We start from the raw sequence: 115,343 nt of genomic DNA, 5'->3' as shown, positions 1-115,343 counted from the left end.
TTTGGTGCTGCCGGGCAGCACATCTTCCACTTTCACTACCTGTTGCGGCGAAGTCTGAAGCCGGGAATATATAATATAGCCACCGGTCAGCATACAGGCCAGGATGGCGGCTGCTGCTGCGGGGCGCCACCACCTGCGCCCGGGCATAGGGACTACATTATTATATGTTGGTATGGATGTTTGCTTATCTGAAAAGAAAATGGCATTTAATACTTCACTGGCAGACTGTTCCTCCATCTTATGTTCAACAGGAGTTTCTTCAAGAGCCTCCTGGACCAGCTCATCTAACTGCGCCTCAGCCCCTTCCTTAGTTATAAGTTGCTGTAATTCAGTCTTCTCGCTGGCGGAAAGAGATTGATTGAGTGATTTTCTGAATAAGTATGAAAGTCTGTTTTCGTGCATATATACTATATGAGAGTGCAAAAAAAAGAGAGTGGGGTAATGGCTGTCAAAAAAATTATTGAATAAACAGGCAGACCAGTACAGACAGTCCCATCCTTGACAGGCAGAAAGAGCGTATACTACGCATGGCCAGGGCAAGATGTACTTTTACTGTTTCCGGGGAGATGCCCATTTTCAGGGCCACTGCTTCCCTTTTCAGACCTTCCTGCTTACTTAGCCTGTATACTTCCGCCTGTTGGGGAGGAAGCCGCAGAATGGCCTGCTGTAATAACTGGGTATATTCCTTATCAGCCAGTATCTGGTCTGCCGGAATAACGCTGTGTACCGCCTGTTGCAGGCCGGTATTGTCCGTATCTGTGGTAATGTTGAGCCTGGAAGTTTGTTTCAGGTAGCGGGTTATATAATTCCTCGCAACGGTGAACAGGTAGGCTTTGAAGTGCTGCACCTCCGCAAGATGACTGCGTTTCAGCCATATCTGCATAAAGATGTCCTGCACAATATCTTCTGCAACTTCCTGGGAGGTAGTCAGCTTATAGGCGATATTATAAATACGGTGCTTATACTGATGAAAGATGATCTCAAAAGAGTGATGGTCCCCTCCGGCTATCAGCAGAAGCAGCTCGTTCTCATTTTCTATGTTATGCCCTGATATTATGATTTAAATAAGTAAGTCCCGGCTAAAATAAATAAAAAGTTTGCATCTGTCTGAATTTTTAGACATAGAACAGTATAGGACACTATTTATTTGAAAATCCTGCATCTTTAAATAGCTGATCATTTTACCCCTTGTTTTAACCATTTAAACCCATCGTTATGAAAAAAATGATAAACCCTGTTGCTAAAACAGTCTGTGGCATCATGTTAATTCTCTTCCTCTTTGCAGGTTGTTCCAAAAATGAAGCAAACTTTGATGAAAGCCTTACCGGGCCACCGGAGAAAAATGAAATAGCCGCTGTAGCTGCCAGCAGTGCAGAGGTGGTGAAGATAGGCGATAACTACAGGGCCAGCGTAAATGGAACACAGGTATATTTAGGTACCGACTATATCGCTTCCATCAATGCTGCTATTGCCGGTCTTACTCCCAACCGCACTACGAAGGAGTGGGTGACTATTAAAAACTCCGGCAGCTCCGGCAACTCCGGCGGCGCTGTGAAATCTGTTACCCTGCGGAGCTATACCGGCCTGGATTTTTCCAATACCACATTCACTTGCAACAGTAACGACCTGCTGATTGTACCGGTGCTGGCTGACCGTAAAACTGAAATAGAGGTAAAGAACCTGAAAGTAGCCGGCAACCCGCGTTATGGCATCTGGTTCAAGGGCTGTACCAATATGGTGATCAGCAATATCACCATGAACCTCACCAATGGTTCCGGCCAGTTTGGTCTTGGCATACGGGTAGATCATAGCACAGCCGCCACGAGTAATCTCATTATCAACGGTAATATCAATATCACCGGTGGCGATATGTCTATAGAGACCTATGGACTGGACGGCTTTAATATCGGTAACGTTACTACCAGCAACAACTATGGCTGCGGAGTGCTGCTAAATCAGTCAAAGAACGGAACAGTAGGTACTGTTACGGGTAATTACAATTGTAACGGAGGTGGTTACGCTACTTTCCGTGTGGCTAATAATAATGGTCCCAACGTAACCTGCACCAAGGTATATTCCCGCAACAGCGGCAGGGGCTTCTTCAGTGTGTCCGGAAGTAACGGCACTACCGTCAATACAGTGGACATTGCCAATTCCACCAGCCATGGTATCTTCCTTGAAGATGCCTCCAATACAAAGGTGAACGGAGGTACGGTTTCAGGTGGAAACCCCAATGTACAGCATGTAAGGACCTCATCCTGTACTACTAAAGTGAACGGTCAGACATACACTGCTGCAAACGGCAAGTGGTAATCTTCAGAACAAACGTGGTAAATAATCAGCTGGCGAAAAGAACAGGCGTTGTAATATGGCGCCTGTTCCCCGCTATCATTAAACTCTTTCACATGCGGATAATTATATTTTCACTACTGCTTGCAGCAAAAGTATGTGCAGGCCAGTCTGCCGTTCCCGGAGCTGTTACATCGTACCTGGAAACTTATTTGCGGGAATGGCGTATGTGCCGTCATGAAGACTACGACAAAAGCTTCTGGTCTTTCTATAACACAAACACATTACCTTTTTTTACAGCTGTCGATATCAATGATGATAATAAGATCGATTACTGTGTGCTGGTGAGGAAGAAGAATGAATTAAGGCTTGTAATACTATTAAGTGATGGAAAGGGCTTTCGGCACTGGCTGTCTGATAAATTTCCCGGCAGCGCCACGCAATTGCAATATTGCCTGTTGCCGGAGCCACCCGGACGGATGGATGTAGCCTATCCTGTTATCAGTTCCCTTATCCTTACAAACAATGCACTTAATGTAATGCAGATGGAGAACAGGGCCTGTATTTACTATTGGGATGGTACGGCCATATCAGTTTTCCTGACCATGTAATGATTAATCTTATGAGATATACACTCCTTTTACTGATCGTCCTTTTTAGTTGTACTGATACGCATACTGTAACAGATATAGACGGAAATGTTTACCCGGTGGTGAAGGTCGGGAGACAGGTGTGGATGGCTGAAAACCTGAAAGTGACCCGGTACCGTAACGGAGATGCTATCCCGCATATAACATCTGGTCCTGAGTGGAGCCAGGCAAGGGATGGCGCCCTTTGCAGTTATAACAACGACACCGGTTATATTGAAGATTACGGTATGTTATACAACTGGTATGCCGTCAATGATAACCGGAATATAGCTCCAAAAGGCTGGCATATTCCTACAGCAGCAGAAGTAGCAGTGCTTGTGAATGCTTTGAAAGGTGATACGCTTGCCGGCGGGTCAATGAAAACTACGGTACCCGGGTACTGGCTGTATCCCGGCACTGTCACAGATACGGCAAGCGGTTTCTCTGCTTTGCCGGGAGGGTACAGGTATGGCCTGGACGGAACATTTCATACCCTGGGCAGTAATGCTTACTGGTGGCATACAACAGGCAGCTATGAGCTGTTTGCATGGAGCAGCCGTTTTTACAGCTATTTTGCCAACATCAGCAGGGACCCTCAGTATATGACCTATGGTTTTGCTGTAAGATGTATTAAAGACTGACCTTTCAGAGTTGCAGATCATACCTCAGTTCTACCAGTGGTTTATCGAAAGCAATGGATTCTTTTTCTTCAGTGAGTGTAAAGCCAAAACGGGTATAAAGCGAGATAGCGCCCTGTTGTTCGTTGGTTGTCCACAGGTAGGCGGATGAATAATTACGTTCTTTCGCGAAGGCTATAAATTCTGTCACCAGTTTTTTTCCTAAGCCTAATCCCCTGTATTCAGGCAGGAAGATGAAGTATCTTAACTGAAGGGCATTCCCCCTGTTCATACCTATCATGAATCCTATTATTTTGTCCTCATGTTCACAGATCCATACCCTGTCTTTTGCAGGATCGTAGGCAGCGGCAAATTCCTGTAATCCGTGAAGCACATAAATTTCGAAGTTACGGCCATAGTTTAGTTCTTCTGCATAGAGCTTTCCGTGCAGGTAGGCAATATATCCAAGATCTCCCGGAAGTAATTCGCTCCTGATGCTGATGCTGTTTGTTGTTGATCCGCTACTCATGTTGGTCTGTTTTTTTAGCCAGTATACGCTGTATGGCATTCATATGTTCTACAAGATCTTCCTGCTCATTTGCGTCCAGATCTTTTATTAACCTGCTTATCTGTAAGCCGGACGCTTTGTTAAGGGATTTAAATGTAAATAAAAAAGCCTTGTGAATTGCCGGATCACAAGGCTTTCTTTATAATTATATATTACCGGCTATTCCCACCATAATTTCATGGGAGCTGCCTGGTCTGTATCGTATTTGTACGGTTTATGATTTGCAGGAGCTGTTATCCACTGAGGCCAGTTCACCGTTATTTCCATTGCAGCCAGCTGGGCATTCATATTGGGTAGTGACGCGATAGTAACACCTGTCTGTGCTGTTCCTGCATTAGCATAGCTGTTGGTGATTGTCAGCTGGCTGGTAGAAGGACCTACAGCAACGAAGGCAGGCGCGGTGTAGTCATGGGCAACTACGTAGCTGTTAGAAATATTGGAAGTGGAACCGGCGTTATACACAATTCCACCGGCTTTGGAAGCATCGAAAGAGAAGTAAGCATAACTCATATCTATCACAGACGTTACCTGCATCATCCCTGTTATACCACCAATGATAGCACCTGTGATATTTCCCCTGAAAGAGCAGCCTGCCATTTTGGTGTTACTGATGTAACCTGCAATGCCACCTATGTATGATTCGATAGCGTCTTTAGGGGTCTGGATATTTCCTTTTACAGAACAGTTGTAAATAGTATTGTTCCAGGCCCTGCCTGCAATACCGCCACAATATGCAGCGCCTGTTGAGGAGATACCTTCCGCAGAGAGCTCAAGCCTTATATTTTTCAGCACACTGCCACTGTCTGCATCCATGAACAGACCTACATCAGTTGGGTTTGAGCCTGGTGTTCTGGAGGCTTTAATAGTCAGGTTAGTGATTTTATATCCCTGTCCGTCATAACTACCGGCAAAGTAGGATTGATATGCCGCTACTGAAAATACAGTATCCGGGAAGGCAAAATCCTGCACCTGCACAAAGTGTACGGATGTATCACGATGGGTATGAAAACCCATATGCATAAAGTCCTGGTAGTTCCTGACCTGAAACTCTATCTTCTGTGTTTTAGCGGTTATTGTTGTATCAGGGCCCTTAAAGGTAACTTTCAGTGTGATCTCACCATCCTTATAATTAGTTAATTCATTAAAATAGAAGGAGGCGCTGCCGGTCATGTCCAGCTGACCGGTACCTTTCACCAGGGTATCTGATGTTTTTTTCAGGCCGTTGCTGCCAGTTAGTTCGTAGGTGAAAGAACGGTTGGCTTTACCTTTGCTGATCTTTACTGAAGGATAAGTTTGAGTAAATGTGTTGAACATTTCACTTGTCCCGGTCTTCTCGAAGGTAAAACTTACTTTGGTACTGTCCTGTTTAGTGGTTGTTCCCGGATCTGGGGTGTTATCATTGTTCTTACTGCATGATGCTATAAGTAGCAGGGATGCTGCTAAAGAGCATAGGTAAATTTGTTTCATAGATATTGATTCTCGATTTTTATATAATAAATGTATTAATAAATATATTATTATATTATACTTTGTAACAATTGGAGAAGTTGTGTATATTATCAGACTGATATTATCCTGATTATGAATCGTTTCTGACGCTGTTACTACTTTGAGTAGGATTTAATTATCAGTCAGTTATCTAAAGTATAATATGTGAAAGTCATCCTTATTATCTTTACCTATTCAACCAAAAGGATATCATTTTCGAATGGCCGACAACAACCAACATGAAATTGCTGCCGAAAAGGAGCTGCTGGAAGCAGTTGCAGCGGGTAGTGAAAAAGCTTTTCGGAGCCTGGTTGAGCGGTATTGGCGCCATGTTTACTTTAATACACTTACCCTTGTAAAATCGGCAGAAACGGCTCAGGAACTTACCCAGGATATCTTCTTAAAGATATGGTTGCAGCGGGACAAGCTATCCGCAGTAACAAATTTCAGAACGTATATATATGTAGTTGCCCGTAACCAGGTTATCTCTGCCTTAAGGAAAAAGATCACAGGGACTGTTGCTATTGATGCCAGCGTTATCAGGGAGGACATCCTTTTACCAGACCTGCAGATGGAAGGAAAGGATGCTTACAAAGTACTGAAGGAAGGTATTGAGCAATTAACTCCGCAGCAAAGGCTGATCTTCAACCTGAGCAGGGCAGAAGGGCTTTCTCATGAACAGATAGCCGAACGGCTGAATATCTCGAAAAATACGGTTAAAGTGCACCTGGTACTGGCATTAAATACATTAAGGACCTGGGTCCGTAACAGGCTGGATTACATGCCCCTGGCATTGCTTATCTGGCTGATTGAAAAAAAATAAAAAAAAGTTAGCGGATAACTAATCCTGTCTCATTTTTAAAAGCGTCCTGTTAATAAAGAAGCCTGATATGGATCGTCAGCAACTGGAAATCTTACTGGAGAAATATATAGCCGGAGAACTGTCTGCTGAAGACAGAAGCCGGCTGGCAGTTGTCGTTAACCTGCCGGAGCATGAAGCGGTCCTGGATGAATTTGCCAGGAAGGTGATGATGTCTGACGATTTTTCAATGGCTGATGATCCTGCTGTAAAAGATGCCATTTTATCTTACCTGGACAGGCAGATCAGCGATATGCAACCAACGCCTGAGGAAATTGTTTTAGTATCAGGGCAAAAGCGGATGAAGTTCTGGCGTTATGCTGCCGCTGCAGCTGTAGTGTTCCTGGTGGGAGGAGCGGTATGGCTGTCCTTTTTCTCAACCAGGCGTACAGCTGATGGACCTGTTGCAGGCCGCAGCAGTACCGGTTCAGGTGGAATAATGCTTACCCTGGCAAATGGACAACGTATAGCGCTGGATAGCAGTCAGAATGGCGCTCTCGTAGTTCAGGGCAACACTTCTGTTATTAAGAATAAAGCCGGGCAGCTTAGCTATCAGCCAGCGCCTGCCAGAACTGATAAGGAGGTTGTCTTTAATACATTAAAGACTTCCAAAGGCAGAATGGTCAGTGTGGTATTATCTGATGGTACCAGGGTTTGGCTGAATACGACTTCTTCTATCCGGTACCCGGTAGCATTTGCAGACGGGCAACGGATCGTGGAGCTGAATGGGGAAGCCTTCTTTGATGTGGCGAAGAACCCTTCTATGCCTTTTAAAGTTATAGTAGCAGGCCCGTATGGAAAAACAGTTACTATACAGGTACTGGGTACCAGTTTTAATGTACAGGCTTATAATGATGAAGATAAGGTCAGCACGGCTGTTGCAGAGGGCATGGTGGGTGTGGTTACCGATAGGGAATCGCGGTTGGTAAAAGCCAGTCAGCAGGCTACCGTTGCCGGCGATCAGTTAAAATGGATGGAGCATGCAGACCTGGCAAAGGCCACTGCATGGAAAGATGGCTACTTTGTTTTCCGCGAAGATCAGCTGAGCGATATCATGAAACAACTTGCCAGATGGTATGATATAGACGTACGTTTCACAGGACCAATAAGTGATCACTATACCGGTAAAATCAGTCGTAACGCAAATATTTCACAGGTTTTAAAAATGCTTGAAGCCGCCGGAGGGGTAAGCTTCACAATAGAGAACAATAGAATAACTGTCTTACCTAAAACGATGTAAGGCCAACCAGTATTACTGCCAGAATCTTGTTAGCAGACCATTACGTTTTTCCTGTAAAAAACCGGAAACGGTAGCGCGTTTCCGGTCATATACGAGGTTAAATATGCAATGTGTATTACTGCTTATTATCTAACCAAATCTAACCAAAGGTATGTATTTTTTGAACTACTGCACATTTGGCCTCGTCAGAGGCTACGGCATTGGATTGTTAAGAAAAATGAAACTCATCGCTGTTTTTTTGCTGTTGATTGCGCTGCATGTGGCGGGTAAGGGAATTGCGCAGAAAGTGACCCTTTCCATGCAAAATGAACCACTTGAAAAAGTCATTGCTGAGATCAGTCGCCAGAGCGGCACGGAGATCCTCTATAACAATGACCTGATACGCAAAGCGGGCCGGGTATCTGTTACCATCAGAAATGCCGATGTACTGGAAGCGCTTACCGAGGCCTTATCATCTACCAGGTTTGAATTTCGTGTGGTAGAAAATAATATTGTCATAAGTCCCCGGGCCGGTGCGGCTACATCTGATATACCCGCTACTATGCCAGCAGCCACTATTTCAGGAAAGGTGACAGAGCCGGATGGTAAACCACTGGCGTATGTATCGGTGGCAAACAAAACACAAAAAAAGGCCGTACAGACAGATGGCAATGGCTTGTTTTCCATAGCTGCTGCCCAGGGTGATGTGCTGGAATTCTCCTTTGTTGGTTATGCTTCCCGGCAGTATAAGGTAGATGGTAAGAAAACTACGGTCAGCATCATGCTTGTACCCAAAGCTTCTGAGCTTAATGAAGTGGTGATGATAGGATACGGTTCTTCCGTAAAAAAAGATCTTACCGGTTCTGTGGCAACAGTAAGCAGCAAAGAGATACAGGATATACCTTTTAATACGGTTGATAATGCTATTGCCGGTAAAGCCGCCGGTGTACAGGTAACCAAAACGGATGGAACGCCGGGAGGAGCTGTACGGATAAGAGTACGTGGCAGCACCTCCATACTGGGAGGAAATGATCCGCTTTACGTGATAGATGGGATACCAGTACAGGTACAGTCCAATTATATCAATCCCGGTTATGATGTAAGCAGTCCTGTAGGAAACGATATAGCAGGTGTTGGTGGATCTGCACAGGGATTATCTACCGCTTTTGTAAATGGCCTCAATAGCCTGGGCGGACTAAACCCAGATGATATTGAATCTATCACTATCCTCAAAGATGCAAGCGCTTCCGCTATCTACGGGTCAAAAGCTGCCAATGGAGTTGTCATCATCACTACCAAAAAGGGCAGGAAGGATATGAAGCCACAGATCACGGCAAACTACTACGCCACTTCCACCAGTATTATGAGAAGACCGCATGTGCTCAATGCACAGGAATACAGGATGCTGATCACAGAAGCTGCTGTTAACAGCAACGTTGTCAGGGACCTGGCCGGCAGGGCTCACAGGCCACAGGCAGACCAGATCGTAAATCAGCCGGAACTGTTCTTTGGTAAGGGGAATACCGACTGGATCAAAGAGGTTACCAGGTCTACACTTTCCCATACCGCAGAAATAGGCATCCAGGGTGGTGGCTCTGCTTCCCGGTATTATACTTCCATTGCCTATACCAGCACTCCGGGTATCATTAAAAACACAGACTTTAAAAGGATAGTAGGTAAGATCAACCTGGAAAATGAGATCAGTAACAGGTTCCGTCTGATCACTAATTTCAATATAGGCTTTACTAACCAGAATATGGCTAACGGCGCTTACGGTCAGGCGCTCAGGGCAAGGCCGGATTATAACCCCTATGATTCAACAGGCGCATTTGTCAACTTCGCTGATGTAGGCTATCAATACCAGGGATTCCAGAATCCTGTGGCAATGCTCACCGCCATTAATAATTCAAAGACCATAAGCCTGCTGGGATCATTAAACGCAGTATATGACATCACCCCTGCATTCCAGTTTAAGAGCACTGTGTCTCTGAATAACCAGATTTATAATCAACGGTTGTATACCCCTTCATACCTGCAGATAGGCAGTTTTTACGGTAATGTATCTTCTAACGGAGGTATAGGCAGCAACAGTAACAGCCGTTTCACAGACTGGTTTGTGGAGAACACATTAGGCTATAACAAAAAATGGAGGGATAAGCATGCCTTGAACGTGCTGGCAGGTACGTCTTATGAGACAATCAAGAACAGTTTCTTCAGTGCAACAGCCAGCGGTTACCCTGATGATTATGTACTTAACGGCCTTTCCGGTGCTGTAAATCCTCTGTTCACCAGGGGAGATGATCCCCGTAAGCCGCAGAGCTATCTCATATCTTATTACTTAAGGGCTAATTACGTTTTTAAAGATAAATACCTGCTGACCTTCACAGGACGTGCAGATGGCAGTTCCAAGTTTGGTCCTGACAATAAGTTCGGTTATTTTCCCTCCGGTGCTATTGCATGGCGTATATCAAAAGAGAAATTCCTGGACAATGTAGCCTGGATAGAAGACCTGAAATTAAGAGGAAGTTATGGCATAACAGGTAACCAGAACATAGGTAACCAGATGTACCGTACCCTGTATTCCCCCTATTCTTATGCCGGCAGCAGCGCCCTGGTCCCCACACAGCTGGGTAACCCGAAAATAAAATGGGAGACAACAAAACAGGCAGATGTAGGGCTTGATTTCTCTTTTTTCAGGAACAGGTTACAGGGAACGGCCGACTACTTTAACAAACAGACAGATGATGCCTTGTTAAGCCTTCCTGTGCCTCCCAGCAGTTCCTATACCTCCCTGCTGGGTAATGTTGTTGGTATACGTAACCGGGGGGTGGAGATTGCTATCCAGGGTGATATTATACGGACAAAGAACTTTCGCTGGAACATGTCTGCCAATATCAGCTGGAGCAGATCTACTGTTACAAAGCTTAGCAGCATTGCCGATCTGAATTCCCAACTGAACTCTCCCACAGGCATTGAATACCAGAATACCACGCTTGCAGAAGGAAAACCACTGGGATTGATGACAGGTATGAAGGTGAATGGTATCATTAAAACTCAGAAAGAACTGGATGACTATAAAAAGAAACTAGGTCTCTTTGCCGGTTTTGTATTCCCCTACCTGGGTATAGGCGATCCTATGTTCCAGCTGGATACCGTGTCGTATGCTGCATATGGAGCGGCTTATCCTGAGTTCCATGCAATAATAGGCAGCGGCGCCCCCAAATATTTCGGAGGCTTCAGCCAGAGCTTCAGCTATAAGAATTTTGATCTGAACCTCTATTTCCTCTATTCACAGGGAGGACATCTTATGTGGGGGGATGATGTAAGCAGCACCACTTTTGTAGGTACTTCCAACGCCAACACCTCTATGCTGAAAAGGTATACCAACAAAAACACCGGCAGTAACCGCCCCCGCCTTCTGCTGGGAGATCAGCTTTTATATAACAGCAACCTGAGTATTTACAATTCCTCCTATCTCAAATTAAGGACAGCTACACTGAACTACCGGTTTCCTGCGTCCAGGTGGATGAGTAAAGCTGGTATACAGTCGGCCGCAATTTACATTTCAGCTACTAACCTGTTTACGATCACCAGATATCCGGGTAATGATCCTGAAACCTCTGATGACAGCTACAGCGTTTCCGGCGGTTATTTTGATGTGAGCAATTATCCCGCAGTCAGGACATTCTCTATAGGTGCTAAAATGGTGTTTTAATCATCCAAAATTGAAAAAAATGAATCGGATCTATATAAGCCTGTGTTTGATAATAGGAGGCATCCTGGGCGGATGTAAAGACGAACTGAATGTCTATCCAACAACACAACAGGTTGATGGTAATATTATCAAGGACGAGAAGAGCGCTACCACTGTTCTGAATGGGGTGTATTACCGTCTGGCCAACGGAGGCGCAGATGTTAATGGCGTTCCTTCTACACGATGGTATGAATATTTTGAAGTAATACCGTCCCAGCTAAGCGGAATGCTCTCTTACTCTTTTGGAGGAGGAGGCCTGGACGAACATGTGTACAATGCAAAAACGTCCGACGCAATTGCCATCTGGAACTATGGAAATGCCCTGGTGAATGCCGCCAATGGTTTTCTGAAGAACCTTGACCCCGTTAAGACCATTCCTGCCGCAATTAAAGCGCGTATGACGGCTGAGGCCAGGTTTTTAAGGGCTTGTGGTAATGCTCAGTTATTACTGTTTTATGGACAGTTCAATGATACTACAAGCACTTACGGTATCATATTAAGAGATGAGTTTGTACAGCCCACTAACCTGTATCCTTCCCGTGCAACCGTAGCTGAAAGCTATGCGGCTATTCTTGCAGACCTGGAAGCTGCTATACCAGATCTTCCCGATATGGCCACATCAAAGGTTTATGCCAATGTCTGGGTAGCCCTTTTACTGGAAGCGCGGTTGCTGATCAACAGAGGCGGAAACGCGGATTATGCAAAAGTTATCAGCCTTACAAAGAATATCATTGCCAACAGCCCTTTTACGCCTGAAGCCAGTACAAAAGATATCTTCTGGTCCAAAGGGTTGTCCAGCAATGAAGTCATGCTGGGTATACAACCCTATGCTACCCAGAATGTGAAATGGACCAGCGAAATATATTCCAACTATTATAGTCCCAATAACTTTATGAAGGACCTTTTCAGCGCTGATCCCAGGGCTGGCTGGTATATGCAGCAGGTGGAAACCAGGTTTGGTCCCAGTGTGGCGCTGACAAAATATTATCCCGGTTCAGTTACAAATGTAACGGCTGCGGCCATCAATGAAAATGGATATGCTTTCAGGCTAACAGAAGCTTACCTGCTGCAGGCCGAAGCCATTGTTGCATCCGGAGGCAGCCTGGATGAGGCAAAAGTGTTACTGAAAGAAGTGATGGAGCATGCGGGGTATACTGACTTCAACTCAGTAGATGCAGCTGTAACAGCAGAGCAATTACAATTACTGATCATCAAAGAAGAGATGAAAAACTTTGTCGGAGAAGCCGGACAGGACTGGTTTGCCGTTCGCAGACTGCCTTTTGCTACTCTGCAGGGCCTTCTGCCCAGCATTAAAGATAAAAGCCTGTTGCTATTGCCCGTACCGGACGCTGAAATTATTGCCAATAAGAATATGGCACAAAATCCTAATTATTAATCCGAAATGTTTATATGAAAAAGGCACTATTATTACCAGTTGCATGTTTCTCATTTTTGCATTCCATCGCACAGGATAACACAACTATCAATGCCTCTGTTAAAGGTCTTGAACCAGGGCAATGGGTGTATTGTTATAAAATGTATGACAGGGACCAGAAGGATTCTGTTAAGACATCCAAAGATGGATTTACCCTGAAACTGAATATCCCAGCTGGTCAGGGAGATGCCTACCTGTTACAGATCGGTTCGCAATATAAGGAGAATGCCATGGCGCTCTTTTATTTGGAACCCGGAAAGGTAACATTGAAAGGAGAGGGGCCCCTGTTCAAAGATGTTAAAATGTCCGGACAGAAGGCAATAGAAGAATACAATACCTATGAGAAAATGATAGATAATGACCCCGTTCTGAAAGAACGGAGCACCATCTACAGGAAAGCAAATGAATTATATGCAAAAAAGGACTCTCCTGGCCTGGCTGCCCTGCAACCGCAACTGGACAAGATCGATTCTGTAAGCAATGTTCTTACCGAGCAATGGATCAAAGCACATCCATCTTCAGGCGTCAGTGCATTCCTGTTGGGATATCAGCTGGGAAGGCTAAGTATGGAAAAGAAGCAGGCTATAATTAACGGACTTAAACCTGCCGCGCTTAACAATGGTCCTGCCAGGCGGCTTCAATCCAGTATTCGTATCTATAATCTCACTGGTATAGGTAAGGTAGCGCCTGATTTTACACAAAATGATACCCTGGGCAATCCCGTATCATTGAAAGACTTCAGGGGAAAGTATGTGCTGGTGGATTTCTGGGCCAGCTGGTGCGTGCCCTGCAGAGCAGAGAACCCCAATGTTGTAAAAGCTTTTAATACCTATAAGGACAGGAACTTCACTGTACTGGGCGTATCGTTAGACAGGCAAGGGGGCCGGGATAAATGGCTGAAAGCAATACATGATGATCAGCTGACCTGGACGCATGTTTCTGACCTGCAATTCTGGAGTAATGCTGTTGCCAAACAGTATGATATCAATTCTATTCCTGCTAACTTTCTTATCTCTCCGGAGGGAAAGATCCTTGGCAGGGACCTGCACGGAGAAGAGCTGATGCAGCAGCTTGAAACATTGCTGCCTGCTGCCGGCGTATCTACATCTACGTCCCGGGGGGGAATATTTCATCTTTCCGGGAAAACAAAAGATGTTAAAAAGGTCATGCTTTACTATACCGGCGCCGGAGGCAGGATGGTGAAGGATAGCTGCAAGGTCAGCAATGGTACGTTCCGCTTTGAAGGAAAGATAGAAGAGCCTGTAATGGCTTCCCTTACAGATGGCGTTTCTATGTCAATCGATGCAGAAGGTATGACCACTTTATATCTTGAACCGGCGGAAATGACAGTAGATATACCTGCCGGAAATTTTAAGGAAGCTATTGTGACCGGATCTAAGACACAGCAGGAATACGAAGAACTGGAAAAACAGAAGAAACCTGTAATGAAGGAAATGGCGCCTCTGACTGCTGAATATCAGAAAGCATCTGCAGCTGTAAGCGCTGCAGTCCAGGCACGCAAAAGTGAGAAAACTCTTGACAGTCTTCGTAATATCGGAAATAATATTCATGAGCGGTTCACACCTTACAATGAGCGCATGGCCAGAATAGACTATGCCTTCTTTAAAGCTCACCCGCAATCCTATGTGACAGCATTTACTTTAAGATACCATGTCAATAGCCTGCCGCTGGATACGCTTAAAGCGTATTACGCGGGGTTGGGAACAAATGTACAGCAAAGCCGTTCCGGTAAAGCACTTGCATATGAAATAGAAAAACTACAGGCCGGATCGCCGGGTAGTATGGCGAAAGATTTTACCGCCACAGAGCTCAACGGGAAACCTTTAACTCTTTCTTCTCTGAGAGGAAAATATGTACTCATTGATTTCTGGGCCAGCTGGTGTGTGCCTTGCCGCAAAAGTATGCCACATGTTAAAGCGCTCTATACTCAGTACAGGGATAAAGGGTTTGATGTCATTGCCGTTTCTGACGACGACAGAGATACCGCCGCATGGAAGAAAGCCGTTACAAAAGATGGTACAGGTATGTGGCATAATGTGTTACGCGGGTTGGATATGGAGAAAGCGCTCAGGCAGGAGAAGAATGAACGTGATATCAGTGATAAATTCGGCATTCATGTATTGCCTACAAAGATACTGATAGACCCGGATGGGAAGATCATTGGGCGTTATGATAGTGGGAGTGAAGAGGAAGCTGCTGCACTGGACGGCAAACTAGCGGAAGTATTCAGGGAAAAAACAGCTTTAAGATAACGACCAACCATTAAATAAGAAAAGGGGGTGTCTCATCTTAAGATGAAGACACCCTTTGAAAATAATAGCCCTTCTGTTACCGGGTTATTGGTTAGTTACTTTATCAAACAGTCTGAATGCATTCTGGTAGCGTATGCGTTTATTCGATACCTGCCCAACATCTGGCATATCAACGGGTTTGTTAACGGTATCACAAAGGAAGGAAAGATCGCTGCCCAGACGGAACTGAGCCACGCCATGACAGCCCTGGCAGCCACCCATGGAGTAACGGACGCCATTGTAGACGATATTGTCTTTGCGATTAAAAGGATCATCAATACTGGAGCCATTGAAAAGCTGTAATACAGAATCGGACTCAATCACATAATTGGCCAGGAAGAAATTTGGTACATTTGAATCACTGGTTGTTTGCGACTGTACTCCTATCAGGAAGTAATTCTTCCATACGGAAGATGGATTAGCGCCATTCAGCAGATAATGAGCTTCGTTATTCGCCACCTCAACTTCATGTGTTATTCCATGTGTGCGAGGGTAGCCGGTGATGATCCCACCGTATTCTTTGCCTGTTGAGTCCAGTTTTACATAACCCATACTCACTTGTGATGAGGTGACATCTTTATGTTCCCATGTGGCATAAATGAAATTGGGGAAACGGGTTGTTTTGTGAATGATATGTAATCCAATAAGCAGGTATGTATCATTTATTGCGCGTACAGCACCGCCGGGGTCTTTGCGATAGGTTAAAATTTTTCGTTTGAAATATGTGTCTGCGGTTCCATCTTCGGGCAACATTTTACGCCATGCTGTTTTTACTTCTATAGAACCTTCCTGATTTCTGTCGGCAGGGGTTTTTGGAATAGTCCCGCAAGGCAGACAGACTACTCCTTCTGCTGAAGGACAGTCACATGTATTTGTGGAGCCTTTATAGTATCTATTATACTGCTGGATATTGTTATACGTCGTCTTATTAGCCTGCTTTAATTGTTCTGCAGTAGGGTAAGTACGCCTGATGTAATCGTATTCGTCCCGGTTTACCTTAGCCTGGTAAAGTACCTGATGCTGCTCACCATATTTATTTGTGTACGCGTAAAGATTACATGATCCGATTTCATTATTTTCATCGAGATTATTGAAAAGATGGAGGTCTATACCAGGATCGGCTTTAGGAGTACCGCTTTTGTAAACGTAAGTAGGGATCTTGTCGAAAGACAGCATTTTATCATCTCCTGGACGGAATTCTACCCGATGGTTGTAGGTTTCCCATACTGCCAGATCCGGGTAAGGTTGACGATTATTGGTATAATTCCAAAATAAATCAGGTTCCCCGCGTTCTCTCCTGGTACCACTGAAGACATAACTTGACTTCCAATTCAATGCAAGGAACTCATTCCAGGCAAACCGGGCCAGTGTTAACTGATCTGCAGTGATATCTGTTGGAATATCATGTGGTGGTTTGTTCAGAAATTGGATAGAATAAGTATTTGCTGCTTTATTACTTTCTCTCGCAAATAGTGCTGCAGGCTTCTTTAATATCAGCAAAGCACCTGCAATGATAACCAGAAGGGTTAGAATGATCAAGACCGTTTTTTTCATCTTATTAATATTTTAAGTAGATGCTAACGTGAAAAGCATCAGCATCTACAGGGGTGTTTATTAAAAGATCTCCATTTCTATTGTTTTGTCAGCAATAGCAGCATTCAATACTGATTGAGTAACTTCACGACCAGTAATTTCAATCCTGTAATTTGAAAGATCAGGGCTCTTGTCTGCTACTTTATCCAGGTTGAAATATGCTTCTGCTGTGAGGTGAGCACGACAGTTTTCACAGCCAAGAACATTCCAGCGACTTAAAACCGAGTGATGCCCTATGTAATGTTCCTGACCATCCACAGTAGCATATGCAGTTATTACGAAAGAGCCAAAGACGTTACCACGGTTAATGTTAGATACCCGTAGCTTCTTGGTGGATAGCTCTTCCTCACCTGCTTTATCTTCACCGTGCATCCACTTAATAAGGTCCAGAGACCCTACCGTGTAGGTATAGCCTAACTGTTCTTCAATGTTGACACATTCACGTGATGTATAGAATACACCGGTCTGGGGATTAATGAATGGTTCCAGCGGGGAATCTATTGTTAATAGCTGTCCGGGCTGGAAGCCAACACTAGGCACATTGTCGTCATCGGTAGTTCGGGTGCCCGGGTAACCCTCCATTATTGTCAGGCTATTGGTAGACTGGTGTTTCTTTTGCCATATCCAGAACATCCTGTCTACGTTGCAGTGATGGAAAAAGAAGATAGGATCAAATGCAGCTGTATCATTTTCTCCCATATCACCATTTGCCCCGGGAATGGGAGAATAATCATGAGCTGCACCAGGTATATTGAATCCGCCAACAGCAAGATGAATATCATTATGAGGCGCCTCCAGAGATACAACAGCAGGTTGGGAAGGATGCTCCTTGTTCCACTGAGCCGCTGAGGTGTTATTGGAAAACACCGTATAGTTTGGTGCATCACGGCATAGTGCATAGAGCACATGCACGCCTCCAAGTCTTAATCGCGCCGCAATATCAGGAAGGGTGATGGTCTTGTTCAGCCATCCCTTTACGTTGTCATTAAGGTGCTCAGTACCCTGATTGGCATTGAATTGTTTGTTATGCTCTTCAGATTTTTTCCTGTCTTCCGGAGTGCCTACCAGGCCGGAATATGGGTAACGAACTGTATCTGTACCCTGTGGTTTGGAATACAGGGACTGATCGCCCTGCACATCATCATTGATAGCCACCTGGAACCTGTATGACCGGATAGGGTTATCGATCATTTGTCCATCCAGTGATACTTTCTCCTGTGTCAGCGACCAGGGAATTCCCTTGGAAATAGAGTCGTATTCTGTTTCATCCCAATAGGGAAGTGTAACGTTTTCGCAGCCTCTGATACTACGAAGTGCATCTTCCAGTCTTAAAAGACAAGCACGGTGCCAGGTAGGGAACAGTACATTGTTATGATTACAATATCCTCCCCAATATTTATCATCTGTAGAACCAGGGCCGCGGAATGGCTCGCCATGGTACCCGCCAACAATAAAGAACGAGTTAGGATCATTTACCGGCAGCTCCTTAATGCCCTTCCAGGCGCGCATAAGATTTTCCAGCGGAGCTTTATCTCCTCTGGTATACATATCTTCCAGTTCACGTATAGAGCGGCGAACACGGGGATTAGTCTGTTTATTTGCCATGAGAATAGATTTTGAGGTTATTGTTGATTCTGAGGAAATGACTATTACACTTGTTGCTGTAACCTGGCAGGCCTGGTTGAAAATGTGCTTAACAGGGAACCGGCAATGATAAAAAACATTCCTGTTAAAAGCAGCCATTTCATTCCGGGAAATGTAAACCGTGCCAGCAGCAGACATGTAGCGCCAAGCAAACTACAACTGAATGGCAGTGGCCCCTTTTGTTTGATGGTCCTGTATTGCATTGCTATATGGAACAGCAGGAATGTCAGTAATACAGGTAACAGCCAGGGCATATAAGGTACTTTAGACATACCTATGCTTCCCAGCATGCTCATATAAACTGCCCAGCACATAGGACATTTGGGGAAAAATGCAATGAGAATACTTAACAGGATGGAGGGAACTGTTCTTGCTGATCTCTTCGATACCTGTTGCCAGTTTTTATTACCGGAGGTATCTGAGGTTCCACAGTTACAGGTAGATGGGGTAGTCATATTTGAGGGATTGAGTAAATAAACCGGTTGCTTCCTTAAGCAGGTTCTGTAGCATCTACAGCGTAACAGGTGGCAACTTCACCTGCTTTATGAATGGGGCCGTTCCCACTCAACGGAGGATGATCTTTCAGGCGCACAACAGATCCTGCCAGCACAGTAGCCTGGAGTTCTCCGCCTTCTACTTTGGGAAGAAAGTAGACGTTGTAGCCATATTCCCAGTAAGCTCTGTGAGAACCCTGGCCATTGTAGCCGGTACCGATGATCTCCAGCCCCAGTGGCTTTGATTCCAGTACCTTTCCTTTCAGGTCCAGGCTCCATAGACCGTCTGTACCTATAGTGCCGGAGATCTCACCCTGCTCGCTGATGAATAATTTCATAGTACCATCACCCAGTTCCAGGTCATCTGGTTTAATGTTCAAATCAGTTATGTTGAGGAAGCTGCGATACGACCATACAGAGTCGCCATGATATTTAATTCTAGCCATGATAGATGTATTTAAATATGAACAATAAATATCTTGCTCCTTAAGAAGAAGTGAGGAATTGTAGTCATAAGTGTAAAAAAATTCCCTCATCACAGTGGATGGCGCATTCACATGTTGTGGATAATATGATAATTGAAGAAAACTATACTTGTACTAAAAGGAAAGTTTCGTTTTAATGTTTTGAGGTTGACCGATTATTTAATGGTATAAATCCAGACAAAAGTGCTTATGGTCGCGAATATAGAATATAAATTAATACAAAGCTCAATCTTGGAAAAAAATTATCAAGCTGAGGCCTGGTCTTACCGGTATATTTAAACTATCTTTTAATGAAATTAAATGTAAGCTATGAGAAACACTCTTATTATCTGCACAGCGCTGATCATCCTTTCAGCATGCGGTCAGCTGGAGAATTCAAATTCCACAGTTATCTCACTCAGCTACGAACAGACAGATATCCAGAAACAGTTTGATACCCTGTACAATTATCAGCAAACAAGCATGGGGGCGTATAAAGGGTTTATTGAACAGGCGTTGGCCATATGCCATGGTGATAAGACTGATACTATCACACAGGACGTATTTTCCAGCATGTACCTGAATCAGCAAACCGGCCGTTATGATTGTATAACAACCACTGTTTTCCAGTTTCCCAACGGGACTATTTCCGCCACAGGCATCTTTAAACTCACCCCGGGAGATACAATTGCTCCCGATCATAATTTTCCTATCACTGGCGGTTCCGGCGTCTTTAAAGATATTAAAGGCACATATACCCGGGAATACAGGAATGGGGTATATCATGTAGAACTGAAATATAATATATTACAGCAGGAAGGTTATTGAAAAAAAAGATCCGTTTATTCAGTAGATAATCCATTCTTGTGGCCTCTATGATATATACCGGGCAGAGGCCTGCAAAAACATGAAGATGATCTATAAAAACAGAAGCTGCATAAGGTTATTACTATGCTGTGTGGCATTATTGCATTATGCTGTGCTGACAGCCCAATCTCCTGTACCACATCCCCGCCTGTTCTTTACCGGACAGAAAGTATCCCGGTTGAAAGAGCGTATCAGGACAGATACAGCTATCAGCAACAACTGGAATGAAGTAAAAGCAGAAGCAGATAAATTACTGACAACAGGTAATGCTGTTGCCAGGATAGATTATTTGTCGCTCGCTTACCTGATGACTGACGACAAGCGTTATGCTGATAAGGTAAAGGAGACGCTTCAGAAACTCTGTGCCGCGTCTGCCTGGGTAGGGGCTGAGATGCTGCAGCGAACACCGCCATGGAAAGCAGATCTTGGTACGGCGGCAAATTGCTATGCAGCTGCTGTTGGTTATGATGCCATCTACCATTACCTGTCTAAGGAAGAACGGAAAACCATCGCAGAAGGAATAACCCGTTTAGGCATCCGTCCCGCCATGCAGGATTGGGTACTGCCGGCAACCCGTATCCATACATTGAATTCCATGGGACATAACTGGTGGTCGGCCTGTGTTGACATGGCAGGTATTGCTTCCCTGGCGGTAATGGATGAAGTGCCGGCAGCGGCAGGATGGGCCGAGACTGTTTCTCAGTCGGCCGCAGAATGGTTCGGGTTCAACGGAGATGAACTGCATTTCAAACCCAAGAGCTTCGATGCCGGCGGAGGCATGTATGAAAGTGTTAACTACGCAGCTTTCGGCATCTCAGAATACCTCAGCTTCCGTTTAGCTTATACCAATACTTTTCCGGGGAAGAAACAACCGGAAATACCGGTTTTAAAAAAGATACCGGAGTTTTTCATGCACGTGTCCTACCCCCGGACAGGGCCGTTGTATTCCCTGAATTTCGGGGACGGTAATCTGCAGGTGGTGGGAGACCGCCCTGTGAAACTGCTGAATGCACTCGGATATACTGACCCTAACTCGCTCTGGTACCTCAGCCAGGTAGTGAAGTCCCAGCATCGTGAAGGGCTGTCTGTCAATACGCCACTGGGGCTGATCTGTGAGCCGGACATGAGTGGCACGCCAGGTTTGCCGGACCTTCCGTCTGCTGCACTGTTTGAAGACATGGACTGGGCAACCATGCGTAATTCCTGGCAGAAAGATGCCACTATGCTGGGTATAAAATCAGGTATTACCTGGAATCATTCCCACGCAGATGCCGGCAGCTTTATACTCTTTCATAAAGGGGAAGCTATCATCAAAGATCCGGGCAACAGCTGGTATGGCTCCAAAGAATATCCCGGTTATTTTTTCCAGAGTCAGGCACATAATGTAGTGCTGTTTAATGGCAAGGCGCAGCCGGAAGAACAGCAGTATTATGGCTCTCCGTTACGCGGACAGCTGGGAGAGCTCATGGATGCAGGAGATATGAAATATCTGCTGGCTAATGCTACCGGGCCTACGTCGAAGAATTTTTCACGCAACTTCCGCCACTTTATATGGATAGGTAAAGTGATACTCATTGTTGACGACGTGAAAGCCTATGAGCCGGGCAGGTTTGAATGGTTACTGCATCCGGGTGGCGATGCAAAGAAGGTGGGAGGCGATATCAGTATTGTACAGAACAATTCTTCTGTGCTGGTAAGACCACTATTCCCCGAAACGCTGATACAATCAGGCTATAATCATGATTTCCCGGATAACATGGTACTGACTGAACTTACCGCTCCCCAGGCCAAAGATGTAAAGCAGACAGAAACATACTACTCCATAGCATATCCGGAAACTGTAAAACAAACCAGTTTCATTACGGCTATCATCCTCAAAGATTCGGTGAATCAGTCCTCCCTGCCTGTGATAGAACGGCTGAGAGGAAATGATATGCAGGGAGTACGTATCCGGCAGGACGGAAAAGTGACTGACATCTACCTGAACCTGCTGGCAGAAGGGCGGATCATGCACCTGAACAGCTGTAACAACCTGGGAGGCTGGGATACTGATGCTTACCTCCTGGGACTGAGTTACCCCGAGAACAATCCGTCTGCTGTGACAGATTATTTCATGGCATATGGAAGCTATATCAGAAGGGAAGGAAAGGTTGTTTTCAGTTCCCTGTCCAAGTTGTTTATGATAACAAAAGAGCGTAATAAAGAGCTGCGGATGGTACTGCAGGGCCAGCCATTGATCAATGCTGTTTATGGAATTGACAACAGGCCGGGAAGTTTTATCCTGAATAATAAAGCAGTGCAGCCTGTATATCATGATAAGCAGCTGGAGATACGCATAGGGAAGTAGTGCTCCTGATTGGTAGTAATACAGTTTAAATTTTTAGGATAATGAAGAAACTATATTTTTTTTTAACAGTTGTTGCCAGCTTGATAGTCTGGAGAAATGCTATAGCGCAAAATATTATAAAACCCGGTGAAACCTGGCCTGATGATAAAGGGAACCATATACAGGCACATGGAGGAGGTATTATACAACTCGGGAAGTATTATTACTGGTATGGAGAACAACGCAGGCAGGGGCTGGATACCAATTACAGGTATGTAAGCTGCTACAGGTCAAAAGACCTGGTGAACTGGAAATTTATGGGCGATGCGCTGCAGCTCTCCGATCCTGAGCAGCTGGGCCGCCGGTGGGTACTGGAACGGCCCAAGGTTTATTACAACCGTAATACGAAGACGTATGTAATGTACTTCCACCTGGATGACGCTAAATACAAGCTTGCCAGGGTGGGAGTTGCTACCAGTAAAAAACCACAGGGCCCCTTTACTTATGTGAAGAGTTTCCGTCCGCTGGAAAGAGAGAGCAGGGATATTGGCCAGTTCATTGATGATGACGGAACCGCGTATCTGGTATTTGAAAGCAGGCCTACCAAAGGGTTTTTCATAGCTAAATTATCTGACGATTATCTTTCTGTTGAAAAGGAAGTTTGTCTTGTCAACGCTCCGCTGGAAGGAGGTGCTATTATCCATTATAACGGTCTTTATTATGCCATTGGTTCCGAATTGACGGGCTGGCGTCCTAACCCCAACAGATATGCTACAGCTACATCATTGGCTGGCCCGTGGTCAGAGTTCAAAGATATTGCCCCACCGGCTACCAATACTTATAGTTCCCAATCAACTATGATGCTTAAAGTAACAGGCTCTAAAACGACTACTGTTATTTTTATGGCTGACCAATGGAGGCCCAAAACTCAATGGGATTCCCGTTATTTGTGGATGCCGCTGGAAATTGGTGATGGAAAACTTGTATTGCCTCAGCCGCAACCCTGGCAGCTGAATATAAAAACCGGCGAGGCTGGTGTAGTTAATTCCCCTGCAGAATGAAGAAGAGGCCCGCTTTTGCCTTCCTGGTGTTTTTACTGGTTGGCATAAACGTACAGGCGCAGGTATGGCAATGGTCTGTCCCGGTAAAAGGTGCCAGGAAAGATGGATCTACAGCTTATCTCTGGATCCCTGAAACGGTACGGAAAGTAAAGGCAGTAATACTGGCACAGCATAATATGGAAGAGATAAGCATTATTGAGAATGCACATTTCCGCAAAGAAATGGAAAAGCTTTCTTTCGCTATTGTCTGGGTTGCACCTTCCTTCGATCATTTCTTCCGTTTTAATGAAGGTGCAGGCCAGGTGCTGGATTCATTCATGTCAGCCCTGGCTGATTCATCAGGGTATAGTGAGTTGAAATATGTGCCTTTTGTTACTGTCGGACATTCAGCCGCTGCCAGCTGGCCTTATTATTATACAGCGTGGAATCCCGGCCGTACTTTATGTGCTATATCCGTAAGCGGACAATGGCCCTGGTTCCGTCATCCACAATTTGCGCCTGATATATGGGAAGGCCGTAACATTGATTATGTGCCCTGCCTGGAAACGATGGGCGAATATGAAGCAGCTGATACCTGGAGTGCAGAAGGATTGAAAGAGCGGAAAGAACATCCCCTGATGCCTCTTAGCATGCTGGCATGCCCGGGAGAAGGACATTTTGCTGCTACTGATAAGAAGATAGCTTATATCGCTTATTACATAAAAAAAGCTGCCCAATACCGGCTGCCGGAGAACTTTACTGCCGGTACTGTTTTAAAAGCCATTGATCCTGTCAGAACAGGCTGGCTGATGGAGAAATGGCGGGCGGATGAAGCGCCACATACCAGGCCGGCCCCCGTTGGCAGTTATAGAGGAGACACTACCCAGGCATTCTGGTTCTTTGATGAGGAAATGGTAAGAGCAACGGAAAGATACCAGCAGCAGGAAGGAAAGAAACAGCCGCAGTTATTGGGGTATATGCAGGATGGAGCTGTTATCCGCCAGCGTAATACCCATTTGCAGGTGCATATACCTTTTCATCCGCTTAATGATGGCGTCTCCTTTATGCTGAAAGGTACATTTCTTGATACGGTACCGGGAGAAAGTGAACGTCCTCCTATGTGGACCGGCCTGCCGCCAGGCAGTTCTTTAAGCCATGCTGAAAAAGGTGGTCCTATCGCTATAAACCGGGTAACAGGCCCGTTCAAAAAGATCAATGACACTACATTCCGCCTTGATCTGCGAAATGGGGAAGCGCCTCATCCTAAAGAGTACAGCCTGTGTTTTGTTGCTACACATCCTGGGGATACTGCATTTAAACCTGCTGTGCAACAGGCAGAAATGATAGTGCCGGCACGCAATACAAAGGGAGAGCCACAGCAGATAACTTTTCCTCCTATAGGTGATAAGAAGGCAGGCATTAAAAGAATAAAGCTGCAGGCAAGGTCTGATAAGGGGTTGCCGGTGTATTATTATATACAATCGGGCCCTGCTTATATAAAAGAGGGATATCTTGAGTTCACACCTGTTCCTCCCCGAGCCAGGTTTCCTGTAAAGGTCACTGTGGTGGCATGGCAATATGGAAACAGCGTTGTACAGACAGCAGAGGCGGTACAGCGATTATTTTATTTGTATAAATGCGAGAAGGTAGTTAGATGAGAAAAAGGATTGTAAGAATAATAGATAGTGTACTGATACAAAAAGGCTGCATCAAATATCCTGATGCAGCCTTTTAAATAACTATGCCATTTTAAAGATCACACGCTTCACAGTATACCCTTCGTCAATTTGCTTAACGCAAAACTCACCAACATAGCCGGACGGTTCATCCCGGTAAATGAAATCGGCCCATACATATTTGTCGTTGATCCATTCCATTTCCGGTTTAATAGTCAGATCTTTTAACCAGGACAGATCATTCAACCACTCCTTTCCGTCAAAGGATGAATCCTTTGGTATTTCATGAATAAGGTAATGGTCTTGCCAAACTACAAAAAGACTATCTAACCAATCATCATACTCACTACTTATCAATTCAGTAGCTTCATCTAATTTTCCATTTTGCAACAGTTGAAAATATTCAGCGATTACTGCTTCAACTTCCTGGTTGGCGGGTTGTTCTTTCCAGATTTTCATTGTTTGATTGTATTGTTTATCAGAATATATCTTGTCCCGGGTTTCATTGAGGTTTATCAGGGGCTAAATATACAATTAAAACGATATTTATGTTATAAGATTTAAAATATTCTTAATTACTGCATTTTCTTCATCTTTTCGCCAGTGTATATATAATGGAACTTCAAAAGGCAATTTTATAAAGCGGATGCCAGGATGGTTTGCGTAAGAGTAAGAAAAAGGGACGATAGATATTCCAAGGTTTTTCTCTACCAGGCTCAATATCACAGAACCAAAATCTGACTCGAAACGGATATTGGGCTTAATATCATACCTGGAGAAGATCTGATCTATCCTCATCTGGAAAGTCTCTCCATATGTTAATGTAGATAAGATGAAGCGCTCATTCTGAAGGGCTTTTGATGTGATGTGGGACTCTTTGACAATAGGATGCTGTTCAGGGACCACAAGGGCAAGACTATCCTGCCGTATGAGCTTCCAGGTGAGGAAATCATCCTCATGAAGATGCCTGCTATAACATAAGTCCAGTTCATACGCTTTTAGCATCTCTATTTCCCGGGTATGCTTTACCTGTACCAACTCAACCTTTACGTCAGGAAATATTGATGATACCCGGCTAAGCAGGGCTGGCAGGATATCATAACTAATGGAGCCGGGATGATTAATAACGATACTGCCTCCTTCTCCCTGGTGAATTTTTCGTGCATATAGTGCAGCTGCATTTATTTGTTCAATCAATGGTTTCCATTGCTGCTGAAGAAATTTGCCTGCCGGGGTCAACTCCACTTTCCTGTTGGTACGTATAAAGAGCTGTACCTGTAACTCATCTTCCAATGCCTTTATCTGACGGCTCAGGACAGACTGTGTAGTATTCACCTTGTAAGAAGTCCTCCAGTAATGAAGTTCTTCAGACAATTGCAAAAAATAGTCGATCTGCTGTGTTGTCATACTATGGATTGATGCTTTTTTGGCATCATTTGGATCGAATTTAGCATTTTTTGACATCAAATGACTTCCTAATTTTGTAGTCAGAACAATTATATAGACCATTATGGAAAAAGTAAGCATATCCAGGGTAACACTAACAGACATAGATGTACTGCAAACAATAGGAAAGCAAACGTTCATTGAGACATTTGCACCGCATAATAGTGAGCAGAATATGACCCGATACCTGGAAGATGGCTTCTCCCGGCAGAAACTTACTGATGAGATCAATACCGACGGCTCAGTGTTTTATTTTGCTCAGCTGGAAGGCCGGGTAATCGGATATCTGAAGATAAATACCGGCGCAGCGCAGACCGAAATACAGGACAGCAACGCACTGGAAATTGAACGCATCTACGTAGTACAGGAATATCATGGCAGGAAAGTAGGTCAGCTTCTTTACGAATGGGCTATTCAGATTGCATATGAAAGGAAATTCGATTATGTTTGGCTGGGCGTCTGGGAGCATAATACAAAAGCCATCCGCTTCTATGAAAAGAATGGGTTTGTGCCGTTTGATAAACATGTTTTCATATTAGGAGATGACGAACAGACAGACATCATGATGAAGAAGAGTTTGAAATAGATATTTGAACGAATACAGATATGCTGATCTGATGCAGATTTGAAAAATGAACAGGAAATATATTTATATAGCTTTGCTTATAATCGGTACGGCCTTTTGGGGAATTTCTTTTCCTGTCACCAAGATGGCTGTGAGCGGTGTGTCTCAGTCCATTTTTTTACTTTACCGGTTTCTGCTTGCAACCCTTGTATTATCTGTAGTTTTATTCCGGCAGTTAAAAGGGATAAACAAGGAAGGTCTTATCCGGGGAATGTTCCTGGCAGTACCTCTTACAGCCGGGATCTATTTGCAGACATTGGGCCTGAAGCATACCTCTGCCTCACAATGTGCCTTTATTGCAGGTATGTCTGTGGTGCTCATTCCAATCCTGAAATTGCTCGTTTACAGATCTTCTGTTGACCTGAAGATCTGGCTTGCAGCGATAATAGCTCTGGCAGGATTGTTCATTATTTCTATTAAAGATCACTTTTTAATCGGCATCGGGGATCTTTATACCATCATTGGTGCATTTGCTTTTGCTGTTTATCTGATCCAGGTGGAGAAGTATTCGACATCCGGCAATATAGTACCAACCATAGTTCCCATGTTCCTGACCTGTACACTGATTATGCTTTGTCTTGCAGTAACAGACAGCAGTGCAACCTGGTTACCCCATACGGATGGCTTCTGGCCCGGAATTCTTTACTGTGCTTTATTTTCCACTGCGTACATGTACACAGTGTCGAACATTTCACAAAAATATATATCAGCTGAAAAAGTAGCTATCATCTATTTATTCGAGCCCATCTTTGCAGCAATAGCCTCATTCTTCATATTAAACGAATTGCTTACCCAGCGTCTGGTACTGGGCGGTTTACTCATTTTTGCAGGGACAATTATATCAGAAATAAAATTTGGCAAAGTAGGTATTGATTGATCCTCATTCACTATTTAAGACAAATAATAGTTTTACTTTTTCTGAGAGAGAGTAAGTAAATTGTTAGCGACAACCAATTTCTATTACAGGAATATCAACTTATTCATGTATTAAATCCCCATTCCCTAATCAATTAAATTAATACCCTATGTCAAAGTCAATGAGCCTTTTATGGGCTGCATTGCTCATTTGCATGACTGCCTGCAAAAAAGAGCAAGCTGCTCAGGACAAAAAATTAACCCCGGTACTGAAATCAGAAAGCCCGATACTGGCAAGTGTTGAATACGGGACCGACTGGTCGGGAACCGTACAGATAGCAATTGTTGATGCTATCCAGACAGGCACTCAGCCTAAACTGGATATCAAAGTACCGGATGGGTATGCATTAATTGGCGGTGGTGCGGGCGCCACTCCGCTGGTAGACAGCTCTAATGCATTTTTAACTGCTTCCTACCCGGATGCAGACTTCACCACCTGGCATGCAGCGTCTACATATCACATCAGGCCCCGTGAACATACTTTGTTTGCGTATGCAATCGGACTGAAGGTGACAGGCTTTACTAAAGAACAGCTTACTTCTTACATGTTGCTTTTTTCAACTACTTCAAGAGTTGCTCCTCATCCGGATACTTTTGCAAGTGTTACAAACTTCTATACGCTGATTGGGGGAGGAGCAAAGGTTAATTCAGCAGGGAACCTCCTGGTGCATTCATATCCTTCAGGAAGCGCATGGTTTGCAGGTAGCAAAGATCATATATACGATGCTCCTTCTTCCATCACGGCTTATGCACTTGGCATAAAAACAGAGCTACTGCAGCGGGCAAGCCTGGAAATAGTAAGAGATAGCGCTGCAAGTTACGTTTCCAGTGGTATCGGAGCCACACCTATATTCATAGATTCTACATGGGTAGTTGGATGTCCTGGCGGAGCAGCTACTTATGCCGGTGTAGGCCGTATGCTGATTGATATAAAGCCTCAGATAAGACATGCAGCGGCTCTTTCTAAAGACCTTGATTATCCGGACGGTGGAACGACTGCTGTTTATGTATTGAAGATCCGCAGGAAGAGATAATAACCTTTATCATTTGGATTGCGGGGCCACTCCCCGTAATCCAAATGATATTGTCACTATATCGTTTACTTCAGATATCTGGTCGTGCACATGTGATTAAAGAAATGCAGCTCCCTCTCCGTCAGGTTATTTTTATTAAGGAAGATCAGAAAAGTTCGCGGTTGCCTTACCGTTAATACGACAGCTGATCCTGTAAAACTGATCTGTAAGATCCATTGCCAGTCTTTCGTCTCAATAAGGTCCTTGTTTCTGTGCCTTATTATAATTTGATTCTCATCAAACTCAACGTCCGCATCAAAGTTTAATGATTGGACTAAGCGTACTGTGCTTAGATGGTAAACTGGTACTAATATTACCACCAGGAAAATTGCAAAGTAAATAATAGCAGAAACAGGAATGCTCAGTGTTGGCAACGGTAAAACTGAAGCTATGGCAAACATACTTAAGAGATATAGCCATAAACTTTTACGAAGAAAAACATGAATTTTCGCCCTGAGGATAGACTGATAATCCGCTTTTATTCTTTTAATAACCTGCATAACCCTGTAATGATTTATTGAGTGTTTTATGCCCGAATATAGAAATATCTAATAAGAAAAGCCAGTGCCCCGAAAGACACTGGCTTTTCTGTATTGAGTTCTGTATTTATCTTATTGCTTAATGATCTTCGTCATATTCACTTCTTTTACTCCATTCTTAACTCTTATTATATAAACACCGGCAGGTAATGCAGAAATATCAAGCTGTGTGCTGGCTGTGCTCACTTCACGGCGCAATACCACGCGGCCGTTGCCATCAAACATGCTTACCTCTGATTTTCCTTTCAGACCTGGAAGATTAATGTTCACAATATTATTGGCCGGGTTCGGGAAGATAACTACTTTTTGCCCGGTGGTAACAGGATCTGTTACGCGGCTGGCAGTACCCAGTTGTACCCTTAATGTATAGCATGAAGTAGCGCTGTTGGCTCCATTGTAACCGTATACCTGTGCATAATAAGTACCCGGGCTCATGGTTCTGGTGATAGTTTCACTGGTAGTGCTGCCTGCCTGTGAAATAGCGAGCTGCGTACCTGCGCTGTTCAGCAGTTTCAGGTCATAATCACCAGGCAATGTGCCTAATGTAATAGTAATAGTACCGCTGGTAGTGATCACAAACTTATAGTTATCAATATCGCCGGATGGGCTGATCAGACCTGTAACATCGGTATTAAACGGAATGGTGGCAGCACCGGAAGTTGTTCCATTGGTTGAAGTATCCAAGGTATTGGCACAAGTTGGCGGCGTTAAAGTAGTGAACTGCGCGGTAGCATATGTACCTGTACCATCTGAACACCTTGTTCTTACCCTCCAGTCATATAATGTAGTGGATGTTAGACCGCTTAAGCTGACAGATGTGGAAGTAGTGCCGGTCGCGGCATTGATCCACGTAGCAGACGAATTGGCCTTATAATCCACATCATAGCTCAGGGCGCCGCTTACCGCTGTCCAGCCAACGGTAGCTCCTGTAGTTGTTACAGATGAACTGGTTAAACCAGCAGGTGCGCTGCAGGTAGTACTTGCTGTGGTTGTGAACTGTGCAACAGAATAAGAGCTGCTGTCGCTGGCGCAATTGGTCCTTACCCTGTAGTCATAAGTAGTTCCTGCTATAAGGCCGGTTAAGCCTACGGAGGTAGCAGTAGTTCCTGTTGCAGCATTGATCCAGGTAGCAGATGATGCAGCTTTATAAGCCACATTATATGATACTGCGCCGCTTACTGCTGTCCATCCTATCGTAGCCGATGTTGCTGTAATAGAAGACGCAGTTAGACCTGCAGGAGAAACACATGATGAGCCGGATGTGATAGTGAAGTTTGTATTGGAGATATCAAAGAAAATATTTCCTACAGCTTCTATCTTTATCCTTGCTGTTGTAGTGGGCGTATTAGGGATAGTTACAGCCTCGCTACCGTCATTAGGGGTACTTGCCACTAATGTGCTGAATGTAGTGCCGCCGTCTGTAGAGATAGATATTTTTACATTGGCGCAACTAACGGGTGATAATGTTGTATTCGCAACATTCCATGTTATAGTTTGTGACGAATTACCCGCCCATGATACAGCAGTATTAGGAGCAGTCACTGAAAAAGGACCTGACGTATTGCTGACTGTTACTGTCATTTCCGCAAAATTGGTCTGGCCAACAGTTACCGGTGCTGTAGAGCTATAAGGTGCATTATCTCTTACAGTTAACCGGAAGAGTAACGTTCTTGAAACAGAGCTCAATGCTTCCGTATTGGCTCCTGCATCACCACCTGTCAGTGGACCTGACACTAACCCGCCTGCAAGGATAGTCGCCATTTTGGGGAAATATCTTGTAGGTGACGAGGTAGGGGAAAATGATATCCAGTTAGGACCGGAAGCTTTGGTTGGGCTGGCTACACTGCTGGTGCCCGTTTGTGATGATGACGCATTATTATATTGTTCCCAGCAGTAGGTCAGCACATCGCCAGCATTGGCATCAGTAGCCGATCCTGTAAGTGCAAACGGAGTGCTGATAGGAATAGTATAATTGCTGCCGGCATTGACAACAGGAGTTGCATTATTCCCGGCCAGGCTGGTTGTTACCGGGCAGGTCTTACTTGTAAGATTAGCCTGGATTTGCGCAATGGAAGCGGCATGGTAAATATCGATGGAATGTGGAGCAAGGTCCTGGCTGGTAATACCGGCATAACCCATAATAGTGATACCTGAACCAGGTTCCATATTTACCCCTGTGCCTTCATTGCTCATGGAGAATGTATGGTTAGCACCTAACTGGTGCCCTATTTCATGCACTACATAATCGATATCGAAATTATCTCCCTGTGGAATATTGTCAGCAGGAGAAGTAAAGCCACTTCCTTTGGAATTGTCAACACAGATACAACCGATACAACCAGCGTTACCACCACCGCCGGATGCCCCGAACAGGTGGCCAATATCATAATTTGCGGCGCCGATCACAGAGGTTAGTGTATTCTGTAACTCGCTGTTCCATGCTCCGCCGGCGCCTGAGCTGGCTGAAGAATATGGATCTGTTGAAGCATTATAGTAGAATACATTGGTAGTTGCCGTGATCAGGTTAAGATGCAGGGCAAGGTCCTTTTCATAAACACCGTTACAACGGGTAAGTGTAGCATTGACAGCCGCCAGCACTAATGAAACCTGTGAAGCGCTTGTGGCCCCGAAGTAATTGGAGTATTCGGCGGTAACTGATTGAGCGAGCCGCATTGTTTTCAGATCGCCTGTCGACCTGGCATTGGGCAGCTGTTTACCGATGTCAGCAGCCAGCTTTTGCTCCGGTGTAGAGCATTTCCATGGCAAAGTTTTCGCTTGTTTTTTGAATACCGTGTACACGGTGTGGTCAGCAGAATAGGGTTCAATAAATTCAGTTTCCTTTCCCGTACGGAATACCATTGTCTGTATTCCCTGCGGAGAAATGCTCAGCTTCAGTGTGGCATATTTATCAGTAATACCTTTTCCTGAAAATGCCCTGATTTCCGGGAATTTAGCCTGTAATGCCGGCTCGAAGTTGGACGCTTCTATAATCTGGAACTGTTCAATTTGCCCATCTGCATTAGGCAAAGAAATAATTGTTGAATGTCCTGACGCATTGCCAACAGTTCTGAATACTTCATTCCGTAAAGGGGGTAAATTCAGATCAAATAATTTGAAATCTGAGGGGAATGCAAGCCGGGCTACAGCTTTGTCGGGGATAATCCTGGCGGCATCTGTGTGTGCCCTCCAATAGTTCTGTGCAAACGACATTGTACTGCATAGCAATGCAGCTGCGAATAGTAACACTTTTCTCATGCGAGTTTAGATTAGGGTGAAAAATGGATATATCTATAAAGTAGTTAATTCACTGCGATCTCATGCGGGTTTGGATTAGGGTGAAAACGGATATATTATGAAAATCGTTTAATTCACTGTGGTCTCATGCGGGTTTAGATTAGGGTGAAAAGGATATATCTATGAAAGTAGTTTAATTCACTGCGATTAAAGGTGTACCGGGCTAGAAAAGTTGGGAGAGGGGGTTTTTTAATAAAACAGGAGAGGGGAATGTTCAATTATTTCAACTTCCCCTTCCGCAAGGCGTCTTTATAAAAATCTTCAACTTTAGTCCTGGCCCAGGGTGTTTTACGCAGGAATTTGAGGCTGGATTGTACAGACGGGTTGCTGATAAAGCAATTGATCCGGATCTGGTATCCCAGTTCATCCCAACCGTAGGCCTCTACGAGCTGTGTAATGATCTTTTCCAGTGTTACCCCGTGTAAAGGATCTTTTGATGTATTTCCTGTTTCCATATATATGATGTTGCTTGCGGGCAAAGATACGGTACATAGGGCAAAGAAGCTATCGTTGCTGCCTGAGGTTACTTCTCTACTTCCTGCCTGAACCATTTTGCAATTTCCGGTCCCCAGCGGAATTCATATCCTTCCAATGTTCCTTCCCTGTCCATGCAGTATGTTTCAGTATGTTTTTCGTAACGGAGAATGAATTTGGCGCGGACATTCAGGTAGCGGTCTTTAGCGGAGACAGCATTCAGAAATAAGGTAGCTATTTTTTTAAGTTTCTGCTGATCGGTTATTTCCAGTACTTTCAGTTTCTTCCCAAATACTGTTTGTAATTGATCACAGCTCACCACTACAGGTGCTTTAGTAGCAAGAGGGACATACAGGATTGTCACTTTTTCCAGGTTTTCATTAACCCGCCTGTCATAATTAGTTATTGGCTTTTGTGAACGGGCGTACAATACCAGGCAGATGGTAGCGATGCCAAAGCAGGAAATTAAGAGTAAATATGGCTTCATAGAAGGGATTGTTAAGTATTCCTGATACAGGATATTATGGTATCAATAATACTAAGGAACCTGAAATATCCCAAAAGAATTATAAAACAATGGCCTTTATATGCGAAAAGAGGATTAGCTAACTATTTGTATCTTCATGCTCCTATGAAATTGCACTATCAACATGTGGAATATACGCACTCATAAAATACTGACTTACTTTATTGGACTAATCTGGCTGATAAACGGCCTGTTATGTAAAGTCCTTAACCTGGTTCCGCGGCATGAACAGATTGTTGCCCGGATATTAGGAGGCAGGTATTCAGGAGGGCTGACACTGGCAATCGGGCTTTCGGAAATCGGAATGGCTGCCTGGACCATAAGTGGAATAAAATCAAGGTATAATGCTGTACTTCAAATTACAATTGTGGCAGCAATGAACCTCCTTGAATTTTTCCTTGCCCCGGATTTGTTGCTTTGGGGTAAATTTAATTCCCTCTTTGCGTTCTTTTTTATTCTGATTATTTACTATACAGAATTTAAGCTAAATCCAAATCAGGCATAAATAATCATATGTTCTCAGGTCTTAAAAATCACCCTTTCGCTGTTAAGGCATTCTTTGAAAGTTCAATAGTATTGACTTTCGCCGTGGCAAAAGAACAATTAATGCAGCTCATTCCAGCTTGCCTGGCACTTGATACATTTAATGATAAATATGGATTTATTGCAGTGGCCATGGTTCAGACGAAAAAACTTCGTCCGGAGGGTTTCCCTGCATTTATGGGTAATGACTTTTTTTTAATCGGATATAGGGTGTTTGTGAGATATACTGATAATGCAGGTAAAAATCTGCGTGGCTTGTACATTCTTAAGTCCGAGACAAACAAAAGAAAGATGGAGATCTTCGGAAATCTCTTTACCCATTATAGTTATACAACTACAGATATTAAGCAGGTCCAATCAGGTAACATAAAATTATTTGAGTCATCAGGATCGGATTTTAAAGTTTCCCTGGATGTTGATGGGGACGTATCATTGCCGGCAGGGTCACCATTTACTGATTGGAAAGAAGCGCGGAGATTTGCCGGCCCGCTTCCTTTTACGTTCAGATTTAATGCAGAAACGAAGGAGGTTTTAATCGTTGAAGGGGTCAGGCAAAACTGGACGCCAAAGCCAATAAAGGTTATTGATCATAACTTTTCTTTTTTTGATTCCCTCAATATTGAAAATGCTGTTCTTGCCAACGCTTTTATTATTAATAATGTTCCATACTCCTGGAAAAAAGGTAAACTGGAGATATGGAAGCAATAAGAAAGCCCTTCCAGGGTGTACTCAATATTATCAGGTTCAACTGGCATTTCTATGTATTTTCCGTTGCTATGATGATACTTACTATCATAGCGGCTGGCTATTTTAAAGAACTTCCCATACTTTATATAATTCCTGTTTTGTCTTTTGCGGTAAGCGTCACCTCTTTGCTGGTATCATTCTACATTTATGATCTGTCTGATCTGTATAGCCTAAACTGGGCAAATAGCACAAAGGCTGAACACCTGATTGTGAATATTCATGCAGGATTTGATGAAACAAGCCTCTTACTTGGGAATAAGTACAAAAATGCGGAACTGCGGATAATAGATTTTTATAATCCGCAAAAGCACACAGAGCTTTCAATCAAACGGGCGCGGAAGGCTTATCCGGTCCTCCCACAAACCGTATGGGCTGAAGCAGGCAGACTGCCGGTTGAAGATGCCTCAGCAGACAAAATATTCATCATTTTTTCTGCACATGAAATAAGGAACAGGGCAGAAAGAGCGGATTTTATGAAAGAACTGGCCAGGATCATAAAACCCGGGGGAGAGATCTATTTAACAGAGCATCTGAGAGATACAGCAAATTTCATCGCATATAATATTGGCTTTTTACATTTCTATTCAAAGAGATCCTGGTTGCAGCTCTTCAGCCAGGCTGATTTGAAGCTAACCCAGGAGATTAAGCTTACTCCTTTTATTTCGACCTTTATAATTTCTAAAGATGATAATCCATTTTAGGATAATAGGATTACTTTTGATAGTACTGGCACTTAGCCATGCTGTATTCCCAAGATATTTCAACTGGAGAGAAGAACTCAGGCCATTGAGCATGATCAATCGCCAGATGATGACTATTCATACATTCTTTATTGCCCTTTCTGTCTTTCTGTTGGGCTTGTTATGCCTGACCTCCGGTAATGAGCTTATGAATACTCCTTTTGGAAAGAAAATATCTTTTGGTATGGGGCTATTCTGGATAACCAGGTTTTTCATTCAGTTCTTTGGGTACTCACCAGACCTTTGGAAAGGCAAAAGGTTTGAGACTATTATACATGTACTGTTCTCCTTGTTGTTTGGATACATGAGTGTTATATTTTTTACCACATGCTTTGCTTAACATACCGGCCAGGTATAGCATATACGCGAAAAAATACCAGTTATTTAACAGACCAGAGATGGCTCTTAAACTTTCTGTAAACACCAGGTGGTCATACACCGTAAGTTTTGCACATTGGTGGTTTTTATAGGTTCATGGAGCCGGGCGTTGAGGCTTTCGGTATATTGAAGCAGCAATTGCTGATTAACCAAAAAACGTTCGCTGCCATCGGGCAAAAGATAGCGGCTATTGCCCAGGTTGTGCACCAGCGTTTCAATCCCAATATCTGACGCAAGTCTTGCAAATAAATAGCCGCCCGGTTTCAGTACCCGCCACATTGAGTGGATCATATTATCAAAATGATCTGGGCTGTTGGCGAAGTGCAATACGGCACTGCTGATCACCAGGTCAAAATAATTATCATCAAAAGGCAGGTCTTCAGCCGAAGCAATTACAAAATTCTCTTTAGAGTTAGCATGGCTCTGCGTTTGTGATAACTGCTTAACTGCTGATATTGCATTGGGATTAGGATCAATCCCATACACCTCATAGCCGTTTTTTAAGAAGTAAATCAGGTTACGCCCATTTCCGCAGCCTGCGTCGAGCACCTTTTTACAGTTATCATAAGTGCCTTTAAGCAGTTGGTCAAAGAGGTAAATATCTATATTTCCGTAAAGTTGCTGAAGTTCCGATTGCATGGATCAAAGTTAAAGGATAAGCGGCTCGATAGTAATTTTATTGATGAAAATAATATCGCTGATAATACTCATAGATATGGTAAGTGGCCCATTAAGTTTTAGAAAACATTGTAAATCAAACAAAATCTGCAGATTTTATGGTATATTCATAGTATGTCAAAATACAAAGATGTTGTTGTAACGCTCTCAAAGAAGCACCCCGAAACCGGTGAGCCTGCGCAAGCCGGACATTCCTTCGTTATTGGAACTTTAGGTAAAAAGAAAGGCTTTTACGAAATCGAAACTGAACAATTGAATAAGCATAAAAACGAAGATCTTCAACAGGAGCTTTTTAAGTTATTGCATCCGCAGACTCATCATTAACTGATGGAAATGCAGCTTTCGCATATTGATTTCACGATGATTACATCGTGAAATGGGATTTCCATTTGCTAAGCCTGATTCAGTAATAACTCTTGAATTATAGCTGTCGGATCAAATATTAGCTCTCACTCTTAATGAATGGTTGCATGAGCAGCTAAGATTTTTTTCAAATTGCCGAGGTTAGGATCTGGATAGTCTGAATATTTATAAATAATATTCCCTTTATTTTCGATAAGGAAAACCTCCGGATAGGCATTTATCTGATAAAGCAAGTTGATTTTTTTGTCGTTAACAATATTGATCCAATCTATTTGTTGTTCCTTAATTATTTGTTGGACTTTTTCAAGAGGCGATTCAACGGCAACAGAAATTATCTCCAGTTGTTCTTTGGAATACCGCTGCCTTATTTCTCTGATTATAGGAATCTCATCTATACATGGTGGACACCATGTTCCCCAGAATACAAGCAATACATTCTTCTTATTATAAATCTCTTCGAATATTACCTTGTTAGCGTTTATGTCATTAGCAGTGAATGATATTGCTTTTTTCTGTCCCTCTACAACTGCTCTGTTCAATATGTACTTTTTAATACAAGCACCCTCCTCACTATTCCTGAAATTTGCCGGAAAAGTTGTAGCAAACTGCTGTAAAAGCAAGTCCGGGGGAAGGACTCTGATAGAATACTTCTCAAACAAGTAAAAAGAAGAATAGGAATTTGGGTGACTGGAAATGTATTCCAGTCGTTTACTATCAATTGCCATTTTTGCATCTTTGACTTTATGAAAGTCAAGACTATCTTCTGATTTCCATTTAGGGGCTATTGAATCATAGATTTGCTTATAGGTATTTTGAGCTTCTCTTATGTATTCTTCCTCTGCTAAAAATTCCTGTTTAGGATCCTGGGCATTCACCAGCGTATAATTTCTAAAGGGATCAGCTTCATTGATCACACCTGAGAACATGACTTTAGCCGGCTTTTCCGTGGTGAATATCGTCATACCATGCTTGTAATCAGTGGAGCCATACTCTACATAGATCTGAGCATATACTGTGTTGTAGCTGTGAGAAATGGTTGCCTGGTTATTACTATAAGATGCTGAAACAGGCCTGAGTTCTCTTAGATGACAATCATAGTAGAAGAAAGACAGCTTTTTTATTTCTGCGCTGTCAGGGAACGAAAAGGATACCTCGAATTTTTTTTGACCATATAGTAAACGTGGATAAATGAGGAGGATAAGAAAATAAACAAGAGATTTCATAATAGTAATGTTTGTACAGAATTTCCGACACTGGTCTTTAATAGCTAGTAATTATTAATTGATAATATCCATAGCCGTTGTAGAGCCAAATTTCTGGCAGAAATTACTGGAATGGAATAAACTTTTAAAATATTCTATGTTAAAAGATTTAAAATGTTTTGATTTAAAAGCGGACCTATTATCGCTTAGGAAAATGAAAGCGGGTAGATCATTTTTTTAAGTATATGGCACAGATACAAACAATACCATTATCAATGAAGCAGGTATGCAGATCATTGGCATCGTGAAAGATGTAACTATTTCTCCCAATAAATTGACTTTTAACTTATGCTGTACTTCAGGACACGGTAGTTCGTCCCGTTCGATCTGATATTTATCCGAAATAGCATTGATGGCCCCTTGATTTCTTATGAAGACAATGCCTTAAATTCCGTAGGTCTCATGTTTGTCAATTGGTGAAAATTATTACTGAATGCCGATATATTGGAGTATCCAATCTCATAAGCAATTTCGGTCATGTTCAGTTCGGTGTTTTTAATCATTTCCATAGCCCGGATAATCCTCAACATTTTTATATACTGAACAAAGGTGATGTGAAGTTTCGTCTGAAATAATCTTGTCAAACTTCTCACGCTCATTCCCGATTGCATCGCCGTTTCTTCCAGGGTAATATTTTCATTAAGTCGGCTTCGAAGCTGGCCAACAATAGCCTGGAGCCGCTGATCGTCAGTAGTGGGCAGCTGGATGGAAAACTTTTTGAGGTTTTCTTTGGACAGCACGTTTTTCATAGTTGTTAAAAACTCAAATTCCCACGAACCTTTGTGATAATCACCCTGCCATTTTTCCGTGAAAGAAAGCATTTCAGACAGAAGTTTACTCACCGGATAAATTCCCATTTCGTCGTAAAAACCGCCCATGCTTTTCCCTGGAAAATAGATGTTGATGATATATAGATCCTGCGTGTTAAACATCAGGTTGTGGGGATATTTTTTCGGGATCCAGATATAGTGATTGGACGGAATATAGAAATCCTTTTCATCAGTTTGCAGGTAAGCAATTCCCCCAAAAACTAATAACAACTGAGCCTTGTCGTGCTGATGTGAAGGCAACCGCTGTTCGGTTTGCTGGCGCATGACCAGGATTGATTTAGGATTCTGGTCAACACTATTTATAAGTTGTTGAAGAATTTTCATGTGGCCAAAAATAACAAATATTAGGCTAATTATATAAAAAGATGAATTTCCAACAAGGATAGTTTTGCTGTGTAAATAATACTAACGAGTCATTATGAAACAGAAAATCATAAACCCGAATAAAGGCGTTGAGCCTGTGCCGCAAGACAAGCCTTCTGATAATGCGGTATCGCAGCCAGCAGAGGAAATTGATGCACCCAATATCTACCTGCCTGGTTATTCTGATCCTTTTATGCCAATAATGGATTTAACCATTGTCTTTGATGAATTAAAAAAGATAGTAAATAACTGGTTCTTTAAGTAAAAGAGGACGTACAATCATTTATAAAAAGAAAGGTGCATGAAACCATACAAATCGATGCCAATTTATGCGGCTATACTACTACTATTTGCGCAACCTATCCATGCCCAGGATTTAGAAACTACTCAAGTATTTAGTTTAGAAGAAATGTGGAAAATCGCCGAAATGAATAACCGACAACTAAAACTATCGGATTTAAATCTTCAACAAAGTAATCTGGAAGTTCTTGAAGCTAAAGACCGTTTACTACCGGAAATTTCAATAGGGGGAGATGTAAAAGCCAATTCAAAATTTCTCATTTATGATAATGGATTATTCTCATCTCCACAAGATGTACCTGTAAAAGGCTATGGCTACGGAGTAGGCTACAACTTGAATTTTACCCTGTTTAACGGCGGTAAAGACAAAAGGAATATCAAGATGAAGCAGGAAGATGAGACTCGTAGTCAATATGAAGTTGATATGCAAAAGCACAGCGTAAAATACAATGTTGCGGATGCTTATTTTGGGTTATATAAGTTTCTGAACTTCCGTGATTTTCTTGCTGCAGAAATAGCTGCAGAGAAAAAGCAGCTATTACTTATCGAAAGCTTGCACAAAAACGGTATTGTACTAAAGAGTGATGTGCTGAGAACCTCGGTAAAATTGTCACAGTTGGAATTAAGCCTTTCAGATATTGAAAAGAAGATCGGCATCAGCAAACAACGTCTGAATATATTGATGGGTCGGGATAATGAAGAGGGATTAGAGATTACTTATAGAAGTGGATTTGAAAAGGATGCTAACGCAGATTCTGGTTACGCCGATTACGTAAATATCGCGCTGGACCAATCGCCTGAGTATAAAATGGTCACCAGTGATCTTAGATTGAGTGAGATGAATATCAAGCAAATTAAAGCTACGGTATTACCTAAAGTTTCCTTGTATTCCAATTACAATTATACCTATCCGCAGATCTCATTTTATCCTTATTCGAATGATTTATGGGGATTTGGGCAAACAGGAATCAAGGTGCAGTTTTCTATTGATAATTTATACAAAAGCAAACATTCCATTGCACGTGCTCAGGTTGTTAATAGTCAGGCAAAAGAAATGGCCAACATTAAAAAGGACGAAATTTCCATTCGGGTAAAAGAGGCGTTTTTACAACAACAACAGGCTAGAGAAAGCGTAGAAGCGGCAGAGGAGAATATCACTAAAACGGCCGAAACCGCCAGGGTCATCAGAAACAGTTATCTCAATCAGGAATCACTTTTGACAGATCTTTTGGAAGCAGAAAATGCTTTGCTGGAGGCTAAATTTAATCTGGCAACCGCACAGACCAATTTAAAACTCAGTCATATCCGACTACTGGCAATCGTTGGAATTCTTTAATACAAGCAATATGAAAAAAAACGGAACAGATATAATAATCGTGACGCTAACAAAATGGTTTGGAATCGCCTTATTGACCGCAATTATCATTTGGGCAGCCATTTATTTTTTAAAAGGATACCGTTATGAACAAACCAATGATGCGCAGGTAGATGCGTATTTATCACCAGTAAATGCAAAAGTTGGGGGCTATATCAGCAAAATTTATTACAAGGACAATCAGCAGGTTCAAAAAGGAGACACGCTTGTGGTTATTGAGCCTGATGAATACGGACTAAAAAGAAATGCCGCATCAGCAGAGCTAAAGAGTTCGCATGCCAAATTGGCTGTTTTGGCTGCTAATGAAGAAACACAGATCAAGAGCGTCGCAGTAATAAAAGCAGAGCTCTCAGGTGCAAAAGCAAAATTAAACCAGCAGCAAAGAGAATTCAACCGTTATAAAAATCTATTGGCTGATGAATCTACCACCCGACAAAAATTCGAGAACGTCAGTGCAGCTTTAGCTATTACCCAATCTGATTATAATCAGACAAAAGCTTCCCTGGAGGTCGCGGAATCAAAACTGAATGATCTTAGAGCACAGCATGATGTGATAAAGGCAGAAATCAAAATCAAGGAAGCGCTACTCGAACGGCAGGAACTGGACATTAAATATACCGTAATCACTGCACCTTTTGATGGGCAGATAGGTAAAAAGAGCATTCAGGAAGGGCAATTGATACAGCCAGGACAAACATTGGCATTTTTGGTGAACAAATCCGAAGAAAAATGGGTGATTGCCAACTTCAAGGAAACACAGATTGGTAATTTCAGGATTGGGCAAGCAGTATCAATAGAAGTAGATGCTTTCCCAGGCGAAAAATTCAGCGGAGCGATTGAATCGCTTTCTCCAACCACAGGTTCCCGCTATTCGTTACTTCCGCCGGACAATGCTACCGGTAACTTTGTTAAAATTATACAACGTATTCCTGTCAGAATCAAGTTCACAGATAAGCCAGAAAAATTAGCTAATCTCTCTGCCGGAATGAACGCCAATGTTTACGTTTTAAAAGATTAATCATGCAAGCACATAAAATTCCGGTTTTCAAACCATGGGTATCTGAATGGATGGCAAGATCCGTGATATTTGCCATTCTCATGACTTGCCTGTTTAGTTTCGCCTTTTACAGTAGTCCGGTTGCAGCAATGGGTTTTTATGGCATACAGTCTACCGATGTTCAATATGCCATGGTAGTTGTTTATGGCTCAACCGTAGCTTTTCTGGCGCTGGATTCCCGCATTGTAAAGTATTTTGCTCCAAGGAAATACCTGATCATGGCACTTGCCATCAATGCGACATGTTCCGTCATCTGCTTTCATTTCAAAAATTGGACGTTATTTGTCATTTGCCAGTTTGTACAGGGGATTACCTGTGCGTTGATGTCAGGCATTGTCTTGCAACTCATTTTTCCAAGATTGCAGTCCGCACGTGCCCGGGTGATTGCGTATAGTCTCCTTTATGGAAGTATACAGATCTCCGTGCAGTTTTATTCGATCTATGCCAGTGTGGTACTTTATTTTTATGACTTCAACTGGCTATTTTATGGTTTCAGTATAATGCTCATCATCCTGACATTCATTGTGTTGCTGACAATGAATAGCAAAGCACGATTTACAAAAAAGATACCGCTTTACCAGGTGGATTGGGTTGGATACCTGTTTTATGTATCTTTTATTTTGATATTAGGATACATTTTGATCTACGGACGGCAGTTGGGCTGGTTTGACTGTCCGTTAATCGTTCTTCTCTGCTTTGTGAATTTAATCATCTTTATACTATTTGTTATTAGAGAATTGATACTTAAACGGCCGTTGATCAACTTACAAATTTTCAAGGTAAAGAATTTTGTGATCGGTCTACTGCTGCTTTTTACGTTTTACATTTTCAAAGGAAGTACCGGACTTGCTTACGGTTATCTTGAAGTCATTTTAGGCAATGATCCACTCAGTACTATTCCGATATGGACCGCAGTAATTGCAGGGACCGTTCTGAGTATATTTGTTACCTCCCGGTTTGTCCTGATGGGGTATAACCTGATAAGGATTATCATAGCAGGTTTTGGTTTTATGGCTCTCTACTATGCTTATATGATACTTTTTATCTCTGTACAGGGAGAAACAATTGACTTCATCCTGCCCATGTTTATCTATGGTGCTGCAACAGGAGTTCTATTTGTTCCGATTGTTTTGTTCGCTACTTCCGCAGCACCGCCAAAGATTACGTTAAATGCGTCACTTATCGGAGTTTTTGCGAGGTTCGCTGGCTTTACAGCCAGCCTGGTCCTTAATACCGAACTCCAATTATTTTTCAAATCTGCAGTTAGGGAAAAGGTCCGGGAAACATTGGCGGAAATTAATCCACAACTGCCTGTTGTTTTAAGGGATATCGAAAACAAATATATGAATGCAGGCAGCGATATCTATACAGCAAAAGGAGTCTCAGGAGAGTATTTTAACCGGCTAGTGGGGCAACAAATAATGGCTCGTACCACGCGGGATTATTATGATTTGATGCTTGTTGGGGTAGTGTGTGTCATAGTGATGTTGTTATTAGTCCCACAGATTCAGAATGTGGTACTTAGATTAAAGAAAGGGAATATACCTTATTAGCGGGGCCGACCTTTTTGGTCAGCCCCTGTCATTAAGTGCCCGGTAGCGAAGCATTACTTGCCTTGCAGGTTTGCCAGGCTCGCGGGATAGCGTTCTCCCTGAAGGCTGATGCAGTCCAAAGCTTTATTAATATTGGCTAAATCATCATCGCTTAAGGTGATGTTTACACTCCCTATATTTTCTTTTAAGCGAGTCATTTTTGTGGTTCCCGGATGGGGGAGCCGTTTTGTATACAGATTACGGGGTTCCTTACCAATATTACTGATTGGGAAGGCCATATCAAAAGGGATCTGTAATTTTGTAGCGATAAAAGAATAAGGTATGGAAGACATTGTAAGAATTGCCAGCATTGCGCAATACAATACCATGCGGGGCGTAGCTACCAAACATCCTCTGGTTACGGTGATTGAGCACTCGAAAGCGCTACCGATGCCTGCCAGGTCATTCAACTTTGGTTTGTATGCAGTGGGTTTGAAAGAACTGAACTCTGCCCAATTGCGTTATGGAAGAAAGCACTATGACTACCAGGAAGGAAGTCTGGTATTTGTAGCGCCGGGACAGGTGGTAGGTGTGCAACCTGGCGTTGAATCATTTGCCCCGAAAGGCTGGTCATTGCTCTTTCATCCGAACCTGATAAACGGCACTCCGTTGGGCAAGCATATTCAGGATTATTCTTTCTTTTCGTATGATGTAAATGAAGCGCTTCACCTGTCGGAGAAAGAGAAGGGTATTGTGATTGATTGTTTCTCAAAAATAGAGTATGAGCTCGATCAAAATATAGACAAGCACAGCAAAGGACTGATTGCATCAAACATCGAGTTGTTGCTTAATTACTGCATCCGTTTTTACGACCGCCAGTTCATTATGCGTGACAATGCGAACAAAGGAATTCTGGAACGGTTTGAATACTTATTGAAAGGTTATTTCTCATCCGATAGACCGCAGAACGAAGGTTTGCCTTCCGTAGCTTATTTTGCCGAAGCCCTACATTTATCACCCAATTATTTTGGTGACCTGGTGAAGAAAGAAACCGGCAGATCTGCTCAGGAATATATTCAATCAAAAGTGATAGATTTGGCGAAAGAGAGAGTGTTTGATATGAATAAATCTGTGAGCGAAATTGCCTATGAATTGGGCTTTAAATATCCGCAGCATTTCACCCGTTTATTCAAACAAAAAGTAGGCGTTACGCCAAATGATTACCGGACGATGAATTAAATAATGATAATGCACTTAAGTTGATTGAAAGAACTGCCGGCTCTTCATGTCCTTATATGAAAGGAAATACTAAAATCCGCCCTCAATTTTTGACCTGAATCGACAAAAATCTGAACAAAACCCACCAAAAATATTCTATTTCTTCGCATAACTCCTGCCTCAGTGCAGTGAAATGATTTCGCGATTATGCGAATACCTGATCCAAAATAAGCAATTACTAAAATTTATAAAACGTTATGCGAAAAGTATTTCTTTCCTTATTAACAATTTTATCTTTTCAATTTACATCCGCCCAGCAAAACTCCTTTATCAAATTTCCTGCAGGCTCCGTTCCCGATGAGACAGGCAAACGATTAGCCTACCACTTTGTCGATGGCAGGCATGAACTCTATGCCGGTCGATACATCCACTATGCCGAAGTCTGCACCTGGAACGGCGCTTTGGATTATGCCGTAAAAACCAAAGACCAAAAACTGATCAAACTCTTACAGGACAAATTTGAACCTTTCTTTACCCGCGAAAAACCACTCCTGCCCCCAATGAACCATGTTGACTATAATATGTTCGGTAGCGTGGCATTTAAACTCTACCAGATCACAAAAGACGAACGCTATAAAAAAATAGGCCTGGCCTACGCAGATTCCCAATGGGAATTGCCTGACAATGCAAAACCGGAAGAGAAATCCTGGGCAGACAAGGGCTATTCATGGCAAACCCGCCTGTGGATAGACGATATGTATATGATCACCGTAGTACAAAACGAAGCCTATAAAGTGACCGGCGACCGCAAATACATTGACAGGGCAGCAAAAGAAATGGTCCTCTACCTGGATAGATTACAGCGCCCAAACGGCCTTTTCTATCATGCCCCTGATGTTCCCTACATTTGGGCAAGAGGTGCTGGCTGGATGGCAGTAGGCATGCCAGATCTGCTTCGCGACCTGCCTAAAGACCACAAAGACCGTCCGCGGATCATGGAAGGCTATCTCGCCATGATGAAGAGCCTGAAAGAATTTCAAAGACCAGATGGCATGTGGAACCAGCTGATCGATCAGGCGGATTTCTGGCCTGAAACATCCGGCACAGCAATGTTTACCTACGCATTTATAATAGGAGTTCAGCAAGGCTGGTTAGATGCCGCAACATATGCGCCCGCAGCCCGGAAAGCATGGCTGGCAATGGTTTCCCATATTGATGAACGCAATAATGTAACAGAAGTTTGTATTGGTACCGGTAAAAAGAATGATAAACAATATTACCATGACCGTCCCCGCAATGCGGGTGACCTCCATGGACAAGCCCCTTACCTGTGGTGCGCAGCTGCACTCTTGGGAAAATAGCTGCATACCGTTGGTGGCCTGGACAAAACCACCAACGGTTACCTTACTTTGGAATGATTCGACAAAAAGTTGAATAAACCAAACAGAAAAAGAATGATTACTTCGCAATAGAATATCAACCACGTAGGTCAGGAAAAGTGATCAGGGATCGACCAAATACTTATAGAAAAACACCAGATAACACTTGGAGGCTTCGCGCTGATGAATATTCCACTTATGACAGGCACAAAGCATTATCTCCTGATAGATTGAAGAAGAAATTTCACGTATGATGAACCATCAACAGATGGCTCCCGGGTACTATTGACCAAATCAACCAATAATAAATTAGCTGATAATTATGGAGCAAAATTATACAAAAACAAGCTCTCCTTTGTATAAGAGGTATTTAATGCCTGCGTTATTGTTTTTACTGTTTCCCTTTTATGTCGTTGCACAAAATCAGGTGATAACAGGCCGGGTCACTGACTCCCTGGGAAATGGAATTGCCGGCGTTACAATCGCAGTCAAAGGAACTGCCGTGATTGCAAATTCAGATGCATCCGGTCACTTCAGGATCCAGGCGGGCCAGGGAGTTCCACTGAGAGCCTCACACGTCAGCTATATCACCAAAGAAGTAATGCCAGTTGGAAAATCCCTTACCATCATCATGCAACAAGCTATGAACGACTTAAACAATATAGTCGTGATTGGTTATGGTACTATGAAGAAAAAAGATCTTACCGGGGCAATATCTTCCATTCGCCCCAATAAAATTGCAGATGAAAATCCTAAAACAGTACAGGACATCATCCGTGGTACACCCGGTGTAAGCGTAGGTTTCGATCCCTCTGCGAAAGGAGGAGGTACTATACGTATTCGTGGCCAGCGCTCAGTGTATACTGATGGAGGACATAATGATCCTTTGCTCATACTGGATGGTATGATCTTTTATGGGGAATTGTCTGAAATAAATCCTGATGATATCGATCAGATTGACATCCTTAAAGACGCCTCTGCAGCTGCGATCTATGGCGCCAAATCCGCTAACGGTGTACTGATCATAACCACAAAAAAGGGCAAAAAAGGTAAGCCTGTTATTAACCTGACAACCAATCTCGGGATGTCCCAAATGGCTGCCAACAGAGAGGTGTTTAGCCCTGAAGGATACATGCAATACCGTGAGGACTGGTATACTGCCGGTACCTATGGTACCAACACTGCAACAGGCGCCTATGAACCGTATATATCAGAAACCGCCACCGCAGGTAAACCGGGATATTATGAAATGCCTACGGATAAAATGCTCAATAAATATGGTATCACTATTGATCAATGGAGAGCGTATTCAACAAATACAAGTGGCGCATCCGATGACCGGATCCGGGCTGAACGTTTAGGTCTCCAATTCACCACATTGGAAAACTACCTGCAGCATAAAACCTTTGATTGGTATAAACATAGTTTCCGTACCGGGGTTAACCAGGACTATAATCTCAGCGTATCCGGTGCCAGTGACAAAATTAATTACTATCTGTCTGCAGGCATGTTGTCTAATCAGGGAGTGGTGGCAGGTGATAATTACAGGGCAGTGCGCTCCAACCTAAAAGTGGATGGCCAGGTTGCCGACTGGCTGGATATCAGTGCCAATGTCAATTTCCAGGACCGTTCTGATGGAAATATTGCCGTGAACTGGGGATCGCAGATCATTAACAACAGCCCTTTTGCGGCTTACAAAGATGAGGATGGAAACCTGGAAGTACACCCCATGGGTGATGAGATGACAGCCAGTAAGGGATATAATTTTGATTTCAATAAACAGTATATGAAACTTGAAAGAGGCTATACTGTACTGAACACGATTTTCTCCGCCAAAGTAAAACTGCCATTTAATATCAAATACGCTTTCAATGTTTCTCCCAGGTATCAATGGTATTATAACCGCTACTTTGAATCATCAGCGCACCCCGACTGGCTGGCCGTTAATCATGGTGTAGACCGGAACTGGGGCAAACGTTTTGACTGGTCTTTAAATAATACTCTCAGCTGGGAAAAGACAATTGCACAAAAGCATGCTGTCAATGTAACCCTGGTGCAGGAAGCGGAAGAAAGGCGCTATTGGAGTGATGTGATCAATGCACGAAGTATCCTGCCAAGTGATGCATTGGGATTCCATGAAACCTCTACCGGTGATCCGCTTAACAGCAGTTTTAATACCGACGATTCTCATGAAACGGCTGACGGTATGCTTGCACGTGTGTTTTACGCATACGATGATCGTTATATGTTAACCGCCTCTGTGCGCCGTGACGGCTACTCTGCATTTGGTACCTCCAATCCGCGGGCTACCTTTTTCTCAACAGCCCTGGCCTGGACATTTACGAATGAAAACTTCTTTAAATGGACCCCATTGAACAATGGTAAACTGCGTTTGTCCTATGGACAGAACGGGAACAGGTCACTTGCCAATCCCTATATCGCGCTGGCCAACCTGGCTAATGGCGCAACAACACAAGGATACGTGGATGCCAGCGGCAATTATGTCCAATACTATTATCTAAGGATCGATCGTATGGCAAACCCACATTTGCAATGGGAAAAGACCACCGCATACAATGCCGGATTAGACCTCGCCTTCCTGAATAACAAGATCAGCGCAACACTCGATTATTATTTCATGCCCACAACAAATATGATCATGAGCCAGTCGTTGCCGGACTTTTCAGGATTTACCAGCATCACCACCAATTTAGGAGAAGTACAGAACAAAGGTTTTGAAATATCCGTCAACACCCGAAATATAAAAACGCCCAACTTCAGCTGGAATACCACCTTTGGATTTTCGAAATATAAGAACACAGTGAAGCACCTGTATTACCGTTACGAAGATGTGTTAGATGCTAATGGAAATGTCGTCTCCTCAAAAGAATCCGATGATATATCCAATGGATGGTTTATAGGGCAACCCATCAGCGCCATCTGGAACTATCGTGTCACAGGAATATGGCAGGTGAATGAGGCAGCTGAAGCTGCCAGGTATGGCCAAAGACCCGGCGATCCTAAAGTCGCAAATAATTATACGGCAGATGATACTAAAAATATTGATGGAACAACAACAGCAGTGTATAATAATAATGATAAGGAATTCCTGGGCCAGACGACAGCACCTGTTATGTGGTCATTGCGAAATGATTTTACCTGGAGAAATTTCAATCTCTCATTCAATATCTATTCTTACTGGGGCAATAAGAGCCTGAGCACTGCTTACCTGAACCAGGACAATAGTGTTTCCCAAGTTACCTATAATGCTAATACTTATAACAAAAAGTACTGGACCCTTGACAATCCCAGTGATTTCTTTGGGCGCCTGGATGCCAGAGGTCCTTCCGGAGTTGCCGCTCCCAACAGGCTTTTCGATCGATCCTTTATCAGGTTGGATAACCTTACTATTGGGTTTGCAATGCCACACAGGCTGCTTTCCCCGGCAAAGATCGAAAACCTGAAGATATACGCTACAGTACGCAATGTGGCCGTTTGGAAAAAAGATAAAAACTGGAACTACTGGGATATAGAAACCGGAGACATTGCTCCACGGATCTATACACTTGGATTAAACCTCACCTTCTAAAATTTACCCATGAAAGATTACTATATAATAATATTTTTCTTCGTAGCGATCATTACCGCCTGTAATAAGAAATACCTTGATCCGGATCCATTATCTTTTTATGAGCCGGAGAAAACCTTCTCTACCAAGTCAGGCCTTGATGCTGCAATAGCGATGTGTGATAAACATTTGCGTAGCTACTGGAGTTACATTACAACAAGGGATATTTCTGTACCCATCAACACCGAGTATATGTTGTCAGACATGGCCGTATCCGGTAAAACAGATGATGGAAGCATCTTTGCAGATGTGGCTACCCGCCTTACACCTACAGACGGTATGTACACGAGTGATGTGAACATGATGAGCTTTTTCTGGGGAGAAACTTATAATGGTATTAAGTATGCCAATACAATCACCACGTTTATTGATAAAGTACCTGACCTGGATGAAGCAACAAAACATGAATACATTGGCAAGGCCTATTTCCACAGATCATTCCGTTATCTTGCCTTGTGTTTTCAGTTTAACAACGTGCCGCTGATCACCCAAATTCCATCTACGCCAAAGCAGAACTATAAAAGCACCAGTCGGGAAGCGATCCTGGAAATGATTACCAAAGATATGGAAGCTGCCGTGCAATGGGTACCGGACCAGTCCGGTACGGCTTATATAGGGATGATTAATAAAGGCGCCTGCCGTCAGCTGCTGATCAAATGCTACCTCGCCACCGGTCAATGGGATAAAGCAATTGCACAAGCCGATACATTGATCAATAATTCAGGTTATTCATTAATGACAGCGCCATTTGGTACCTTCGAAAGTCCGCTGGAAGCCACCTGGCATATTACCCGGAACGTGATATGGGATCTGCACCGCCCCGTGAACAAATGTATTATAACCAATAAAGAAGCCATACTTGCAATGCCCAACCGTGATAATACAGATGCCGCCATAAAAATGCGCAGCATGCGTAACTGGGCCCCCATGTGGAATATATCCACCCTGGTTTCACCCGCAGGAAAATTTATGCAATGCTACGCATCATCAAGTAGATCCTACCGGGCTAATCTTGATTTTAACTCAGCTGTTGGGCGCGGTATAGCAATGATCCGGCCTACCTGGTTTGCAACACAGGAACTTTGGTTCGTGAATGGAATAAATGATACTGCCGATCTCCGGCACAACAGCCGGGTGGGGAACTGGGCAAGAATGGATTCCCTAAAATATAATGATCCTTCAGATGCTGCGTACTTCGGTAAAAACCTGAGACTTTATGAAGGCAGTAAAATTTTGTGTTCAGATACAGTGCGTAACTGGTTCGATTGGCCGCATTATAAAGTCTTTGTAAACGACCCCGATCATATAGGCAATACTGCAAGTAATAATAACAGAGGTGGTGCGGCAGACTGGTATTGCTACCGTCTTGCGGAGACATATCTCCTTCGTGCTGAAGCAGAATTTTACAAAGGGAATATAGGCGCAGCAACCACAGATGTAAATGTTGTAAGACAAAGAGCACAATGCCAGCAGTTATATACGACTGTCACTATTGGCGATATTGTCAACGAACGTGCCCGTGAGCTATGGATGGAAGAATGGCGGCACATGGAGTTAAGTCGTATATCCTACAGCCTGGCCCTGAGTGGCAAAACTGATGAATGGGGCAATACGTATGTTGCAACGACCCTTTCTGACAACAGCTACTGGTATCAGCGCATACAGCACTACAGCAATTACTACAACAAAAACAAAGTGACCGTAAAGGGCAGGTCCTATACAATGGCTTCTCATAACATCTACTGGCCGATTCCTCAATCAGCTATCGATGCAAACCTCTATGGGAAACTAAGCCAGAATCCTGGCTATAACGGTTATGCCCCTGGAACAGAGATGTGGACGAAATGGGAAGATGCTGTAAATGATGAAGATAAAAAGTGAGCAGGTACAAAACTGCTTACTCCCTTGGTAATGAGTTCGCATATTCATTTGGCGACATTTTGAAATATTTCAAAAAATTGCGGCTGAAAAGGCTTTGCGAGCTATAACCTACCATCTTTGAAATTTCATAAAATGAAAATTCATTGCAGGCAATTAAATTAGCCGCTTTTTTAAGACGCGTAAGGTCAATTAATTCTTTTGGAGATAGTGAGGATAAGGATTTGATTTTTCGATATAGTGTAGTGCGGCTCATGAACATGTGCCCGGCAAGCATATCAATATCAATATTAGGGTCTTTAATATTGTTGTTGATATATTCGTCCAGTTTCTTTAGAAAGGCTTCATCAGTTTTGGAATGTGCCATTATCCTTACATCTTCAAAAGGTGAACTGGCAAAATGCTCTTTTATCTTACGGCGATTTTTAAGCAGGTTAGCAATCTGGATCTGCAGGAGTTCTGTAGAGAATGGCTTTTGTATATAAGCATCTGCACCTACTTCCAGCCCTTCTATGTGCGCTTTATAGGTGTTCTTGGATGTTAATAAAATAATGGGAATATGACAGTATTCCACATTGGATTTAATGAGCTTGCACAACTCAAACCCGTCAATACCCGGCATCATAATATCAGATATGATGAGGTGAATGATCTCTTTGTCCAGAATATTTTGTGCGATTTCCCCATCGGACGCAAGATGCAACGTATAGGAGTCTCTTAAAACAACAGACAGGAATTCCAGGATATCTTCATTGTCGTCGATAATAAGAATATTTTCAGTCATACTATTTAATCTTTTTCCAACTGTTTAATTGAAATTCAAACTTTTGATGTATGGGAAGTTGTAGTTCAAAAATTACCAGGTCAGTCTCGCCGGAAATCAATCGCAGCGATCCATTGTGCAACTCAGTGAGCGATTTGGCCAGCGATAGGCCGATACCGGTTCCCGGCTTGTCATTACCTCGTACCCTTACAAAGGGCTTAAAGATCTCCTCTCTGAATTCTTCGGGTATGCCTTTGCCATCGTTGTGAAAACTGATGGTAAAGTATTCATCCGTATCGTTTACAGTGTGTATGTTAATCATGGCGCTGCGATCTGCATATTTAACAGCATTTGACAGGATGTTGCTACAGATCTTAATGAAGGCCTCTCTGTCTACAAAAGCAATAAAGTGTTTTTCCGGTAATACAACATCCAGCTTAATTTTGTTCCTGGCAGCTTGTTCTGTAAAGCTCGTCAGCAGATCACTTATCAGTACAATAATATCAGTTTTTACAAAATTCAGGCTAAACTGACTCACTTCAGTTTTTCTAAAATCCAGTAATTGGTTGGTCAGTTCTGTCAGCCGCCTGGTGTTTCTCTCTGCTATAGTGAGGCTATTCTTAACATCAGGATCATTGCTGAATTTCTTGAGCAACCATTCTATTGGCCCCGCTATCAGCGTAAGTGGGGTTTGTATTTCATGTGTAATACCCGTAAAGAATTCGATCTTCGCCTGGTATATTTCCTTTTCTTTTTCGTGTTCAAACAATTGCAGCTTTCGCAAATTTTTACGCTCCAGGTATTGGCGATACAGACGGGCCGAAAGGATTATAACCATGCCTGAGAGCAGCAGGTATAAAATATAAGCTATCCTGCTTTTCCAGAAAGGAGGCAGAATTTTGATGACCAGGCGTCTTTCTTCGCCTTCCCAGCTTCCCGTATTGCTTTCAGCGTGAACAACAAACTCATAAGTGCCGTGACTAAGATCAGTAAAATAGGCTTTGCGGTTAGTTGTGAGATAAGTCCATGGCTGATCAATACCCTTCATTAAATATTTATACCGTGTAGCTTCAGGTGATGAATAGTTCAACGCGGCAAACTCAATGCTGAAATTATTCTGATCATATTTCAATATAATGGTGTCTGTGTATAAAATAGATTTGGAAAGGGAACTGTTATGCCCACCAGGTATCGTTTCAATATTATTGATCTGGAAACCTGTAATATAGGTAGGAGGGCTGGGCTCTCTCTGGTTAAATTGTGCAGGATCAAAGGCTATCATACCTTTAACTGAGCCGAAGTACATTTTACCATCGCTATGTTTATATGCCGAGTTGTAGTTGAACTGGTCCGTGATCAATCCGTTGGCTTTAGTGTACACTTTTACCTGTTCAGCATGCAGCTTAAATGAAATAAGGCCTTTGGACGAACTGATCCACAAATGCTTTGAATCGTCTTCCAGTATGCTGTACAATACATTGCCGGGCAGTCCGTTTGCGGTAGTATATCTTTTGGTGCTTTTCCGGTCAGGGCTCAGTTTTATAAGTCCACAGCCGGTGGTGGCAAACCATAAAGCATGTTCACTGTCTTCAAAAATTTTATAGACAGGGTATTCATTAATAGTATGGCCCTTTGTCGTATCGCTGAAACGTATATTACCGTGCTGGCCGGTTGCAGGATTATAATAGAATGCACCCTCCTTTACACTGCCTGTCCAGATATTTCCTTTTGAGTCTTCAAATATATCGAAGATGTAAGTGTTGTATGGTATCTCATTGATACGTTTGAAGGTTTTGTGTTGTCTGTCATACTCAAATAGCCCGGCATTACGATAGGCAGTGCCTACGAGTAGTTTATTGTTCCGTGTACGGTGCAATGAAATGACAAAATCACTTATCCGGCCCTTGCTGTCACTAATCAGTTTAAAACGATCTGTAATTAAACCGGTGCGCATATCCATGATTTCCATCCCCTGTAAGAAAGGGCCGATAAATAGCTCCCTGCCCCAGGGAAGCAGACCATGGATATTGGAATAGGAGATGCTCCCTTTTTTCCCTGTATCAGTATAGCTGGTAAATGCGCCTGTTTTCAGATCCAGTTTGTTGATCCCTGCATCTTCGGTGCCGACCCATAGGTGGCCGCTGCTATCAGCGCAGATCTCCCTGACCGCATTACCTGAAATAGAATTAGCGCCTGGTATCGGATAATATTTTTCAAACCGGGCATTGGCCTTTGAATAATAATTTAGCCCGCCAAAGAAAGTACCGGCCCACATACCTCCCTGGTTGTCTCTGCATATAGCATAAACAGCATTGTCTGCCAGTGCATAAGGGTCGCCGGCCCTTTTTCTCAGGCAGATGCTTTTATCGGTGGCTAAATTATAAATATAGATCCCTAATTCGGTAGCGATCCAGTATTGCCCATCATGATCTACCGCAATGTCTCTTACAAAAATGTCTTTATTCGTATCAGCATCCAGTGATAATGATTTGACGATGCCGGTTTTAGTATCATAACTTTTTAATCCCTGTTTAAAGCAACCTATCAATAGTTCCTTGTTAGGAACCGGGTATATTTTGCTGATAGATCGAGCATTTGCAGGCAGACTTTTATCAACGATCCTTATCCTGGTACCAGGCTTTTCATTTGGATCGTAAATATGAATGTTGCCATCATCGTCGCCCATCCATAAATTCATATTTGAATCCAGCGCAATGCAAGACGCCTTTATTTTCAGGTTCACCATCCTGTCCTCTGCCTGAATGTATTTGTAGAGTGAGAATTTAATAAGGAACCAGAGGTTGTTATCCTTGTCAATGATAAGATTGTTGGTATATTCTTTCGGATCAGTTTCAAGCTCAGTGAGCACTTCTGTGAACGGGTTGTATTTAAAAAGCCCTTTGCCGGTTGCTATCCAGATCATTCCTTTTTTATCCTCAGCTATACAGTTAATAACATCATTTCCCAGGCTACCGAATTGATCATTATTGTTTTTGTAAACCTTAAATGAGTAGCCGTCAAAACGGTTCAAACCACCACGGGTGCCTACCCAGATCAAACCCGTACGATCCTGAATGATAGTAGTTACCGAATTGTGTACCAGTCCATCATCCACCTGGTAATGCTTAAAGTAATATTGGCCAAAACAGGAAGAAATAGTGAACAATAACAGTACAGTCAGCAAAATATTATAACGTGGAAATCTCATAATGCCTGATCCAAATATAGCTATATGAGATCAAATGTCCTATCCTGTTCAGATAAAATTTTGGAACCTGATTCAAGGAAGAAACTCCACTTGTACATCATACAGGCAGCGCATAACTTCGTAATTCATGGGGATGCACCACAACATTCGTTATCAATCCGTAATAACCGTTCTACCAGAGGCTATTAATTGGGCCATCTTCCATGAAGAAGTACTCATGTGTGGGGCTATTTGTCAATAATAGTTATTTTACATGTAATTCAACCCTGTGCTATTGTCTGTTCTGCTTCTTTTAATATTGTAAGTTGGGATAAATCGACAAAAAGTTGAACAGATTATGTACTATCCGTTCGTTTATTTTGAATGGCACTAAATCCAATCACTTAACCACAATTCTCTATGAAAAACGAGTTATTTACCAGAACTGTTGTTGTCATCGCATTGCTTACGGCCGGTTGTAATAAAAAGCAATCGGAGAGTATTACCCAGTTGAGTCTCCCTAAAGCTATCAGCGTTGCCCCTCCATTGGGAACACTGGAAGATAGCGCTATCTATCGTATCAGGGGTTTCTCTTCATTACCAGCCGGCCCGGTAGTTGAAGTGACCGGAAACTCAACCGCTGAAGGTGCAAAAATTCAGCAGTGGGGATGGTTTCCCAATAACGGGCAGAAATGGAAACTTATAAAAACCGATGCCACTTATTATAAGCTGGTCAATGTTACCAGTAATAAATGCCTTCAGTCGCCATCGGCAACTTCCGGCGAGGTATTACAGCAGGGAACTGATGATGGCTCTGATGCACAACGCTGGGCAATTGCCTATTCCGGCAGTAACAATGTTTTTTCACTGACCAACAAGCAAACAGGTATGAAAATGGTTGTTGATCCTGAAGATAGTATACCCGGCAGAAAAGTCAGACAGAAAAGTAGTGTAACAGGTACACAGGATCTCTTTGAATTTCGTAACCTCAATTTTCAGAATCCTTTAATTGCTGCCAGCCGACCTGATCCCTTCATAGCGCAAAGAAATGGGTATTATTATTTCCTGTATACCAAAGGCAATAAGATAGGCATTACGAAAACCCCATCCATATCATTGCTGGCGGCTATGACTGAGACCATTGTCTGGACTCCTCCCACAGGTACAGCGTATTCATCTAATATATGGGCGCCTGAATTACATTTCCTGTCAGGTAAGTGGTATATATATTTTGCTGCTGATGATGCTGGAGGCGATGATAATCACCGCATGTTCGTGCTGGAGAATCCCAATGCTGACCCAACAACCGGAACATGGACATTCAAAGGAAAGATATTTGATTCAACTGATCAATGGGCTATTGACGGTTCGGTGCTGACCATTGGCACGAAAAATTACTTCATATGGTCGGGCTGGGAGAATGTGGCTACCAAATATAAACAATATATTTACCTTGCTCCTATGTCTAACCCATGGACTATCAGTGGCGCCAGGGTAGCAATATCATCGCCTACCAATACCTGGGAGAAATATGAGCCCAGTTCATTAGGGCTTGGTGTAAACGAAGGTCCCATCATGCTGCAGAAAGATGCCAGCAGCCCGGTATTCATTATATATTCAGCAAGCCGTTATACGAGTGATAATTATTGTCTGGCGCAGATACAGTTAAAAAGCGGAAGTGATCCTACAGTTGCCGCCAACTGGATAAATAAGAAGCAGGTGTTTGTCAGAAATGATGCTAACAATGTTTATGGACCAGGACACAACGGCTTTTTCACCAGTAGTTATACCGACGCAAACAATGTGCTGCATACCGAAAACTGGTTTGTGTATCATGCGCGCAGTGTAGCTGCGACTACAAACGGAGGCAGACCGGCAAGAATACAAAAACTAACCTGGAATTCAGATGGATCACCAAACTTTGGTGTAGCCGGAGCGACGGGTGTTAATATCCCTATTCCGATAGGTGACTGATGTGGTTGTGAAACATATATTTATGTGGAATTGAACCTGGTGTAAGTTTAAGTAGATCTGCATGCTCCTTTCACTAAAGATACGGATAGACTTATTAACCTCTTTCTTCGTTAATTTGTAATTTTAAGATCAATTTGATGAAACACTTTAAATCAATCAGTGAAATGGCAGTTGCCCATAAATCCAGGATTTATTTCAATTTTCACTGATATCAATCCTAACTGGAATAAAAAGTTACGTATATTGAATTGTTGTAGGGAATTTGAAAAATGACACTAGAACCATTAATAAACTATTTCGAAAATCTTCTTCCTTTAAATGAAGAAGAAAAATCTATTGTGGAAGAAGCTTTCAAGGAGCGAAGAGTTAAACGAAGGCAATTTATCCTTCAGGAAGGCGATATATGCAAACACCACACGTTTGTAGTTGAGGGCTGTTTCAGAATGTACATGGTGGACGAAAAAGGTAGAGAACATAATCTGCAATTTGCTATTGAGAATTGGTGGATTGCGGATATTGGCAGCTTCTATTCAGAGGAGCCGAGTCGGCTGTACATAGAAGCTTTGGAGAATTCAATTGTTCTTCAATTAAAAAAGGAGGATCAGATCAAACTCTTCGATAATAGCCCGACATTCAACCAAATCTTCAGGGTTCTTACAGAAAAAGCTTTGGTAAGTGCTCAACGTAGAATTCTGCAAAATATCAGCTCCACTGCAGAGGAGCGTTATCTTGATTTTTTAAAAAGGCACCCCCACTTTTTTAATCGAATTTCTAACGTTCAGATAGCCTCCTACCTGGGTGTAACGCCAGAGTTCCTTAGTATCATCCGCAATAAGATCGCCAAATCTTAATCTACATTAAGGTTTTTTCTTAAACTACCTTATAGGTGAATGTGGTGCATTGCCTCCATCTTTGTGTCGTTATTAATTTTAAACATTCAAGATGGGAAAGAAAATAATTGCGGTCGTTGGTGCGACTGGTCTACAAGGAAAAGGAGTGGTAAATGCTCTGATTAAGGAGGGTTCTTTCAAAGTTAGAGCCATTACCCGAAACCCGAATAAATATCAAGGCAAGGCTGATGAAGTGGTACAAGGTGATTTAATGGACCTCGAATCATTAACTAATGCTTTCAAAGATGCTTACGGTGTATTTGTAGTGACTAATTTTTGGGAAGGAGCAGATGAATTAGCACAAGGACATATAGCTGTTGAAGCTGCAAAAAAAGCTAATGTGAATCACTTCGTTTGGTCTACTTTACCAAACGTTGAAAAAATTAGTAACGGTCGGTTTGATGTTCCTCAATTTACAGGAAAAGCAAAAGTCGATGAGTTTGTAAAAAATGCCGGATTTGCAAATTATACATTCGTTCAGCCACCTTGTTACTTTCAAAACTTCATGGGAGAATTGGCGCCACAACAGCAACAAGATGGTTCTATTGGCTGGACCCTGCCCATTGATCCAACTAAGAAAGTAATCCATATGGCAGATATCAGCGACTTGGGGAAAGTAGTTGCAGGAGCGTTTTTAAATCCTGAAAAGGTGGGGAAAGGAAGCTATTTATCTCTATCTACCGAAATGAATAGTTTTAATGATGTTTTGGAAGCTTTCAAAGCTAACGGGAAAGAATATAGTTTTAATCAGGTTCCAACAGAAGTGTTTTCCAGTTTTTTTGAAGGAGCAGGAGCAGTTGCCCAGTTGTTAGCTTATTTCGAGTCTTATACATACATGGGGCCAAATTCAGAAGCTCGAATTCAAATGGCTAAAAAAATTTCAACAGAGCCGTTTATCCCGCTGAGTGAATGGATTAAATTAAACGCGCTTCACCATGGGTGACGATTGACTTCCGTTTTAGACAATTTTGGATCAATGATTTGAATATTGTATCGTAGATATAAAATTAGTTCAAACTAAAAAGGCTTCAAGTTTAATGACTTAAAGCCTTTTTTTCGTGTGCCCTGTAGCGAATCATTTTCGAACCAGTTGGTATTGATTTTTAATAAGTTGGGTAAAATAAGAGCATCGTCCTTACTCAATCGCTTCGTGCCAAAAAGCTTCCCCATACTTTGAGATATCCAGCACAGTATTTTGGAGAAGCTGACAGGTTATCTTCCACATCAACCGGAATTCGTCATAGCCGTCCGCTATTTAAAAATGTTCAATCCCTCATTATAAACAGGACTTTGTATGCTCAAAAAATTTAAAACACTGTGAAATACATAGTCTTGTGACAATGAATTTTCTGTCTTCAGTTGTTTTAAACTGTTGTCAGATGTCCAAACTATAAAAGGAATGTCATATTGTTGTTTCGGCGCCAGGCTTAAAGGCAAACCATGCATGTATAGATTTTTTTCTCCTAAAGATTCGCCATGGTCGGAAACAAAAATCATTGCACTTCTATATTCCTTTAATTGTTTTAAATCTTCAATTACATTGTATAAAATATAGTCAGTATAAGCAATCGTATTGTCATAAGCGTTGATCAGTTCTGTACTGGAACATTTAGCTAATTCAACGCTATTACAGACCGGCTTAAAAGTTTCGAACTGAGGCGGATATTTTTTGTTATACTCAGGTCCATGACTTGTACTTGTGTGCAATATTACCAATATCTTGTTTTTTGTACTTGCCGCTATTTGCTCTTTCAGGTTATTTAAAAGAACTTCATCATAGTCGCATCCATCGCCTTTACAATCTTTCATCAGCACGTCTTTTTTCAGGTAATTTTTTATATGAACAGGTGGTTCTCCCCAGTTTGTGGTTCTCCAGACAACCTCAACGCCATTTCTATATAAATAATTGGGTAAAATCTCATACAACTCGCCGGTATTTTTAGCTTCTAAAATACACTTTACACCTGCAGTAGTATAGGTGGCGCAGGAGGTAGCATTAAAATGAAATACACCAGGGGTTTTTGAAAGTAATGGATTTGTATTTTTACTGTACCCGTATAAAGAAAAATTTTCACTTCTTGCGGATTCTCCTATCACTAAGACAACAACCGATTTCCGGTTATCTTTTATGATAGCATCAGGCAACAATATTTCCTTTTCATTTTCCTGTTGTTTATGTACAAAAAACAGGGAGAGATTTACTGTGTAACTCCATGGCATTGCAAGCCCACCTAATACTTTTGAATTTTTATCAACCCACAACCAATTTTGAGAATTCGCAAATACTACAGCTAGCATAAATAATAAACTAGCTAAAACGATGACTAAAAATCGCTTGAATGTTACATATACTATTTTGGCTTTTATGATAATAATGGCAGGAATAACACCAAGCAGAATTATATAGAGCAGTAATTTTATGGAAAAGAAACCAGACGCCTCAGCATAATTGGTATTTAGCACATTACCCATCATTTCTGCATCTATTATAATACCATAAGTATTAATAAAGTAAACTGCAATTGCGCTGAAAATAAAGAGTAATGCCAGGATAATTTTTCCTACAAAGCGTAATAGAAAGAATATCAAAAAAAAGACAAAAGAATTTGCAACCACCATTAGGATAACAAAGCAAATAATAATGGAAATGCCGCCAAAACCCTTATAATCAACATTATTAAAAATAAATTTGAAAAAGGGAAAATGAAAGAATAAGAAGTTAAGACAACTTATTAATAGAGAAAAGTGAATGATTTTTATATTATCTTTTAATAACCTCATAAACCATTTTGTAAAACAAAAAATGGCGCTGAAATTAGTAAAATTTATAATAGTATCAAATTTTTGTTAATTTTACCTGATTTGACACAAAACGAAACCGGCGTGTCGCAATTCAATAAGTTCTAATGTTTTTTAAGCTGTAGCGGTCCTGGCAACTTCACTGATTTTCTGCATGAAATATTTAACACTGGGACAGTTTGCATGACTGGCTGACAAGCTCAGGTCCAGTCCCAGCTTCAATAACCGTGTTACCAGTTTTATTTTCCCTGCGGCTCTGCCAATTCCTCTGCCTGTGTAATGGATTAATAAATCATTAATAGTTTGGAAAGGAACATCTTCCTTCTCCGGTTCAGGAAAGGAAAAAGTCATATCATCCAGCAGTAATTGCATTACTGGCGTACATGCAAGAAACCAGGCTTCAATGGTTTTGACAGCAATGATAACAATATCCTGCGGGCGTGCTGAAATTCGTTCTTTTGTTTTGGTAATACAAATATCCCTATCCAGGTCTGTCAATATAAATATTTTCTCTGCACCACTTTTTTCCAGTATCTGAATATATCCTTCAATATTGTGTGGTAACAGATTGCCGGAGCCATCTGCATTAATGACGTTTACCAGTTCAATATTATTATGGGAAAGAAAGTTTTTAAATGCTGTGGATTGGATCAGGATTAACTCAGTTTGCCCTTCTACAATAAAACCTATTTTGACCATAGAACGCCTCCTCCAAAAGCATTTGAAAGCCATGCTTCGTCTGTCTTTATGTTAACAGCATCTTCTTTGGTTAGTTGTTTGGCAATAGTAGCTCCATTTACTTTATTCACCAGGATAATTTCTTGAGGCTCCAGGCATCTCACCAGTGTTTGGGAGTGTGTGTTCAACAATATGTGATGTCCTTTCTCCTCACTTTTTTCCCGGAAGAAATCTACTAATAGCTGTATAGCCTGTGGATGCAGCCCATTCTCGGGTTCCTCAATACATAAAAACTGTGGCTTATCGGTCTGGTATACAGCAGCCATTAAAGCGAGTATATTGTTTGTACCGTCAGATATCAGGTATTTCGGAAATGGTTTGTCTGATGTCTTTTCATATAGAAAAAACTCAAAACTGCCATCCAGATTGGATTTCTTTATTTCAATGTTTTTAAACTCAGGAATCAGGATTTGCAGCCATTCTACAAATTCATCTTTTCGGGCCTTATCATCGAGAATTTGCCCAAGGATCTGAGACAGGTTAGAAGCGTCTGTATGTAACCTGGATTGTAGTTGAGAACTCCTGTTTAAAAAGGTTTTTCCAACAAATAATCTTGAAAAATTATCAATGAAGATCTCAAATTCGTTATTGTATGAAAGCTGTTTGTTTTTCAATATAGTTAGAAAAGCTTCCCGCTTAGTCTTATCTCTAATGTCAAGGACCGTAAACTTATCTTCTTCATTTTCCAGGGTTAAAACAGGAGAGGAGGCTATTGCATATGTATCATCAAAGCCATCAATTTTTTGCTTCGTCAACAAAAATGTAAAATCGATCAGAATATTGTCATCAAACTGATAATTGAATCTCAGAGGGCTATTTGCAGGAGCCTGGTAGGAATAAATACTTTTTATCCCTCCAAAAAAAGAGGTAGCTTCAAAAGGGAATCGACAAACATAATTAGTGAACTCCAACGCTTCAAAAATATTACTCTTGCCGCTTGCATTAGGACCAACAATGGCAGCAAAAGCTGGTAGGTTCTCCAATTCGAAATCCACCAGAGATTTAAAGTTTCTGATATGAAGTTTCTTAATTCTCATACATTAAAAATACATCTAAACTACCTAAAACAAGAAAAGGCCAGAGTAAAACTCTAGCCTTTTCGCCAATTTTTGGTGCCCAGAACTGGATTCGAACCAGCACACCCTTGCGAGCGCTGCGACCTGAACACAGTGCGTCTACCAATTTCGCCATCTGGGCATCTTGATTCCGTGTTAAGGGATTGCAAAGGTACAATCTTTTTTAAATATTCCAAATATTAATATAAAAAAGCCGCCAGAAATTATCCTGGCGGCCTCAGAAATATGAATATCATTAACCTTATACAGATACGTTGAATTCCCTCAGTGTATCGTTCAGGCTGGTTTTCAGATCTGTTGAAGCTTTACGCTGACCAATGATCAGTGCACAGTTAACATTATATTCGCCTGCAGGGAATTTCTTGGCGTAAGTACCAGGAATTACCACGCTGCGTGCCGGTACACGGCCTTTGTATTCTACAGGCTCTGTGCCGCTCACATCAATGATTTTGGTGCTCTGCGTCAATACCACATTAGCACCCAGTACAGCTTCTTTCTCTACAACAACACCTTCCACAACTATACAACGGGAACCGATAAAACAACCATCTTCAATGATAACCGGGCTTGCCTGCAGAGGTTCCAGCACACCGCCAATACCAACACCACCACTCAGGTGAACATGCTTGCCGATCTGTGCACAGGAGCCTACAGTAGCCCAGGTATCTACCATGGTACCCTCATCTACATAAGCGCCGATATTCACGTAAGAAGGCATCAGGATAGCGCCCTTACCAATGAAAGCACCGTAGCGGGCAATGGCGTGAGGTACCACACGTACGCCCAGGTCCTTATAATTGGATTTCAGTTTCATTTTATCATAGAACTCGAATGGAGAGAGATCTATGGTTTCCATTGGTTGTATGGCAAAGTACATCAGGATGGCTTGTTTTACCCACTCATTCACTACCCAACCATTTTCCGTAGGTTCTGCCACTCTGACTTTGCCTTTGTCTACAGCCTCGATCACGCATTTTATAGCGTCGCTGTAACGGCTTTCCTGCAGTAAGCTGCGGTCGTTCCAGGCGGCCAGTATTTGTTGTTTTTGCTCCATCTGTAAAGAAATTTTTCACAAACATAAGCAAAAGACATAAGCTAGTAGCTATTTCTTACCTTTACTACCCTTTAAACACTACCATGAACATCGCCTTTGATGCCAAACGGGTTTACCAGAACAATACAGGATTGGGAAATTACAGCCGCACGCTGATATCTTCCCTTGCCACGTATTATCCTATGCATAATTACTACCTGTATGCGCCTAAGCTTACAGGCATGTACAATGCCTCCGTTTATGCCAACATGCACTCCGTGCTGCCCCAGAAGCTGCTGCACCGCTGGTTTCGCAGCGCATGGCGCAGCAAGTATGTAGTAGGAGAGCTGGTGCAGAAGAACATGGACATCTATCATGGGTTGAGCCATGAAGTTCCCTTTGGCATCCATGAAAGCGGCGTAAAAAGCGTGGTGACCATGCATGATCTGATCTTTGAAAGATACCCCGGTCAGTACAATCCCATCGATGTCATGACTTACCGCCGTAAGGCTAAATATGCCTGTGAACATGCAGATAAAGTGATTGCCATCAGCGAACAGACCAGGCAGGATATCATTCATTACTATAAAACACCGGCGGAGAAAATAGTGGTAGCCTACCAGAGCTGCGACGAAGCATTTGGAAAGGTGAGCGAAGACGCAGCTATAGAGGCAATGAAATCCCGTTACAGGCTCCCCCCCGTTTATTTCCTGTATGTAGGTTCTATCATTGAACGGAAAAACCTGCTGGGTATCCTGAATGCCATGTTACAGCTGAAAGGAGAGGTGGATATTCCGCTGGTAGTACTTGGCGGCGGCAGCACCTACAAGAAAAAAGTGAAGGCATTTATTGAACAGCATGACCTGAAAGACCGCGTTATCTGGCTGAATGAACAGGCACGGATCGTTGATGCTGATGTGCCCCTGTTATACCAGGGTGCGGAAGCGCTGATCTATCCCTCTATATTCGAAGGCTTTGGCATTCCCATCCTGGAAGCCCTGTGGAGCCGCACACCTGTCATCACTTCAGCAGGCTCCTGCTTCGGTGAAACAGCTGGTGATGCTGCATTATATATTGATCCTTTACAACCTGGTACGCTGGCAGAAGCTATGCGGCGTATAGCCAGTGATAAAGCACTGGCCACTGATATGAAAGAGAAAGGATGGGTACATGCCCAGTTATTTACGCGGGAGAAATGCGCCGCGGAAGTAATGAAGGTCTATGAAAGTTTATAAAGTATGACTGATTTCGAGAACGATGTAACAGCCTCCCTGCAGGCGCTACGTAACGGAGGACTGATCCTTTATCCTACCGATACAATATGGGGGATAGGATGCGATGCAACAGACGAAAATGCCGTTAAAAAGGTCTTTGCCCTTAAGCAGCGGCCGGAAGCTAAAAGCCTGGTCATATTACTGGCTGAGGTGAGAGACCTCCTGAAATATGTAGCGCATCCCAGTCCGGATATAGCAGATATTATTGCCGGGTTTGACCGTCCCACCACAGTGATATACGAAGGAGCGCTGGACCTTGCCCCGAATGTGATCAATGAAGATGGCACCGTTGCCATCCGCATAGTGAAAGATCCCTTCTGCCGGCATCTTGTAAAAAGACTGCGTAAACCGCTGGTATCTACTTCCGCCAATCTCAGCGGACAACCATCGCCTGCTTTCTATGGCGATATAGATCCTGTTATAAAAGATGGCGTAGATTATGTTGTTTCTTACAGGCAAGGCGATACGACGCCCAGGCAAGCCTCCCGCATTATCAAAATGCACCGTGATGGCAGCGTTACCGTGATAAGGCCCTAGTCTTCCAACCTTGGACTATGGTCTATGGACTAAAAATCCTACTTTTGCGGTTTTATTCATTTATGATCAGTAGAAAGCCTATAGATATTCCCTGTACTTTACAGGAACGGAAAGTATTGGAACAGATAGCGTTAGCCGCCAGGGAACTGGGTGTGCCCTGTTATCTGATCGGGGGCTTTGTGCGGGATAAACTACTGAACAGACGGACCAAAGACATGGATGTGGTATGTGTAGGAGATGGTATTGCCCTTGCACATAAAGTAGGAGAGTTGTTTGATAACGCACCTGTCAGCTTTTTTAAGACATATGGTACGGCCCAGGTGAAAACAAACGACCTTGAAATTGAATTTGTTGGCGCCAGGAAAGAAAGCTACCGGCACAATTCCAGGAATCCTGAAGTAGAGCCGGGTACATTGAGAGACGATCAGCTGCGCAGGGATTTTACCATTAATGCGCTGGCTATCAGCCTCAATGAAGAAGACTATGGCAGCCTGTTGGATCCTTTTAACGGACTGGCAGATATGGATGCAAAGATCATCCGTACCCCGCTGGAACCGGAACAGACATTCATAGACGATCCGCTGCGTATGATGCGGGCTATCCGCTTCGCTTCCCAGCTGCAATTTGTCATTGCTCCTGAAGCATTTAAAGCTATAAAGGACAATGCTGAAAGGATAAAGATCATCTCCCAGGAAAGGATCACGGACGAGTTCAATAAGATCATGCTGTCGCCGGTACCTTCCGTAGGACTGGACCTGTTATATAAAGCAGGTATCATGAAGATCATCCTGCCCCAGATGATAGACCTGGTAGGCGTGGAGATGCTGGAAGGCAAAGGGCATAAAGATAATTTCTATCACACCCTGCAGGTAGTGGATAATATTTCCCGCAATACGCGCGATTTATGGCTGCGCTGGGCTGCCCTGCTGCACGATATAGGTAAACCGGCTACCAAACGTTTTGAGCAGGGCCATGGCTGGACTTTCCATGGGCACGATGCGGTGGGAGGTAAGATGGTACCCCGTATCTTTTCCAAAATGAAACTGCCGCTGCATGAAAGTATGCGCCTGGTGAAAAAGCTGGTAGAACTGCATTTGCGCCCTATCAGCCTGACAAAAGAGAATATAACCGACTCTGCTATACGCCGGCTGCTGTTTGATGCAGGAGATGATATTGAAGGATTGATGATGCTCTGCGAAGCAGATATCACCTCCAAGAACAAAGCGAAAGTAAAACGTTACCTCGAAAATTTTGAACTTGTACGTCAACGACTTAAAGAAGTAGAGGAAAGTGACCGTATCCGCAACTGGCAGCCGCCGGTTACCGGAGAGATGATCATGGAAACCTTCGGGCTGCCTCCATCCCGTGCTGTGGGCGATCTTAAAAATGCCATCCGCGAAGCCATCCTGGACGGGGTCATCGCCAACACCTATGAGGCCGCGTACGCCTTCCTGCTGGAAAAAGCGAAAGAGATGGATTTAACGCCAGTTAAATAAAAGTGTTAATTTAGTAGTGTTAAATAATGTTAATGCTACCTGTTCCGATATTAAGGTGCGATGTTTGCATATTCACCTTAAACACCGTAACACCAGATCATTCATAAAACCTTTTGTTGTCATGCCTGTTTTGAAATTCAGAGTTTATTGGGAAGAAGATGAAAGTGTGTACAGGGATATCTCCATTAAACCAGACCAGACATTTTTACAGTTTCACCAATCGATCTTACAATCGTTCGAATTCGACAATAAGCACAAAGCCACCTTCTTCCGTAGCAATGACAACTGGCAACGGGGCAGGGAGATCATCCTTGAACAGGATAACACTCCCCGCAAGGTCGATCCATTGCTGATGGAAGATACTCCCATTGCAGCGGCCGTAAAAACACCTAACCAGAAATTCATCTACCTCTACGATTTTGCCAAGAACTGGACTTTCCTGGTAGAACTGATAGGTGTGTCTAAAGATGAGAACTCCCGTATTACATACCCTTTCTGCGCAAGAAAAGAAGGCTTAGCACCCAGCCAGTACGGTACAAAAGGACTGGTAGGAGACAAGCTGGTGGAAATGGAAGAAAAATATGACCTGAATAAAGAGGGGATGAGTGAAGATGGTTTTGGCGAAGAAGGTGAAGAAGAGGATAATACAGACAGCGAGGATGAAGGCGCAGAAGATAGCAACAGTGACGAAATGTATTAATGGGTAAAACGGTTATCATAATTCCCGGACCTACAGCGGCGGGTAAAACGGCAATGGCAATACGTATCGCTCAACATTTTGATACAGCCGTTATCTCAGCAGATTCCCGCCAGTGTTACCGCGAAATAAGCATAGGGACTGCAAAGCCAGGTGAGCAGGAGCTGCATACTGTTCCCCACTATTTTATTAATTCACATTCCATACAGGAAGAAGTCAACGCCGGCATTTTTGAAAAGCTGGCATTGCAATATGCGCATGATGTATGGCAACAGCATGATGTTGTTGTTATGTGCGGCGGTACCGGATTGTATATCAAAGCCTTTTGTGAAGGTATTGATGATATGCCCGCAATTCCTCCCGCCATACGGCAGGAGCTGAACCGGTTATATGAAGATAAAGGCATTACCTGGCTGCAACAGGAGGTCCGGGAAAAAGATCCCGCCTTTTATGCTGTAGCTGAGATCCATAACCCCAGCCGGCTGATAAGGGCGCTGGAAGTACTTTATGCCACAGGCAGGTCTATCACCACTTTCAGGACAGGAAAAACTGCGGAAAGGGACTTTCGTATTATTAAAGCTGGTATCACCCTCCCTAAAGAACAGTTACACGCCAACATAGAAAAACGGGTACACCAGATGGTGGCAGACGGGTTGCTGGAAGAAGTACGCTCAGTACTGCCATACCGCTCACACAACGCATTGCAGACTGTAGGGTATAAAGAAGTGTTTGATTATATAGATGGATCGCTGACCTGGGAACAGACAGTAGAACAGATCATTATCCATACACGGCAATATGCCAAGCGGCAGCTCACCTGGTTCAGGAAAGACCCGGATATCCGCTGGTTCCATCCTTCAGATACGCAGGGAGTGCTCGATTATGTATCATAAAAAACGCGTTTGCCATACAGCAAACGCGTTTTTTATGTGGCTCCTGCTAAAATATCAGAACTTCCAGCCAACAGTAGCCAGTACATTGGAAGTATTGGTTTTGATGCTGGCAGGTGACGGATCTTTATAGAAGGAAGTGTCATCCAGGACATAAGGCTGCTCCAGACGTTTGCTGGTACCGTATACAAAGCCCAGGTCCAGGTAGAAACCCTGGTTACGGTAACCGATACCTCCTGTGTAATACTGACGGGCGCCATCAAAAGCACTGTTCTTATAAGGACTGCCATAGTTGGCGTAACCCAGCCTGAACGCAATAACATGGAGTTTCAGCTCGCCACCAATACGGATATTGGAAGCGCCCTGGTAGGTGCTGCGGATAGCGTCGTTCCTTGCTTCGGTATCATCCCTGTCCGTGCTGAAACCGTTCTTGAAACGCATCTTCATGGAAGCATAGTCCATGTATTCATAGTCTACAGAGATAAAACCTGTAGGCCTGCGCGTATCAGCAGAAGGAGCGAAGAGGTAAGTAGCGCTTACTACACCTTTCCATGGAGTTCTGATGGTATATTTGGATTCATCATCATAACCATTGTTGCTCTCAGTTGAAGAAGCAGTTCTCACACCACCATAGATCTTGGTATCGGCCGACATAACAGTACTATACGTATCTGTGAAAGTGAGCCAGGAAGGGGAGTGGAAAGTAGCGCCGAGATTCAGGGACTTAATGGGTTTATAGATAGCGCCCAGTTTGAAATTAGCGCCGGTTCCTTCTGTTTTCAAGTACTCTGTAACAATGAAGTTGTTCAGTCCCGCAGTCACAGTATTGATATTTGTTTCCTGCCATCCTTTATCCCTTTCAAAGGAAATGATAGGGAAACCTATGCTACCACCCAGGTACAGCTGATCGTTGTAGTTAGCACCGAAGGCAAAAGAGAGTTCATTATTAGAACCTTTGGAGTTCACAATGTTCTCCTGTTTTACATTAATACTGGAATCTGTAGCCTGTGCAGCTGAGTAGAAGCCACCGATATAATTACCGCTGCCATCTTCAAAGCCGTTTATCAGGTAAGTCTGGTATGCCAGCACAGAAGTATGTGCCAGGGACCCGATCATGTTGTCAGGATTAGTGCCCAGCTGTACGTCAGGATTTGTGATATTAGCAGCATTAGCCGCAGTAGCATAGTTCAGTGAAAGAGAAGAGGTATTGTTGTTACCTGTATAATACACTCTTTCATTGTAATTGGCAGTACGGTTAAAGCCAAATCCAAAGCTGAAGTTCTGCCACTTACTATCCGGTTTTTTCCTGCGGCCGCCAAAGATCATGGTAGCGTTGGTAATGTTTGGAACAGTTTTATTATCGCTCGCAGTACTACCCAGGTAAGTGCCTTTATTGTTTACGTTCTGTAAGCCAAGGGTGAAGGAGAAGTCATTAGTTCTGAAGAAACCTACGCCTGCCGGGTTTACGAAGAGGGAAGAAACTTCACCGCCCAGCGAGCCCAATGCCCCGCCTACGGATTGCCCGCGGGTAGTACCGGAAAGATCGCTGCTGCCGAATCGTAAAGCGTCGTCAATTGTCTGGGCCTGCAGAGTATAGCAGCAACCTGACAGAGCAGCCACTAACACTAATCTTTTTACCATAATTGTAGAGTATGATTAAGGGTTAAAAAATACCCTGGCTTTTGACCAGGGTAGATTTTATAATAAATTTCAATGATCAGGTCAGTTACTAATTTCTGCCACCTCTGCTGGAACCACCGCTACGGCCGCCGCCGCCACCACCACCACCGATGGAGCCTCCGCCGGAACTTCTGCCAGGGGAGTAAGAAGGTGCTGAAGGCTGATAGGAGCGCTGCGGAGTTGACTGAGGCTGATAAGTACGCTGAGGAGGAGTGTAGCTGCCACGGCCACCGCCATCATTGTAAACAGGACGTTCTGAAGAGGAGGGAGTAAAGGTCCTTCTTGGCTGGTAGTAGCTGTCGCCACTTACCCTGCCGCCAGAGTTGTCACTGCCGCCATTGCGGATCACACGGCTGCCACGGGAGCTGCCATCGCTGATCCTGCCGCCGCTGCCGTCACTTGTACGGCCGCCTGGCTGGTAAGAATTACGGTCTCCTCTTACACGGCCACCTGAACCAGGTACATAGTTGCCACCTACTACACGGCCTCCGCCTGAAGAGTAGCTGTTACGTGTACGGTAACCACGGGCAGGCATTGCGTAACCATAAGAGCCGTGACCCCAGCCCGGATAACCATAGTAACGTCCATAATAGCCGCCGTAGTATCCGCCATAGTACCAGGGATTATAACCCCAGCCACCATAGCCCCAACCATTGTAAAGCCATGGATCATAATAGCCTCCCCAGCCAAAACCAATACTGATGGAAGGACCCCAGAAGCTGCTGTAGTAAGGCGAGCCCCAACGGCTGCCATAATAGCCACCCCAGCCCATGCCTAAGCCCCATGAACTGCCATAGTAAGGGCTGCCATAATAGCCTGAGTAAACGTTAGGAGAATAATAATCGTAATAAGAACCGTTGTAATTGTTATTAAAAAGGGCTATACGACGTGAGTAGTCACCTTCATCTCCATCATCATAGGTAACATATGAACCACCATCTTCATTGGCGTCAGTATAGTTTGCATTGTTGTCCTGCCTGTCATTACTGGCAGCATAGGCAGGCTTTACTCTCGGAGAGTAATACACATCGTCCGGCGTCTGCGTTGTCTTATATGCTGAGGAACAGCTGCTTAATGCTAGCAGTACAATCCCGGCAAGGTAAGGAATCGGTTTCATGTCTGGAATTTTTAGCCTGAATTCTATAGTAAATTTACACTAAATTAAACGTAAAGTAAGGGCAATTGTTACAATAATACCTGACCACTCATAATATTTTGTCAAACTGTTTGCACGTTTCTGATTTTCATGTAGGTTTGTAACATTTTACCTTTTGGTAATATATTTTGTACAAATATTAAGCCAATTTTTAATTGGTTAATTTTGCTACAGTCAGGTATTATAAATTTTTCTATAGTTATATGAGTAAAGAGATCACAGCACGTGCTGAAGATTATTCAAAATGGTATAATGATTTAGTACTGAAGGGTGGATTAGCAGATTATTCTGCTGTAAGAGGATGTATGGTGATCAAACCATACGGTTTTGCCCTCTGGGAAGGCATGCGTGACGTACTGGACAGGATGTTTAAAGAAACCGGTCACCAGAATGCCTACTTTCCTCTCTTCATCCCCAAAAGTTTTCTGAGCAAGGAAGCCAGCCACGTGGAAGGTTTTGCCAAAGAATGTGCTGTGGTGACCCATTACCGTCTGAAGAACGATCCCAACGGCGGTGGCGTAATAGTAGATCCCGAAGCAAAGCTGGAAGAAGAACTGATCGTTCGCCCTACTTCTGAAACAATTATCTGGAATACATATAAGGACTGGATCCAGTCTTACCGTGATCTGCCCCTGCTCATCAACCAGTGGGCTAACGTAGTGCGCTGGGAAATGCGTACCAGGCTGTTCCTCCGTACAGCAGAGTTCCTCTGGCAGGAAGGCCATACTGCACATGCTACTGCTGAAGAGGCAATTGCAGAGACAAAACAGATGCTTGAGGTCTATGCTGACTTTGCTGAGAACTATATGGCTGTGCCTGTTGTAAGAGGGGTAAAATCTCCTGCTGAACGTTTTGCCGGCGCTGTCGATACTTATTGCATAGAAGCGCTGATGCAGGATGGCAAGGCTTTACAGGCAGGTACTTCCCACTTCCTGGGCCAGAATTTTGCCAAAGCCTTCGAAGTTCAGTTCTCCAATAAAGAGAATAAACTGGACTATGTTTGGGCTACCTCCTGGGGCGTATCTACCCGCCTGATCGGTGCGCTGATCATGGCGCACAGTGATGATGACGGACTGATACTGCCTCCACGCATTGCTCCTTTACAGGTAGTGATCGTACCTATCTACAAAGGTGAGGAGCAGAAAGCAAAAATCGATGAAAAAGTACATGCTATCATGGCAGACCTGAAGAAAGCAGGTATCCGCGTGAAGTACGACGACTCCGATAATGCCCGTCCCGGATGGAAATTCGCCGAATATGAAATGAAAGGCGTACCCGTACGTATTGCACTGGGCGCCCGCGATCTTGAGAACAACGTGGCTGAAGTAGCCCGTCGCGATACAAAAGAGAAATCCAGCCTGTCACTCGACGGACTGGCAGAACGCATCGGCGCATTACTGGAAGAGATCCAGCAGCAAATGTTCAACAAAGCCAAAACATATCGTGATGAGCACATCACTCCTGCCAATACAATGGAGGAGTTCGAGCATCTGCTGGATACCAAAGGCGGTTTTATTGCAGCACACTGGGATGGCACTACAGAAACAGAAGAGGAGATCAAGGAACGTACTAAAGCTACGATCCGTTGTATTCCTCTGAATAATAAGCAGGAAGCCGGCACCTGTATACTTACAGGAAAACCGTCTACTCAACGGGTATTATTCGCCCGCGCTTATTAACAAATAATCAACTAACTTACCGGGGGCTGAACAAGGAGTACTAACTACATTACTTTTGGTTCAGCCCCTTATAACAAATCCCGACAACCCTTTTGATGCCTAAAAACCTTTACATATTATTATGGTGGGGACTGGTTGCTGTTTGTCTGAGCGGTAACGCTGCAGCGCAGGGACTGATGATCCGTAACTATAACGTAAAGGACGGACTGGCCAATGCAACCGTTTATGCTGCAGTACAGGATAAAGAAGGATTTATCTGGTTCTCCACACCTACAGGTGTCAGTAAATTTGATGGGAAACGCTTTCGTAACTACTCAAAGAAAGATGGCCTGACAGATAATGACGTTGTGAAACTGGCAGCAGATTCCAAAGGACGCGTCTGGTTCTTTACCCTCAACGGTCTTCCCTCGTTCTACCGGAATTATGCCATTCATACCGGTCAGAATGATACCTCTTTGTATATAGATGCCCGCGGACAATACATGCAGTACATCTTTGAGGACCAGGCAAGTGGAATATGGTTCCTCAATACAGATAACCGTGTCATCCAGTATAACGGCAATAAGACTACGTACGATAAGCTGGGAGCAGGAACAGACCTGTTTTACTTTCTCCGTTACGATAACGTTTTCAAACCCCTTCAGCCTTATTTTAGCCTTAGCTCACTGAAAGACATCAACAACGCAGATCAGAAAATAATTACCTCCTGTACCTTTCCCCTGGACAAACAACTGGTTGCCGATATCGGAAAGCGAAGAATAGTGATCCTGAATAATACCCTCTATAGCTATAATGTCAAAGAAGCGATCTGCTTCTTTAACGGTAACGACTGGGGCATCAAAGAAGAGATCAGCAACATCTGTATAGATAATGATAACCTCTGGATAGGCACTCCGCGTGCACTCTATTACCTCAAAGGGTTTTTCAAAGGAGAACGGAAGCTGACAAAACTGCTACAAAACCATTATATCACCTCCCTGCTTAAAGACAGGGACGGCAATATCTGGATCACCACTTTTGGAGACGGCGTTTATAATATCCCCTACAAGAACTTCTACTTCAATTATCTTGATAATACTAACGGGCTCTATTCCCACTCCATCTTCAGCGTCCTGAAAGACGAAAAGAGCGGCATGCTGCTGATTGGTCAGAACGCAGGCGTTCTGAATACGATGGACAGCAGCAAACGGATCAGGCAGTTTAATCTGGATACCACCAGCGGCCGTAACAGCATTCTCAGCATCCTGCCATATAAGCAGAATGAAGTACTGGTAGGAGCAGATAACGGTCTTTTCCTGTTCAATACCGCGCAGCAGCGTGCATCGCTGATCAAACCGGTAAGAACATTGAAAGATGTAGATATCAGTTCCGGAGGCAGAGTGAAAATAGTATCCAAGAACCAGGTGATCACGGACGACTATAACGTCACTGTTGAAGACGACCTGCTGACCTCTATCGTCAACACCAGCGATTCAACTTACTATATAGGCAGCAACGCAGGTGTGTTCTATGGCACCGACCAGCTGCGCGCCCTGCAGATACCCGGTACAGACTCCGCCCTGCATAAAAGCGTAAAAGACCTGAAATGGATAGGCGGAGAACTATGGATAGGTACCAGCGATGAAGGCCTGTATGTAATGAGGAATAACCGGATGGTCAAACATATCAGTACGGCCGATAAACTGGTGAGCGATATCTGCCAGCAGCTTTATTACGATGGCGTTGGACGGCTGTATGTAGCTACCAATAAAGGTGTATCTGTCATTGATGTGAACACGAAATCGCTTGTACGTAACATCACGTCCAACGATGGGCTCATGAGCGATGATATACGCAGTGTATACTACCAGGATGGCACTATATATATCGCTACCTCCAATGGCTTAAGTTACTTTAACGACAGAAACATGCCGGTAGATACAGTACCACCGGCCATTTACCTGAACCGTATCAGATACGGGGACAGCTCTTACCTGCCGGCAAAGACATTTACCCTGTTATACCAGCGCAAAGCTTCCTTTGAAGTGGAGTTTGGCGCTATTGCATATGACCTGCCGGAACTGGTGGAATACCAGTACAACTTCTCCAGCGATACCTCCAGCGGCTGGATCACTACCATGTCCAATATCGTGCCTTTCCCTGACCTCCAGCCGGAAACCTACCAGCTGCAGATCAGGGCCAGGAAATATAAAAGCAACTGGAGCCGGCCTGTTATTGTTACCGTCACTATCTTACCGCAATGGTACCAGCAGTGGTGGGCCCGGGGTATAGTGATACTACTGGGATTATTACTGGTAGCATTTGTGCTCAGGTATGTGATCAGGAGGATACAACAGGGTGAAAAGCGTAAAACAGAATATAACCGCCGGATAGCGGAGCTGGAGGCAAAAGCCCTGACCAACCAGATGAACCCACATTTCATCTTTAACTCCCTGAATTCAGTGCAGCATCTGATCATGGAAAAAGAAGAGAAACAGGCGCTGAACTTCCTGGCAGACTTTGCAACGTTGATGCGGCAGATGCTGAACAACTCCCGGAAATCCCATATTTCCCTCGAAGAGGAGATTGCGTTCCTGACACGTTACATAGAGCTGGAAAAGATCCGTTTTGCCAATGTCTTCACATATCATTTCCTGTTACAGGATGATCTGAAAGACTATACGATCTATATTCCCCCCATGATCATACAGCCTATTGTGGAAAATGCCATCAAGCATGGCCTGGCCCCAAAGAATGGCAGTGGCCGGCTGGAAGTGAAGCTGGTTTTATCCGGCGATATGTTATATTGTTCTGTAGATGACGATGGAATTGGTTGGGAAAGGGCAAATGAAATAAAAAGTGGCCGTTTGATCAGGCACGAATCTACTGCGTTGAGTGTGATACGTGAAAGGTTGCAGATTATAAAATCTTTTAATGGAAGTGTTGGAAAGTTAGAAATAATTGATAAATTTAAGTCTGGTTTCGGCAATAAGGAGGGTACCCTGGTTGAAATTCTGATTCCCATTGTTAAGATGTTATGAGTAATATTAAAGCTGCGATCGTAGACGATGAAGTCCGCAACATCCATATTTTGCGAAATATTCTGGAGAATTACTGTAAAGATGTTACGGTAGTAGGGGAGGCGCAGAACATTCATGACGCGGCGGAAATGATCAAAAATACCCAGATAGACGTTTTGTTCCTGGATATTGAAATGCCGCCACATAATGGATTCCAGTTATTGGAAATGTTTCCTGTGTTGAACTTCGAAGTGATCTTCATTACTGCATTTCAGGAATATGCATTGCAGGCGATCAAATTTGCTGCATTGGATTATCTGCTCAAACCTATCAAGGTTAGTGAGGTAGAAGATGCTTTGGAAAAAGTGAAGAAAAGCAAAAAAGGACGCCTCAACGAACTGGCTTCTATCCTTAAAGATTATGTAAAGAACAATGACAATGCTTTCTCAAAAATAGTAATACCTGTAAACGATGGTTATAATGTCATTGACCTCAAAGACATTATCTACTGCGAAGCGTTTGACAGCTATACTAAAATTCAACTGATCAATAACGTATCTCACCTGATTTCCAAGTCATTGAAGGAATATGAAGAGATGTTGTCTGACAAGGGATTTTACCGCGTGCATAAGTCGTTCCTTATCAATATTCACCATATCGTGAAGATCATCAAAGGATTAGGAACAGCCGTGGTAATGAGTGATCATAAAAATATTCCCATCTCTTCCCGTAAAAAGGATGAGTTCTTCGCCCAGCTGAAAGGGGTGATAAACCTGTAAACTCTTATCCGGAAAAAAAAGATATCGCTTTACCCATAAAAAAAATGATTTTGCCGCAGGCAAAATCATTTTTTTTATGGGACAGATTAATGATTTTTTTTAAAAATCTTCTCCGTTAGCCAGGTCAATATTATAATAATAAACCCCGTTCAATTCAGGATATACACCTTCCAGCTGCACCTTCTTCTGTTTATCCAGTATCTTCTTCAGATCTTCCACTGAATTTACCGGATTCCCACCGGCTTTCAGTATAATGAACGTACGTTTCATGTTAGTCTGCTTCTTCAGCACCCCACTGGCTATATTATCCACATACACACCACCACGTATTCCCAGTTTCGCTGCATCTGCTTTCTCCAGCGTGATCAGATCTGCACCTAAAGCATCCAGCACTGTAGTTCTCACAATATCTGTATTACCATCTGCATTCTTCAGCACAGTGTTGGCAGTATATTCCTTATCGTTACGCATGTAAGAAATACTGATCTTATCACCGGGTTTGTAACGTGCTATCTGCTCCGTCATCTGTGGGATAGAAGGAGTTGTTACACCGTTAATACCAGTGATAACGTCGCCTTTTTTAATACCTGCAGCTGCAGCTGCGCCGGATTCAGTCACACCTGTCACCACTACGCCGTTAATATCCCTTCTGATACCTGCATCAGCCCATCTTTCTTCAGGAATGCTGGTAGGGTCCTGGTAAAGGATACCCAGGTAAGCACGTTGTACATTGCCATACTTCATCAGGTCATTCACTACTTTCTTTACCAGGTTTACCGGTATAGCGTAGGAGTAACCAGCATAAGCGCCGGTGGGAGAAGCAATGGCCGAGTTGATACCTATCAGTTCACCGGCGGTATTGATCAGGGCGCCGCCACTGTTACCCTGGTTTACGGCGGCATCTGTCTGGATGAAGGATTCGATAGCATTCCTTCTTACCTGTTTGTTGATGCCGATAGTACGGGCTTTGGCGCTTACAATACCCGCGGTGACAGTAGTTTCAAGATTCAGCGGATAACCTACGGCCAATACCCATTGCCCGATCTCTACATCGTCAGAGTTGCCGTACAGCAGGTAAGGCAGGTTTTTAGCGTCTATCTTGATCACTGCCAGGTCGGTGTTGGGGTCAGTACCAACCACTTTGGCCTTGTAAGTTTTGTAGTTGTTGAGTGTAACTGCTATTTCATCTGCATCATCTACTACGTGGTTGTTGGTAATGATATAACCATCGTCAGAGATCAGTACCCCGGAGCCGGAGGCCATTTGCCCGGGTACATAGTACTTACGGCCGCCACCTTCACCCTGGAATTCATCGCCAAAGAAATCATCGCCGAAAAGGTCCTGTAATACACTCCTTCTTCTCTGAAGGTTGTTGGTCACCTGACGGGGATTGATCTTTGTCTTGATATGCACAACACCCGGTACTGCGATTTTAGCCGCCTGGCTGAAATCTGTAGGGGGAGTAGCATTCTTTACTTCTGCACCTGGCATATAGCTGGTGTAGTTAACAGGGATGTTTTCTGAGCCATTTTGGTAAGGTCCTGCATGTCGGGGCTGATACTTGTTGTAGACAACAATACAGGCAATAGCAGTGGCCGCGCTGAGTAGAACAGTTGCCGCAATTTGCCGGAATTTCATATGTTTTGAGATTTAAAGTTTTAAAGTACAAGGAATGAATATCAATTTACATGCCTTTGATACAAATTTAAGGGTCGGCACAGATCAATGACCAGTCCCTACCTTTACTTTAACACATTTTTATATGAATAGTTAATACCATCTTAACAAGAGTACTGACAGTATACCAGTTTAACTGACATGTTGTTATCAGTCTGGCGTACAGATTGACGATTTGACTGTATCATTAACTCCGGATACAGGACAAAACCTGCGAAGATGCTCAGAGCGTTGTCAGAAACTGCATGGTATCTACGCCATCAGCATAATCTGACAGCCCAGGCTGCTGCGCAGCGCCGAATGGTATAAAACCATGACCTACAAGCGCCTGCATATCTTCATTGCCTTTCAGCTCCTCCGTCAGCGCAGCAGCATCAGTATAATAACTGTAATGCAATACACTCAGAGGGGAAAACAGGGAAGGAGATTCATTGAGCAGTATAGTACCATTTGTCAGGTACTGGCTGCTGTTCAGCAGGAACAGGGCCAGGTTATAGTCATAATTGTTCTTGTACTTGTGATGATCTGCCAGGGAATCATATTTACCCAGTGCTTTCAGCAGGTTATCGAAGTTATAGTTTTCAGGTACAAACACTTTGGTAACGTTCCGGCACCCCAGGCCAAAGTAGATCATGATATCGTCTGCCAGCGCTTCCAGTTCCTCAAATGTTTCCGTTCCATCCAGGATGGCGGCGGAAGTACGGTTACGGCGGATGATATGCGGGTACTGGGCAAAATAATAATTAAAGTAACGGGAAGAGTTATTGCTACCTGTGGCAATATAGGCGTCACAGTTCTTCAGCATGTCCTGTGTCTGCGTCTGTGCGGCATATTCAGGATACCATTCCGCTATCTTATCAATCACATGTTTCATAAGCACTGTATCCTTGGACGATAGTTTCAGCCGTACCTGGTGGCCGCTCAGAAAGCCACAAAGCCAGTCATGAAAGCCCACCAGGGGAATATTACCTGCGGCAACTATCCCAACAGAGCGGGAAATAGCAGGAATGGCAGGATAACCGTCCAGCCAGTTATTCAGACGGGCCTCGTCAAGGAAGTACTGACAGATGTTTTTCAGGGATATGTTTACAAAGTCCTCTGTGAACCACCCGTTGGCCTGGAAGGCCTGATCCTTTGCTGTCTGCAATGCAGGATCGTTACCTGCCAGGTATTGACCTAAACGTACCAGGGCTGCTACTTTTTCTGTTCTGCTCATGAATCTGTATAAATAATTAACTTTTTAAACCTAGATATTCTATTTTTGTTAGCAAAATTAATGGCTTACTACTTAAACAAAAAGTTTATACTATGGCAATAAAGATAACAGACGAATGTATTAATTGTGGTGCTTGTGAACCTGAATGTCCTAATAACGCGATCTATGAGGGCGGAGTAGAATGGGCTATGGCTGATGGCACCACCGTTAAAGGCGCATACGTGCTGATGGATGGGAGCACTATGGATGCAGACCAGAAGAACGCACCTATCAGTGTAGACAGTTACTATATTGTTCCGAACAAATGTACAGAGTGCCAGGGCTTCCACGAAGAACCTCAGTGTGCTGCTGTTTGCCCGGTAGACTGCTGCGTACCTGACGAAATGTACCAGGAAACGGTAGACGAACTGCTGGCCAAGAAAGAAAAGCTGCATATCTAAGCTTTTCACCCGGACTATACAAGATATACCATCCAATATATTATTTACAGGAAGCATAAGGAAATTACCCGGTAACTGGTCATCGGCAAAAGCCGGAACGCATACCGGAACCTGAAGGGAAGAAAGGTTTTATCCTTTCTTCCCTTTTGTTTTGTCCCAAAAAAGATCGACATACACTATTTTTCTATTAACTTTAGCCGCTTATTATTAAATTATATATGAAAAAGAATATTGCCCTGGTTGCCGGAGGCTACTCCGGAGAGTATGTGATTTCAGTACAGAGTGCAGCCGTTATTGAAAAACACCTGGATAGCAGCAGGTATAACGTTTACAAGATCGCTATCACCCGTGACGGATGGAACTATACCGGGGCAGACGGACAGGCTGTGGCAGTAGACAGGAATGATTTTACATTGACTATCAATGGTAATAAGATAAAATTTGACGCAGTTTTCATAGGTATACACGGTACTCCCGGAGAAGATGGCCGTTTACAGGGATATTTTGAAATGCTGGACATTCCATTTACCAGCTGTGGCATGGTAACTTCCGCCCTGACCTTTAACAAGAGCTATTGTAATAAGGTAGTGGCTTCCCTGAATGTTGTAAATGTCTCTAAATCAGTACATATTTTCCGCGATCAGCCATTTGATACCAAAGCCATCCTGCAGGAGCTGCAACTGCCCGTATTTGTAAAACCGGCAGAAGGAGGCAGCAGCATCGGTATGTCTAAGGTAAACACGGCTGAAGAGCTGGAGCCGGCCATTGAAAAAGCCTTTAAAGAAGATGTACAGATCCTGATAGAAGAGTTTGTAAAAGGACGTGAAATTACTTGTGGCCTGTATAAGGCCAATGGAGAATTTACCGTACTGCCGGCCACAGAGATCCTGAGCACCAAGGAATTCTTCGATTATGAGGCAAAATATACTCCCGGCAAAGCCAGGGAAGTAACCCCGGCAGAAGCCCCTGAAGAAGTGATCAGCCTGATACAGGCAACTGCCAGGAAGCTGTACGATAAACTGAACTGTCGCGGTATTGTACGCATGGACTTTATCTGGGAAGAAGAGAAGAACCGCCTGTTCTTCCTGGAAGTCAACACCATGCCGGGTCAGTCAGAGAATAGTATTGTACCTCAGCAGGTAAGGGCCGCCGGCAAAACCCTGCAGGAGTTTTACGGCACACTAATTGAAGAATGCCTGAGAAAAAAATAATGGCAGCCACCCCCGGCAGGACAATCCGGGCCGTTGCCGGAAAATAGTGATCCTGGATCATCTTAACGTTAAAATATAATTTGTGTTCAATTCAATCACCAAACGCTCCTTCAGGTTTAATCTGGCAGTTGTAGTGGGATTATTCCTGTTTATTGGGGTGCTTTTCTTTTTGCTGCTTGGCGTAATTACTAAACATGGGGATACGCTGATAGTACCCGATGTATACCGGAAAAATGTACAGGAAGCTACCCAGATCCTTGAAAAAGCCGGTTTTAACGTAGACGTAAGGGATTCTATCTATATAGACAGCCTCGCGGCACTGGCTGTATGGGAACAGACCCCTGCCAAAGGCTCAGAAGTAAAAGTGGGCCGCACTATTTATCTGACCGTTAACAAGGTAGTGCCCCCTATGGTGAAAATGCCGGAGCTGGTAGGTCTGACCTTCCGTAGCGCAGAAATGACCCTGCACAGCCTTCGCCTGAATGTAGGAGATACCATCTATAAACCCGATTTCGCTACTAATACTGTATTACAGCAACTGCTCAACGGCAAGTCTGTAAAACCCGGCAGGGATATTCCTGAAGGGAGCAATATCACCCTGGTACTGAGCAGTGGCACCGGCAGCATGGAAAATCCCGCTCCTAACCTGATTGGTCTTACCTTTGCAGAAGCGAAGGAAGCATTGAGCGCCAGTAACCTGAACCTGGGAACTGTCATAGTAGATCCGGGCGTAACCGATACTGCCAATGCCTATGTGATCAAACAGGACCCGATGCGTAAGAACAACCTGAATGAACTGCAGATGGTAAGGGCAGGAGAAAGCATCGATCTCTGGCTGTTCCCGACAAAACCGACGCCGGCAACAGATAGTACCACGCCTCCGGCACAACCTGAGTAATCTGAAATTATATACACCATACAAAACATACAGCGATGGAAAATATCAGTGTATTAGAACTGAAAAAACGCATAGATAACGGTGAAGACCTGAATATTGTAGATGTACGTGAGCCGCATGAACATGCCGAATTCAACATAGGTGGCATCCTGGTGCCCCTGGGTGAAATTCGCGCCATGCAGGTAGATGAGCTGGAAGAGCTGAAAGATAAGGAAGTGATAGTATACTGCCGTAGCGGTAACCGTAGCGGACAGGCTGCCATGATCCTGGAAACAATGGGTTTTGAAAATGTGAAGAACCTCACAGGCGGTATGCTGGCCTGGGAAGATCAGGTAGGAAGATAATACCGTTTTTTATAGGGAAATATGCCTTTCAGAGAGCAGAATAGCTCTCCGGAAGGCATTTTTTGTTAATTTCATCCGATAGTATCTTCTTCAGTGAATGCACGACGATTTTTATAAAGAAAACGTTTTACTGGCCCGTATTGCAGAAGGGGATGAAGAAGCTTTTTCTTTATTTTTCAGGATGATATCGCCCGGAATGAGCATGCTGGTGCGTAATGTGGTGAAAAGGGAGGAAGCAGTGAAAGAAGTGTTGCAGGAATTTTTCATCAAATTATGGCTGCATCGTGATAAACTGACCGGGATAGAACATCTGAGAGCTTACCTGAAGAGAATGGCGCTGAATGAATGTTTTACCTATCTTAATAAACAATCCAACCTGCGTCACGCTGATATTGAGCATGCGGAGAACGCTGCCAGCAATGAAACGGAAGCTGCCCTGTCTTACCGTGAAACACAGCGTATTATTGCGGAGGCGGTAAAAGCCCTGCCTGCCCAACGCCGGCAGATATATGAAATGAGCCGTCATCAGGGGTTGAATGCCTCTGAAATAGCGGAAACACTGCAACTCTCATCCAGTTATGTCAGGAATACTATCAGTGCAGCCCTGCAGTTTATAAGAGAGAGATTGAAAAGGGCGGGGAAGTTATAAAGTAAGTTGGTTTTATATGCAGTAAGAAAAGAACTGCGCAAAAAAGTCGCTTTCGCCAACGGCGAAAGCGACTTTTTTGCGAGAGAGATCTTTTTATTGAGAAGCTTTAATAAAAATTTTTTCAGGCCAATAGGTACACTTCACTTTCTCATTAGTCTACTATAAGTAGACAAATGGAAAATCAACAGATCACATATCTTATTAAAGGGTTCCTTGCCGGAACATTGACACCGGAAGAAAGTGAAACGCTTCACTGTTTCCTGGAAGATCCTGCCAACAGGGAAACCTTTGTAGCAATAACAACGCAGCTGGTCAGTTATGAACCGGATGCTGCTGTGTTTGATGAACGTCTGTTGCCCATGTTGTCTGATGTATTGAGCGTTGACAAACCTGTGCCGCGGAAAAGAACATTCTCCCTTCTTCGCTACTGGCCCGCCGCTGCTGCAGTCATACTACTGGCAGGAGTTGGCCTCTGGCTATTAAAACCCGGTCCTTCATCCACACCCATACTGGCAAAACAACAGCCTGTAAAGGAAATACTGCCCGGCGTCAACAAAGCCATCCTCACCCTTTCTGACGGTAGTACTGTAACACTGGACAGTACCGGTAGCCAGGTGATCAGGCAGGGAAGTACCGTGGTATACCGCCATAACGGGCAACTGCAATACCAGAGGCCTCAATCCCCTGCAGGCACAGTATATAACACCCTGGCAACGCCCAGGGGCGGACAATACCAGGTAGTATTGCCCGATGGTACCAAAGTCTGGCTAAACGCCGCTTCCCGCCTGAAATATCCCGTTGCATTTGAGGGCAGTACAAGAACCGTTGAGCTGGAAGGGCAGGCTTATTTTGAAACGGCCAAAGACGCACACCATCCTTTTATTGTGAAAGCAGGTAACACCTCCATACAGGTGCTGGGCACCAGCTTTGACGTGATGGCATATACCGATGAAAAGCAACTGGAAGCCACCCTGCTTGCAGGCGCTATCAAAGTAGAAGACCATGTATTACAACCGGGGCAACAGGCTGTAGTGACAGCAGGAAAGCCTGTGAACGTAACCGCTGTGAACACAGAAGCAGCTGTGGCGTGGAAGAACGGCTATTTCTCTTTCACAGACGCAGACCTGGGTGCTGTAATGCGCCAGCTGTCACGCTGGTATGATGTTGAAATCACTTACCGGAACGGTATACCTCCAGGTACTTTCTCCGGCGAAATAGGAAGGGGACTAACACTTGAACAGGCATTAAAAATACTGGAGCAGGCCAATGTACATTTTACTGTAGAAGAACGACGCATCGTGATCCTGCCTTAAGACAGAAATTCCATATTTATCAACTGCCGGAAGAAGCCATGCATGGCTGCTTTTCCGGTCAAAATTCCCATGTTATGAAGCTAACGTTGCTCGTTGCTCTTTTGTTTCTTATGCTGACATCGGGGAAAGCGCAGGCTTCTCCACAGATCACTTACTCGGGAAAAGAGGTCCCGTTGAAAAAGCTCTTTGCGGTCATAAAAGAACAGACCGGCTATGTGTTCTTTTACCGGAATGAAGACATTGCCAGCGTTAAACCACAAACCGTTTCTTTCAGCAATGTTCCGCTGGAAACAGCATTACAACGCATTCTGAAAGGCCAGCAGCTGCAATTCGTGATCCAGGGAAATACCATTGTGATCAGTAAGAGAAAGGAAATGCCGGGAGTTGAGATGATGGAATATGCGGCGCCTCCTGACAGTATACGTGGTAAGGTAGTGAACGATAAAGGTGAGCCGCAGCCCGGCGCCACCATACTGATCAAGGGTACACACCGTGGTGCCACCGCCAATGAATCAGGCTTATTCCTGCTGAAGAACGTACCTGACAATGCTGTGCTGGTAGTTTCAGCATTGGGGCTGAAAGCAAAGGAGGTGACAGCAAAGCCCGGCGCCGGCCTGTTCGTCATTACACTGGAAAATAGTACAGAGGCATTGGGAGAAGTAGTGGTAGTAGGTTACGGACAGGTAAAGAAAAGTGACCTTACCGGCGCCGTAGCTTCTGTACCGGTAGGAGAGATCAAAAAAGCGGCTGTCACATCGCTTGACCAGGCCCTGCAGGGCCATGCGGCAGGCGTACAGGTAACACAGAACTCCGGCGCTCCGGGCGGAGCTACCACTATCCGTATACGTGGTGGTAATTCCATACAGGGAGATAATGAACCGCTTTATGTAATAGATGGCGTACCGTTCAAGAACGGCGGCTCAGACAGAGGCTCCAGCTTCAATGTGCTCAGTACCCTGAACCCCGCAGATATTGAATCAATGACCATCCTCAAAGATGCTTCATCTACCGCTATTTATGGCTCAAGAGGTGCTAACGGCGTAGTGATCATCAACACCAAACGGGGGAAGGCTGGCAAGACCATGGTTACCTTTGATACTTATTACGGTACCCAGGACGTACGGCGTAAATATCCTGTATTGAATGCAAGGGAGTACGCAGAATTTGTGAATGAAGCAAATACCAATGATGGCCTGCAACCGGTATACACCCAGCAACAGACAGATAGCTTCGGGGCAGGGACCGACTGGCAGGACCAGATCTTCCGTACAGCTCCTATGGCCAATTACCAGCTGCTGATAAGTGGAGGAGATGAGAAAACACAGTTTGCATTATCAGCTGGTTATTATACTCAGAAAGGAGTGGTGGTGAACTCTGATTTTAACCGTTATTCCTTCCGCGTAAACCTGGACAGGAAACTGAACAAAAGAATAAAAGTAGGTAACAGTCTTACCGTGAACCGTACTGCTACCAATCAATCCCGTACAGACGGAAACCTGGGGGGCGCGGGGCTGGTTACTATGGCCGCCCTGCAATTTCCTCCTATTCTGAAGCCCCGTAATGCAGACGGTTCCTACCTTATTACTGACCCGGCGCTGAACTTTACGGCAGACAATCCTGTTGCGCTGGCCAGAGACAGCAGGAACAGGAACACCGCCTTCCGCATTTTTGGCAACATTTTCGGTGAATACCAGATCATAGATGGCCTGACATTAAAAGTATTGCTGGGCCTTGACGCCATCCTGCAGAAGCAGGACAGCTACCTGCCCAGAAGTGTGGGCAGCGGCCTGGCCCAGGGCGGTGTGGCCAGCATCTATAACGAGCAGAATGTGACCTGGCTGAATGAGAACCTGCTGACCTATTCACGCACCTTTGCACAGGTGCATAATTTTACAGCCCTGGTAGGATATACGCAGCAGGAAAACCGTACAGAGAACAGCACCGCCGGCGCCCGCAGCTTTGTAAATGATAACCTGCACACGGGCAATCTCGGTACAGGCGCCGTAGCTACCATTCCGGGATCGGGTATAGGTGCCTGGGGACTGGTTTCTTACCTGGGCAGGATCAACTATGGTTACCGTGAGAAGTACCTGGCAACAGCCTCATTCAGGGCGGACGGCTCTTCCCGATTTGGCGCCAATAAACGCTACGGCTTCTTCCCATCCGGAGCACTGGCATGGAGAATATCTGAAGAGCCTTTCCTGAAAGGGCATAAGTCTATCAATGAACTGAAGCTGAGAGTTACCTACGGATCGACCGGCAACCAGGACGGCATTGGCAATTATCCCGCTTATTCCCTGCTGGGCACACAGAACTATGTGCTGGGAAATACTGTTACCACCGGCCTGGGCCCCAGCCAGATAGCCAACCCGGACCTGTCATGGGAAACCACTTCACAATCTGACATTGGCATTGACATCTCCCTCTTCAACAACCGGATCTCCTTTACTGCGGACGCCTATCTGAAAAGAACGAAAAACCTGCTGCTGGATGTTACTATTCCCAGCTCTTCCGGTTATTCCAGCGCTATCAGGAACCTGGGAAGAGTAGAGAACAGGGGAATTGAGCTGAGCCTGTCTACCGTGAACCTGGATGGCGCTTTTAAATGGACCACAGACATCAACTTCCTGTCCAACAGGAATAAGGTATTGGACATTGGCGGAGCCCCGCAGATCTTTGCAGGACAGGTGGCTAATATTGCGCAGAATGTCAACTCCGGTATTATCAAAGTAGGGCAGCCGTTAGGGTCTTTCTACGGGTATGTGACCAATGGCCTTTACCAGACAGATGCCGAGCTGACAGCACTGGCAGATCCTAATGCGAAGAAAGTGGGCGATCGCAAGTACCTTGACCTGAACAATGATAAGAAGATAGATGACCAGGACCGCCGTATTATCGGGAATGCACAACCTGAATTCCTGGGTGGCATCAACAATAACTTCTCTTACAAGGGCATAGACCTGAGCGTTTTCCTGCAGGGCAGCTATGGTAACAAAATACTGAATGCCAACCGTTTTGAGCTGGAATACCTGAATGGCACCACCAACCAGGACAGGGATATGCTGAAACGCTGGACGCCGCAGAACACCAATACCGATATTCCACGCGCTGCCAGTACAAGGCCTGCCAACCGCATATCCACCCGGCAGATAGAAGATGGTTCCTACCTGCGTTTGCGGAATGTACAGCTGGGATATAACCTGCCGGCAAGTTTGCTGAGGTCCATGAACATACAGGCAGTAAGGATCTATGTAACTGCCCAGAACCTGGTTACCTGGACAAAGTACAGCGGGTATGATCCGGAAGTGAACCGCTTCGGACAGGACAGCCGCAGCCAGGGTTTTGATTATGCCAGCTATCCTGCCGCCAAAACATTCCTCTTCGGTTTAAACATCAGTTTGTAAGCATTTTAATTACAAGTATTATGAAAAAGCTCTTCATCCTGATCTGCATGATGCAGGCATCCTGCAACCTGCTGGATCAGAAACTGGAATCCAGTTTTACTCCTGATAACTTCTATAAGAACGCAGAAGACGCCAAAGCTGCTGTCAGCGCGGCATATGACCCGCTGAACACAGCCAATATGTACAACCAGGTAATGTGGATATTGCAGGACCAGGCCACGGATGATGCTGAATGGGGTGGTGGCCGTTCTACCGCCAACCAGGCCAAGAATGATCTTGATAAATATACTTTTACACCAGCTACATCTACCTTCCAGTCAGTCTGGAGTACCATATATGCAGGTATTAACCGCTGTAATGCCGTAACGGCACATGTACCCGGCATTGCAATGGATACCGCTCTCAGAAGCCGTTATATAGCAGAAGCAAAATTTCTGAGGGGGTTTTACTATTTTACACTGGTAAGATTGTTTGGAGGCGTACCCCTGATCCTGCAGGAAACCACTTCCCTGAATAACCTGGAAGTAGCCAGGAATACTGCCGATGAGGTATATCAGCAGGTGATAAGCGACTTTAACGATGCCGCCGCTGTACTGCCCGTAACATATTCAGGCGGCGATGCTGGCCGTGCAACAAAAGGCGCCGCCCTTGCCTTCCTGGCAAAAGTTTACCTGACACGTGAAGACTGGCCCAATGCTTCGGGCAAATGTAAAGAGGTGATGGACCTGGGCGTATATGATCTGTGGAGCGCTTTTGAACAGGTATTTCTGATAGGCAATAAGAATGGCAGAGAGTCTGTATTTGAAGTGCAGGCCGTAGGTGGCGGATTGGGAGAAGGCAGCTTCATGCAGGGATATATGCGTCCTAACTTTGACAGGGTAAATGGGATTGCCGGTTTTGGTGATGACCCCGTTACAAAGAACCTGTATGATGCTTATGGGGTGACAGATAAGAGGAGGGATGTGACCATACGGCTGTATTCTGCTGTATCTACCCCCGCTGCGCCAGCCAGTGTAGTGTTTCCCGCCTATGTGTATAAGTACAGGGACCCTTCTGCTACCGCCAATGGTGAAGGCAGCAACAACTTTCCTATTATCCGCTATGCAGATGTTTTGCTGATGTATGCTGAGGCGCTGAATGAACAGGCTGCCGGTAATACAGCCGCCTATAGTGCTGTGAACAGGATACGTACAAGAGCGGGTTTGCCTGACCTTGCAGGACTGACGCAAGACCAGTTCCGTGACAGCGTATTGCAGGAAAGAAGACTGGAACTGGCTTTTGAAGGACACCGCTGGTATGACCTGGCCAGGAAGAAGAGGCTGATCAGTGCTATGAAAGCACAGAACCCGGCTATTACTGTGAGTGAAAGACATTATTTATTCCCCATACCGCAAACGGAAAGGGATGTAAATATTAAGCTTGATCAGAATCCTGATTATTAGAGATCTATTTTGGGGCATTGCAGATCAATTACAAAAACCAAATACGTTATGGAAAGACGGACTTTTCTACAAACAGGTCTACTGGCCGCTTCATTCTCATTAGAACATAAGTATCTGCGCTACAGGAGAGAAGAAGCGCCTTTCATTGTGAACGCAGGCACAGGAGGCAATAATACTGCAGACCTGCTGGCAAGAATGGAGAAAGACTGCCTGTCACATAAACCAGACCTGACCATACTGATGATAGGCACCAATGATATGAACAGTCGCAAACATATTCCCCTGCCTCAATATGAAAAGAACCTCCGGCAGATAGTCTCTGCTATTCGGAAAACAGGCAGCAGACTACTAATGATAACCATCCTGCCCGGCTATGAGCCCTACCTGTATACCCGCCATCCACAGGCCTTCTATGCGCCGGAAGGATACCAGGCCCGCAACAAAGCCGTGAATGATGTGATCAGGAAAATAGCGGATGCAGAAAAGCAGCCGCTGCTGGATATGCATCATGTGTTTGAAGCAGTAGGAAATATTGGCGTGGCGCCGGACAGCCTGTTGCAGAATGAAGCCAACAGCGGCAAGACGGACGGTATTCATCCTACACCGGAAGGATACCGTTTGATGGCTACGGTTATATATGACTGTATTATACAACGGGAGCTGCCGCATAAACGGGTGGTCTGCTTTGGAGACAGTATCACCTTTGGCGATGGCGGCCTGGAAGGACGCAGTTATCCCGCATACCTGAAAAAATTATTCGCTTATTAATCCATAAATGCCCATGTTATGAAGTACCTGGTACACTTGCTATTATTTGTTTTACTGTCGAATGGATCTGTAACAGCCAGCAACCCGCAGGAATCAGCAGATGTCATTATTTACGGAGGTACCTCAGCAGCAGTTACAGCTGCGGTGCAGGTGATACGGATGAACAAGTCCGTCATTATCGTATCGCCGGATAAACACCTGGGAGGATTGTCTTCCGGAGGATTAGGCTTCACAGATACAGGCGATAAGTCCGTTATCGGCGGACTGGCCCGCGAGTTCTACCATCGCATTTATCTTCACTACCAGGAGCCCGCTTCATGGAACTGGCAGAAACAGTCTGAATATGGTAACAAAGGACAGGGTACGCCCGCCATGGATGGTAATGAACGTACCATGTGGATCTTTGAGCCTCACGTGGCAGAACAGGTATTCGAGGATTTTGTAAAAGAGAACAGGATACGCATTTACCGGGAAGAGTGGCTGGACAGGGACAAGGGCGTTATTAAAAAGAATAACCGCATCACCGGTATCAAAACACTAAGTGGTAAAACATTTACCGGTAAAATGTTCATTGACGCTACTTATGAAGGTGACCTGATGGCCGCCGCCGGCGTGAAATATCGTGTAGGAAGGGAAGCGAATAGTGAGTTTGGAGAAAAGTACAACGGTGTTCAGATAGATGTACTTCATCATGGTCATTATTTTGAAAAGCCGGTAAACGCATACAAAAAAGAAGGTGACCCTGCCAGCGGACTGTTACCGCTGATCTCCCCCGATCCGCCTGGCAAACAAGGTGAGGGAGATAAGAGAGTGCAGGCTTATTGTTTTCGTTTATGCCTGACAGACCATCCGGAGAACAGGGTGGCAATAGAGAAACCGGCAGGATATGATTCTTCACAGTATGAGTTACTGGTGCGCGTGTTTAAGACAGGGTGGACAGGGGTTTTCAATAAGTTTGATCCTATCCCTAATCATAAAACAGATGTGAATAATCATGGCCCTTTCAGTATGGATTATATAGGAATGAATTATGATTATCCTGATGCCTCTTATGAGAAAAGAAAGGAAATCATTGCCGCTCATGAAACCTATCAGAAAGGGTTGCTTTATTTTATCACAAACAGCATGCGCGTACCGGCGGATATAAGGGAGCGCATGAGTAAATGGGGTTTGTCACGTGATGAGTTTAAGGATAATGGCAACTGGCCTCACCAGCTGTATATCAGGGAAGCCAGAAGAATGAATGGATTGCGCATCATGACAGAGAACGAAGTACTGGGAAATAAGGTGGTAACACAACCGGTAGGGATGGGATCTTATACGCTGGATTCGCATAATACTCAGCGGTATGTACAATCAGATGGGACGGTGCAGAATGAGGGAGACGTACAGGCACATATTTCTAAGCCGTACCAGATAGAGTATGGTGCTATTATACCTAAGAAAGGAGAGTGTGAGAACCTGCTGGTACCGGTGTGTGTATCGTCCACACATATCGCATACGGGTCTATCAGGATGGAACCGGTGTTTATGATATTAGGACAGAGCGCTGCTACTGCTGCTGTGCAGGCTATAGATGGTAAGAAGGCAGTGCAGGATGTTGATTATGAGATGTTGAAAAAACAATTGTTAAAGGATAAACAGAAGATATAAATAAGATTGACCGGGCCAAAAGCCCGGTCAATTATTTTCAGCTTTCAAAAAAAGCGCAACTTCCACCTGTCCAGTTTTGCGTTTTCCCCTGCGCAACACCTATCATCTTACTCTTACTGATACGAGCGAGGTTATGCACCAGCAGCGGGCGTGGCGTATTATCCGGCCAGAAATACATCATCCGTATTTCACAGTAAGCAGGTCCCTCAGGCGTTTCTATTGCGGGGGCGTATTCTACTTTATGCTGCAGTATCCAGTTTTCCGGCTCTTCTATATTATCTATGTCTTCCTGCTTCACATCAATCACCACTCCCTGTCCTGCAAAAGAAAAAAGCGGTTTCAATACATAGTTCTCCAGGTCTGATGGTATTACCGGCAACTCATGCAGGAACCAGCTTCTTGGCACAAATTCACTGTGAATGAAAGGAAGGGTATATTTACTGATGCGGTAGAACCAGTTGGGATGTGTGATCCATTCCACGTCAAGGTCATGGAAAAGATTCACATGTCTGCCCAGTGTTTCTTCCCGTCGTTGCAGGTCGTCAAAGATAAGACGGTTGTAGATCCGTTTGATATGGATACGTTCACCGTCACGCTCATAGTAGAGCTTTTTTCCTTCCTGCACCAGTTCTGTGATGCAGACAGGAGTAATACCCAGTTTCTGTTGTGTATAGTAGAAATCTATCCTTGTCTTCTGCTCATGTGGCTTTACTTCCAGCAGTACTACTTCTTCCGGCTGATGGGGGCCAACAACCAGCTCGCGGAACATTTCGAAGTAGGACGTTTTATCCAGCCCGTTAAAGAAGTTGCTAACGGTGCCGGGTATGCTGAAATGCTCCCTGAACTGCCGGGCCATCAGTTCCTGGAAGGCATAGAGTGACGGGAAGCCCTGCAGTTCTATAAGTTTGGGCGTCAGCTCACCTTTTTCATCATAGCAAACGGCAAAATCTACTACCAGGAAATGGGGGTGATCATTCTCATGCGGAACTTTCATACTATTCGGAATAGCATTGCGGGTAAGTTCCTTGAAATCGGAGCGTACTATTACATCTGTCACCTGGTCGCAGGCCTGTATCAGTTTTGCTGCAAGGGCTGCGGGAATAAATACCGGGGTTTCCGCTACTTTAAAAGCTGGCGCTTCGCCGGCTTCTGTGGCCAGGGCGGTAAGGAAGTCCTGGTATTTGCGGTGGGTGAAGTTATGATTGTAATATGAACGGAGTGTGGGGATCATAAGTAATCAGCAAATTGTTATCGATTAAAAATCGCTGTATCCAGGAAAGCCGGTATGAAGGAGTTATGTGTGTGCATGATCTTGTCGGGATCAGACAGTTGTTCCAGCATGCTGTGATATTTTTCCGCGCCGTAGTTGGTGATGACCTGGTTTTTCTTTTCCTGCTGCATGAGGTACATGCGCATGCCTGTAGCGTCAGCTTCCGGGTGGAATTGTGTGCCAATACAGTGGTCGCTGAACCTGATAGCCATTGTAGCCCGTTCCAGTGGTACATGCGGGCGTTCTTTTTCAATGGCCAGTACACGGGCGCCTATGGCTTCCATTCTTTCGTAATTGAGCTCTATCACCTGCCAGTTACGGCTATCTACGATATAATAAGGTTCCGGTAATTCTGTAAATACAGGCTCTTCTTCACCAGCACTGGTTTTATGGACAGGGAAGATGCCAAAAGCAGGCGATCTTCTGCGGCATACATTGCCAAGCCCCAGGTAGCGGCACATCAGCTGGAAGGAGTGGCAGATCAGCAGGATCGGCTTCTTCTCTTCAGCTGTATTGTTCCACTCCATCAGTTCTTCCATTAAATTGAAATATTGCTTTTCCCATTCGCTGCCTTCGCTGTCCAGCGGACTACCAGGGCCTCCGGTAGAGATGTAGATATCATATGAAAGGTCAGGGAATTGTTGCTGCACTCTTACTTCAAACTCATGAAATTCCAGTTGTAAGGCATGTTTTGCAGCATAATCTGTCAGTACTTCCCTTATACAACGCATCCCTTCGTTAGGGACCTGTTCATACATATCCAGTACGGCCACTTTCCAGTGCTGCTTAGAAGGTTTCATAGCACAAAGTTACAAGTTTAGCAGTCTTTGAGAAACTGATTAATGATGAAGCCGGTAACCGATTGCAGGCTCTCTGTCTGCTGGAATACCTCCAGTTGCTTATCAGCGCCGGTGCCGTTTTCAAGAATATGATGAGTATATTCTATAAAATGCCTGCTGCCCAGGTCATCCACAACATCATCCACAAAATCCAGCAGCTCATTAATAAGGGTGCGGGCGTTGATCTCAGTTTCCTTGCCGAAATCTATCAGGTTGCCATCTATTCCATAGCGGGAAGCCCTCCATTTGTTCTCGTTAACAAGTGCGCGGTTATAGATGATGAAGTTGAGGTTCTGCATACGCAGTTTATAGATCTTGGCGCATACAGCCTGGAAAAGGGCTGCCAGGGTACAGGTTTCCTGCACGGTGAGCGGTACGTCGCAAATGCGGAATTCTACCGTATTGAAGAAAGGATGTACCCGGAGGTCCCACCATACTTTTTTTGCGTTGTCAATACAATTGGTCTTTACCAGCAGTTGTATGTATTTATCATATTCTTCTATGCTGGCAAAGAAGTCCGGTATGCCGGTGCGGGGAAATTTATCGAATACTTTGGTGCGGTATGATTTAAATCCCGTGTTCCTGCCTTCCCAGAAAGGGGAGTTGGTGCTGAGCGCAAAAACATGTGGCAGAAAATAGCGTACAGAGTTGGCAATGTGCAGGGCCATTTCCCTGTTTTCCATGCCTACATGTACGTGCAGTCCGAATATCAGGTTGGAACGCGCAGCATCCTGCATTTCATTGACGATCTCAAAATAACGGGGATGGTCTGTGATGAGCTGCAGTTCCCATTCAGAGAAGGGATGGGTACCGGAAGCGCCTACGGAATAGCCAAGATCGCCGGCTATCTGGGCTATGGTCCTGCGCAGGGAAGAGACATCTTTGCAGGCTTCATCTATGTTGGCGCAAACCTGGGTGCCTACTTCCACCACTGCCTGGTGAAATTCGGCCTTTACCTGGTCATTGATCACCTTATGGGCATGTTCAACGATCTTTTGTTCATGGGACCGTAATTCAAACGTATGCGGGTCCATGACCATATATTCCTCTTCTATCCCGAGGGTGAAATTCTTAAGCATGTGGTGTGTTTCAGTGCGTTGCCGGCAATTTCCTCTCTAAGCAGGAACGTTGCCGGCTACCAAAGTTATTCTTTCTTTTTCGTCTTTTTGACCGGTGTTTTTTTAGGAGCAGGTTCTTTTGTCAGAGTGGGTTCAGAAAGAGCATCATTAGGTGTCACTGCCGGAGATACAGCCACTTTTTTGGCTGCGGTCTTTTTCTTGCCGGGTACGATAACGGTCTGTTCTCCATGTACTGCATGCTGGAGAAATTTACCCCAGGTCAGGTTATCTGTGCCGGGTGTTTGCTGCTGCGCGCGGAGAATGGCATAGCTGGCGGCGGTTTCCGTCAGCCATTCAAAGTTTTCCTGGCCAATGATATTAGGATCTGCTTCAGGTGCAGGGTTCCAGAAGTCGATCACATAAGGAACGCCGTTTCGGATAGCTATTTCTACGCTGTTGAAGTCATAACCCAGGTATTGGTTCAGCTGCGCTACCTGGTCTGCAATGGCCGTTATCAGGGCGCTGTCGCCTTTATCTTCCGTCAGGTAACGTTGCTGATCTGCCTGGTAGGGATCGTATGGAATGATGCGTACATATTTTCCACCAATGCAATAACAGCGGTAATAAGCTTCATGTTTTATCTCCTCCTGGAGCATCATGACCAGCTGGCCGGTGCGGGCATGTTGTGCAAAGAACTCCTCACGGTCATATATCCTGTATACATGTTTCCACCCTCCGCCGTTATATGGCTTCAGGTATGCGGGAAAACCAATATGATCGAAAATAGCATCCCAGTCAAACGGGTATTCCAGGTTCCGGAAGGATTTATCTGTGGTATTCAATGGTAATTCCCGGGAGGGAAGCAAGGCCGTTTTAGGCGCCTGTATACCGGTGCGCAGGGCCAGTTCGTTGTTGACAAACTTGTCGTCAGCACTCCACCAGAACGGATTGTTGATCACGGCGGTACCCTCCAGGGAAGCCTGTTTGAGCCAGGTGCGGTAAAAGGGAACATCCTGCGAAATACGGTCAACTACCACAGCATATCCTGATGGCAGGCCCTGTATTACTTTATCAATGGATACCGGCTCTGCCGTGATGCCGTCTATCTGTTTCTCATTCACACGATCGATAAAGGCCTGTGGAAAGCTGTTTTCCTGGCCAAAGAGAATGCCTATTTTCTTCATTGCTGAGAGGTTTTCTTATGATGGTTATCCAATGATCCGGAAGCTGATAAAAAATCAATATTCGCGCCAACCAGTTATTTGATCAGCGACAGGTAGTAGGGCAGGAGGTCCTGCCACGATGCCCAGGTATGGGACATATTATGCCTTATATCCAGCCAGTGGGAAATACCTTTACCCGTCAGTATGCCGGACATCTGTTCATTCTGGCCGCGGGACACGTCGCTACCCGCAACGCTCAGTATAATACCCATGCGCCAGAGTGCTTCATGCGGATTGTCACGCATGTAGTCCATAGGATTATGATAATACACATTATCGTCATAATGACCGTCCAGGCGGAATTTCACGTCGAAAATACCGCTCAGGCTGAACAGGTAGGAAACCCTCTCGGGATAGCGGAAAGCAAAGTTGGCCGCATGATATCCTCCAAAGCTGCAGCCGGCTACGGCAATGCGTTCTACACCCGTATCGGCAGACACGCGTTCCAGTATTTCATGGCGTAACAGGTTATCGTAGCGGGAGTGGTTCAGGGCCCTTTCTGCCGGAGGAATATGGATGTTGTACCAGCTGTGGGTGTCTATACTGTCAGGACAGTAGATCTTTATGAGCTGCTGGTCAACGAACCATTGCAGTGCGTTGATAAGGCCTCTTTCACGGTGTTCGTAGTGACGGCCCATGGAGGTAGGGAAGAGGATGAGGGGATAGCCTTCCTCTCCGAATACCAGCATTTCGAAGTCACGGCCCAGGTGTGGGGAATACCATTTGTAGTGTTCTTCACGCATTGTTATAAATATAACAAAAAAAGTCTGGCTAAAATTAAAAGGGCTGTTCCCTGTGATGAAGGAAACAGCCCTTTTATCATAAAAAAGAAAATTAGTTGAAGATGTAACGTACACCCAGCTGCATCTGCCAGCGGGACAGGATACCGGTATCGTCGATAAACTGCCTGTTGGAAACTGGTTTAGCAAAAGAATAGCGGGGAGCGCCGTCAGGACCTTTGAAATCCCTCCAGGTCAGGAAGCTGGTAGCCCTTGGAACAGGAGCTATACCCCAGTTGCTGTTCAGGAGGTTAGAGAAGTTGATGATATCAAGAGAGATCTGGATCTTGCTCTTGGATTTAGGGAAGATCCTGCCAAAATCTACATCCTGCATTACCCTTACATCAAACCTGTGGAACCATGGATACTGACCACCATTCCTTTCAGCAAACTGACCTCTGCGGCCGTTCAGGTATTTATTTGCAGAGATATAAGCATTCAGGTCATTCCATATTTCAGCTTCTGTACGGGTATCATTCGCATCTACAGGGATAAGAGCGATCTCACTCTGGCTTCTTGGAACATAGATCAGGTCATTATTACCGGTAGAACCATCTTTGTTGATGTTACCTGCATAAGTGTAGCTGATACGGCTGTTGTTGAACGCGTCAGCAAACGGAGAGCCTTCATAGATCACAGATACTGTAGTACCCAGCAGTTTTGCATATTTCACTGAGTAAGACAGCATACCTACTACCCTGTGTTTTACGAGGTAGTTAGTGTATGACAGCACCGGAGTATTAGGATCGTTTACGATCTGGTTACCATTGTATGCACTGGCAGCCTGTGAACCGGGGCTGGAAGTCAGGTCTTTGGCACCGGTGTAGGTGTAAGACACTGAAGTATACAGACCCATGTCAAATGCTTTCTGCAGCTGCAGTGACAAAGAGTAAGAGTAACCTTTGGTAGTGTTATCCAGCACAATAGCGTTAGTGATCCTCGGGTTGATACGGTTTGCACTTCCGCCGGGGAATGTATCACGAACGTTTGCACCAACTGTTTTACCCACCGGGTTCTTCAGGTTGGCATCACGATGGAATACAGCATTCAGATCTTTGGTATAAATACCTTCTACTGTTGCTACTACGTCGCCAGGCAGACGAACATCAGCTGCCAGGTTTGAACGCCATACCTGTGGGTATTTAAAGTCAGGATCAATTACGTTGATCGCGAAGTTTGGCGTAGCAGACGGGTTAGCAGGAATGTATTTTGCCGGATCTGCGCTGAACGGACGGTTTGCAGGGTTGGTAGAGTTCTCATTACCAAACAGCAGACCGTTGTTACCAGCCTGGTTAACTGCCCATACATAAGGAATAGCGCCGGTGAAGATACCGGTACCGCCACGCAGCTGGAAACGCTGATCGTTCATGATGTCCCAGTTGAAGCCTACGCGCGGAGACCACAGCAGGGTGGTGCCGGGCAGTTTACCTACATCAAGCTTCTCACCGTTGCGGAAGGTCATAGTATCAACAATCGGGTTGGAAGCCAGCTTGGTAGGATACCATGGCATGTCTATCCTTAAACCATAAGTGATACGCAGGTTATCCATTACCTGGAAAGCGTCCTGTGCATAAACTGAAGCCTGTGCAGCAGAAAGCTTGGCTACCGGACGTGGATTGCCCGGAAGCGCTGAATACGTCAGCTGATACAGTAGCGGATTTACAGCCTCACCCTGGCTGGCTCTTACAAAGTCAGACACGGAATTGTAACGGAACTGTCCGTATAAGAACTGTGCAAAACCGTTTTCGAAACGGAAATATTCACCTGCAACACCCAATGTGATAGTGTGTTTGCCGGCATAGATATTAAAGTTGTTGGCCGCCTGGAACAGGTCCTGTTTCAGAGAGTTCAGTCCGCTGAAAGGTTCAGAGCCGGCAGAAATATAGTTAGCACCGCTGCCATCCTCAATATCTACTACCGGGAATGGTTTACCGCCAAAGGTTTCCCTGTAGTCGCGGAATGCGCTGTAAGTAACAGAAAGGTTATTGGAATATTTATTGGAGAAGGTGCTGTTCAGCTCAGCTACAACAGAGTTGATCTTGTTATGCTGCCTGTACTTCATGTTTTCAAAGATCAGAGAGTTGGCGCTTGGACCACGGCCCCTGTTGTCTTTTGAACGGGAGTTGGAAGTACTTGGAGCAATATCCCTTAAAGCATTCATATATGAATAGCGAACGTTCAGTTTATGTTTCTCACTGATGTTCCAGTCTATTCTCGCAGTAACTTTATCATTGTTCTGCTCAAATTCATAACCTTCATAGCTGCCCGGGTCATAACCTACCGCCAGAAGAGCCGCCCTTACAGAGTCCAGCGCAGTAGTTCTTACCCTGGATACGTTAGAACCGGTTTTGCTACCGTCGTTGGCCAGCCAGGTGCTGCCGGGAGAAGTTTGCCTTTCCAGTTCACCGTTAACGAAGAAGAACAGCTTGTTCTTAATGATTGGACCTCCCAGGCGGAAACCATATTGTTTCAGGCTGTAATCGTTCTGAGCTACTTCCACTTTACGGATCTTGGAACCGGTCAGGGCTTTACTTTTGAAGTAAGAATACACAGAACCGGAAAATTCGTTGGTACCGCTTCTTGTTACCGCGTTGATGTTAGCGCCGGTGAAACCGCTCAGTTTCACATCATAAGGCGCCAGATTCACCTGCAGCTGATCAATAGCGTCCAGGCTGATAGGCTGTGCGTTTGTTTGTCCGCCTGGAAGTTCAGAAAGACCAAATGCGTTGCTGAACAGGGATCCGTCTACAGTAAAACGGTTGTACAGGGCGTTACGGCCGGCAAAGTTCAGGCCCTTACCTGATTGTGGCGTTAATTTGGTGAAATCTGCAATACCTCTGTTCAGGGAAGGCAGGTTTTGCAACTGCTCCCTGTTAATAGTGGTAGTGGCTCCTGTCCTTGAACTGTTAAAGGTAGGGTCTTGTTTACCACTTACTACCAGCTCCTTAAGAGAGGTAGCAGAGCTTTCCATTACTGCATCAATCCTGAAGGTCTGTCCCAATGGCAGATTTATATTAGGGATCTGCTGCTCTTTAAAACTTACATAGCTGATTGTCACAGTATACGGACCGCCTACACGCATGTTAGGGATGTTGTAACGGCCATTTTCCAGGGTCGTAGTACCGTATACGGTACCTGAAGGGGTGTGAACGGCTTTTACCGTTGCTCCGATCAATGGTTCTCCTTTTTCGTCTTTTACCACACCAGTCATACCACCGGTGGTGACCTGTGCATAGGAGTAGCACATGCTAAACAGTACAATGAATGTGGTTAGTAGTCGTTTAAATCCCATATTTGAGCAGTTTGATTTATGAAGGCAAAGTTGATAAATTATCTTTGATAGATTTTAACTATAAATTAACAAATTGTTAAGCTGTTGACCGTATTGAGTTTATTGGGAACTATTTTGGACAGATGAAACTTTTAACAGTGATTTCGTCGAGTTTGTTTAATAATTCAGGGCAGAAATTCTAAAAAATCGAATTGGAATCTTTTTAATACTTATAATATTATGGCGGACGGGAGTATTTAATATTAATACGGAGAGAAATATTTATATGACTAAAAGATCAATGTATTATGGGAAGAGTATTTACTATCTGCCGGGAAAGTGGTATTGGTACATTTTTACCATAACTTTGCACATTAACTTAACAGAAGAGCTATGTTAGATACAATAGAATCAGCTATAGAGGATATCAGAAAGGGTAAGCTGGTCATAGTAGTAGACGACGAAGACAGGGAAAACGAAGGGGATTTTATAACAGCAGCAAGGAATGTGACGCCGGAGATCATCAACTTTATGAGCCGTTATGGCCGTGGATTAATATGTGCGCCATTAGTGGAAGAACGTTGCGAAGAGCTGAAGCTGGAAATGATGGTACGCGATAATACTGCCCTGCACCAGACACCATTCACGGTGTCAGTCGATTTACTCGGACACGGTTGCACTACTGGTATCTCTGCGCATGACAGGGCTAAAACTGTACAGGCGCTCATTGATCCCAATACCCGTCCAGAGGAACTTGGTAAACCCGGGCATATTTTCCCCCTGAAAGCAAAAAGCGGAGGCGTACTACGCCGTACCGGCCATACAGAAGCTACTATAGACCTGGCCAGGCTGGCCGGCTTTGAACCTGCCGGCGTCCTGGTAGAGATCATGAACGAAGATGGCTCCATGGCCCGCCTGCCACAACTGCGTGAAATAGCTACCCAGTTCGATCTGAAACTTATCTCTATCAAAGACCTGATCGAGTACCGCCTTGAAAAGGAGACGCTTATTGAAGAGCAGGTACGTGTGCACATGCCCACCGAATACGGTGATTTCCAGTTGATTGCATTTAAACAGCTGAACACCGGGGAAACCCATATGGCGCTGAAAAAAGGAGATTGGGAAAAAGGAGATCCGGTATTGGTACGCATCCACTCATCCTGTGTAACAGGCGATATCCTGCATTCTCTCCGTTGTGATTGTGGTGAACAGCTGCATAAAGCCATGGAAATGGTTGAAAGAGAAGGTAAAGGGCTGATCCTGTACATGAACCAGGAAGGCCGCGGCATAGGGCTGCTGAATAAACTGAAAGCATATAAGCTGCAGGAAGAAGGCAGAGATACCGTACAGGCTAACCTGGAACTGGGCTTTAAGATGGATGAACGTGATTATGGTGTAGGAGCACAGATCCTGAGGCATCTGGACATCACCAAGATGAGACTCATCACTAACAATCCAAGAAAGAGAGCCGGTATGAAAGGATACGGTTTAGAAGTAGTTGAAAATGTGGCTATTGAAGTGCATCCTAATCCGCATAACGAGTTTTATTTGAAAACCAAGAGAGATAAACTTGGTCATGAGATATTAAAGGGATAATTGCGCTGGCTGACCTTTGGTCAGCCAGCAATCTTAAAGAAACGGGGGGAAATCACTGCTTCCTGGTACTATCCAGCTTATCCCTCGAATTCTGCTTTTCCAGCTCCTCCTGCCTGATAGCCTCAGCCCTGCGCAGTGAATCTATAAACCTCCTCCGCTTCTTCTCGTTAAACAATTCCGCAAATTTATTATACTCACGTACATACGAAATACCTACCCCTGCCTTATTCCTGTTCACCAGGTTATAAACATCATAATCTGATTTACTGAAAGCGTTGATACGTATACGTCCCTCCGGCGTCAGAAGGTATTCAGCCCTGAAGTCGCCCGCAAAACGGTTAGCATTGGAAGAAGTCGCCGCTTTTCCCCAGTCATAGTCACCACCTACATACAATCTTATCCTGTTGTTATACAGGTTACTTGTCACCCCTGCACTCACCTGGTTACGGTCCATAGAGGCATTATCCTGGCTGCCTATATTATAGGCGCGGTAATTTACGTTGATACCGATACCACTGTTCTTCAGCAGGGCGCCGGTAATATTGTTAAGAATAGCAGAAGCCTGTGCGCTGAGTGCCTGTCCCACGCTGTTCTTACCTGTAATAGCTACGTTCGCCGCACCTGCAGAGTTAGGATCATCCGGAAGGAACTGGTTAAAGAGCAGCAAGCCGGCCATTTGCTGGAGAGCCTTGTTCTGGTCCTGGTTCACTTCCCGCAGTTTAGCTGCTACACCACTTTCATAAGCCAGAGAGCCCACTTCCGGCAGGTTGATGGCATAAGTGATATCCGGTTTCATCAGCTCTCCGCGCAGGTTGATAAGAATATCTACTCTTTCCGTACGGGTAGCAAGCTTATCACTCGCCGTAGAAGCAGTACCCACCAGGTTATAAAGGCTGACCTTAGGCAGGGTGTATTTGGCATGAATATCTACTTTTGCTTCAGTAGGATCTCCATTCCAGGTGATAGAACTGCTTTTATCTATGTCAAACTTCCAGCTGGTAAGACGTTGCAGGGTAAAGTTATACGAACCGTTGTTGATCTCGTAGTTGCCGAACATAGTGAAATCACCTTCCGTATTCACATTGATCTGCAGGTTACCTGTGCCGTTGGCAGAGATCATATCGCCGGAGGCAGCATCCATGATCACATCTATCTGTGCATCCGGTGTAGCAGATATATCCAGTTTTACGTTGAGCTTGACGTTATCCTTTTTCTTTTTCTTCTCTTCTTTCATTTCAGTACCGTAAGACTTGAACGTAATGTAGTCTGAACGGCCTATTTCCTTGCTGTCAGACAGCGGGAGATAGAAATGCGTTCCCCTGGAAGGGCGTGCCTGTATACGCAGCTGCAGGTCTTCCAGCGGACCGGAAAAGTAAACCTTGCCATCTGCAATAACGTTTCCATAGAAGAGATCGCTGTCTTCCGCACCCGTGCCCAGGAAGATGAAGTTGCGGGCGGTTACGTCAAAATCAAAGTTCAGGTTATTGAAATGATCATGTGCAATGTATCCGCTGGCAGAGGCTTTACTGTTGTTCTTATCTACAATGGTAAAGTTGCCGAACTCAATAAGATTGTCATCCACATTGATGTTGAGGCGGGGAATAGTATACTGGGTACCGAGGTATAGCACCTTCACACCCACATTATCTACTTTGATATTACCTTTTACGGAAGGTTGTTTGGTTGTGCCGGTAATAGCCAGCTTACCGGTGGCCGTTCCTTTAAGATCTGTTACATAATCATTTACAAAACGTTCCACCATATTGAGGGAGGCGCCATTCAGCTCCACATTGGCGGCAAGCCTGTTATTGGTTTCTGTAAGACCAGCCAGCCCTTCTGCAAAGAAAGCTTTGCCCGGGTTATCTGATCTGACAGCGAAAGTAGCATCTCCTGTTTCCTGGCGGTATCCGCCTTCGAAAGTAACCAGACCGATGGAGTCATTGTCAATACGCAGCTCGCTGGTACTGATGCTGGCATCTATGTCCAGGTTCTGTGTAGGATCAGAAATATTGATAGTACCATCAGCATATCCTTCTATACGCATCGTGGTAAGCTGCGCAGGTATTACATCTGCCAGGTTGAGGTTCTTCAGGCTGACAATAAAACGGGATTCATCCGGGTTGAACTCATTCGTCTCTACAGTCACACTCTGCTCATTCCGGGTCACCTGCAGGTTATGGATGGTCAGGAAATGCTTGCTCCAGTATATCTCATTACCCGGCGTAACATTCCATTGACGTTCGTTGACAGTGAAAGCGCTGTTCAGGAAACTGATCTTGACCCCGTCATTCACCGTCACCACCCGGGCATAGAAGCCGTCCAGCGTAGAGCTGTCTGCCGCCTGGAGGTCTACTTTGATGTAAGAAGTATCATGTCCTGAGTTGGCAAGGATGAGTGGGTTTTGCAGGAGTGTACGGTCGCCCGACATTACTTTCCCTATACTGGTGCTGATATCTATCTTGTTAAAGTTGCCAGTGCTTTTCAGCAGCAGGTCTTCAATATGATAAGTGTTATAATAAGCGCTGGGTACCGCCAGGTTAAGGGCGAGATTACCTTTGATGGTATTAAGGGAACCTTCCACTGTGGTATGATCAAATCCGCCTATCTGGTTATCTGTCAGTCCTCGTACCAGCTTATCTGCTTCTCCCAGCTGGAAGGCAAAGGTGAAATCCTGCTGAAGGCCGGTGGCCGGTACTTCAGGGAAATAGCTGGGATAATATTTGTTGAGCAGGAGTTTGAAGGCGTCAGGCAGCTGCATGAAGCTATAGTTCCCTTTTACATACCCGCCTATCTCACTGCCTCGTATGTTCAGTACCTTGACGTTGTTTTCCTGGCTGGTAGATACATTAAGTGAATCAAATTCCAAACGGCGGCCTTTCCTGTAAAGAGACATATCATACACCCTGGCAGAGCCGTCAAAGTTATCGATATTACTGCCTGCAAAATCAAGGTCCAGCTTCGTTTGCAGCGTCATGGAATCTTTCATGAGCTGCAGGGCTTTGAGGTTGCTGTGCCTGATCTCTGAGTTGAAATGGAATACAGGTACCGCCTGGTTGAAGTCAATAGTACCGGCAAAATCCATGTCCAGGTTAGGATCTTTGGCGGTAAGGGCGCCATTGAAGAACTTACGGTTCATCTCACCCTTGGTAGTAATATTGCTGTATGTATAGTTGTAGAGGGATATCTTTTGTACATCTGCATCTACCTGTGCTTTCAGTGTTTTAAAGTTGAAGCCTTCCCCGTTCAGTTTGGCGCTGAGGGAAATAGTGGAAAGGTCAGGTACGTCCAGCAGAGAACCCAGGTTGAAGTCGGCCGTGGTAAGGCTACCGGAATATACCGGTACGTCCTTGCTGGTCTTAAAGTTAAGGTCAGAGTTGACGTTGCCCAGGTTGGTCTGGAATTTACCATAGGCTACGAAGTCATTCACGAAACCAGTGAAACTACCTGCAAAGCGGATGTTGGAAAGGCGGTCCAGCCTTACAGGATCAATATTTTTCAGTTCGGGGAAGAAGCTCTGTACATCCGGTCCGGTAGTGATCAGTTCTTCTGCAGAGAAGTCGATATAAGTATCGTTGATATCAGGAAGGCCACGCATTTCAAGACCACCTTTAAGTCGGGTAGTGCTGCCGGCTTCCAGGTCTATGTTGCTGGCTTTGAGATTGCTGACAGGCCCGCGGGCGTCACCGTTAAGCGATATCTCCTTCTTCCATGAAGAGAGTGGCGGTGCAAAGTAGGCAATATCGTCAGACGAGAGCTTGCTGTTCACAAAGTGGGCACGCATGTATACGAGGTCCACATAGTCGTTCATATCACTGATGTCAGCATATTGCATGGTATAGTAGTCGCGCAGGTGACTGCGGGGAGTCAGAAGGTCCATATGCGAGAACTCCATTTCTACGGGCGACATTTTAAACCGCGCAGTAAGCTTTTTTACTTCAAAACCGCAGCGTTCCCTGGTGCTCATGGCAAGGTCTCCCAGAATACTGTCCTTTACCAGGCTGGTATTGGTCAGTTCCAGGTTGATCTTGTTAAAACGGATATGATTCGGAGCGAAATAACCTTCTTCTACAGTAGTTGTATCTTCCAGGTCATCTACACCCAATGTACCATTGTTGATACTGATCTCTTTGACCAGGAGCTTCCAGTTCTCGCTGTTCCAGCGCAGGGCAGGAATAGCGGCTGTATCCACCAGCGTTTCCTTAGGCGCCTTCGGCTTCTTTCTACGCAGGGGAGAGGAAGCATAACGGGAAATGATGAAGATAGGATCGTCCAGCGTCAGTTCCTGTATATCGATATTATGTAGTTTCAGATCAAGATTCTTGGCGTCAAGATAAATGCGTTTAGCAGCTACACGCATGTCTTCGCCTACCCAGGCGTCTATCTGGTTAATGCGTACATTACGGAGGTCTGTCTTCCGGAGGTCCAGTGAAATGCCGCTGCTTTTCTTTGGCCGCCGGGTAGTATCAGGAGGAGTGCTGAATTCATCTATGATGAACTGGTAGTTCCAGATAGAATCGTTTTTAAGGCGTACAAGGTTCACCTCTGCATCTTCCAGGCCTATGAACTTGATAACCGGTTTCTCCTGGAAGAAGAACCAGTCCGTTATCCTGAGTTGCAGCACTTTCGCGTAAAGCAGGGTATCCTTATGACGGTCTTCTATAAGCGTACCTTCCAGTTTAAGACTGTTAAAAAGACGTATGTCTACATGATCTATCTCCACCCGGGTTCTCAGTTGCTCTGAAAGCCTTTTGGTGGTCTGGTGTACAAGGAAGTTCTGTACAGCAGGGATGTTCACCAGGACACCCGTCAGGATGGCAAGGCCCAGTATACTCAGGAGGATGATCAGTAATATTTTACGTACCTTTTTCAGCGCAGCAACATTTAATCCGGCAAAAATAGTATTTAGTCCATAGACCGGGGAACACTCTCTTCAGAAAGTTTTATTAAATATTAAAATTAACTTATCCCTGGTTCAAAGAAATGGGCCCACCTGAGGCGGGCCCATTTCTTTGAACAGCAGTTCCTTGAAAAGATGCTTCGTTTTAAGGAACGTATATATTCAAATTTATTTCTTATGAATATGATCAGCGCGGATTTACAGTATAGCCTTCTTTTCTCAGCAGATCAATCACCCCGTTAGTCCCGCCCAGGTGACCACCACCTACAGCAATGAAAGCAGGGCCTTTCTGCATCTGTTCATTGAGTATTGGTACCCATTTACGGTTACGGTTATACAGGAGCAGGTCCGTATAATTCTCCATTTCTGGTGTTGATGATATCAGATCATGTAATGCCTGAACATCCCCTTTCCGGTAAGCCACTATCAGTTGCTGCATCATCTCCCGCGATTTATCCCGTTCCTTCAGCGTTTTAACAAGTGATGTTGCCTGTTCTGTATTAGGAATACTGTCAAACAGCGCCATCTGCTCAGGGATAGTTTCAAGTCCGTTGACGGTCAGGCCTGATTCCTTTGCCAGTTTCGTTAACGCAGCTTCAACAGAAGTGATCTGCGCACAGGTGCCGCCCAGCAAATAGCGTGAAAGTAATGAAACAGCAACAATGGGTTTAAACCTGTCCAGTTGTGCTATATCAACATGCACAGAATCTTTGAACCAGGTTGCCAGTAATGCGTAGTCTGCTTCAGGCAGCAGGGACTTAAATGATTGTCCTTCCGGCAACATCATATTTTGCTGCATCTGCGCCATGGCATCCGGGGCTTCCAGGTCAATTTCCAGGAAGAGCTGTTTGGAATGCTTTAAAGCAGATTGAGTGGCAGCAGAGAACTGAAGGTCTTCCGGGCAGGTAATATGGATGGTGCCGTAAAGCCAGGAGGACTGCTGCAGGCCATTACCCGATACTTCCCAGAGCAGGGAGGTTTTTTTAACAGATTGTGCCTGGCCGATACTGAAAAAGCTGCACAGGAATAACAGGAAACACGTTGTTTTACGGAGCATGTTTTAAAGATTTAACAGGAATGAATGAAGAATGCGCAGGTCATTATCGGTGTGTAGAGCAGAGATAACAGCGCGGTTGATAGGCGGATTGTCAGGATGTGGATAGCTGAATGAAGAAATGATGATATCATGTTCCAGCAATCGTGCAGCTATATCACCGGGGTGTTTCAGCAGGAAGACAGGCAGTTGCAAAGGATTGTGTACATGTTCCAGCCCCGCTGTGAGCTGTGCCAGGTACCGCACCCGGTTGCGCAGCAGTTCCCTTTGTGATTGATGCAGGGGAAAACTTTGCAGGAAGGCCCAAACATTAGCAGGCATCATGGGAGTAGCGCCGGTGAAGAAAGGCGATTTCTTTATAGCCGCTATATCTGCTGCATGACCGGCAATAACGCCGCCCTGTGTGCTGTATGCCTTTGCAATGGAAGAAGAAAGCAGGTAACGCAGGAACGGCTGCCGGGGCAGAAGACTGCTGATGCCGCTGCCTGTATCCCCCAGGATGCCGATACCATGTGAATCATCTATGAGGACCAGCGTGTGCCGCTGCAATTGCTGCAACCAGCTGAAATCATTGATGGTGCTGGTAAGCGGATTAACACTGTCAGCTACTATCACGAACGTATGGTCTGCATGGCTGTTGATCCGTTCTATGGTTTGAGGTACCCAGTTCTCCCATGAAGTAGCAGGTATTTCGTTTGCTCCTGTATGTAGAGAGGGATGGGTATCCGGTGCATAGAGGAGCTGTCCTTTACCGGAAACATACCGGGCAGCTGCCTGCGAAGCCAGGTAACCGGAAGAAAAGGTAGCTGCCGCCTGCTGCTGTTGCAGCACGGCCAGCGCATGTTCAAGTTCTTCATAGAGCTCCAGGCGCACATTGGCAATGCGGGAAGAGATAAAAACTGTGCCGTACTGATCTACACCGGCTTTCAGCAATTCCCGGAAAGCCGGCAGACTGTGAAGTCCCAGGTAAGAGAACCCGGAGAAAAAGAGCATTTCTTTTCCCCCGATAGTGCAGTTGGCCGCTGGTGTGGTATCTGTATGTAATATATTCATTAAATGGGTTATTCCGGCGTTGTTTTCAGGATAAAGTAATAATCGCCCGATTTTACTTTCATATCAAAATGTGTTTCATCCAGCTTCGTAATAGTGACCAGGTTCTCTGCCTTACGGGAACCATTGGCAGCAGTGACAGAAATGATCTTACCATTACTGAGGAACTGGTACTTGCCGGAATCCGGCTTATTGTCAATAGTAGCAATGAAAAGGTCATTGTCAAGGAACTGGTAATAGACGTTCGCATAGTAGGTCCTTTTCAGGTCCGTGGCCTGGGTGATATGCGTAAGGTCATACGGGGTGTTGGGAGGGATGACTACGTCGCGTACACGCCATTTCTTGTGCATCAGCAGCTTGTTGTTACGGTCTGCATTACAGGCAAAGAATGTCAGTGCGAAGGCGATCAGCAGTGTATGTTTCATGTGTATCAGTTTTGTGTTATGCCGGTTCTTTCTTCTTACAAAGTATCCGTTCATTTGTTCTGTTGTCTCAATATTTATTAAAATCCTGTGATTGTACTTCGGAAAGGATTTTAATAGCCTGCAGCGCTATCGTCGCCTCTTCTGTCGCCCACAGCTTCCAGCATTCCTTTTTCATTTACCCTGATCACTTCTGTACGGCCTATGGCACTGCGTTTGTCAAACCTATACCCCATTTTTTTCAAGACCTCCAGCGGGGCCTGTTCAAATCCTTCTTCCACATCTACCTCGTCAGGCAGCCATTGATGGTGGAACTTAGGCGCATCTACCGCCTGCCGGGTAGAAAGATTAAAATCCAGTAGATTGACCAGGGTCTGGAATACAGAGGTGATGATGGTAGAACCGCCCGGAGTGCCCGCAACGATATATGGACGTTTATCTTTCAGCACAATAGACGGCGTCATGGAACTGAGCATACGCTTGCCTGGCGCTATGGCATTGGCTTCAGCTCCCACAAGACCGTACATGTTTGGCACGCCGGGCTTGATGCTGAAATCGTCCATTTCATTATTGAGGAAAAAGCCTGCACCACCTACTACTACCTTGGAGCCATAGCCGCCATTAAGGGTGGTGGTTACAGAAACGGCATTCCCATCTGCATCCATGACCGAGAGGTGAGTGGTTTCTTCGCTTTCCGGCAGCACACCGGCGTTAGTGGTTTTACTGGAACCGGCTTTCTGCGGATCGTAATCCTTCATGCGGGCAAGCAGGTATGAAGGCGCAGTGAGTTGTTTTACAGGCACTTTAACAAAGTCAGGGTCTCCCAGGTATTGTGCACGGTCAGCATAGGCGCGGCGTTCTACCTCCACCATGAGCTGAATAGTAGCTGCTGAATGAAAACCCATGTCTGCCAGCGGATATTTCTCTACCATTCCCATCATCTGCTGTAAGGCTACTCCGCCACTGGAAGGCAGGGGCATAGTAATGACCTGGTAGCCCCGGTAGTTGAAGGTCACGGCAGTGCGTTCTTTGGCTTTGTATGCTTTCATATCTGCGGTGGTGATCAATCCGTGACCGCGTTTCATCTCTGCTTCAACGAGGCGGGCAGTCTCTCCTTCATAAAAGCCTGCGCGACCCTTGTCACGCACACGTTTAAGAGTATTGGCCAGGTCTTTCTGGATGAGGGTATCTCCCGCTTTCCAGGGTATGTCCTTTACAAAAGCAGTAGGCCGGGTGTTGAGTTGTATGAAGAGCTCACGTTGACTGTTCAGGCTGCGGGCTTCGCGTTCTGTAATGGCAAATCCTTTCTCTGCCAGTGCAATAGCGGGGGCTATGAGCTTGCTGACAGGCAGGCGTGCGTAAGGCAGCGAGGCATAGATGCCGGCAATAGTACCGGGTACGCCGGCTGCCAGGTGCCCGTCCTGGCTACGTTTTATGTCCGGATTGCCGCTGGCGTCCAGGTACATGTCACGTGAAGCGCGGGAGGGAGCCATTTCACGATAGTCTATCGCCAGGTTCTTCCCGTTTTTCAGATGCGCCACCAAAAAACCTCCGCCGCCAAGATTGCCTGCCGCAGGGTATACTACTGCCAGCGCCAGTTGTGTGGCAATAGCAGCATCTACTGCGTTACCGCCCTGTTGCAACACCTGGAGGCCTGCCTGGCTGGCCAGGGGATGTGCAGAAACCACTGCCCCATGCTGAACGGTGATGCTCTTTTCTATGTTGTAATTGAACGCATTTTGCGCATGGGAGGATATGGTGAAGGCCAATGCTGTTAATGTAAGTGTGATGCGCATAGCATTGTGTTTTTTATCTAGTGTGAGTATTTGCAGCATAGATTATAAAATGCGGTGTTGAATCAGTAAATTACATAATAGATGCCATACTGTGCATATTGAGACTGTAGCGAAACCAAAATCCGAACTCAAAACCCAAGTCTAAATCTAAATCTTATGTTACACCTGGTGACCCATTCCCGGAGCCTGATGCTCCTGTTACTCCTTTCATTTATTTCCTTATCTGTTTACAGCCAGACCGGCAGTATTACCGGTACGGTGACAGACGGCAAAGTACCATTGGCAGGTGCTACAGTACATGTAGAGCGTACCAACAAAGGGGGGTATACCAATGCCCAGGGAAAATTCAGTCTTGATATTGTACCGGGCAATTATACTGTTTCAGTCAGCTTTGTAGGATTTACTGCCCAGCGTAAAACGGTGACCATTGCCGCAGGACAAACCGTGAGCCTGGATGTGGTGCTGGCGGCAAGCACTACTATGAATGAACTGGTAGTGCTGGGCTCCCGCAGTTTACCGCGTACACAGACGGAAACCCCGGTGCCGGTGGACGTGATCGATATTAAACGGATAGCAGCAGATGCTCCGCAGGTCTCGATCAACCAGATACTCAACTATGTAGCTCCCTCTTTCAGCTCAGGTACACAGACAGTGGCAGACGGTACAGACCATATAGACCCGGCCTCACTGCGGGGACTGGGACCAGACCAGGTGCTGGTACTGGTGAATGGTAAACGCCGGTACAACACAGCACTGGTAAATGTGAACGGTACTTTTGGCCGCGGAGCAGTAGGCACAGATATGAACACCATTCCCACCGCTGCAATAGACCGCGTGGAAATACTCAGGGACGGCGCCGCCGCTCAATACGGTTCCGATGCCATTGCCGGCGTGATCAATATCATTCTGAAAAGCAGTGTAAACCGTTTATCTGTCAACGTTACCACAGGCGCCAACGTTACTTCACAGTCTGTAGATAATATAGACGGACAAACTGTGCAGACCGGCGTCAATTACGGCATACCTGTTGGCACTAAAGGTGGCTACATCAACTTTGGCGGATCTTATGACTACCGTAACTATACCAACCGCTCCGGCCCCTGGGTAGGCGCTATCTACCGTACCTATCCCGGTGGCATCGATAAAACGGATTCTTTCCTGGTAGCCAACAACATTACCCGTGGCGATATCCGTATGCGCGCCGGGCAGTCAAAGCTGCGCAGCGCACAGCTGTTCGCCAATGCCAGCATTCCGCTGGAAAATAATGCAGAACTGTACCTGTTTGGCGGTATCGGCTACCGCAACGGCCAGGCGGCAGGTGTATACCGTTTGCCGAGCGATAGCCGCAATATACTCGATATCTATCCCCTCGGATTTCTGCCGGAAATACATAGTGATATTTACGACCGCTCCCTGGCTGCCGGCATAAGAGGCAACCTGGGCGAGTGGAAGGTAGATTTCAGCAACACCTACGGCCGGAACGAGTTCGCTTTCAAAGTGGAGCATTCGCTCAACGCATCGCTGGAGAAAGCTTCTCCCACCAGGTTTACCTGCGGAGGGCCTGTGTTTACACAAAATACCACCAACCTTGACTTCTCCAGGCGTTTGGACGTGCTGGAAGGACTGGATATAGCTTTTGGTGCAGAACACCGCTTTGAGCAATACCAGCTGATAGCAGGCGCTGAAAATTCTTATACTGATTATGGCCGTGCCAGTAAAATAGGAGTGGATGCAGATGGGAATGATATCCTGATCCCTGATCCGCAGGGGCCTATCAATACGCTGTTTGGTCCGGATGGTAGTCCGCGGGCCGGTGGAGCGCAGGTATTTCCGGGCTTCAGACCGGAGAATGCCATTAAAGCCACCCGCAGCGCCATAGCAGGATATGTAGATGTAGAAGCCAATTTCAGCAGCGCCTTCCTGCTGGGTGGTGCACTGCGGTTCGAGAACTATAACGACTTTGGCAGTACGCTGAACGGGAAGCTGACCACGAGGTATAAGCTGAGTGAACGGACAGCCCTGAGAGCGTCTGCCAGTACAGGCTTCAGGGCTCCGTCCCTGCATCAGCGGTTCTATTCCTCTACCTCTACCTTGTTTGTGGATGGTCAACCATATGAGGTAGGTACATTTACGAATGATAGCAGACCTGCACAGCTGCTGGGCATTCCGCAGTTAAAACCGGAGAAGTCAAAAAGTGTAAGTGCGGGGTTTACCAGCACTTTTGGTAAGTTCAACCTGACGCTGGACGGTTATTTTACAAGGATAGATGACAGGATCGTATATACTGACCAGTTTTCCGGCAGTAATGCAGATACTGCATCCGCAGTAGATAAAGAGATCTATCAGCTGTTATCTCTCGCCAATGCCAACAGGGCAGCTTTTTTTGCCAATGCCATCAATTCCGAAACAAAAGGTATTGACCTGGTACTGACCTACAGTACCAAACTGGCAGCCGGTACATTAAGAGCAGATCTCTCCGGCACTTACAGCTATACACAGAAAGTAGGGCCGGTAATGGCTTCCGAAAAGCTGAAGGGAAAAGAGAATATCTATTTCAGCCGCGCCAGCAGGATCTACCTGGAAAGAAGCGTACCGAGAGAAAAAGTGAACCTGAGCGTTTCGTATAATATTAAACGTTTCAATGCGTTCATTCGTGGTGTACACTTTGGCAGCGTGGAAGAGGCTACTAATGATCCTAATTTCTATCAGACCTATTCAGCTAAAATTGTGACGGATGCAGCCGTAGGGTATAAGCTCACCCCCGCGTTGAAACTGAGCATAGGGTCTAATAATGTGTTTGATGTGTATCCTGATAAAGTGGCTAATCCCGCTAATACAACCAATAACCAGTTCATTTACAGCAGGAGGGCCACACAGTTCGGGTATAACGGCAGGTTCCTGTTTGCAAGGCTGGAACTGAATTTATAAGATATTGTTTCCGGCTACAGGCCTGATCACTGCTCAAAAAATGAGTTTTGCCTTTTGCAAA

General features: G+C 44.6%; 88 protein-coding genes and 1 tRNA gene (1 of these 89 running past the window's edge). 50 read left to right on the top strand and 39 right to left on the bottom strand.

Going from position 1 to position 115,343, the window contains the following annotated elements:
• Both GO493_RS13720 and GO493_RS13715 read right to left on the bottom strand, forming a co-directional pair.
• Positions 1 to 402: the 5' portion of a FecR family protein gene (locus GO493_RS13720; RefSeq protein WP_157306750.1), read on the bottom strand. The gene continues 792 nt to the left of window position 1, outside the view; 402 of the gene's 1,194 nt are visible here — the first part of the coding sequence; it begins with the start codon at positions 400 to 402; its stop codon lies off the left edge, out of view.
• Between the two features lie 55 nt (positions 403 to 457).
• Positions 458 to 976 carry an RNA polymerase sigma factor gene (locus tag GO493_RS13715; protein ID WP_317165430.1) on the bottom strand — a complete coding sequence of 173 codons (519 nt, stop codon included), beginning with the start codon at positions 974 to 976 and terminating at the stop codon, positions 458 to 460.
• A 239-nt stretch (positions 977 to 1,215) separates the two neighbouring features.
• Between GO493_RS13715 and GO493_RS13710 the strand changes: the two genes are divergently transcribed.
• From GO493_RS13710 to GO493_RS13700, 3 genes are all read left to right on the top strand, one after another.
• Complete coding sequence (locus GO493_RS13710) at positions 1,216 to 2,313, top strand: hypothetical protein (RefSeq protein WP_157306749.1); 1,098 nt, start codon at positions 1,216 to 1,218, stop codon at positions 2,311 to 2,313.
• Positions 2,314 to 2,405: 92 nt separating this feature from the next.
• Positions 2,406 to 2,900, top strand: coding sequence for a hypothetical protein (locus GO493_RS13705; RefSeq protein ID WP_157306748.1), 495 nt, complete (start codon positions 2,406 to 2,408; stop codon positions 2,898 to 2,900).
• Positions 2,901 to 2,911: 11 nt separating this feature from the next.
• Positions 2,912 to 3,559, top strand: coding sequence for a fibrobacter succinogenes major paralogous domain-containing protein (locus tag GO493_RS13700; RefSeq protein WP_157306747.1), 648 nt, complete (start codon positions 2,912 to 2,914; stop codon positions 3,557 to 3,559).
• 4 nt (positions 3,560 to 3,563) lie between these two features.
• Here the strand turns inward: GO493_RS13700 and GO493_RS13695 are convergent, their stop codons facing one another.
• The gene (locus tag GO493_RS13695) at positions 3,564 to 4,064 is read right to left on the bottom strand and encodes a GNAT family N-acetyltransferase (RefSeq protein ID WP_157306746.1); all 501 of its coding nucleotides are present in this window, start codon (positions 4,062 to 4,064) and stop codon (positions 3,564 to 3,566) included.
• Positions 4,065 to 4,262: 198 nt separating this feature from the next.
• Entirely contained in the window at positions 4,263 to 5,570 is a 1,308-nt protein-coding gene (locus GO493_RS13690) for a GLUG motif-containing protein (protein ID WP_157306745.1), read from the bottom strand.
• 241 nt (positions 5,571 to 5,811) lie between these two features.
• On the opposite strand from GO493_RS13690, the gene GO493_RS13685 reads away from it, so the two are divergent.
• The 5 genes from GO493_RS13685 (at position 5,812) to GO493_RS13665 (ending at position 15,131) form a co-directional block, all read left to right on the top strand.
• Positions 5,812 to 6,414, top strand: coding sequence for an RNA polymerase sigma factor (locus GO493_RS13685; protein ID WP_157306744.1), 603 nt, complete (start codon positions 5,812 to 5,814; stop codon positions 6,412 to 6,414).
• A 67-nt stretch (positions 6,415 to 6,481) separates the two neighbouring features.
• Complete coding sequence (locus GO493_RS13680; RefSeq protein ID WP_157306743.1) at positions 6,482 to 7,690, top strand: FecR family protein; 1,209 nt, start codon at positions 6,482 to 6,484, stop codon at positions 7,688 to 7,690.
• Between the two features lie 151 nt (positions 7,691 to 7,841).
• A complete protein-coding gene (locus tag GO493_RS13675) occupies positions 7,842 to 11,384 on the top strand; it encodes a SusC/RagA family TonB-linked outer membrane protein (RefSeq protein WP_157306742.1) in 3,543 nt (1,180 codons plus the stop codon).
• Between the two features lie 19 nt (positions 11,385 to 11,403).
• Positions 11,404 to 12,819, top strand: a complete 1,416-nt coding sequence (locus GO493_RS13670; protein WP_157306741.1) for a RagB/SusD family nutrient uptake outer membrane protein — start codon at positions 11,404 to 11,406, stop codon at positions 12,817 to 12,819.
• 14 nt (positions 12,820 to 12,833) lie between these two features.
• A complete protein-coding gene (locus tag GO493_RS13665) occupies positions 12,834 to 15,131 on the top strand; it encodes a redoxin domain-containing protein (RefSeq protein WP_157306740.1) in 2,298 nt (765 codons plus the stop codon).
• A gap of 84 nt (positions 15,132 to 15,215) precedes the next feature.
• On the opposite strand, the gene GO493_RS13660 is transcribed toward GO493_RS13665, so the two are convergent.
• From GO493_RS13660 to GO493_RS13645, 4 genes are read right to left on the bottom strand one after another with little or no spacing between them, the layout of a single operon-like run.
• On the bottom strand, positions 15,216 to 16,724 hold the full coding sequence (locus tag GO493_RS13660) for a hypothetical protein (RefSeq protein WP_157306739.1): 1,509 nt from the start codon (positions 16,722 to 16,724) through the stop codon (positions 15,216 to 15,218).
• Between the two features lie 60 nt (positions 16,725 to 16,784).
• A complete protein-coding gene (locus tag GO493_RS13655; RefSeq protein WP_157306738.1) occupies positions 16,785 to 18,368 on the bottom strand; it encodes a tyrosinase family protein in 1,584 nt (527 codons plus the stop codon).
• A gap of 44 nt (positions 18,369 to 18,412) precedes the next feature.
• Positions 18,413 to 18,862 carry a hypothetical protein gene (locus GO493_RS13650; protein WP_157306737.1) on the bottom strand — a complete coding sequence of 150 codons (450 nt, stop codon included), beginning with the start codon at positions 18,860 to 18,862 and terminating at the stop codon, positions 18,413 to 18,415.
• 35 nt (positions 18,863 to 18,897) lie between these two features.
• The gene (locus GO493_RS13645) at positions 18,898 to 19,347 is read right to left on the bottom strand and encodes a hypothetical protein (protein ID WP_157306736.1); all 450 of its coding nucleotides are present in this window, start codon (positions 19,345 to 19,347) and stop codon (positions 18,898 to 18,900) included.
• Positions 19,348 to 19,695: 348 nt separating this feature from the next.
• Between GO493_RS13645 and GO493_RS13640 the strand changes: the two genes are divergently transcribed.
• From GO493_RS13640 to GO493_RS13625, 4 genes are all read left to right on the top strand, one after another.
• Complete coding sequence (locus tag GO493_RS13640) at positions 19,696 to 20,193, top strand: hypothetical protein (protein ID WP_157306735.1); 498 nt, start codon at positions 19,696 to 19,698, stop codon at positions 20,191 to 20,193.
• Positions 20,194 to 20,278: 85 nt separating this feature from the next.
• Positions 20,279 to 22,579, top strand: a complete 2,301-nt coding sequence (locus tag GO493_RS13635) for a heparinase II/III domain-containing protein (protein WP_157306734.1) — start codon at positions 20,279 to 20,281, stop codon at positions 22,577 to 22,579.
• Positions 22,580 to 22,620: 41 nt separating this feature from the next.
• The gene (locus GO493_RS13630; protein ID WP_157306733.1) at positions 22,621 to 23,619 is read left to right on the top strand and encodes a family 43 glycosylhydrolase; all 999 of its coding nucleotides are present in this window, start codon (positions 22,621 to 22,623) and stop codon (positions 23,617 to 23,619) included.
• Entirely contained in the window at positions 23,616 to 25,256 is a 1,641-nt protein-coding gene (locus tag GO493_RS13625; RefSeq protein WP_157306732.1) for a hypothetical protein, read from the top strand. Before GO493_RS13630 ends, GO493_RS13625 begins: the two co-directional genes overlap by 4 nt.
• Before the next feature lie 81 nt (positions 25,257 to 25,337).
• Here the strand turns inward: GO493_RS13625 and GO493_RS13620 are convergent, their stop codons facing one another.
• Both GO493_RS13620 and GO493_RS13615 read right to left on the bottom strand, forming a co-directional pair.
• A complete protein-coding gene (locus GO493_RS13620; protein WP_157306731.1) occupies positions 25,338 to 25,733 on the bottom strand; it encodes a hypothetical protein in 396 nt (131 codons plus the stop codon).
• Between the two features lie 87 nt (positions 25,734 to 25,820).
• Positions 25,821 to 26,681, bottom strand: coding sequence for a LysR substrate-binding domain-containing protein (locus tag GO493_RS13615; protein WP_198315707.1), 861 nt, complete (start codon positions 26,679 to 26,681; stop codon positions 25,821 to 25,823).
• Positions 26,682 to 26,784: 103 nt separating this feature from the next.
• Between GO493_RS13615 and GO493_RS13610 the strand changes: the two genes are divergently transcribed.
• The 3 genes from GO493_RS13610 (at position 26,785) to GO493_RS13600 (ending at position 29,294) form a co-directional block, all read left to right on the top strand.
• On the top strand, positions 26,785 to 27,306 hold the full coding sequence (locus GO493_RS13610) for a GNAT family N-acetyltransferase (protein ID WP_157306729.1): 522 nt from the start codon (positions 26,785 to 26,787) through the stop codon (positions 27,304 to 27,306).
• Between the two features lie 46 nt (positions 27,307 to 27,352).
• Complete coding sequence (locus GO493_RS13605; RefSeq protein WP_157306728.1) at positions 27,353 to 28,222, top strand: DMT family transporter; 870 nt, start codon at positions 27,353 to 27,355, stop codon at positions 28,220 to 28,222.
• Between the two features lie 148 nt (positions 28,223 to 28,370).
• The gene (locus tag GO493_RS13600) at positions 28,371 to 29,294 is read left to right on the top strand and encodes a hypothetical protein (protein ID WP_157306727.1); all 924 of its coding nucleotides are present in this window, start codon (positions 28,371 to 28,373) and stop codon (positions 29,292 to 29,294) included.
• A 650-nt stretch (positions 29,295 to 29,944) separates the two neighbouring features.
• On the opposite strand, the gene GO493_RS13595 is transcribed toward GO493_RS13600, so the two are convergent.
• The 3 genes from GO493_RS13595 to GO493_RS13585 all read right to left on the bottom strand — a co-directional run bounded on the left by GO493_RS13595 (position 29,945) and on the right by GO493_RS13585 (position 34,127).
• Positions 29,945 to 33,127 (bottom strand): reprolysin-like metallopeptidase, encoded by a 3,183-nt coding sequence (locus tag GO493_RS13595; protein WP_157306726.1) that lies wholly within the window; start codon positions 33,125 to 33,127, stop codon positions 29,945 to 29,947.
• Positions 33,128 to 33,384: 257 nt separating this feature from the next.
• The gene (locus GO493_RS13590) at positions 33,385 to 33,621 is read right to left on the bottom strand and encodes a VF530 family protein (RefSeq protein WP_157306725.1); all 237 of its coding nucleotides are present in this window, start codon (positions 33,619 to 33,621) and stop codon (positions 33,385 to 33,387) included.
• Positions 33,622 to 33,689: 68 nt separating this feature from the next.
• Positions 33,690 to 34,127 carry a hypothetical protein gene (locus GO493_RS13585; RefSeq protein ID WP_157306724.1) on the bottom strand — a complete coding sequence of 146 codons (438 nt, stop codon included), beginning with the start codon at positions 34,125 to 34,127 and terminating at the stop codon, positions 33,690 to 33,692.
• Between the two features lie 163 nt (positions 34,128 to 34,290).
• Here GO493_RS13585 and GO493_RS13580 point away from each other — a divergent pair, with 163 nt between their 5' ends.
• Genes GO493_RS13580 through GO493_RS13570 form a run of 3 tightly spaced genes read left to right on the top strand, consistent with a single transcriptional unit; the run spans position 34,291 to position 36,157 of the window.
• Positions 34,291 to 34,671, top strand: a complete 381-nt coding sequence (locus GO493_RS13580) for a DoxX-like family protein (RefSeq protein ID WP_157306723.1) — start codon at positions 34,291 to 34,293, stop codon at positions 34,669 to 34,671.
• A gap of 8 nt (positions 34,672 to 34,679) precedes the next feature.
• A complete protein-coding gene (locus tag GO493_RS13575; protein WP_157306722.1) occupies positions 34,680 to 35,417 on the top strand; it encodes a DUF2071 domain-containing protein in 738 nt (245 codons plus the stop codon).
• Positions 35,405 to 36,157 carry a class I SAM-dependent methyltransferase gene (locus tag GO493_RS13570; protein ID WP_157306721.1) on the top strand — a complete coding sequence of 251 codons (753 nt, stop codon included), beginning with the start codon at positions 35,405 to 35,407 and terminating at the stop codon, positions 36,155 to 36,157. The genes GO493_RS13575 and GO493_RS13570 overlap by 13 nt, the downstream gene beginning before the upstream one ends.
• 444 nt (positions 36,158 to 36,601) lie before the next feature.
• On the opposite strand, the gene GO493_RS13565 is transcribed toward GO493_RS13570, so the two are convergent.
• Entirely contained in the window at positions 36,602 to 37,213 is a 612-nt protein-coding gene (locus tag GO493_RS13565; protein ID WP_157306720.1) for a class I SAM-dependent methyltransferase, read from the bottom strand.
• Positions 37,214 to 37,366: 153 nt separating this feature from the next.
• Between GO493_RS13565 and GO493_RS13560 the strand changes: the two genes are divergently transcribed.
• Positions 37,367 to 37,576, top strand: coding sequence for a hypothetical protein (locus GO493_RS13560; RefSeq protein WP_157306719.1), 210 nt, complete (start codon positions 37,367 to 37,369; stop codon positions 37,574 to 37,576).
• Between the two features lie 131 nt (positions 37,577 to 37,707).
• On the opposite strand, the gene GO493_RS13555 is transcribed toward GO493_RS13560, so the two are convergent.
• Together GO493_RS13555 and GO493_RS13550 are read right to left on the bottom strand one after the other, a co-directional pair.
• Positions 37,708 to 38,838 (bottom strand): TlpA family protein disulfide reductase, encoded by a 1,131-nt coding sequence (locus GO493_RS13555; RefSeq protein WP_157306718.1) that lies wholly within the window; start codon positions 38,836 to 38,838, stop codon positions 37,708 to 37,710.
• A 407-nt stretch (positions 38,839 to 39,245) separates the two neighbouring features.
• Positions 39,246 to 40,031, bottom strand: coding sequence for an AraC family transcriptional regulator (locus GO493_RS13550; protein WP_157306717.1), 786 nt, complete (start codon positions 40,029 to 40,031; stop codon positions 39,246 to 39,248).
• A gap of 94 nt (positions 40,032 to 40,125) precedes the next feature.
• Between GO493_RS13550 and GO493_RS13545 the strand changes: the two genes are divergently transcribed.
• The 4 genes from GO493_RS13545 to GO493_RS13530 are packed head-to-tail and all read left to right on the top strand — an operon-like array spanning position 40,126 to position 44,355.
• Positions 40,126 to 40,335: a hypothetical protein gene (locus GO493_RS13545; protein ID WP_157306716.1), complete on the top strand. Its 210-nt coding sequence runs from the start codon at positions 40,126 to 40,128 to the stop codon at positions 40,333 to 40,335.
• 36 nt (positions 40,336 to 40,371) lie between these two features.
• Positions 40,372 to 41,706 (top strand): TolC family protein, encoded by a 1,335-nt coding sequence (locus GO493_RS13540; RefSeq protein ID WP_157306715.1) that lies wholly within the window; start codon positions 40,372 to 40,374, stop codon positions 41,704 to 41,706.
• A gap of 10 nt (positions 41,707 to 41,716) precedes the next feature.
• Complete coding sequence (locus GO493_RS13535; protein ID WP_157306714.1) at positions 41,717 to 42,763, top strand: HlyD family secretion protein; 1,047 nt, start codon at positions 41,717 to 41,719, stop codon at positions 42,761 to 42,763.
• Positions 42,764 to 42,765: 2 nt separating this feature from the next.
• Positions 42,766 to 44,355, top strand: coding sequence for an MFS transporter (locus GO493_RS13530; protein WP_157306713.1), 1,590 nt, complete (start codon positions 42,766 to 42,768; stop codon positions 44,353 to 44,355).
• Positions 44,356 to 44,408: 53 nt separating this feature from the next.
• On the opposite strand, the gene GO493_RS30835 is transcribed toward GO493_RS13530, so the two are convergent.
• The gene (locus GO493_RS30835) at positions 44,409 to 44,687 is read right to left on the bottom strand and encodes a hypothetical protein (protein ID WP_198315706.1); all 279 of its coding nucleotides are present in this window, start codon (positions 44,685 to 44,687) and stop codon (positions 44,409 to 44,411) included.
• Here GO493_RS30835 and GO493_RS13520 point away from each other — a divergent pair.
• From GO493_RS13520 to GO493_RS13505, 4 genes are all read left to right on the top strand, one after another.
• Positions 44,677 to 45,573, top strand: coding sequence for a helix-turn-helix domain-containing protein (locus GO493_RS13520; protein ID WP_157306712.1), 897 nt, complete (start codon positions 44,677 to 44,679; stop codon positions 45,571 to 45,573). The two genes, GO493_RS30835 and GO493_RS13520, sit on opposite strands and share 11 nt — an antisense overlap.
• Positions 45,574 to 45,809: 236 nt before the next feature.
• Positions 45,810 to 46,913, top strand: coding sequence for a glycoside hydrolase family 88/105 protein (locus tag GO493_RS13515; RefSeq protein ID WP_157306711.1), 1,104 nt, complete (start codon positions 45,810 to 45,812; stop codon positions 46,911 to 46,913).
• Positions 46,914 to 47,304: 391 nt separating this feature from the next.
• Positions 47,305 to 50,520, top strand: coding sequence for a SusC/RagA family TonB-linked outer membrane protein (locus tag GO493_RS13510; protein ID WP_232538836.1), 3,216 nt, complete (start codon positions 47,305 to 47,307; stop codon positions 50,518 to 50,520).
• Between the two features lie 9 nt (positions 50,521 to 50,529).
• Positions 50,530 to 52,440, top strand: coding sequence for a RagB/SusD family nutrient uptake outer membrane protein (locus tag GO493_RS13505; RefSeq protein ID WP_157306709.1), 1,911 nt, complete (start codon positions 50,530 to 50,532; stop codon positions 52,438 to 52,440).
• A gap of 16 nt (positions 52,441 to 52,456) precedes the next feature.
• On the opposite strand, the gene GO493_RS13500 is transcribed toward GO493_RS13505, so the two are convergent.
• Entirely contained in the window at positions 52,457 to 53,221 is a 765-nt protein-coding gene (locus tag GO493_RS13500; RefSeq protein WP_157306708.1) for a response regulator transcription factor, read from the bottom strand.
• Between the two features lies 1 nt (position 53,222).
• On the bottom strand, positions 53,223 to 56,408 hold the full coding sequence (locus GO493_RS13495) for a ligand-binding sensor domain-containing protein (RefSeq protein ID WP_157306707.1): 3,186 nt from the start codon (positions 56,406 to 56,408) through the stop codon (positions 53,223 to 53,225).
• A 399-nt stretch (positions 56,409 to 56,807) separates the two neighbouring features.
• Between GO493_RS13495 and GO493_RS13490 the strand changes: the two genes are divergently transcribed.
• The 3 genes from GO493_RS13490 to GO493_RS13480 all read left to right on the top strand — a co-directional run bounded on the left by GO493_RS13490 (position 56,808) and on the right by GO493_RS13480 (position 60,194).
• The gene (locus tag GO493_RS13490) at positions 56,808 to 58,361 is read left to right on the top strand and encodes a family 43 glycosylhydrolase (protein WP_157306706.1); all 1,554 of its coding nucleotides are present in this window, start codon (positions 56,808 to 56,810) and stop codon (positions 58,359 to 58,361) included.
• A gap of 269 nt (positions 58,362 to 58,630) precedes the next feature.
• A complete protein-coding gene (locus GO493_RS13485) occupies positions 58,631 to 59,212 on the top strand; it encodes a Crp/Fnr family transcriptional regulator (RefSeq protein WP_157306705.1) in 582 nt (193 codons plus the stop codon).
• Positions 59,213 to 59,303: 91 nt separating this feature from the next.
• The gene (locus tag GO493_RS13480; protein ID WP_157306704.1) at positions 59,304 to 60,194 is read left to right on the top strand and encodes an NmrA/HSCARG family protein; all 891 of its coding nucleotides are present in this window, start codon (positions 59,304 to 59,306) and stop codon (positions 60,192 to 60,194) included.
• Between the two features lie 308 nt (positions 60,195 to 60,502).
• On the opposite strand, the gene eptA is transcribed toward GO493_RS13480, so the two are convergent.
• The 5 genes from eptA to GO493_RS13455 all read right to left on the bottom strand — a co-directional run bounded on the left by eptA (position 60,503) and on the right by GO493_RS13455 (position 64,918).
• Positions 60,503 to 62,032 (bottom strand): phosphoethanolamine--lipid A transferase EptA, encoded by a 1,530-nt coding sequence (eptA, locus tag GO493_RS13475; protein ID WP_157306703.1) that lies wholly within the window; start codon positions 62,030 to 62,032, stop codon positions 60,503 to 60,505.
• A gap of 132 nt (positions 62,033 to 62,164) precedes the next feature.
• Entirely contained in the window at positions 62,165 to 62,749 is a 585-nt protein-coding gene (locus GO493_RS13470; protein WP_157306702.1) for a DUF4276 family protein, read from the bottom strand.
• Positions 62,737 to 63,825 carry an AAA family ATPase gene (locus GO493_RS13465; RefSeq protein WP_157306701.1) on the bottom strand — a complete coding sequence of 363 codons (1,089 nt, stop codon included), beginning with the start codon at positions 63,823 to 63,825 and terminating at the stop codon, positions 62,737 to 62,739. The genes GO493_RS13470 and GO493_RS13465 overlap by 13 nt, the downstream gene beginning before the upstream one ends.
• Before the next feature lie 73 nt (positions 63,826 to 63,898).
• Positions 63,899 to 63,985, bottom strand: a tRNA-Leu gene (locus tag GO493_RS13460).
• Between the two features lie 120 nt (positions 63,986 to 64,105).
• Entirely contained in the window at positions 64,106 to 64,918 is an 813-nt protein-coding gene (locus tag GO493_RS13455) for a 2,3,4,5-tetrahydropyridine-2,6-dicarboxylate N-succinyltransferase (RefSeq protein ID WP_157306700.1), read from the bottom strand.
• A gap of 83 nt (positions 64,919 to 65,001) precedes the next feature.
• Here GO493_RS13455 and GO493_RS13450 point away from each other — a divergent pair, with 83 nt between their 5' ends.
• The 5 genes from GO493_RS13450 to miaA all read left to right on the top strand — a co-directional run bounded on the left by GO493_RS13450 (position 65,002) and on the right by miaA (position 69,794).
• The gene (locus GO493_RS13450; RefSeq protein ID WP_157306699.1) at positions 65,002 to 66,132 is read left to right on the top strand and encodes a glycosyltransferase family 4 protein; all 1,131 of its coding nucleotides are present in this window, start codon (positions 65,002 to 65,004) and stop codon (positions 66,130 to 66,132) included.
• A gap of 3 nt (positions 66,133 to 66,135) precedes the next feature.
• On the top strand, positions 66,136 to 66,708 hold the full coding sequence (locus GO493_RS13445) for an L-threonylcarbamoyladenylate synthase (RefSeq protein ID WP_157306698.1): 573 nt from the start codon (positions 66,136 to 66,138) through the stop codon (positions 66,706 to 66,708).
• 62 nt (positions 66,709 to 66,770) lie between these two features.
• Positions 66,771 to 68,204, top strand: a complete 1,434-nt coding sequence (locus GO493_RS13440; protein WP_198315705.1) for a CCA tRNA nucleotidyltransferase — start codon at positions 66,771 to 66,773, stop codon at positions 68,202 to 68,204.
• 121 nt (positions 68,205 to 68,325) lie between these two features.
• Positions 68,326 to 68,904, top strand: coding sequence for an IS1096 element passenger TnpR family protein (locus GO493_RS13435; RefSeq protein WP_157306696.1), 579 nt, complete (start codon positions 68,326 to 68,328; stop codon positions 68,902 to 68,904).
• Complete coding sequence (miaA, locus tag GO493_RS13430) at positions 68,904 to 69,794, top strand: tRNA (adenosine(37)-N6)-dimethylallyltransferase MiaA (protein WP_157306695.1); 891 nt, start codon at positions 68,904 to 68,906, stop codon at positions 69,792 to 69,794. Before GO493_RS13435 ends, miaA begins: the two co-directional genes overlap by 1 nt.
• A 54-nt stretch (positions 69,795 to 69,848) precedes the next feature.
• Here the strand turns inward: miaA and GO493_RS13425 are convergent, their stop codons facing one another.
• The gene (locus tag GO493_RS13425; RefSeq protein ID WP_157306694.1) at positions 69,849 to 71,432 is read right to left on the bottom strand and encodes an OmpP1/FadL family transporter; all 1,584 of its coding nucleotides are present in this window, start codon (positions 71,430 to 71,432) and stop codon (positions 69,849 to 69,851) included.
• An 88-nt stretch (positions 71,433 to 71,520) separates the two neighbouring features.
• Positions 71,521 to 72,588 (bottom strand): hypothetical protein, encoded by a 1,068-nt coding sequence (locus GO493_RS13420; RefSeq protein ID WP_157306693.1) that lies wholly within the window; start codon positions 72,586 to 72,588, stop codon positions 71,521 to 71,523.
• 242 nt (positions 72,589 to 72,830) lie between these two features.
• On the opposite strand from GO493_RS13420, the gene proS reads away from it, so the two are divergent.
• From proS to GO493_RS13405, 3 genes are all read left to right on the top strand, one after another.
• The gene (gene proS / locus GO493_RS13415; RefSeq protein ID WP_157306692.1) at positions 72,831 to 74,306 is read left to right on the top strand and encodes a proline--tRNA ligase; all 1,476 of its coding nucleotides are present in this window, start codon (positions 72,831 to 72,833) and stop codon (positions 74,304 to 74,306) included.
• A 95-nt stretch (positions 74,307 to 74,401) separates the two neighbouring features.
• Positions 74,402 to 77,326, top strand: a complete 2,925-nt coding sequence (locus GO493_RS13410) for a sensor histidine kinase (RefSeq protein WP_157306691.1) — start codon at positions 74,402 to 74,404, stop codon at positions 77,324 to 77,326.
• Positions 77,323 to 78,084, top strand: coding sequence for a LytR/AlgR family response regulator transcription factor (locus GO493_RS13405; protein ID WP_157306690.1), 762 nt, complete (start codon positions 77,323 to 77,325; stop codon positions 78,082 to 78,084). The genes GO493_RS13410 and GO493_RS13405 overlap by 4 nt, the downstream gene beginning before the upstream one ends.
• Positions 78,085 to 78,183: 99 nt before the next feature.
• Here GO493_RS13405 and GO493_RS13400 read toward each other — a convergent pair whose 3' ends face one another.
• A complete protein-coding gene (locus tag GO493_RS13400; RefSeq protein WP_157306689.1) occupies positions 78,184 to 79,722 on the bottom strand; it encodes a trypsin-like peptidase domain-containing protein in 1,539 nt (512 codons plus the stop codon).
• A 262-nt stretch (positions 79,723 to 79,984) separates the two neighbouring features.
• Positions 79,985 to 80,977 (bottom strand): acyl-CoA reductase, encoded by a 993-nt coding sequence (locus GO493_RS13395; protein WP_157306688.1) that lies wholly within the window; start codon positions 80,975 to 80,977, stop codon positions 79,985 to 79,987.
• 92 nt (positions 80,978 to 81,069) lie between these two features.
• Here GO493_RS13395 and GO493_RS13390 point away from each other — a divergent pair, with 92 nt between their 5' ends.
• From GO493_RS13390 to GO493_RS13345, 10 genes are all read left to right on the top strand, one after another.
• A complete protein-coding gene (locus tag GO493_RS13390) occupies positions 81,070 to 81,417 on the top strand; it encodes a 4Fe-4S dicluster domain-containing protein (RefSeq protein ID WP_157306687.1) in 348 nt (115 codons plus the stop codon).
• A 218-nt stretch (positions 81,418 to 81,635) separates the two neighbouring features.
• A complete protein-coding gene (locus GO493_RS13385) occupies positions 81,636 to 82,628 on the top strand; it encodes a D-alanine--D-alanine ligase (protein WP_157306686.1) in 993 nt (330 codons plus the stop codon).
• Between the two features lie 82 nt (positions 82,629 to 82,710).
• Positions 82,711 to 83,526 carry a PASTA domain-containing protein gene (locus GO493_RS13380; protein ID WP_157306685.1) on the top strand — a complete coding sequence of 272 codons (816 nt, stop codon included), beginning with the start codon at positions 82,711 to 82,713 and terminating at the stop codon, positions 83,524 to 83,526.
• 35 nt (positions 83,527 to 83,561) lie between these two features.
• The gene (locus tag GO493_RS13375; RefSeq protein WP_157306684.1) at positions 83,562 to 83,870 is read left to right on the top strand and encodes a rhodanese-like domain-containing protein; all 309 of its coding nucleotides are present in this window, start codon (positions 83,562 to 83,564) and stop codon (positions 83,868 to 83,870) included.
• Positions 83,871 to 83,967: 97 nt separating this feature from the next.
• Positions 83,968 to 84,519: an RNA polymerase sigma factor gene (locus GO493_RS13370; RefSeq protein ID WP_157306683.1), complete on the top strand. Its 552-nt coding sequence runs from the start codon at positions 83,968 to 83,970 to the stop codon at positions 84,517 to 84,519.
• A 173-nt stretch (positions 84,520 to 84,692) separates the two neighbouring features.
• A complete protein-coding gene (locus tag GO493_RS13365; protein WP_157306682.1) occupies positions 84,693 to 85,832 on the top strand; it encodes a FecR family protein in 1,140 nt (379 codons plus the stop codon).
• A gap of 74 nt (positions 85,833 to 85,906) precedes the next feature.
• Positions 85,907 to 89,236 carry a TonB-dependent receptor gene (locus GO493_RS13360; RefSeq protein WP_157306681.1) on the top strand — a complete coding sequence of 1,110 codons (3,330 nt, stop codon included), beginning with the start codon at positions 85,907 to 85,909 and terminating at the stop codon, positions 89,234 to 89,236.
• A gap of 20 nt (positions 89,237 to 89,256) precedes the next feature.
• Positions 89,257 to 90,678 carry a RagB/SusD family nutrient uptake outer membrane protein gene (locus GO493_RS13355; protein ID WP_157306680.1) on the top strand — a complete coding sequence of 474 codons (1,422 nt, stop codon included), beginning with the start codon at positions 89,257 to 89,259 and terminating at the stop codon, positions 90,676 to 90,678.
• Between the two features lie 48 nt (positions 90,679 to 90,726).
• A complete protein-coding gene (locus GO493_RS13350; protein WP_157306679.1) occupies positions 90,727 to 91,446 on the top strand; it encodes an SGNH/GDSL hydrolase family protein in 720 nt (239 codons plus the stop codon).
• Between the two features lie 18 nt (positions 91,447 to 91,464).
• Entirely contained in the window at positions 91,465 to 93,099 is a 1,635-nt protein-coding gene (locus tag GO493_RS13345) for an FAD-dependent oxidoreductase (RefSeq protein ID WP_157306678.1), read from the top strand.
• A 37-nt stretch (positions 93,100 to 93,136) separates the two neighbouring features.
• Here GO493_RS13345 and GO493_RS13340 read toward each other — a convergent pair whose 3' ends face one another.
• The 6 genes from GO493_RS13340 to GO493_RS13315 form a co-directional block, all read right to left on the bottom strand.
• Positions 93,137 to 94,330, bottom strand: coding sequence for a hypothetical protein (locus GO493_RS13340; protein ID WP_157306677.1), 1,194 nt, complete (start codon positions 94,328 to 94,330; stop codon positions 93,137 to 93,139).
• Between the two features lie 17 nt (positions 94,331 to 94,347).
• The gene (locus GO493_RS13335; RefSeq protein ID WP_157306676.1) at positions 94,348 to 95,169 is read right to left on the bottom strand and encodes a type 1 glutamine amidotransferase; all 822 of its coding nucleotides are present in this window, start codon (positions 95,167 to 95,169) and stop codon (positions 94,348 to 94,350) included.
• Positions 95,170 to 95,186: 17 nt separating this feature from the next.
• Complete coding sequence (locus GO493_RS13330; protein WP_157306675.1) at positions 95,187 to 96,287, bottom strand: carboxylate-amine ligase; 1,101 nt, start codon at positions 96,285 to 96,287, stop codon at positions 95,187 to 95,189.
• A gap of 65 nt (positions 96,288 to 96,352) precedes the next feature.
• Entirely contained in the window at positions 96,353 to 97,450 is a 1,098-nt protein-coding gene (locus tag GO493_RS13325; protein WP_157306674.1) for an ATP-grasp domain-containing protein, read from the bottom strand.
• Positions 97,451 to 97,524: 74 nt separating this feature from the next.
• Positions 97,525 to 98,232, bottom strand: a complete 708-nt coding sequence (locus GO493_RS13320) for an alpha/beta hydrolase-fold protein (protein ID WP_157306673.1) — start codon at positions 98,230 to 98,232, stop codon at positions 97,525 to 97,527.
• Positions 98,233 to 98,323: 91 nt separating this feature from the next.
• Positions 98,324 to 101,560 carry a TonB-dependent receptor gene (locus tag GO493_RS13315; RefSeq protein WP_157306672.1) on the bottom strand — a complete coding sequence of 1,079 codons (3,237 nt, stop codon included), beginning with the start codon at positions 101,558 to 101,560 and terminating at the stop codon, positions 98,324 to 98,326.
• A gap of 372 nt (positions 101,561 to 101,932) precedes the next feature.
• Here GO493_RS13315 and GO493_RS13310 point away from each other — a divergent pair, with 372 nt between their 5' ends.
• Positions 101,933 to 103,135, top strand: a complete 1,203-nt coding sequence (locus GO493_RS13310) for a bifunctional 3,4-dihydroxy-2-butanone-4-phosphate synthase/GTP cyclohydrolase II (protein WP_157306671.1) — start codon at positions 101,933 to 101,935, stop codon at positions 103,133 to 103,135.
• A gap of 52 nt (positions 103,136 to 103,187) precedes the next feature.
• Here GO493_RS13310 and GO493_RS31350 read toward each other — a convergent pair whose 3' ends face one another.
• From GO493_RS31350 to ggt, 5 genes are all read right to left on the bottom strand, one after another.
• Positions 103,188 to 107,930: a translocation/assembly module TamB domain-containing protein gene (locus GO493_RS31350; RefSeq protein WP_157306670.1), complete on the bottom strand. Its 4,743-nt coding sequence runs from the start codon at positions 107,928 to 107,930 to the stop codon at positions 103,188 to 103,190.
• Between the two features lie 289 nt (positions 107,931 to 108,219).
• Entirely contained in the window at positions 108,220 to 109,089 is an 870-nt protein-coding gene (locus tag GO493_RS13300) for a TraB/GumN family protein (RefSeq protein WP_157306669.1), read from the bottom strand.
• A gap of 3 nt (positions 109,090 to 109,092) precedes the next feature.
• A complete protein-coding gene (locus GO493_RS13295) occupies positions 109,093 to 110,139 on the bottom strand; it encodes a hypothetical protein (RefSeq protein ID WP_157306668.1) in 1,047 nt (348 codons plus the stop codon).
• Positions 110,140 to 110,147: 8 nt separating this feature from the next.
• The gene (locus tag GO493_RS13290) at positions 110,148 to 110,561 is read right to left on the bottom strand and encodes a hypothetical protein (protein ID WP_157306667.1); all 414 of its coding nucleotides are present in this window, start codon (positions 110,559 to 110,561) and stop codon (positions 110,148 to 110,150) included.
• Between the two features lie 110 nt (positions 110,562 to 110,671).
• Complete coding sequence (ggt, locus tag GO493_RS13285) at positions 110,672 to 112,354, bottom strand: gamma-glutamyltransferase (protein WP_198315704.1); 1,683 nt, start codon at positions 112,352 to 112,354, stop codon at positions 110,672 to 110,674.
• A gap of 156 nt (positions 112,355 to 112,510) precedes the next feature.
• Between ggt and GO493_RS13280 the strand changes: the two genes are divergently transcribed.
• Complete coding sequence (locus GO493_RS13280) at positions 112,511 to 115,282, top strand: TonB-dependent receptor (protein WP_157306665.1); 2,772 nt, start codon at positions 112,511 to 112,513, stop codon at positions 115,280 to 115,282.
• Positions 115,283 to 115,343: the final 61 nt, after the last annotated feature.

Source organism: Chitinophaga tropicalis (genome assembly GCF_009758205.1).
Lineage (GTDB): Bacteria > Bacteroidota > Bacteroidia > Chitinophagales > Chitinophagaceae > Chitinophaga > Chitinophaga tropicalis.
Note: the sequence above shows the minus strand (reverse complement) of the source record. Positions and strands in the feature narration are given on the sequence as shown.

What these genes read in the sequence shown, in the direction of transcription:
- GO493_RS13530 (WP_157306713.1), top strand. Translation starts at nt 42,766, where the DNA reads ATGCAAGCACATAAAATTCCGGTTTTCAAACCATGGGTATCTGAATGG.
- proS (WP_157306692.1), top strand. Translation starts at nt 72,831, where the DNA reads ATGAGTAAAGAGATCACAGCACGTGCTGAAGATTATTCAAAATGGTAT.
- GO493_RS13615 (WP_198315707.1), bottom strand. Translation starts at nt 26,681, where the DNA reads ATGACAACACAGCAGATCGACTATTTTTTGCAATTGTCTGAAGAACTT.
- GO493_RS13490 (WP_157306706.1), top strand. Translation starts at nt 56,808, where the DNA reads ATGAAAAACGAGTTATTTACCAGAACTGTTGTTGTCATCGCATTGCTT.
- GO493_RS13680 (WP_157306743.1), top strand. Translation starts at nt 6,482, where the DNA reads ATGGATCGTCAGCAACTGGAAATCTTACTGGAGAAATATATAGCCGGA.
- GO493_RS13385 (WP_157306686.1), top strand. Translation starts at nt 81,636, where the DNA reads ATGAAAAAGAATATTGCCCTGGTTGCCGGAGGCTACTCCGGAGAGTAT.
- GO493_RS13540 (WP_157306715.1), top strand. Translation starts at nt 40,372, where the DNA reads ATGAAACCATACAAATCGATGCCAATTTATGCGGCTATACTACTACTA.
- GO493_RS13505 (WP_157306709.1), top strand. Translation starts at nt 50,530, where the DNA reads ATGAAAGATTACTATATAATAATATTTTTCTTCGTAGCGATCATTACC.
- miaA (WP_157306695.1), top strand. Translation starts at nt 68,904, where the DNA reads ATGGGTAAAACGGTTATCATAATTCCCGGACCTACAGCGGCGGGTAAA.
- GO493_RS13640 (WP_157306735.1), top strand. Translation starts at nt 19,696, where the DNA reads ATGAGAAACACTCTTATTATCTGCACAGCGCTGATCATCCTTTCAGCA.
- GO493_RS13340 (WP_157306677.1), bottom strand. Translation starts at nt 94,330, where the DNA reads ATGATCCCCACACTCCGTTCATATTACAATCATAACTTCACCCACCGC.
- GO493_RS13360 (WP_157306681.1), top strand. Translation starts at nt 85,907, where the DNA reads ATGAAGCTAACGTTGCTCGTTGCTCTTTTGTTTCTTATGCTGACATCG.
- GO493_RS13455 (WP_157306700.1), bottom strand. Translation starts at nt 64,918, where the DNA reads ATGGAGCAAAAACAACAAATACTGGCCGCCTGGAACGACCGCAGCTTA.
- GO493_RS13445 (WP_157306698.1), top strand. Translation starts at nt 66,136, where the DNA reads ATGACTGATTTCGAGAACGATGTAACAGCCTCCCTGCAGGCGCTACGT.
- GO493_RS13560 (WP_157306719.1), top strand. Translation starts at nt 37,367, where the DNA reads ATGTCAAAATACAAAGATGTTGTTGTAACGCTCTCAAAGAAGCACCCC.
- GO493_RS13315 (WP_157306672.1), bottom strand. Translation starts at nt 101,560, where the DNA reads ATGGGATTTAAACGACTACTAACCACATTCATTGTACTGTTTAGCATG.
- GO493_RS13555 (WP_157306718.1), bottom strand. Translation starts at nt 38,838, where the DNA reads ATGAAATCTCTTGTTTATTTTCTTATCCTCCTCATTTATCCACGTTTA.
- GO493_RS13595 (WP_157306726.1), bottom strand. Translation starts at nt 33,127, where the DNA reads ATGAGAAAAGTGTTACTATTCGCAGCTGCATTGCTATGCAGTACAATG.
- GO493_RS13695 (WP_157306746.1), bottom strand. Translation starts at nt 4,064, where the DNA reads ATGAGTAGCGGATCAACAACAAACAGCATCAGCATCAGGAGCGAATTA.
- GO493_RS13630 (WP_157306733.1), top strand. Translation starts at nt 22,621, where the DNA reads ATGAAGAAACTATATTTTTTTTTAACAGTTGTTGCCAGCTTGATAGTC.
- GO493_RS13375 (WP_157306684.1), top strand. Translation starts at nt 83,562, where the DNA reads ATGGAAAATATCAGTGTATTAGAACTGAAAAAACGCATAGATAACGGT.
- GO493_RS13510 (WP_232538836.1), top strand. Translation starts at nt 47,305, where the DNA reads ATGCCTGCGTTATTGTTTTTACTGTTTCCCTTTTATGTCGTTGCACAA.
- GO493_RS13500 (WP_157306708.1), bottom strand. Translation starts at nt 53,221, where the DNA reads ATGACTGAAAATATTCTTATTATCGACGACAATGAAGATATCCTGGAA.
- GO493_RS13650 (WP_157306737.1), bottom strand. Translation starts at nt 18,862, where the DNA reads ATGACTACCCCATCTACCTGTAACTGTGGAACCTCAGATACCTCCGGT.
- GO493_RS13290 (WP_157306667.1), bottom strand. Translation starts at nt 110,561, where the DNA reads ATGAAACATACACTGCTGATCGCCTTCGCACTGACATTCTTTGCCTGT.
- GO493_RS13470 (WP_157306702.1), bottom strand. Translation starts at nt 62,749, where the DNA reads ATGGTCAAAATAGGTTTTATTGTAGAAGGGCAAACTGAGTTAATCCTG.
- ggt (WP_198315704.1), bottom strand. Translation starts at nt 112,354, where the DNA reads ATGCGCATCACACTTACATTAACAGCATTGGCCTTCACCATATCCTCC.
- GO493_RS13660 (WP_157306739.1), bottom strand. Translation starts at nt 16,724, where the DNA reads ATGAAAAAAACGGTCTTGATCATTCTAACCCTTCTGGTTATCATTGCA.
- GO493_RS13585 (WP_157306724.1), bottom strand. Translation starts at nt 34,127, where the DNA reads ATGAAGCCATATTTACTCTTAATTTCCTGCTTTGGCATCGCTACCATC.
- GO493_RS13625 (WP_157306732.1), top strand. Translation starts at nt 23,616, where the DNA reads ATGAAGAAGAGGCCCGCTTTTGCCTTCCTGGTGTTTTTACTGGTTGGC.
- GO493_RS13350 (WP_157306679.1), top strand. Translation starts at nt 90,727, where the DNA reads ATGGAAAGACGGACTTTTCTACAAACAGGTCTACTGGCCGCTTCATTC.
- GO493_RS13355 (WP_157306680.1), top strand. Translation starts at nt 89,257, where the DNA reads ATGAAAAAGCTCTTCATCCTGATCTGCATGATGCAGGCATCCTGCAAC.
- GO493_RS13710 (WP_157306749.1), top strand. Translation starts at nt 1,216, where the DNA reads ATGAAAAAAATGATAAACCCTGTTGCTAAAACAGTCTGTGGCATCATG.
- GO493_RS13300 (WP_157306669.1), bottom strand. Translation starts at nt 109,089, where the DNA reads ATGCTCCGTAAAACAACGTGTTTCCTGTTATTCCTGTGCAGCTTTTTC.
- GO493_RS13465 (WP_157306701.1), bottom strand. Translation starts at nt 63,825, where the DNA reads ATGAGAATTAAGAAACTTCATATCAGAAACTTTAAATCTCTGGTGGAT.
- GO493_RS13395 (WP_157306688.1), bottom strand. Translation starts at nt 80,977, where the DNA reads ATGAGCAGAACAGAAAAAGTAGCAGCCCTGGTACGTTTAGGTCAATAC.
- GO493_RS13655 (WP_157306738.1), bottom strand. Translation starts at nt 18,368, where the DNA reads ATGGCAAATAAACAGACTAATCCCCGTGTTCGCCGCTCTATACGTGAA.
- GO493_RS13425 (WP_157306694.1), bottom strand. Translation starts at nt 71,432, where the DNA reads ATGGTAAAAAGATTAGTGTTAGTGGCTGCTCTGTCAGGTTGCTGCTAT.
- GO493_RS13330 (WP_157306675.1), bottom strand. Translation starts at nt 96,287, where the DNA reads ATGCTTAAGAATTTCACCCTCGGGATAGAAGAGGAATATATGGTCATG.
- GO493_RS13705 (WP_157306748.1), top strand. Translation starts at nt 2,406, where the DNA reads ATGCGGATAATTATATTTTCACTACTGCTTGCAGCAAAAGTATGTGCA.
- GO493_RS13575 (WP_157306722.1), top strand. Translation starts at nt 34,680, where the DNA reads ATGTTCTCAGGTCTTAAAAATCACCCTTTCGCTGTTAAGGCATTCTTT.
- GO493_RS13410 (WP_157306691.1), top strand. Translation starts at nt 74,402, where the DNA reads ATGCCTAAAAACCTTTACATATTATTATGGTGGGGACTGGTTGCTGTT.
- GO493_RS13280 (WP_157306665.1), top strand. Translation starts at nt 112,511, where the DNA reads ATGTTACACCTGGTGACCCATTCCCGGAGCCTGATGCTCCTGTTACTC.
- GO493_RS13610 (WP_157306729.1), top strand. Translation starts at nt 26,785, where the DNA reads ATGGAAAAAGTAAGCATATCCAGGGTAACACTAACAGACATAGATGTA.
- GO493_RS13665 (WP_157306740.1), top strand. Translation starts at nt 12,834, where the DNA reads ATGAAAAAGGCACTATTATTACCAGTTGCATGTTTCTCATTTTTGCAT.
- GO493_RS13620 (WP_157306731.1), bottom strand. Translation starts at nt 25,733, where the DNA reads ATGAAAATCTGGAAAGAACAACCCGCCAACCAGGAAGTTGAAGCAGTA.
- GO493_RS13480 (WP_157306704.1), top strand. Translation starts at nt 59,304, where the DNA reads ATGGGAAAGAAAATAATTGCGGTCGTTGGTGCGACTGGTCTACAAGGA.
- GO493_RS13450 (WP_157306699.1), top strand. Translation starts at nt 65,002, where the DNA reads ATGAACATCGCCTTTGATGCCAAACGGGTTTACCAGAACAATACAGGA.
- GO493_RS13600 (WP_157306727.1), top strand. Translation starts at nt 28,371, where the DNA reads ATGTCAAAGTCAATGAGCCTTTTATGGGCTGCATTGCTCATTTGCATG.
- GO493_RS13550 (WP_157306717.1), bottom strand. Translation starts at nt 40,031, where the DNA reads ATGAAAATTCTTCAACAACTTATAAATAGTGTTGACCAGAATCCTAAA.
- GO493_RS13370 (WP_157306683.1), top strand. Translation starts at nt 83,968, where the DNA reads ATGCACGACGATTTTTATAAAGAAAACGTTTTACTGGCCCGTATTGCA.
- GO493_RS13485 (WP_157306705.1), top strand. Translation starts at nt 58,631, where the DNA reads ATGACACTAGAACCATTAATAAACTATTTCGAAAATCTTCTTCCTTTA.
- GO493_RS13325 (WP_157306674.1), bottom strand. Translation starts at nt 97,450, where the DNA reads ATGAAGAAAATAGGCATTCTCTTTGGCCAGGAAAACAGCTTTCCACAG.
- GO493_RS13345 (WP_157306678.1), top strand. Translation starts at nt 91,465, where the DNA reads ATGAAGTACCTGGTACACTTGCTATTATTTGTTTTACTGTCGAATGGA.
- GO493_RS13535 (WP_157306714.1), top strand. Translation starts at nt 41,717, where the DNA reads ATGAAAAAAAACGGAACAGATATAATAATCGTGACGCTAACAAAATGG.
- GO493_RS13580 (WP_157306723.1), top strand. Translation starts at nt 34,291, where the DNA reads ATGTGGAATATACGCACTCATAAAATACTGACTTACTTTATTGGACTA.
- GO493_RS13435 (WP_157306696.1), top strand. Translation starts at nt 68,326, where the DNA reads ATGCCTGTTTTGAAATTCAGAGTTTATTGGGAAGAAGATGAAAGTGTG.
- GO493_RS13545 (WP_157306716.1), top strand. Translation starts at nt 40,126, where the DNA reads ATGAAACAGAAAATCATAAACCCGAATAAAGGCGTTGAGCCTGTGCCG.
- GO493_RS13570 (WP_157306721.1), top strand. Translation starts at nt 35,405, where the DNA reads ATGGAAGCAATAAGAAAGCCCTTCCAGGGTGTACTCAATATTATCAGG.
- GO493_RS13295 (WP_157306668.1), bottom strand. Translation starts at nt 110,139, where the DNA reads ATGAATATATTACATACAGATACCACACCAGCGGCCAACTGCACTATC.
- GO493_RS13420 (WP_157306693.1), bottom strand. Translation starts at nt 72,588, where the DNA reads ATGAAACCGATTCCTTACCTTGCCGGGATTGTACTGCTAGCATTAAGC.
- GO493_RS13565 (WP_157306720.1), bottom strand. Translation starts at nt 37,213, where the DNA reads ATGCAATCGGAACTTCAGCAACTTTACGGAAATATAGATATTTACCTC.
- GO493_RS13685 (WP_157306744.1), top strand. Translation starts at nt 5,812, where the DNA reads ATGGCCGACAACAACCAACATGAAATTGCTGCCGAAAAGGAGCTGCTG.
- GO493_RS13320 (WP_157306673.1), bottom strand. Translation starts at nt 98,232, where the DNA reads ATGCGTGAAGAACACTACAAATGGTATTCCCCACACCTGGGCCGTGAC.
- GO493_RS13405 (WP_157306690.1), top strand. Translation starts at nt 77,323, where the DNA reads ATGAGTAATATTAAAGCTGCGATCGTAGACGATGAAGTCCGCAACATC.
- GO493_RS13520 (WP_157306712.1), top strand. Translation starts at nt 44,677, where the DNA reads ATGGAAGACATTGTAAGAATTGCCAGCATTGCGCAATACAATACCATG.
- GO493_RS13440 (WP_198315705.1), top strand. Translation starts at nt 66,771, where the DNA reads ATGATCAGTAGAAAGCCTATAGATATTCCCTGTACTTTACAGGAACGG.
- GO493_RS13310 (WP_157306671.1), top strand. Translation starts at nt 101,933, where the DNA reads ATGTTAGATACAATAGAATCAGCTATAGAGGATATCAGAAAGGGTAAG.
- GO493_RS13645 (WP_157306736.1), bottom strand. Translation starts at nt 19,347, where the DNA reads ATGGCTAGAATTAAATATCATGGCGACTCTGTATGGTCGTATCGCAGC.
- GO493_RS13690 (WP_157306745.1), bottom strand. Translation starts at nt 5,570, where the DNA reads ATGAAACAAATTTACCTATGCTCTTTAGCAGCATCCCTGCTACTTATA.
- GO493_RS13365 (WP_157306682.1), top strand. Translation starts at nt 84,693, where the DNA reads ATGGAAAATCAACAGATCACATATCTTATTAAAGGGTTCCTTGCCGGA.
- GO493_RS13670 (WP_157306741.1), top strand. Translation starts at nt 11,404, where the DNA reads ATGAATCGGATCTATATAAGCCTGTGTTTGATAATAGGAGGCATCCTG.
- GO493_RS13635 (WP_157306734.1), top strand. Translation starts at nt 20,279, where the DNA reads ATGATCTATAAAAACAGAAGCTGCATAAGGTTATTACTATGCTGTGTG.
- GO493_RS13495 (WP_157306707.1), bottom strand. Translation starts at nt 56,408, where the DNA reads ATGAGATTTCCACGTTATAATATTTTGCTGACTGTACTGTTATTGTTC.
- eptA (WP_157306703.1), bottom strand. Translation starts at nt 62,032, where the DNA reads ATGAGGTTATTAAAAGATAATATAAAAATCATTCACTTTTCTCTATTA.
- GO493_RS13675 (WP_157306742.1), top strand. Translation starts at nt 7,842, where the DNA reads ATGTATTTTTTGAACTACTGCACATTTGGCCTCGTCAGAGGCTACGGC.
- GO493_RS13590 (WP_157306725.1), bottom strand. Translation starts at nt 33,621, where the DNA reads ATGGAAACAGGAAATACATCAAAAGATCCTTTACACGGGGTAACACTG.
- GO493_RS13700 (WP_157306747.1), top strand. Translation starts at nt 2,912, where the DNA reads ATGAGATATACACTCCTTTTACTGATCGTCCTTTTTAGTTGTACTGAT.
- GO493_RS13335 (WP_157306676.1), bottom strand. Translation starts at nt 95,169, where the DNA reads ATGAAACCTTCTAAGCAGCACTGGAAAGTGGCCGTACTGGATATGTAT.
- GO493_RS13390 (WP_157306687.1), top strand. Translation starts at nt 81,070, where the DNA reads ATGGCAATAAAGATAACAGACGAATGTATTAATTGTGGTGCTTGTGAA.
- GO493_RS30835 (WP_198315706.1), bottom strand. Translation starts at nt 44,687, where the DNA reads ATGTCTTCCATACCTTATTCTTTTATCGCTACAAAATTACAGATCCCT.
- GO493_RS13605 (WP_157306728.1), top strand. Translation starts at nt 27,353, where the DNA reads ATGAACAGGAAATATATTTATATAGCTTTGCTTATAATCGGTACGGCC.
- GO493_RS13400 (WP_157306689.1), bottom strand. Translation starts at nt 79,722, where the DNA reads ATGAAATTCCGGCAAATTGCGGCAACTGTTCTACTCAGCGCGGCCACT.
- GO493_RS13515 (WP_157306711.1), top strand. Translation starts at nt 45,810, where the DNA reads ATGCGAAAAGTATTTCTTTCCTTATTAACAATTTTATCTTTTCAATTT.